The following is a 115,343-nucleotide window of genomic DNA, read 5'->3' as shown; positions in this document are numbered from 1 at the left end:
ATTCAGGCGGATACGCCGTAGCAGGACCTGCAATTCACGATCGTTCAGTGCAAGGATTTCCGGGTCTTTAATACTCAGTGAACGCCGCTGTACTACCCGATGACGATCAACAATTCTGCCCAAACGTCCGGTAATCACATTCAGAAAACCGGCCACACCCGCTAGCAAAAACACCGGCGCGACTGCCAATTGAATCAGATGGGATAGTTCGGACAGGTGAGAGAGAGATTCCACTATTCATTTTCCTATCTTGAATCCGCTTGGGTTTTAGCAGAAGCCTGTTTAACCACTTTAATCATTGTTTCGAGTCCGTGCAGGCACTGCACTCAACAATTGGTTCATCCGCTAGTGGCCTAAATACAATGCCATTACGAGCAACAAACCCACTCCGGCCACCGCAATATTAATGAAAATACCCCACCGGGTGGCGTAGCCATCCGGAAAATCCGAAGGTTTTAGATTTTTTAATACCGTTGCATACTGGAGCGAGGAATAGATCGCGGAGGTTGATCCGATTAACACAAACCCGATCCCTACAAGAAAGGTTAACCACTGAGACACGGTTTCGGTGCTATTCGGTATCAGCAGGCTCATCATTAACCCCGAGCGCTCGACCACAAATCCAAATGCGATTAACGCGATGCTGGTGCGGTTCCATGCCAGTAATGTGCGCTCTGCCGCAAACAGTATTCTGGGGTCTTTATCGGTCATCCGTTACATCCATAATGTATGGGCTGTTTGCTTCAGCAGATAGCTAGTGGAAACGATCCCGATCATGGCAACCTGTGTAATCAAACGCCGGCCCCTTGGGAACGATCTGGTTAGGGTTAATGGTAGTATGACTGAAATAATAATGCCTCTGGATATGCGCGACATTGACCGTACCGGCTACTCCGGGCTTTTGATAAAGATCCCGCAAATAGTTCGGAAGCTGTGCAAACTCCTCCAGCTTCTGCCGGTTACATTTGAAGTGACCGTGATAAACCGGATCAAAACGGACTAACGTGGTAAACAACCGCCAATCCGCCTCTGTAATCTCGTTTCCCACAAGATAACGATGCTTTTCAAGACGGGATTCCACTACATCCAGAGCGGCAAACAAATCATCATAGGCTTCTTCGTAGGCGGCCTGTCGAGTGGCGAACCCACAACGATAAACACCGTTGTTAATGTTGTTGTAGACAAGCTCATTAATTTCATCGATCTCCGATCGTAGCGATTCCGGGTAATAGTCATCTTTATTGCCGGTTATTTCGTTAAAAGCACCGTTCATCATGCGAATTATTTCAGAAGATTCGTTATTAACAATGCAACCGCTTTCAGTATCCCACAAAACCGGCACCGTCACCCTGCCGCTGTAATCCGCTTTAGAATGAGTGTAAATCTGATGCATAAAATCATATTGATGCAATCGATCACCCGTGCTGCCGGTGGCGGTGTTAAAGCGCCAGCCCTGTTCCAGCATCTCTGGGCTGACAACGGACACATCAATATGCTTTTCAAGTTGCTTTAATTGACGAAAAATAAGTGTGCGATGAGCCCACGGACAAGCTAACGACACATAGAGATGATAACGGCCTGATTCGGCTTTGAAACCGGTTTCGCCGCCTGGCCCGGCGGACCCATCTGGCGTAATCCAGCCTCGTAACTTGGACGCTTCACGTTCAAACTTACCACCGGAATCCTCGGTATTGTATCCTTTATTCTGCCACTTGCCATCCACCAATAACCCCATACTGACCTCCTGCTGTATCCGTATCGAAGCCGCTATTGTAACAGCCTCTGATTTTATTGCTGCCGGATACATCCTGGGTTCAGGTTAAGCTGAACCCAGGATGTAATGGGGAAACGCTATTATTTCTTTGCGGCAGCGTGCAATAACTCACCCTGTGCGTGGCCAGCGGATAAGACTATAATCCAGGGCAGAAGCAGGCCTCACCTGACACACCCATTAACGACGATCACGGGAGTACCGATGCATTTTCATTTCCCTATCTTTATACTTGACGAAGATTACCGCAACGAAAATACCAGCGGCGATGATATTCGCGCCATGGCAGAGGCGATTCAAAAGGAAGGCATGGAGGTCGTTGGCGTTACAAGCTATCCGGATCTTACTGCTTTTGTACAACAACAAAGCCGTGCCTCGGCTTTTATAATTTCAGTCGATGATAAAGAGTTTGTAGACGATCGCTCAACGGAAACAATCACGGCATTACGCGTTTTCGTCAGCGGTGTGCGTGCCCGCAACCAATATATCCCTATTTTCCTCTACGGAGAAACTCGCACAGCACGACATCTGCCAAACGACATCCTGCGCGAACTGCACGGATTCATTCACATGTTCGAGGACACGCCGGCGTTCATCGCCCGCCTCGTGGTACGTGAGGCCAAAGGCTACCTGGAAGCATTACCTCCACCTTTTTTCCGCGCCCTAACGGAGTATGCAGCCGATGGCTCGTATTCCTGGCATTGCCCCGGCCATTCCGGTGGCGTTGCCTTTCTCAAAAGCCCGGTTGGGCGCATGTTCCATCAATTTTTTGGTGAGAATATGCTGCGCTCCGACGTCTGCAACTCGGTTGATGAATTAGGCCAATTACTGGACCACACCGGCCCCGTCGCCGCCAGCGAGCGCAATGCTGCCAGAATTTTTCATGCCGATCATTTATTCTTTGTGACCAACGGCACCTCAACCTCCAACAAAATAGTCTGGCACTCTACCGTAGCGCCTGACGATATTGTTGTCGTGGATCGCAATTGTCATAAATCGATTCTCCACGCCATCATTATGACCGGTGCAATTCCGGTGTTTCTGACGCCGACCAGAAACCATTTCGGTATTATTGGACCGATTCCAAAATCGGAATTCGAATGGGAAAATATTCAAAAGAAAATAGCAGCGAATCCGTTTGCCAAAAAATCGAAATACCCGCCACGCGTGTTGACCCTTACCCAAAGCACCTACGATGGTGTGCTGTATAACGTAGAAGAAATCAAATCCATGCTGGATGGTAAAATTGATACGTTGCACTTCGATGAAGCCTGGCTGCCGCACGCTACATTCCACGATTTCTATGGCGACTACCATGCCATCGGTGAAGACCGCCCGCGCTGCCAGCAATCCATGCTTTTCTCTACGCAATCGACCCACAAATTACTCGCCGGACTGTCTCAGGCATCGCAAATTCTAGTGCATGAGCCTGAGCAACGAAAACTGGATTTGCAGTGTTTTAACGAATCCTATTTGATGCACACATCCACCAGCCCGCAATACGCTATTATCGCATCTTGCGATGTGGCGGCTGCCATGATGGAACCCCCGGGCGGGTCTGCCCTGGTCGCTGAATCGCTGGCAGAAGCAGTGGATTTTCGCAGGGCAATGCGCGATCTGGAAGTACAGCTCAAGGGCGATTGGTGGTTTAAAGTCTGGGGGCCGGATTATATTGCCGAAGAAGGCATGCCGGAACGGGAGGATTGGATTATTCGTGCAGACGACAACTGGCACGGTTTCGGCAAACTCGCCCCCGGTTTCAATATGCTTGATCCCATTAAAGCCACTGTAATCACACCGGGGTTAACGCTTGAAGGTGATTTCGATGAATCCGGCATACCCGCTGGTGTACTGACCAAGTATCTTGCCGAGCACGGTATTATTGTTGAAAAAACCGGACTCTATTCCTTTTTCATCATGTTCACCATCGGCATTACCAAGGGACGCTGGAATACGCTGCTCACCGAATTGCAGCAATTCAAAGACGCCTATGATACCAACGCGCCACTGTGGCGAATTATGCCCGATTTTGTCGCCAAACATACCATGTACGAGCGCATTGGCATTCGCGACCTGTGTCAGCAAATTCACGACGTTTACAAATCCCACGACGTGGCCCGCCTGACAACCGAGATGTATACATCCCAACTGGAGCCCGCGATGAAACCGGCCGATGCCTTTACACGCATGGCCCATCGCGAAATTGAAAGAGTCCCCATCGATGAACTGGAAGGACGCATAACCGCCATGCTGGTGACGCCCTATCCGCCGGGTATTCCTTTACTCATTCCCGGGGAACGTTTTAACCGCGTTATCGTGCGTTATCTAAAATTCGCCAGGGAGTTTAATTTGCTATATCCCGGATTCGAATCTGAAGTCCATGGCTTTGTATCGGAAGAGATCAACGGTGTTAAACACTATTTTGTAGACTGTGTGAAAAACTGATCTATTGATTGCGATACTCACCCTGTCGCTCCAGCATCCAGCCGGGGTATTCTGCCGGTAACCGGCTAACGTCGTCCAGCCGGGCTAGCTCCTGGCTGGTTAACGTAATTGAAGTGGCCGCAATATTATCTTGCAACTGTTGAACCTGTTTTGCGCCGACAATGACGCTGCTAACCGCCTTCTGGTGCAATAGCCAAGACAACGCTATTTGAGCTACGCTGCATTGCCGTTCGTCCGCCATACCCCGCATTACCTCGATAACATCATAGGCGCGATCTTTGTCCAGGGGCGGAAAATCAAATTCTACCCGACGTCCTTCTGCGTTACGCCCGTCACGGTCGTATTTACCTGAAAGAAAACCGCCAGCCAGCGGACTCCAGACCATCAGGCCGATTTCTTCTGATTGCAACATCGGAATCACTTCGCGCTCCAGGTCCCGCCCGGCTACGGTGTAATAGGCTTGCAAGGATAGAATCGGTGCCAGCTGGCGGGCCTCGGTAATGCCAACCGCTTTAACCACCTGCCAGGCGGCCCAATTGGACAAACCGATATAACGCACCCAACCCTGACGAACCAGCGCATCCAACGCTTCGAGGGTTTCAGTGATCGGCGTTGCAGCATCGAATCCGTGGATCTGATACAAATCCACGTAATCCGTTTGCAAGCGTTGCAGACTGGCTTTAATTTGATTAAAGATGTGGCCACGGGAAGCGCCGCGCGCATTGGGACTTTCACCCATAGGCCCCAACACCTTGGTGGCAATCACCACGTCTTGACGCGCAATATTCAGGTTTTTGAGGGATTGGCCTAGAATGGTTTCGCTGCCTCCACCGGCATAAACATTGGCTGTGTCGATAAAATTAATACCGCTATCCACGGCGATTTTAACCAGCTCATCGGCGTCTTGTTGACGTAATTGTCCAATCTTTCCCCACATGTCATCGGTGCCACCAAAGGTCATTGTTCCCAAGCACAGTTCAGACACAAATAATCCGCTACGGCCAAGTTGTCGCATTCGCATGATCGTCATCCTCCCGAGATTCAATAAAGGTGACTACCTTAACAAACCGCCGCCGCTGCCGAACAACACAATAGTCTCAGAGTGTTGCTTAATCCTCCCAAACTGGTTTCAAATGCCGGATTAGGCAGGCGCCTCAATTAACTCAATCCAGGGTCTGAACAGGTTGAGCTGTTCGGCTACCAACTTCAGGCACACGAGCAAAGGCACCGCCAGAAGCACACCTACGACCCCCCAAATCCATCCCCACAGTATCAGCCAAAGCATCAGCATCAACGGGTTCAGGCGCATACGCTGGCCCAGAACCAACGGCGTGACAATCTGGGCTTCGAACATGTTAATGCCAAAATAAATCGCCGCTGGCAACAACGCATGCCACCCCATTCCGTACTGCGCCAATCCGGCCACACTAAGCACACAAAGACTGATCAGCGGCCCTACGTAAGGTGCAAAGTTCAACAAACCCACCAGTGCTCCCCACAGCAGCGCATCTTCCACCCCCCAGAACCACAATACCGACGCTGTGGTTATGCCGAGCCCGGCGTTAATCAGACTCACAGTCAGAATGTAGCGGGAAAGCTCTCGCTGAATCCGCTCTACCAATTCTTTTGCATGCTGCTCATCACTTACCTGGGGCAAGACATGGGTTGCCTGACGATACAAATTGGGACCGAATATCATCAGAAATAACACCATAATCAAAAAGGTTAGGAACTGCGCTAAAACCACCGGTGTTGCACTAAGGGCAGAGACCAGCATTTCGAGACTGCCTTGGGTCAGGCGTTGTGACAGCGGATTGTCATCCGCCGGCTCGGGCACTTCCTCTTCACTGTTAAAAAAACTGAAAAAACTTTTTTCTTTCGGCGCTGGTTTTGGTTGCGGCGTAACTGAATTTTTTAATGAATCCAATTCCTGCGTCGTTTTTTGTACCAGCTCGGGAAAGCGGGACGCCCACTTTTGCGCGGGGTCCGCCAATTCAATCCCCAATAAGGTGAAGGGACCACCGATCGCTGCCAGCAACACAATGGCTGATATGGTTCGCGGGATATAAAACCGCTTAAGCAATTTCACCAACGGACTCAGCAGCAGCGCAAACATCAGCGCAACTACGATAGGCATCAATAAGGATTTCGCAAAATAAAGGGTGTATAGAAAAGCCAACGCCAGCAACCAATAAAGCGGGGCTATTCTGGGAAGGGTAGGTGCTCGGTTGTTTTTTGTCGTTTCCGTCTGCGGGGCACTCGCTTTGTCTGCCGTCATTCTTCGGGTCTTACGGTGAAGTTGTAGGCGGCAGTCTGCATCACGCGCTGGGCTCTGAATCCCATCGATCCGACAGTGAATGCACCACGCAATCCCAAACGTCCGGATAACAAGCCAGCGATCAGGCCAAGACCAACCAGCCATAACGGATTAACTTGCTCCAGGGTTTGCATTGAACGGACGCTGCGTTGGCGCAACAACGTCCTTTGCACAGTTAAACGCTGGTCCAACACTTTTATATCTTGTGTCAGGCTTGCACGTGTCATTTCTCCGCTGCTCCTGCTTGCGCTAAAAAGGACTGTAAATGTTGCCGTGATAACGGCAGGGTCAGGCTACGCTTGTAGCGCCGCCACAGCCGCACAAAGTACATCAATAGCGCCACATGCAACAACAGGAAAGTAAGCAGCCCCAACGACGCCACCTGGCTGAAATCGAACACCAGCCAACCAATCAATGCAGCCAAACTAATCCAGATCAATATCAGCAAGGGCACCGCCAGTATGAACAGAAAGAACATCCGCTGCGCATCGCCTAAAGCGAGTTTTAATTCCAGGCGAAAAAGCTCAACCATACTAGAACCGGTTTCGACTGCCTGGTTCATCCACACCGACAAGGATTCCGGCCCGTCACTGGTCTGCTCATTCAATTCCTGTTGCTCGCTTACCGACTGTGCGTGTGCCGCTTGCGCCTGACGGGCATCCATTATTTACGAGAGAAAAATTGCGACAGGATAAATCCAAACACAAATGCGACACTGAGGGTGGCCAGTGGCTTTTCTTTCATTAAGGTATCGGCTTGTTTGCCCAGTTCGCCCGCTTTTTCACGACCCTTTGCCAAATTGTCTACGGCATCTTGCTTCAAATCGATGCCAGCGGCTTCTGCGGCTTTTCGAAAATGACTTGAGGCTTCCATCAGCTTATCGTATGCGTCCATCACAGACTCTTTGCTTGCAGCTAATTCTACGTGTTTTTTTTCGGGAGTAGCCATATGAACCTTCCTTGATTGGTTAATACAGGGAGAGGAAATAGCGGGTAACGCTAACCTCAGATTAGTTGATCGCCTGGGTATGTCCAAGCGGTCGCTTGCGGCCTGGCACTGCGTGTATCAGGCCGGTTTGTTACCTATCTTCACTTCGTCCGTCGTTAACGGCCTGCTGCTTCCCGCTTCAAGACCCGCTAAAGTAATACAACCCACTGCAATGCGATGCAACGTCAGCACTTCGTTCTGGAAAAAACCAAACATTCTTTTCACTTGGTGATATTTACCTTCAACCAGAGTAAGTCTGGCGCTGTATTTGGTAATTATTTCCAGAATTGCAGGCCGGGTTGTAATATTTTCATAGCTGAAATAGATCCCGTCTTGAAACACCGCGCAATATTCAGCAGTTAGCGGCTTAGATAAAGTAACTTCGTAGGTCTTTGCAAGTTTTGATCCAGGTGACATTATTCTGCGTGACCACGCACCGTCATTGGTCAATAGAACCGCCCCCGTGCTATTAAAATCCAGGCGTCCGGCCAGATGCAGTTGGTTTTTTTGCGGGTGCTGAATTAAATCCAGCACGGTTACATGATCATCATCCTTGGTTGCACTCACCACGCCTTTGGGTTTATTCAGCAACAGATAGACCGGATTATTGGATTGCAGGCAATGGCCATCCAAAATGACTTGCGTGAATTCAGTAATTTGCTGTTGGATGGAGTGCGCCGCACACCCGTCCACAAGTATGCGTTTCTGTGCAATTAAAAGGCGGGTATCCGAAATCGAGAACGGACTATTCTGATTAATAAAGCGATCGAGACGGTTGGATTTGGATTTCATGATCACCTGCACTTCCGACATGACAAAAGATAAATAACCGGATCCATCCCATTCATTGCAGTATTTCCTTTTGCCTTGCAACCGCCGTATTGCCTAAAACGGCAATCTTTCCGTATACTCGAACCCAAATAACAAAACAGCGCATATCGCATTGTCAGAACCGAGTAAATATTCATGCCTAAAACGATAGTGATCACCGGCGCAGGCGTTGGCCTGGGTCGCGCACTGGCTCGCCGCTTTGCCTGCGATGGCGATTCCGTCATCTTATTGGGACGCACCTTTGCCAAAGTGGAAGCGGCTGCCGCCGAGATAGGTGAACATGCCCTGGCCATTGCCTGCGACGTCAGTTCACCCGACTCCGTACGCAACGCCTTTAATCAGATCGCTGAAAAATTCCCCAAAGTAGATGTGCTCATCAATAACGCAGCGGTATTCGAGCCCTTCCTGGTCGCGGATGCCACCGATACACAAATAATGAGCGCCATCACAACCAACCTGGTCGGCCCGATTCTGTGCTCACGCGCGGTTATACCGATGATGGATTCCGGTGGATACATCATTAATGTCAGCAGCGAATCCGTCGACATTCCCTTTCCGCATCTGGCGGTTTATCAAAGTTCCAAAGCGGGGCTGGAGCGCTTTAGCCTGAGCCTGTTCCGGGAACTCGAACCCCTCGGCATACGCGTTTCCAATGTGCGCGCCGGTGCCATGTATGAAGAGGGCAAAGTCTGGGAAGCAGACCCTGCCGCACAAATGGCCTTCGCCAAAGCAGCCGCAGAAGCAGGCATTCATTTGCGTGAACGGCCGCTGTCTCAATTCACCTCCGTTACCGAGGCGTTCCGGGCGCTGATTAATATGCCCGCCGACCTGCATGCGGTCACTATCGCGCTGCATGGCCGTGCGTCTAAATAGCCTAACCCGCGGCCTGGTTTTTTAACTTTGCTCCCATTGCTGCAACAGGGCTGCATTGGTGGGGTATTTTTCGAGTAGCTCCACCAGTTTTCTTGCGCCCTCGATGGGTTTGAGGCTCACCAGTGCCCGCCGTAATGCTCTGATGCCCTGAATATCTTTCGGGCTCAGCAGCAACTCCTCACGACGTGTACTACTCTTGGCAATGTCCAGCGCCGGAAAAATCCGTTGATTCGCCACCTCCCGCGAAAGCACGATTTCCATATTACCGGTGCCCTTGAACTCCTCGAATATCACTTGGTCCATGCGACTTCCGGTATCGACGAGCACCGTCGCCAAAATCGTAAGCGAGCCGCCATTCTCAATCTTTCTGGCCGCGCCGAACAGCTTTCTCGGAATTTCCATCGCCCTGGCATCAACGCCCCCCGACATGGTGCGGCCACTGCTTTTGCGCTCGGCATTGTGTACCCGCGAAAGCCGTGTCAGAGAATCAATGACGATCATCACATCATGACCTTCACCCGCTTCCCGGATCGCCTTATCGAGGAGTTTATTGGCCACGCGAACGTGCTGTTCGTAACTTTCATCCGAAGAGGAGGCATGCACTTGCGCCGGCACACTGCGCTTCACATCGGTCACTTCTTCCGGCCGCTCATCGACTAATAACGCATACAGTTTTATCTCCGGGTAGGCTTTACCGACCGCCTGGCAAATGTGTTTTAAAATCGTGGTTTTGCCGGAGCCGGGCGGGGCCACAATCAGCCCTCTCTGCCCCCTTCCAATCGGCGTGATCAAATCCATCGCACGCACCGTCAGCTCATCTGACCCCGCTTCCAGACACAGGCAGTCTGTGGGATTAATAGCCGTACCGTTTAAGAAGCGTTTTTTCGGGTCAGCATCATTCGCACCGCTGTCCACCTCAGCCGCTGCTTTGGCGTCTTTATTTCTTTTCACTTTCAAACTTAACGTTTTTCTTGTCATAGTGTCGGCTTACAACTCGGGGTAATAAATGATTTGTGAAGTGAGTACGGCAGCGTAAACTTGCTCTGTTATCACTCTTTTTCGTTAGCTTCACGCAGGCGCTCTTGGCGTTCCTGCTCTTCTTGCATCACCGCTTTGATTTCTTCAAGTACAGAATCCACATCCGCGCTTTCGCCGTCATCGTCAAACACACCACTTAACCTGGTCTCCGGCGTTAAATTGCCTTCTTCAAACAGAGACCACATTTCTTTGGCGTATTGCGTTTGTAACAGGGCGGGACAAAATTCACCGTAATAACGACGCATATTATTCACATCACGGGCGAGCATTTCCTGGGCGTTGTTATTGGCAGCGGCATTGACGGCTTGCGGCAAGTCGATGATCACCGGTCCGTAATCGTCAACCAGGACGTTAAATTCGGATAAATCCCCATGCACAATGCCCGCGCACAACATCAACATAATCGAGTGCATCATAAAGGCGTGATCTTCTATCGCCTGTTCTTCCGACATTGTCACATCGGCCAGCCTGGGTGCCACGTCACCGGCTCCATCGGTGACCAATTCCATAATTAATACACCGTCAAAACAACCGTAGGTCTCCGGGACACGCACCTGCGCAGCGGCCAATCGGGATAGCGCGTCGATTTCAGCATTTTGCCAAATCTCTTCCTGCTGCTTGCGGCCATAGCTCGAATTCTTACCCATCGCTCGCGCCTGACGTCCACTGCGAACTCTACGACCTTCCTGATATTGCGCGGCTTTTTTAAAACTTCGCTTGGCTGCATCTTTATAGACCTTGGCACAACGAATCTGGTCGCCACAACGGACAATAAAAATATCGGCTTCTTTGCCGCTCATTAGACGACTGATAACCTCATCTATAACACCATCATCGGCGAGGGGCTGTAAGCGTTTAGGAATTTTCACAAGCGGTCTGATTTGATTGGTCGGCGATCAACGAACGTATCGGGAATGTGCTGAATGTAATTGTGTATTTTGATCAAGAAAATTTCTTCTCCGGCAGAGGAACGAATTTAGGCATGTTTCGGCTATCGATGGGTCGGCAGGCAGTCCATTCGTTAGCTTTCAGGTATATCAGATAGCGGTCTTAACGCCACCACGAGCACAATCCTGCCTCTTGCAACATTCAAACCACCCATTTTCGATATTGTATGCGATACCACAGGCATGGCAAGTGCTCACACCCACAGCTGATGTATTGCCCGCAATTAGGGCGTGAATATTTTCGCTCCCGACGCCGCAAAGCACGCCGGGCACCTTACTATCAAGATGAACAATAAGTATAATCATTAGTATTTACATCTAACCGGATAGCGTTTGCTGCCAACACCAGCATTAACGCAACCAACCGAAGCACAGCTAAACCACTTAGGATTTTAAGTATGACTCATCGTAATACCCGGATTGTTACGGCATGGACGCGGTGGCAGCTTACTACTTCCACTCTTCTGTGTTGCTCTACACTGGTCGCGACGCCTCTCAGCGTGAACGCAGAAGAAACCCAGGACCAGGAGGAGAAAGGCGAATACCGCCTCGCACCGATTATTGTGGATGCGAAGGCCCTGGCCGATGATGACGCCAATTCCACTGTTGCCAAGGAGCTGTGGGTGGGCGGTAAGGTCGCAACCAGCCTGCTCGACACACCGGCTTCAGTCACGGTCATCACCGAAAAAGAGATTGCCCAACGCAACGCCAACAACACCGAGGAGGTTCTGCAGTATACGCCAGGCATTCTGACCGATTACTACGGCACAGACGACCGCAACGACTATTTCAAGATACGCGGATTCCAAGCCACCACTTACCGCGACGGGCTCACACTGGGCTCAATGCGCGGGGTTCGCGAAGACGCCTACGCTTATGAACGCGTCGAGGTGCTACGCGGTGCCAACTCCACCCTGTTCGGCGCAGCGGATCCGGGCGGCTCCGTCAATTTTGTCAGCAAACGGCCAAAATTCGACAGCTTTGGCCAAGGTTATCTGACCTACGGTTCCTTTGATCATATTGAAGCCGGCATTGACGTGGGTGACATGCTCAACGAGGATGAAACACTGGCTTACCGCTTCACCGGCAAGATCAAGGAAAGCGAACGCGAATACGATTATTCCAAGGATGACGACCAATTAGTAATGGGCGGCCTGACCTGGGAACCCACTGCTTATACCTCCGCTACCTTAATCCTGGACTACCTCAAGCAAGACAACACCCCTAACAGCGGCGGTTATCCACTGGACCGGGAATACGATCGCAGCCGCTTCTACGGTGAACCGGATTTCAACAAACACAACGTTGAACGCAGCAGTGTCACCGGCCAGATCAGCCATGATTTTGACAACGGATTGGTCCTGCGCGGGAATCTGCGTTACAGCGATCTGACCGACGACTTCGGTTACGTATATCTGTACGACTATAAAGGCCGGCCTGGCACAGAGGTTGACCGCTACTATTTCGGTACCGACAGTGCCGCCGATGAGCTAATCGGCAACGTCATGCTGCAATACGATGCCCGCTTTGATCGCATCGACAGCAGTACTCTGGTGGGGATCGAGTATCGGGATGCCTCAAGCGAGTCCAGCACCTTTTACGACACGACAACGAGAATCGACCTCGCCAACCCGGTTTACACGGGAGCACCGGCAAATCTGAATTACCAACTCGGGAACGATCAGGACTACAAAACCAAGTCCGTCTTCCTGCAACAGAACCTGTCGTTCTACGAAAAATACATTGTCACCGTGGGTGTGCGTAACGACGCCATGGATCTTTCCAACACGGACCTTTCCGGTTTCACTGAAGCCGATGATTTCTCGGAAACCTCGTTCCGCGGCGCGCTGACTTATAAGGTAAGCGACCAGGTGTCCACCTATATCAGCTGGGTCGAATCGGTTGCGCCACCCACAATCGGTGTTGAACCCGAACGGGGCGAGCAAATTGAGCTGGGAGCGAAGTATGCGCCAGCAAATATGAACGCCATATTCTCGGCAGCGCTTTACGACCTGACTAAGAAAGATGTCACCATTGCTGTGGTGCAGCCCAGTGGCATCATCGAGCAGGAAACCCTGGGTGAGACCCGCGTGCGGGGTCTTGATCTGGAGGCCAAGGCCGAGCTGAGTGACCAACTCAGCTTGATTGGTGGCTATTCTTACATGGATTCTGAAGTCGTACGCGGCACCACCCGAAGCGCGATCGAGGGCAATGATTTCGTAGCGGCACCGGAACACACCGCTTCGCTCTGGAGCTATTATTCGCTACCGGACATGGGTATGAGTTTTGGACTGGGTGCCCGCTATGTAGGCGTCTATTACTTTGACGCTGCCAACTTGAGCGACAGCAATGCAGCAACACTTTTTGATGCCGCCTTTAGCTACCAGATCACGAAAGCAGCCGATCTTAGTATCAATGTCAGAAACCTGTTTGACGAGCAGCATGTAGTGGGTTCCGGCACCGCGGATTATTACAATCCAGGACGCGAAGCCATGGCCACTCTGAGTTACAACTGGTAGACAAGTCCCCCCGCAATGTATCTGATCGGTTATTGACCGCTCAGATACATTCGTCACTTAACCTTACTTACCGATTAATCTATTATCCAATCCCGCCCCCCTGAAACGTCGCGTCTACCACAGGCAGACCCGGGGCATCCGACTGATCAAAATACAACCAAATCATCTAAAAATCTTTTGATCCACACGCTATCGCGCGTGCTATTATGCCCGATTCGCCCAGCGGCTTAACACGCCAGGATGGATTAGGAAAATATAATGGACAGACCGGTTGGACCCGACGACTTACAGGAGCCATGACTCAAGAGATGAGCCAATTTCGTCAACTGTTAAAACAATCGATTGCCGGCCCCCATAAACGCTTGGAAGATCTGGCGGTAATGAAGGTCTATTCCAATGGCAATGCCTCTCTGGATCAGTACCTCGCCGTTACAGAAGGGTTGTATGAATTTTGGATAAACCACCAACCGCGCACTGATCGCCTGCCAAATCGGTTTCACCAGTTTTATAGCAGATACCTTTCCGCCCTGGAGCAGGATGTCGGTGAACGTCGCACTGCACACGCAAAGACCCCGGTTAATGAGATCGCTTTTTTCTACGTTCTGCTAGGCTCCGGATTAGGCGCCCGGATTATACGCCAGCGTTATCAGGACAATACCCTGCCCCAGAAAAACATTGATCATCTTGCTCAAAATAGTGCTCCGCTTTGGAAAACGTTTATAGCCGAACAACTGAATACTGTGCCTGAAAGCGAGCACGGGGCCATAACCGGTGAAGCTCACCATCTATTTACCACCCTATATAATAATATCGTAACTATCTGACTGGACTTAGCTATGACTTTAGACGTCGACAAGTTGGCATTCGAACATTGCGAAGACGAACCCATCCACATTCCTGAGTCTATCCAGAGCTACGGCTATCTGTTCGCCATTAATCAAGAAAACCACAGAATCGAGATCATAAGTGAAAATGTGATCGACCTGTTCAATCTACAGGGGGATATAGTCGGAACGGACTTTTTCGCACTGCTGGATGAAGACCAGGAAGGTGTGGATTTTATTCTTGAAACATACCAGCGGGCTAGAAACCGCAAAACACGCCTGCCCATAAAAATAAAATTCAAAGAAACACTTATCCGTCAGCTGTCTGACCGGGATTTCTTCGCTGTTATCTACAACAGTGCGGACCGCCTTATAATCGAGTTGGAACCGGCCGCCAAATTCCGCAAAGCCTACACCGCAGAACATTACATAAAAATCTATGCCATGAGTATCGCGCCCAAGTTTAAGGCGTTTGACTCTCTGAATGAAATGGCACAGGAAATTGTTGAAACGATCAAATACATCACCGATATGGAGCGCGTCGTTCTATACAAATTTAACGATGACGATTCGGGCAAAGTCATTGCGGAAGCAAAAAACAATGAAGTCGACGCCTACCTGAACTTGTACTATCCGGCATCGGACATCCCGCCACAAGCCAGGGAATTATATAAAAAAAACTGGGTGCGCCTAACACCGAATGTTGACCTTGCACCCTCAAGGCTGATTCCGACTACACAGGACTCGGGAAGAGAGCCGCTCGACTTGACGCAATCATTGCTGCGAACGCTCTCGCCGATCCACTGCCAATATATTCGTAACCAGGGGCTGCGTGCTTCCTTTTCCATGTCGCTTGTGACACACGATCGGCTGTGGGGACTGATTTCATGCCACAGCCGGAATCCCACCTATATTCCACAGGATGTACGCCTGCAATGCGAGAATCTGAGCCAGCTTTTTAGCTGGCACCTGTACGCGAAAGAAGAGGAACTGTTTTTCAAGCAGAAAGAACGGGCGGACAGGTCCATTGAAGCCATGCTGGACAAAATCTCCCCCAGCTTTCCTATTGTCAGTGTTTTTTCCCAGCATGAAGAAGAAGTGCTGCGTCTAATGGACGCCGATGGCTTTATTTTTTACTCCGATCAAGAAGTCATTTCGCTGGGTCAAACACCCGACCTGAACATTGTTCAGGACATGTATAACCGTGTCGATACGCACGATAGAAAACCCTTTATCACCAACAGTATCGACAAAAAATGGGGTACCAGCGAACAGCTTAACGGTATCTATGGCGTTATGCTGATTCCGTTACTGGAAAAGCGCAGCTATTTTACTGCCTGGTTTCGCAAAGAGCGTGTCTATATCCAAAAGTGGGCGGGGTCCCCGGACGAGAAAAATGTCGATGCATCGAAACGGGAAAGGCTCATGCCACGCACGTCGTTTCAGGTTCACATTAAAGAAGTCGCCGGTGCCAGCAAGGAATTTGACCAGAACGACGTGGACATGGCCAGCCGATTCAACCGTATGTTTCTTGCCCACGCATTAGAAGTGCAGGAAAAAATGCGCAAAAACATGAATGATCTGGAGCAACAGGACCGCCATAAAAACGAATTTTTGGCTACCCTGGCCCATGAGCTGCGTAACCCGCTCTCACCGATATCAACGGGAGTGTCCTTGCTGGAAATATCCGATAAATCGGATGTGCGCGAAAAAGTTCTGGCGACTATAAAGCGTCAGGTGGGGTATATGACCAAACTCATTGATGATTTAATGGATGTATCGCGCATTACCCAGGGAAAAATAAAATTAGACATACAACACATCGTCGTTCAGGAAGTGCTTAGCAACGCAGTGGAAATCATCGAAAGCCTTATGCGGGAAAAAGGGCACCAGCTGGTATTGGATATGCCGGAACCGCCCGTTTATATTCATGGCGACAGTGCCCGGCTTTCGCAAGTTTTCTCGAATATTATAAATAACGCAATCAAATACACCGATCGCAACGGAAAAATTGAAGTTTCCTTGCAGTTGAACGAACGCCATATCTCCGTAAAAATTAAAGATAATGGCTTGGGTATACCGAAAGAAAAGCTGAAAGATATTTTTTCTATGTTTACACAGGTAGAGGCTCATTCCACCCACACCAAAGGCGGACTGGGCATTGGATTAACGCTGGTTGACAGACTGGTCAAACTGCATCATGGAGAAGTGATCGCGCGCAGTGATGGTGAACGCCAGGGCAGCGAATTCGAAGTGATTCTGCCCAGGGCAAATGAGTCGAGCCAGCAACAGACGTCCACTGCCTCAACAGAAGACGCCGACCGAAAGCAGCGCGTGCTGGTCGTCGATGATAATCCGGACGTCACTGAGCTATTAAATATTCTGCTACAAAACGCCGGACATAAAACCGCTACCGCATCGAATGGGCGCGAAGCTATCGACCTATTTAAGCAATTCAAACCGGATTTTGCGTTACTGGATATCGGCATGCCGGATATCGATGGTTATGAATTATGCAAGATTTTGCGCAAGCTACCCGAAGCGAAGAACACGATTTTTCTATCCCAGTCCGGCTGGGGAAACAAGGAGTACGTAGATAGGGCATTGGAAGTGGGATTCACACGGCATTTCGTGAAACCATTGGATTTTAGCGTGTTGCAGGCTGCATTAAATAAATACGCCAAATAACGGCTGATCGGATCGAACCGATAGAACCATGCAGCCTATCGACGCTGGACCGGTGTAGCGGTCTTTTTTCAATGGCGTTCACGTGCGACTATGACTGCAACATCGTTTTTACATTGTCTGGCTGCATGGGCAGGCGCCGGATAGATTTACCGGTCGCATCAAAAACCGCCGCTGCGATTGCAGAAGGCAGCAGGGCATTTGCTCCCTCGCTGCCCTGTCCGTAGATCGTTGTTTCTGGGTCCGGGGCTAAAACGACGTTCAGTTGTGGCATGTCACCCATTTTCAATATCGGATAGCTAATCCAGTCTGAATCCGTCACTGCGCTTTTATCGAAACTCACCTCTTCGTACATCGCCTGGCTCACGCCCATTAACGCCCCTGCTTGTACCTGCCTCTTTAATTGCATCGGGTTCACCACCACCCCGGTATCCACCACCACCGTAACCCGATCAACGGAGACCAATCCGGTGTCCGGCACCACACTCACTTCACAAGCGCTGACCCAATAACCATTACCGCGAAACATCACCGATACCCCCCGCCCAGGCTGGGGAGTGCTCCCGCTGGCCTTGGCATCCGGTCTGGGCGATGGCCGCTCCTGCCACCCGGATTCCGAGCGTAATCGTGTTAACAGGTTTTTCAATCGGCGGTCCTGTGTGTTGAGAATACGAAAAGCCAGTGCATCCATGCCCACCAACGAAGCCGCTTCACTGATCGCCACTTCGCGGGGGAAATTCTGTTGGAACTGAGTGGGTGTTCGCATGCTGTGATCTCGCAGCCCGACATCCAACGGTGACTGCTGCTGGCCGATTTGCCAAGTGCTATGGGCGCGCTCAGCCACGTTTTCCACCGCGCTGTAAACCCAGCCGTCGGCCATAAAATTGGCCATACCCTGCACGGGCTCCGGGTTTTTATGATTGGGCACCGGGGCATCAATGGTGGGCAGACCTGCCAATAACGCGCCAATCGGACGATCATCCTGCATCGGCGGGCCATAATGATCGGCTTCATACGCACTGATTTTTCCGTTTTTATCGACCGCAATACGGACGTCGGCGTAAGCGGGAGCGGACTGCGTGGACCATTGCAAATCGTCCGCCCGCATCCAGTGTAATCGCACCGGTTGCCCAACCTCCCGGGATAGCAACACCGCTTCCGCTTCTGCGCCGGCATTACCGCCGTTGGAACGACCGTAGTGGCCGGGACCAGGATAGGTCCTGATGATGACTTTAGTGGGGGAAATACCCAGCATCAGTGCCAAGTGGCTGCGCAAAAATTGCGGATTCTGGGTGTGCGTATGCACCGTGATACGACCGTCGGCGGCGACATCGGCCAACGCCATGCTCGGACCGATCGGCGCATGCTTGTGGTAGGGTAATTCACTGCTGCAGCTGAGCACGTGTGGCGCACCATCAAAGGCTGCCCGCGGATTGCCCCGGTTGTGGGTGCTCTCAGTCACCGGGACCGGATCCCAGCGTGCCTGCTCACGAAGATACTGATGTAATCCGTCACTGCCGGGCAAGCCTTCCCAATCAGACCAGCGGGTGCCCGACGCCACTTGCCGGGCGGCCTGAATCGTTTCCCATTCGGATTGCGCAACCACCCCCAATAAATTACCCACGACCACCGTGCGAGCGGTCGGATACGTTTTACGGTCAAGCTTACCCGCGGCCAACAGCTTCGAACCCAACGTTCTGGGGTGAATCACACGGCCATGCAGCATGCCCGGTAGTTTGACATCCGCTACCCAGGTTGTCCGGGCCGATACCTTCTCAGCAATAATCGGATTCGGCACCGATTGCCCGATAATTTTATATTGGCTGGCGTCCTTTAATGGCGGCTCTCCTTCCACCACTAAACCGCGGAAACTAACCAGCTCCCCACTGACCGGGATCGTCAACTGCAGCGCCTGACCCGCAACCATGTCTCCGTAAGTCAGCTGTTTTCCTCCCCCGCTAATCACGCCGTCCTTAACCGCCAGAGATGTACGCGGTACTGACCATTGTGCAGCGGCGATATCGAGCAAAGCTTCGCGGGTATAGGCAGCCACTTTACGTAAATTCAGAACATTGGTGCGCAACAACCCAAAGGTACCACCACCATCAGGTGTACGGTCCGTATCCCCGCTTACCACGTGTTTAATCGCGCTGAGTGATACCTCCAGCTCTTCGGCAATGATTTGCGGGTAGGCGGTATAAATCGATCCCTGGCCAAAATCACATTTGCCGGTACGAATCACCACACTGTTATCCGCATGGATCTCAATCCAGGAAGCAGGTCGGGAGGCGTCAAGACCCACCTTGTCCGGGGGCGATTTCGGATTGGTTGCCGCAGAAGCCAATCCGGGCAGAACCGCCACACTGACCACCATGGCACCGCTACCGGTCAGGAAGCGACGCCGGGTCAATAAGGCACCATGAATAATGCGCGGCTGGTTATGGGTTTCGCTCATGACTTGCCCCCTTTCTGCATCAACTTGGCCGCCGCTTTCACACCGTCCATAATAGCGGCGTAACTGCCACATCGGCACAGGTGCGCGGAAGGACCCGAGGTGGTTAAGGCCGCTTTGATGTCGTCTTCGCTCGGAGCCTGATTGCTCTCCAGTAACTCCACACTTTTTATCATCATGCCACTTTGACAAATGCCGCATTGAGGCACTTGCTGTTCGATCCAGGCCTGCTGAACCGGATGCAGGGTATCCCCATCAGACTTATTCTGCGTTGGTATCCGTGCCTGCCACCGAGCAGGTAAACCCTCTAGTGTCGTCACCTCACTACCAGCACAAGCGGTAACCGGAGTAATGCAGGAACGTATCTCGCGACCATTGAGCAACACTGAACAGGCGCCGCACTGGGCCAGCCCACAACCGAACTGGGGACTCATTACATTGAGTTCGTTGCGCAACACGTACAAGAGCGGGGTATCGGCTGGCGACGTCACCTCACAAGGTTCGCCATTGACCGTTAATTTCACCATCGTGAACTCCTTAGAGGGCCTATTTCGTACCATTGGCGGTAAGATTACAGGCACCAGCCTCCCGCCATAACCGCCCAATACTGATTACACCTATGAATGGAATTAATAGCATCCGGATTTACCCTGTTCCGCAACGATTTTGGGACTGTATGACGTCTTCCGATACCTCTATAATCACAGGTCTCTAAATTCACTGAAGTATGCCGTTGATTGCCTGGCATTCATGTCACACCGCTAGGAAGCCGGTTATGCTAAGGGAAAATCTGAGCGAGCTGATGGCGCTCATGATCATCGCCAGAGAGGGGAGCTTTACCCGTGCTGCCTCACAGATGGGTATTACCCAATCGGCCCTGAGCCACTCTATTCGCAGGCTGGAGGAACGTCTGCAAATCCGGCTGTTATCCCGCAACAATCGCAGCGTGGCCCTGACCGAGGCCGGCGAAAAAATTCTGCAGACCTTAGCCCCCAGGCTGGAGCAACTGGAATCGGAGATGTCGTCGGTGTTGGGGAAACTACAAGGAAAACCCTCCGGCACAATCCGCATCAATGCACCGAAACAAGCGGTACTACGTTACCTGTGGCCGAAGCTCATCGTATTTATGCGGGAGTACCCCGACATCGCCATTGAAATTTCAGCGGATAACCGCTTTTCCGATATCGTTGCTGAAAGGTTTGACCTTGGCATTCGGCTTAAAGAAAGCCTGGCTAAAGATATGATTGCACAGCCGATTTCAGGCCCACTTAGAATGATTGCTGTTGCCAGCCCGAAGTACCTGAAGAAAAACGGCACACCGCGCACGCCGAAAGATCTCGCGGATCACAACTGCATTAATATCCGCTTACCCACTTACGGTGGATTTTACGCCTGGGAATTTGAACAGGATGGTCAGGAGTTTAGCACCCGGGTGTCCGGCCAATGCGCTTTTGACGACAGTGATCTGTCGATAAGGGCAGCGGTTGACGGATTTGGTATCGCCTACACCATGGAAGAGCATGTTGAACCTTATCTGGCCAGCGGTGAACTAATAGAAATTCTTGCGCAGTGGACGCCGCCATTTGACGGCTTTTACCTTTATTACCCTAATCGCCGCCAGCACTCCGAAGCGTTCACCCTGTTGCTGAAGGCACTTCGCCTTGACCGGGAATAGCGCACCCGGCACTAGCTCTTTAAACGATAGCCGGTTTTAAAGATCCACCACACCACGATCAGACACAGCACTAAAAACAGAAAAGTCATACCCAGACTGACTCCGACATTGACATCGGCCACGCCATAAAAACTCCAACGAAAGCCACTTATCAGATAAACCACCGGATTAAATAACGTCACCGTTTGCCAGATTGGTGGCAGCATTTTTATTGAATAAAAACTGCCGCCCAGAAATGCCAACGGCGTCACCACCATCAGAGGTATGAGTTGCAGCTTTTCAAAACCATCAGCCCACACACCAATAATAAAGCCGAACAAACTGAATGTGACCGACGTTAACACCAGAAATGCAACCATCCACACCGGGTGATCAATATGGTAATCCACAAAAAAACGGGCCGTCACCAAAATCAGCAAGCCCACAATAATTGACTTGGTCGCCGCTGCCCCCACATACCCCATAATGATTTCCAGGAACGAAATCGGAGCCGACAGGACTTCATAAATGGTGCCGGAAAAGCGTGGAAAATAAATGCCGAACGAGGCATTGGAAATACTTTGCGTAAGCAGAGTAAACATCACCAATCCGGGAATAATAAATGCACCGTACTCCACCCCGTCGATCGCCACCATGCGCGACCCGATAGCAGAGCCGAAAACAATAAAATACAACGAGGTGGATAGCACCGGAGAAGCAATACTTTGCATAATTGTTCTCCAGGTACGGGCCATTTCAAATTTGTAGATAGCGTGTATTGCGTAGATATTCATGGATATTATTTTCCGCCTATTTACCATGTACCAAGCTAACAAAGATTTCTTCCAGCGAACTTTGGCTGGAGTGCAAATCCTTGAAATCAATACCGTGTTGATTCAGATCCCGCAATACACTGGCGATACCGGTTTCATCACTTTGCGTATCAAAGGTATAAATAAGATTGTTGCCGTCTTCACTCAGCGTCAAAGGATAGTGCGCCAAAGCAGCAGGAACACTGGCTAATGGTTGTTGCAGATACAACGTCAGTTGTTTTTTGCCGAGCTGTTGCATCAGTGCGTCTTTCTTTTCCACCAACACGATTTCCCCTTTACTGATAACACCGATGCGGTCTGCCATTTCTTCGGCTTCTTCAATATAGTGGGTAGTGAGGATAATCGTCACGCCCTGCTCTCTTAGCTCACGCACCATTTCCCACATTTCTCGGCGCAGTTCCACATCCACTCCGGCAGTGGGCTCATCCAGAAACAGGATGCCTGGCTCGTGTGACAAGGCTTTGGCAATTAACACCCGGCGTTTCATTCCGCCGGACAATTCCATAATGCGATTTTTGCGCTTGTCCCACAAAGACAGGTCTTTCAGTACTTTTTCCAGATGCGCATTGTTCGCGGGTTTGCCGTACAGCCCACGGCTGAACCGAACCGTGTCCCACACGCTTTCGAAGGCATCGGTGGAAAGCTCCTGTGGTACTAAACCAATGATGGAACGCGCTGCACGATAATCTGTAACAACATCATGACCGTCTGCCAGAACCCGACCACTGCTGGGATTGGCAATACCGCAGATAATACTAATGAGCGTCGTTTTGCCTGCGCCATTGGGACCGAGCAAGGCAAAAATTTCTCCTTTATTAATATCCAGATCGACGTTTTTCAGGGCCTGAAAGCCGTCGGCGTAAGTCTTTGAAAGATTTTTAACCGAGATTATAGGTTGCACGGATTTGGCCTTTTGCTAATTATTTTTCAACACCGGAGACTATCAAAGTCGCTCTGATTACGACAGGTGCAATAGTGCCGTTTACCCACTGCGCTTGATTAGCCTGGGTCGCATTATCGACCACACCCAAACCAGCGCCACCAGAAACAGCCCCACCATGGATAAGTAGTTTCGCAATAGTCCGGGATGGACCCGATAGTCGCTTACCGCGATGCGCGAGTGTTCCGAAAAATGGCCTTTGATGGAGACAATCTGTAAATCCCTTCCTTCAACTCCATCCAGGGGAATCCACTCACCGTATAAATCCACCAGCCAACCCCCGTGCTCATCGGGCTTTACGGTTTTACGGTCAAACGCGATGGTTTTTCCCTTGCGGTCATGGCTATGCAGCGTGGCGTTGTAATGACTGTCGTGTTGTCGCACCTGTTCAATCAATGCAAGAGGCAGCAAGAAATAGACTGCAAGCAGAATCAGGCAAGCCAATGTGCTTTTTGCATTAAACACCAAGTCCGGAGGCCTGGAGGTGGATTCTCGCCAATAAAACAACATTATTATCAGCCCCCACACCGTGAGCGCATAAGAAAACCAATGCTCCGGCCAATACCAACCAAAATTCAACATGTGCCAGTTAAACGGGATGAACAGATCTGCCCCATTGCCCCACTTCGTTTGCGTAGCGTCCAGCAACAAGTGCACCAATGAACACGACGCCAGTATGGCAAAGGTTTGTAATTTGCGCGCGGCGAGGCATGCAAACGACGCGCTCGCCAGCAGAGAAAATAGCAAGGTTGCCTGCAACAACAGATAGGCCTGCAACCAAAGCTGTTCGATCGCGGGATGGGCCAACAGGATGAAACGCTTAATAATCCAGGGCAGATCGGGAATCACACACCCCAGATAAATCCACTTTACATCGGCATCTTTTAGCACACTGCGGGTCAGGACAGTTTGAACCCCGATGTGGGCAAGCGTGTTCGGCATAAGAACTCAGTTAACCGGCTGCAGGTTATTCAACGAAAGTCGTATCCTACACTATGCGGATAGTGGCTAAAATCGGTTCTGGATCACTCTTTTAACAAACACCCGCATCCGCAGGGAAGTGCGCCATGTCAAATAACCCTTACCAGCCGGAAATCGAGGCCGTAGCGGAATTTCTGCGTGCTTGCTTGCCATTTGATGCCCTGCCGGATGAAGCCTTACGCAACAGTGCCCGCCAAATTCAGATTATTTATTTACGCGAGGGCAAGCGCATCACTGCCCTGGAGGACGAATACGCGTTGCGTATCGTGCGCAGCGGCGCGGTTGAAATCCGCAGTAGCCGCAATGAATTGATGGACCGGCTGGGCGAAGGGGAGAGCTTTAACATTCACGGCCTGGACGTGGGCGATTCCGGCGTCAGCGCGGTGGTGATTGAAGATGGTCTTATCTACAGCCTGCCCCGAACGCACTATGAGCAGCTGCGCGCCCAATTTCGCGATTTCGATCGTCACTTTCACAGCCAGCGTAGCCGCCGCCTGCGTCGTGCTGCACGCTATCAGCCGAATACCAATGTGATGATGCTACCGATTGAGGGCTTGATCAGTCACAACGTGCTCACACTGGATGATGGCGCCAGCATCCAGGATGCTGCCCGGGCCATGAGTTTGCGCCGGGTGTCATCGGTGCTGGTGCTGGACTCGAACCAGCGCCTGGCCGGTATCCTGACGGACCGGGACTTGCGCAGCCGCGCCCTCGCCCACGGCTTGTCTGGCGCCACCCCCATTCGGCAAGTGATGACCAGCGACCCGATTTTCATTGAACACCACGCTCTGCTGTTCGACGCCCTGCTACTGATGACCCAGAACAGCGTTCACCACCTGCCGGTACTGCAGAACGGCGAGGTAAAAGGCATTATCACATCGTCGGATGTTATGCTCGCACGCAAAGATGACCCGGTCTATCTGGTGCAACACCTGTCGCGGCAGCAAGATATCCGCGGCATGAAAGCGATCATTGACACCCTCCCCAGCCTGCTGGTGGAGGTCATTAAAGGCGGTATGCGTGCGCATCAGGTGAGCCGTGTGCTGACCGCCATCAGCGACACCGTCACAATGCGCCTGATTGAACTTGCCAAAACCCAGCTTGGCCCTGCTCCAGCCCCCTTCTGCTGGCTCGGTTTTGGCTCCCAGGCACGGGGCGAGCAATTAATCGGGGCCGACCAGGATAACGGGTTACTGATCGACGACCGCGTGCAACCCCATCAGCTTGAATGGTTCCGGCAACTGGCTGAATACGTGTGTGATGGACTGGACGCCTGCGGTTACCCTTATTGCAAAGGCAAAGTGATGGCCACCACCGACGCATGGCGGCAACCCCTAAGCGGATGGCAGCGCACCGTCGACGAGTGGACCCGCTCCCCGACTCCGGATGCGGTAATGCGGGTATCGATATTTTTCGATTTACGGGCTTTGTACGGTGAGCGCTCCTTGTGTCAGCGGTTGCAGCAACATATGCTGAGTCGTACCGGCAAGGACACGATATTTCTGGCTGCATTGGCCGCGAACGTATTGGAACAAACCCCACCGCTGGGCATTTTCCGGCGCTTTTTGGTTGAACGTAACGGCGACCACCGGGACGAGTTCGATGTCAAAAAACGCGGTGTGATGCCGCTTGTGGAACTGGTGCGCCTGCATGCATTAGCAAATGGAGTAAGCGCCGTAAACACACGGGAACGCATCCGCGAACTGATGGATAGTAAAATTCTCACGATTGTCGACGGCCGCAATCTGCAGGATGCGTTCGACAGTATTCAGCAATTGCGTGTATCGAATCACAGCAATCAGATCGCCCACAACGGGGATATCAGCAATTATCTTAACCCGAAGGAGTTGTCTGAACTGCAACGCAAACACCTGAAAGACGCCTTTACTGTCGTGCACGATGCACAGGAAGCATTACGTCACCACTATCGCCCGGGTTTATAGTTTGTGAGCACTTCCCATCTGAATAGGCTCTGGCTGCGGATTCAGCATCGGCGCTGGATCAACCGCGCACAGCAACCGGATCTGGTCAATATTCTGCGCGACCCGCTGTCGACGAGCCCGTTTAACCATACCCGCTTTCTAGTCGTCGATCTGGAAACAACGGACCTGAATCCGATGACAGGCGAAATCGCCAGTATCGCCTGGGTCGTCATAGAGCAGGGCGCCATACAATTACCCCAATCCGTTCATTTTCATCTTCGACTGAAACACGAAGTAGGGCAGAGCGCGGTGTTTCATCGACTCACCGATACGGATCTGCAACAAGGAGCGCCGATTCAATCCGCCATGCAAACGCTATTAAAAGCCGCACGCAATAGCGTACTGGTATTTCATAATGCCCAACTGGATATGGGTTTTATCAACCGGTTTTTAGTGGAGGAGTGGGGCGCACCGTTGTTGCTGCCGGTGCTGGACACCCTGCAATTGGAACGCAAAAAACTCACTCGCCGAAATAAAGTAATCGAGGCGGGAGACTTACGGCTGCATCAATGCCGGCAACGCTATGGCCTGCCAACCGTGCCGCTGCATGACGCTCTGGGTGATGCATTGGCGACCGCAGAGTTGTTTCTGGCGATGAATGCATAAACCTCCGGTTCCGCAATGGTAAATGGAGCTTAGACCAGGGTGCCTTCAAGAAACACATTAACCGCTTGAGTCACTTCCCGGCGCCGCACAGCGTCGCTCACCACCACCTCTTCGCCCAGCAGCCGCCGCATATGGTAATTTCCTTTTACCATATTAATAAACTGGATCGCCGCCAGATAGCAGTCGTCTATGTCCAGTTTGCCTTCGGTTACCAGAGCCTGCAGGTAATCCCCCAATACACGCTGACTCCGCTCTGGCGCTACGGCCATAAAAATTTCCCTTAGCCGGGGATTACGCCCGGACTCCGCGATCAGGATGCGGTGCAAGGACAGCGCTTCGTCGGACAGCACCATATTGAGAAAATTCAGGCCCACGTTAAACAGCACGTTGTGAGGATCTTCGCCTTTGATATTGGGCAGGTTAAGCACCTCCAGCAAATTACTGGATTTACGCTCAATGACCGCCTGAAACAAGCCCTCTTTGTTTCCGAACAGGCGATACAGCGTCGCCATGGAGCCTCCAGCACGGGACACCACTTCCTGCAGGCTCGCGGCTTCGTAGCCGCAACGGGAAAATAAATCACTGGCTGCATCCAGAAACAGATCACGGCGCACCAGGCCTCGCTCGCGGGGCGCATACCCCTCTTCAGCGACTCCGATCGGGTTAACTTCTTCGCTCCTATTGCTGGAAGATGGCTGGTCCGGGTTGGATTGCTCTGGGTTGGATTGCTCTGGATTCATCTGCCATATGTCCTCTTGGGGTGGTCCGATTGTAACAGCCGCGTTCTCATAACCAAACCCACGGGCTCCATACCTGGGAGCCGAACGTAGGGCTGACGAAAGTGGCTGGCAAACCTGACTATTGACAGCGCTGAATTGTAGTGTAATCTTCATTACACATAAAGAGCGTAATGTTGGTTACACTACAGAATTTACTCCAAAAACCGAAGATTACCCTCTATTAATACGATTAATTGCTTCATTAACAACGGATTAACGCTATGTCCCCCGCTCCCAAAAAAATGGTTTTAGGCTTGGTTGTTCTGGTCGCAGTGGGGTTTGCCGGCTCCAAAGCGATGCATTGGTATAACAAAGGCCGCTTTATAGAATCCACCGATAACGCCTATATTCAGGCCGATTCAGTGCCCCTCCGGGCCGAGATCACCGGACTGATAAAAACCGTCGCAGTTAAAGAAAATCAACAGGTTAAAAAGGGTGATCTGCTACTCCAGATTGATCCTACCGATTACATTGCCGGTGTCGCGGAAGCGCAAGCCCAGCTCTTGGTTGCCCGCTCGGCGTTGTTGGATATTCAGCAGCAAATCAAATTACAGGATAAAAAACTCGACGAAACCAAAGCATCGATCGAAGCCTCCAAAGCGGAATTACATCGCGCAGAACTGGAAAGGGATCGGGCGCAAACCCTGGCCAAGCAATCCTACGGATCACAACAGCTATTACAAAACACCGAAGCGGATGCTGAAGTGGCAAAAGCGCACCTGGAGCAGGCGCGGGCAAGTTTAGCGGCAGAGAAACAAATGGTGGCGGTATACGAAGCCAAACGGGACAGCGCAGAAGCCAGCATTACTGCTGCACAAGCCGGGCTGGATCTGGCCCGCAACCAGTTGGCTAAAACCAAATTAATCGCGGACCGAGATGGTGTGATCGGTAATCTGGGCGCGCGCCAGGGCACCGCCGTGCTACCCAATATGACGCTGATGTACCTGGTTCCGTTGCCTGAGGTGTATGTGATTGCCAACTTCAAAGAGACGCAGATTGGCCACATGAGTATCGATCAACGGGTCGAGCTGAGTGTGGATGCTTTGCCGGACACGACATTTACCGGCTTGGTGGAGTCCATCTCCCCGGCCACCGGTTCTGAATTCAGCCTGTTGCCGCAGGACAACGCCACGGGTAATTTCAATAAAATAGTACAACGGGTGCCGGTGCGAATCCGCGTTACCGGCCCAGCTGAAATGCTGCCCCGGTTGCGCCCAGGCCTGTCGGTGGTGCCCTCTGTCGACACCGAGCATTTTCAGCAACAGGTTTCTTATCTGCAACTGAACCAGACGCGGGACCCGGACCCTAGCGGCCTTAGCAACACCGATATTGCGGGCCGCTAACCGGTGGCCACCACCCCAGCTACTGCCGTTCTGCCCCAGGATCGGCCCATGCCTTCGATACGCCAGCGCATCGGCTTCGTGGCGGGCCTGCTGGGTATGTTTATGGCTATTTTGGATATCCAGATCGTAGCCAGTTCGCTGAATGAGATTCAGGCCGGGGTCTCCGCCACACCAGACGAAATTTCCTGGGTGCAAACGGCCTATCTGATTGCCGAAGTCATCATGATTCCCTTATCGGGGCTGCTTACGCGCTGGTTATCCACGCGCTACACCTTTGTGATTTCCTGTCTGTCATTTACCGCTGCCAGTATCGGTTGCGCCCTGGCCCAGACCATTGAACAGCTGATTGTGTTGCGAGCCATTCAGGGCTTTGTGGGCGGTGCCATGATACCCATCGTGTATGCCATGAGCTTCAGCCTGTTTCCGACCCGGGTCATGGGCATCGTACAGGCGCTGATCGGTATGATCGCCACCACCGCCCCCTCCATCGGCCCCACACTGGGGGGCTACATTACCCAGGCCACCAGCTGGCATTGGCTGTTTCTGATGAACGTGATTCCCGGCCTAATAGCCGCCGCGGGGGTGTGGTTTTATCTGGATATGGATAAACCAGATTTCTCCCTGTTTAAGAAAATCGATTTTCTTGGCCTGTTCTTTCTGATCGGATTCCTGGGGCCCCTGGAATACATCCTGGAAGAAGGGCCGGGTGACGACTGGTTTGCCAGCCATCACATCGCGGGGCTAACGCTGATCAGTATTACCAGTGCGGTGCTGTTTTTCTGGCGGGCATTTTCCGTGGATATGCCGATCGTGGATTTACGGGTATTCCGCAATCGTAATTTCGCAGTGGGTTCGATACTCGGGTTCGTCGTCGGTGTCGCCCTGTTCGGTCTGGTGTATCTGATGCCGTTATTTCTGGGTGGCGTGCGTCACCTGAACAGCTTGCAGATCGGACAAATCATGTTTGTAACCGGCCTATCCATGTTCATAACGGCGCCTATCGCCGGGCGTTTATCCGACAAAGTGGATATACGTTATATGCTCACTTTCGGATTGTTAATGGTCGGTACCGGTTCGTTGATGAACGCCAATCTGACGGCGGACTCCGGGTTTTATCAATTTCTCTGGCCACAGATTGTGCGTGGCATCGGTTTACTGATCTGTATCTTCACTGCTGCACGGATAGCCATGGGCACCCTCACCGATGCGCAGTTGGGCAACGCTGCCGGTCTCTTCAACCTGATGCGGAATCTGGGGGGCGCGGTGGCGCTGGCGGCAATGGACACCGTGCGCGACATCCGCTTTGATTATCACTGGAACCAACTGATTCCGGCCGTTAACGAAACCCGAGATGCGGTATCTTCGCAGTTGTTTCAACTACAACACCAATTCGAAGGCATGGTATCCGACCCCTATGTCCTGGCAGTAAAACAATTGGCCAGCAGGGTGGCTACCGAGGCCAATGTCCTGTCCTTTAACGATATGTTCATCGCGTTAGGCGTCATTTATTTATGCGCTGTACCGCTTATGTTATTCCTGCGCAAGCCGGAAGCACATGACGGTGGCGCAGCCCATTAGCTGCTAAAAAACGCCGCATGGCGCAGTTTCAAGCCCTGGCGCTGGGCTTTGTTCAAGCCTTTAACCACCAGATTATAGGAATTATCAATCTGGCGTTGAATCTCGCCCGGCGGTAACGTTCCATCCAACCGGACCGTATTCCAATGGGTTTTATTCATGTGATATCCCGGCATCACCGCTTCGAATACATCCCGTAATTCCCGGGCCTCCACCGGATCGCATTTCAGGTTTACGCAGATTTGCCCTTGATCAACGCGGCACAGTGCAAACATTTTGCCCAAAATCTTGTACACTGCCGCATCAGGGCCGAAGGGATAATCCAACTCCGTTTCAGGAAGATTTAATAAATACCGTTTTAATGCCTGTTCCTTCATTGTGAGCTCCCGATCCTTATCCTAAAAAGAGGTTTTACATGCAGCGTACTTCGTTTGTCTACCGATTGCAGTTAGCAGCGCTCACCGTGTTCATGCTAATCATCAGCGGCTGTCAGCACCTAACCTCCGGTGCGCTCTCCAGTGTTGTCAAAAAACCCGGCGTGGAAGTGGACAATATCACTGTGACCGGAGTGAATTTGAGTGCGGTTGATCTGATGCTGACACTCAAGGTCAGCAACCCCAATGCCTACAAGCTGGCACTGGCCGGTTATTCCTACGATGTTAAATTCAACGATAAACCCATGCTGAAGGGCACCACGGAGCAAGGGTTCAGTGTACCCGGCAACAAAAGCAGTCTGATTAAAGTCCCCCTGACCCTGGGCTTTTCGGATGTTGTGGGATTACTCAAAGAAGTCAAAGCGGACAACAAATTACGCTATTCGGTGGACGCCGACATGCGGCTCGATAGCCCCATTTTAAATGCTTTTTCAATTCCGGCCTCCAAAGCCGGCGAAATTACCGTGCCGCAAATCCCGCAAGTCGCCTTCAGCGATCTGAAAATTAAACATTTGAGCTTTTCCAAAGTGGACTTTGAAATCGCCATGAACATCAATAATCCCAACAACTTTGCTGTCGATCTGAAAGACATCCAGTATCGGTTTAATTTAGCGGGAGAAGCGCTGGCAAACGGCGAGATCAAACAGGGCATTCAACTGAAACAAAAACAGGATACCAACGTGCGTATTCCGGTGAGCATCAGCTTAATGAAACTGGGCACCGGAGCACTGAACGCCATCCGCAATTCGGACTTTACCAATTATTCGGTGGACGCCGAAATGACAGTCGATAGCGCTTACCCGGCGCTGAAAAACCTGCGCCTGCCCATACACTACAAGCCATAATCTGTGGTTTACGGACGCACCCGATACCAGCCCGCAATACTGTAACGCGGGCGTCGGGTGGGTAACACCTCATGGGGGAATTGTTCACTCAGGAAAAACACCGCCGTGTTTGATTTTGGCTCAATGCGCGTGATTTCCTCGCCCCTTTCTGAGTACAGCACCAGCTCTCCGCCCTGGTCCGGCTGCCAACCCTGATTCAGATAAAGAACGCAACTCACAACCCGGTTCCTAGCGCCCTTTAAGGCATCGACGTGGGTTTTGTAGAATCCACCCACTTCGTATTTTGCATAATGCGCTTCAAATTCCTGCAGGCCCAGAAACAGGTGGCGATTGCAATGCACCCTCAAATAATCCATCTGCTGGAGAAACTGCGCCTGCACCGGGATGTCCGGATTGAGCCACTGGGTTTTATCACGCCGGATCGAGGCATTACTCTGTTGGATCCTGCCACGGCCTATCTTGGCCGGTTTTAATTTTACGTGTTCTGCCAACGTTACATCCTGAAAAAGGCCGGACACCAGTGGCTCGCTCAAAAAGCCGTCGCACACCCACCAGCCATGCACAAACAACGCATCCACCAGCTCGTCGGCCATGGATACTGAACTCAACTGCACTGCGTCCATTGATCAGCGTACCCTCATTTTCGGTGCGCAATCATAGCCTGTTTCTGTGCCATGACAATCGAAATATATCGCCTTGGCCAGCGCCGTCGGTGGCGCGGGAATTGTGTCATAATGGCCCCCACCGACCGCAATACACCGCCACACCACGGAACCTTCAATGAACAACAATGAATTACTGAGAAACCTGCGCCGGGCGCTGGCCGCCAACGAAAACACCATGGCGGACATCTACGCCAAAAGCGGAAGAGCGATCAGCCCGGACGAAATGAAACAGCGCCTAAAGCACGCCAACGAAGACGGCTTTGCCCAATGTGACGATGAGACTGCAGCTTGCTTTCTGGAAGCCCTAATAGTCCATCGACGGGGTCCGAAACCGGATCAGCCGCCAGCGGAATTAAAACTGCCCCTGAACAACAACCTGATTCTGAAAAAACTGCGTATTGCCTTCGACCTGAAAGAAGATGATCTGAGAGGGATTTTAGCCAGTGTGGATGTGGAGTTGAGCAAGCAGGAACTTAATGCCCTGTTCCGACGTCAGGACCATAAGAATTTTCAGCCTTGCGACGAAGGTTTATTACGTGGTTTCCTGCGCGGGCTGGTGGAACGTGAGCGGGTCAAGTCCAGCGCACCCAACACCGATTAATTGAAGCAGCGGATGCGGCGAAATTTTCTCGGATTACTCTTTTCCGACAAACTCACTCCAAACATATCGGAATACACCCGGTAAAAATGGGATGCATCATGAAACCCCACTAAATGCGACGCAGCGGTATTGGTGGCACCCCTGGATATAATTTCCAGCGCTCTCCAAACAGCGGTTTGGCGGGCATATTGGGATACCGTGCTACCGGTGACTTCTTTAAATAAATGACGGAAACGATCAGGGGACAAATGCACCACACGAGCCAAACGCGCTAATCCGATCTCGGTGAGGGGTAGCTGTTCGATCAACTCCAACGCCCTTACAATGCGCGGATCGTACTTCAAGGGCATGGGTTTGACTCCGGTAACCAGGTGCGCGGCCCGGGCGATTATCCCGGCAACTTCAGCGCCACTCAAACTGCCATCCTGGCCGGCGATAAAGCGCGGCAACAATTCCGCAAACAGCAGCGGATCCAACTGCAGGCAGAGCCGGTCGCCAAGATACTCGGACAGAAGCGCATACTCAGGCGTTGCAGCCGTCACATCCACCAGGGCTACATCGCTGTCCAGGCCACGTATGTTGCACAGCTGTGCTTTATCCGATACCAATACCGCCCGACCTTCAGCGCGCTCTGCGTTGTCAAAACACACTTGCACCGGCCGGCTGCATCCAATTATCAGACGAATGGCTTTGCGGTTATGGGTTTTATCCCTGGGACCAATATCCAGCGACGGCGCCAATAACAGAATACTGCGGGGCCGGTAATAGACCGCGCCCTCGTAATGAGAAGTGAGACCCCGGGTCGGGTTCTTGCTCTTTTGTACGCTCATGGTTTCTTTAATCGATTTTTATTGTCATTATCCCGATAGATTACAAGAAAATTGAAGTCGTGCGAACGAACGCTCTTCACAAGTTCGGTATTAATTGGTTAAACAACCAGACAATTTTGTAATTAATTTGCCCTATAGCCGATTGGTACAAGCCATGAATACAACAGGATCCCTAAATATGCTCTTCAGAGTACTCAGCGTCTTTTTCGCTCTTACTTGTCTATCAGCCTGTTCTACCACCAGCATCACCGATGCCTGGCAGGAACCCGAATTCAAAAAAAGCAGTATGAAAGACGTTTTAGTGGTGGGCATGGCGTCCAACCCCACCAACCGGCTCCTGTTCGAAACCGGATTCATCGCCGCCCTGACAGAACACGGCATTAAAGCCACCGCCAGTTATACCGCCATCGGCGATGCCTACCCCACCCAGGAGGCGGTAGAAAAATACCTGGCGAGCCACCCCCACGACTATATTATCGTTACGTCTTTGGGCGCTGTGGATGTGGAAACGGACTACGTACCGGAATCCGTGCGCTCCTATTACACCGGCCCGTACTACCCTTATTGGGGCTCATATTGGGGCGCAGGTAATACCGTCACCATGACCCGTGAAGCCTACACCGACACCCAGACCAACGTGACCCTGACCACCTCTATCTTCGATTTCGAAGACCAACAGAAAAAACTGGTATGGGCCGGACGCAGTAAAACTTTCGAGGTCACATCAATTTCTTATACAGCCGGTGAATTGGCATCTAATATGGTACGCAAGATTAAAAACTAACTGCGATAAAAGGGCGGAGGTATGTTTTCCGGATGGATTCTGGCCAGCTTCGCCCTGGCCTATACCTGCTTACTGTTTTTCATAGCCTGGTTCGGCGACCTTAAACCGGCACGCTCCCGGCAAGCCCTGAATAGCCCTTGGCTGTACAGTCTGACCCTAGCGGTCTATTGCACCTCATGGACGTTTTTTGGTGCAGTGGGCCAAGCGGCGAATAACGGTTGGGATTATCTTCCCATCTACCTCGGCCCGATTCTGATTTTTACCCTGGCCACGCCGCTGCTGTTCAAAATCATCACGATCAGCAAGCAACAGGGCATTACCTCCATCGCCGATTTTATTGCCTCCCGTTATGGTAAATCCCAACCGTTGGCCATTCTGGTCACCCTGGTCGCCATAGCCGGCACCATTCCGTACATCACTTTGCAATTGAAAGCCGTCACCATGGCATTCGATGTGCTAACTCCGGCTAATGAAACACAGCTCCCGATAAACAGTGCGTTTGCGGTGGCGTTGTTAATGGCCATGTTCTCGGTCCTGTTCGGCACCCGACATATTGACGCCAACGAACACCAGAATGGACTCATGCTGGCGATCGGTTTTGAAAGTATTGTGAAGCTGCTCGCCTTTGTTGTGGTGGGCATTTATGTCATCTGGCCCGCCTTCGGCGGCATCAGCAATATGATCGATGTCGGCGTTAGCAATGCGGCCATTCGCGAACGCTTTGCAACGGATTTTTTTGATCAGGGCTTTTTCACCCAAACATTACTGGCCATGATGGCGATCATTTGTTTGCCACGACAATTTCATGTCACGGTCGTAGAAAACCGGCGCAGTGCAGATCTGAAAAAGGCACGCTGGATTTTCCCTTTATATCTGGCTTTGTTTTCTGTTTTTGTGGTGCCGATTGCCATGGGTGGTCTCACATTTCTGCCTGGCCAAACAGCCACTGCCGATCACTACATTCTGACGTTACCCGCTCACTTCAATCAACAGGCCTTGACCCTGTTAAGTTTTTTGGGAGGGGTATCCGCTGCCACCGGCATGGTCATTGTCTCCAGTGTCGCCCTGAGCATTATGATCTGTAATGAATTAGTGATTCCGGTGTATCTGAATCGCGCCACACGCTTGGGAAATCTACCTGATCCAATCACCCCCCTGGTAAGACGAATACGCCGTATTTCCATTTTTCTGATTTTGTTTCTGGCCTATGCGCTCAATGATTTATTTATCCGCTTTGACGCGCTGGCCAGCATCGGCCTGCTGTCGTTCGCAGCGGTTAGTCAATTTGCACCGGCCTTGATCGGCGGGTTGTATTGGAAACAGGGGCATAAACGGGGTGCCGCACTGGGCATTATGGCGGGCTTCATTGTGTGGTTCTATTGCTTACTGCTGCCCGTGGTACTGCCACACAATATCGTCGATCACCTTGCTCAGCATGGATTATTTGGTTTTGGTTTGATTCGGCCTTACGCCTTGTTTGGTCTGGAAGGGCTTGACCCACTTTCCCATGGCGTGTTCTGGAGCCTGATTGCCAATCTGGTCTGTTACATTTATTTCTCCAAAATTACGCAACATCAAACCATTGATCGCAGCCAGGCTATTTTATTTGTGGATATTCCTACTCAGTTTGAAAACCTAGTGGGGCGTTATCATTCGGCGAACATCAGTGTGCAAGACCTGAAAGACATTGCCATTCGCTGTATCGGAACAAAAACCGCTGAACAGGCTTTCCAAAACTACCAGCTGAATACCGCCAGCATAACGGATACTCATCTGCCTGCGACAATCGATCTTTTTCGATTCACGGAAAAGTTACTGGCCCGTGTAATGGGGGCCAGCTCCGCGCGCATTCTGCTGGGTTCCATGCTAACCAAGCACAGCGAAGACAGTTCCACTGCCGTAGCGATGATGGACGAAGCCGCCGAATTAATTCAGTTCAATCATCAACTTTTGCAAACCACGATTGAAACCATTTCTCACGGTATTTGCGTGGTGGATAAAGACCTGAATATCGTGGCCTGGAATAGCACCTATGTGAATTTATTTGATTATCCCGACGGCTTAATTCAATTGGGCCGGCCCATTTCCGATGTTTATCGCTTTAACGCGGAGAGGGGGTTTTACGGGGAGCTTGAGAATAAGGCCAAATTTGATGAACACATAAACCGTCGCGTTAAACTATTGCAGAAGGGCGGTCCACACCGATTTGAGCGGGAACTTCCTAACGGTGTTTTTATAGAAGTACGCGGCAACCCGATGCCTGGCGGTGGCTTTGTCAGCACTTATCTGGATATCACAGAAAACAAAATGGATGAGCGCGCCCTGCGGCAAATGAATGAGAGCCTGGAAATGATGGTGCAGGATCGCACCCGTGCCCTGTCCAACGCCAATGCGGCTTTGCACACTGCAAACGAAGGCAAAACACGCTTTTTGGCCGCAGCGGGTCACGATCTTATGCAACCACTCAACGCTGCGCACCTGTTTACCTCCTCACTACAGCAACGACTGCAAATAAAAAACAGTGCCGGGCAATGCGAAGAGGAGCTGGGTATCATTCGCCATATCGACAATTCGTTGCGGGTGGCCGAGCATTTGATCAATACCTTACTGGATATCAGCCGCCTGGATACCGGCACTATCAAACCCAATGTATCGGTATTTCAATTGCAATCCCTGATGACCAGCCTGGCATCGGAATTCCGGGTCATCGCCGCGCAGAAAGGGCTGTCTTTACATTGGGTGAACTGCCAACAATGGATCAAAAGTGACGACAAGCTCTTGCGCCGGGTGTTACAAAATCTACTGCTCAATGCAGTTCGCTACACGCCCGAGGGTAAAATTCTGTTGGGGTGCCGGCGCCGGCACGGATTTATCGAGATCCAGATTTGGGATTCCGGAGTCGGTATCCCTGAAGACCAATTAGAATTAATTTTTAAAGAATTTCACCGGGTAGTACGGTACGACAAACATCCTGGTGTTGAGAGCAAGGGGCTCGGTTTGGGCCTGGCTATCTCACAACGTATCTGCAATCTACTGGGTCACCCACTGAGAGTGAGGTCGAACGAGGGCGAGGGCACGGTATTTTCACTCCATGTTCCTTTGGTTGAGGCACCCGTGCTTGCTTCCCCCGCCGCGATATCGCCCAGGGAATTGGAAATACGTGGCATCACCGTATTTTGTGTCGATAATGAAGACATGATTCTGGCCAGCATCCAGAGTTTGCTGAATCAATGGCAATGTTCGGGCGTGGCGACCTCCTCTTTGCAGGAAGCAGTGGCAGCGGCCAAAAATATGAACAACGCGCCGGATATCTTATTAGTGGACTATCAACTGGATGATGAAATCGGCTTTGATGTGATTGAAGCACTGGACGATTGCTGGGACGATGTCGTTCCCGCCATTCTAATGACGGCAGATCATTCGGAATTAGTGAGAACGAAAGCAGCCGACCGGGGCTATTATTTTTTACAAAAACCGATCACGGCAGAAGCATTGCAGCGGGCCATGCGCGACATTCTCGGATAATTCAGGATTCCAATTACCCGTCTATTCCGTTCCTGGAACGGGAAGATATTCAACGTCCAGTTGCTGCAAACGAATCACCGCCTGAGTCCGGTTGCGCACCCCTAGCTTGCGAAAGATGGCGGTCATATGCGCTTTGATCGTGGCTTCTGACACGTTCAGTTCATACGCGATCTGTTTGTTTAATTGTCCCTCTGCCAACATCCCCAGAACACGAAACTGCTGTGGTGTTAAAGACGCAATGCTTTTCGCCAGATCCCGGTGTTGATCATTTAACAAAGGATTTTGTTGCGGCATCACATTAGCAGGCCACCAGCGTTCGCCGCGACAAATGGCGTCAATGGCGGCCACCATTTCATCCAGGGCTGCCGATTTGGGGATGAAGCCGTTGGCGCCAAATTCCAGCGCCTTGTAAATAACATGGGCTTCTTCAGAGGCAGAAACAACAATCAGCGGTGTATCCTGATAGCGGTCTCGCAAATAAATCAGACCGGAAAACCCATGAGCGCCCGGCATATTAAGATCCAGCAACAACAGTGAAAAATCCTGATTCGATTCTGTGGTCTTTTCCAACTGATCGATACTCTCCGCTTCCACTACCGTTGCTTGCGGAAACGATTGCATCACTGCCTGCTTTAATGCCATCCGGAACAGCGGATGATCATCAGCGATCAGAATGTATCCCTGTAGCGCCATTAGAGTCTATTCATCTGTTGTAACATGAGCGCACCATTGTGGTGATGCTCCCAGACCAGGTCAAATAAAATGATCAAGCCCGGTTAACCCGCGCGTCGACTAATTGCGGCACGACCGCCGGATCCGCCAGGGTTGACACATCGCCTAACTGGTCAAACTCATTGGCCGCAATCTTACGCAGGATACGCCGCATAATCTTACCGGATCGGGTTTTCGGCAAATCACGGGCAAACTGGATCCAATCAGGGGATGCTACCGGCCCGATTTCTTTGCGCACCCACTGTCTTAGTTCCTCATGAATTTCGGGACTAGGCAGGAAACCCTGATTCAGCGTGACATAGATATAAATCCCCTGCCCTTTGAGATCGTGCGGACAGCCGACCACAGCAGCCTCGGCTACCTTGCCATGAGCCACCAGCGCGCTTTCTATTTCCGCCGTACCCAGCCGATGTCCGGCAACATTAATAACGTCGTCTACCCGCCCGGTGATCCAGTAATCTCCTTGCTCGTCACGCCGCGCTCCGTCACCGGAACAATACTTACCGGGGAAGGCGCTGAAATAGGTCTGCACAAACCGCTCATGATCACCCCACAATGTGCGCATCTGCCCCGGCCAACTGTCGGTAATGACCAGATTACCTTCACCCGGTCCTTCAATTTCATGGCCTTCGTTATCCACCAATTGCGGGCAAACGCCGAAAAAAGGCTGGGTCGCTGCGCCCGGTTTATGGCGGTCCACGCCGGGCAAAGGCGTGATCATGACACCGCCGGTTTCCGTCTGCCACCAGGTATCAATCACCTGGGCCTGACCGCGCCCCACCACGTCGTGGTACCAATTCCAGGCCGCGGGATTAATCGGCTCCCCGGCGGTGGCGATGATTTTCAGGGTACTGCGGCGGGAATCCCGGAACGGCGCATCGCCTTTAGCCATAAACGCCCGGATCGCGGTGGGCGCTGTGTAGAGGGTGGAAACGTTGTGAGTATCGATAATTTCACCCAGGCGGGTCTCATCGGGATAGTTGGGCAGGCCCTCGCACATAAGTGTGGTGGCACCATTGGCTAACGGCCCGTATACCACATAGGAATGCCCGGTGATCCAGCCCACGTCGGCAGTGCACCAATAGACATCCCCTGGCTGGTAATCGAATACCCGCTCGTGGCTGTAAGCGGCATATACCAGATACCCGCCACTGCTGTGAAGCACCCCTTTCGGCTTTCCGGTGGAGCCCGAGGTGTAGAGGATAAAAAGCGGATCTTCCGCGTTCATGGGCTCCGCTGCGCAGTCGGGACTGGCCGACCGGGTGAGTGCCTGATAATCCACGTCACGCTGATCATTCCACTGAATTTCCCCATGGGTGTGGCGCATCACGATGACGTGGCTCACGGTACTGATTCCGGGATGCGCCAGGGCGGCATCCACGTTGTGTTTAAGCGGGATACAACGGCCTCCACGCAGTCCTTCATCCGCAGTAATGACCAGTTTTGCCCCGCAGTCTTCTATCCGGCCGGCCAACGCCTCCGGTGAAAAGCCACCAAACACCACGGAATGAATGGCACCGATACGCGCACAGGCCAACATGGAAAAGATCGCCTCCGGAATCATGGGCAAATATATGGCCACACGATCCCCCTTGCGCACGCCTAACGCTTTCATTCCACTCGCTAACCGGCAAACCTCGTCGTGCAACTCCCGGTAGGAGATTAATCTGGGCGCACCGATACTGTCGGGCTCCCAGATAATGGCCGTTTTGTCCGCGTTGTTCGCTAAATGGCGGTCGACGCAATTTTCACAAACATTCAGATAACCATCCTCAAACCAACGAATAGACACGTTTTCAGGATCAAAGGAGACATTCTTTACGCTGTAGAACGGCTTGATCCAATGCAGACGCTTCGCCTGCTCCCCCCAATAGGCATTGGGTGACTGTACACTTCTGGCGTACTCCATAACATATTGATCTTGCGCTGAATCTTGCGAATGAACGACATTATTCAAAGCTCTGTCTCCCGCTTCTATTGCTGGTAACGTGACGGCCAGTCTGAGCCTGATCGCGGAGCGCCGGAATTAGACTTTGGTCGAGACTTCGACCTTTGGCTAATACTACCTGTGACCGATTTGTTACAGCCTTGCGGGTGTGCTCCATAAAACAACAACAGGACAAAGGTGACACCATGAAACGACGCATGCTCGCCGCGGCTGTGATAACAACCAGCTTGGCTCCCGCTCTCACCCAGGCAAATGAAGTGGATGACCGCATCGACCGCCTGGAACAGGAGATTCAATCCCTCAAAGAAGCCCGATCCGGCTCTGCAACCGGATCGGCGCAATCGGCTGCCGATTCCGGCACAACGTTGTCTTACGGCGGTTACATTAAGTTTGACGGGCAGGTATCTGAATACAGTGACGGCAGTGGAGCCAGCGCTGGTATCGGCGAGGATTTCTTGGTGCCATCCACCATTCCGGTGGGCGGCTCCAGCGGTGATATGAATACCCATTTCAATGCCAAAGAAACGCGGCTGTGGTTGAAATCCGCAACCCAAACCAGCGCCGGCGTGATCAACGGGCATATTGAGATCGATTTCGAAGGTGGTGGTGACGGCAATGAGCGTGTCAGCAATTCATACGCGCCCCGTATCAGACACGCCTACTTCACCTGGGATAAATGGTTGTTCGGGCAAACCTGGACCACATTTTTTAATGTTAGTGCGTTACCGGATCTGCTGGATTTTGTCGGACCGGTGGGCACCATCTTCGTACGACAGGCCCAGGTTCGCTATACCAGCGGCGCCTTTCAATTTGCGTTGGAAAACCCGTCCTCTACTTTCTATAGTGGCACCCAAAACCCCTATGACGACAACCAGATTCCAGACCTGATCGCCCGCTACAATTTCGGTGATGCAAAAACCAATCTCAGTGCCTCCGTGATGCTGCGTGAACTGGCCTACAACGACGGCGTGACCGATGACAGTGATTATGGTTATGCCATCAGCCTGGCGGGCAAAATCGCCATCGGCGAATCCGGTGATGATCTGCGCGTAATGATAAACCAAGGTAACGCTCTGGGACGCTATATGGGATTGAATGCCTTTCGCGGCGGTGCGATCACCCCCGCAGGCGGGGTCGACCTGATCGACGAGTGGGGCGTTGTTGTTGCCTACCGGCATTTATGGGATGAACAATGGCGATCCAGCTTTTCCGTCTCTGCTGCAGGCGCTGATAATCCCGCGGAAGCCGGACTCACTGCCGCTAAAGAGTATCAGACACTGCACGCCAATTTAGTCTATAAACCGGTGGCCGCATTGGATCTTGGAGGCGAATTAATTTACGGTGACAAAGAAATAGAAAGCGGCGCTTCCGGCAACGTTACCCGCCTTCAGTTTTCCGCTAAATACGCATTTTAAATTGAAAGCAGCCTAAAACTTGCTGTTCGCAGCAAGTTTTATCCGACGTTCACTCTTAGGGGCGATACATTGCATAACGCATACAATTCCTGCATACATTGATGACAGGATTGACTGATCACGAGTTGCTTCTGCTCTTCCAAAACATCCTGCAGAATTTCACGACTGGTCAACGGGTTTGCCAACACCACACGGAATACCACCGTACGGCGACGGTCGTATTCAACCGGGGTTAACGTGGTACGGGAAACAAAGGATTTGCCGTGAGCCCGTTGTGCTTTCTGAATGCGTTTGGTTAAACGGTTTAAAACGTCCTGAATCTGATCCACTTCCCGGGGGCTGGCCGTGGCCAGCTTTTCCCTCACAAAGTCCGGCATATATCGATAGGTGAGGATGTTCAATTCTGGCTTGGTGATCAATTCAAAATGCGGATCGTTCTCTATCATCACCGCAAAGTCTTTGGCTTTTTCGATACCCTGCTCAATCAGAATTTCATACCCGCTACGACCGATTATACGCAGGCCCGAATGCAGCAGCATGGCAATACCGGGGCGCGAGCCTTCCAGAGTATGTGCACCCAAATCCTTTGAACCTTTACGAATGATATATTCAGCATGGTGTTCAATTGAAGACACCAGATTGGGATCACGGAAGATCACCATACCCGCGCCCATCGGCACATACATTTGTTTATGGGCATCAATGGTGACTGAATCAGCCCGCTCCACACCTTTCAGGATATGGGCGTATTTTTTAGAAAATAACGTGGGTCCGCCCCAAGCGGCATCCACATGAAAGTGGCAATCAACCTCTTCGGCAATGTCGGCCATCTGATCCAGCGGATCCACACTACCGGTTTCTGAACTGCCTGCAATACCCACCATACCTATAATAGCGATCTTGTTTTTCTGCAGTTCTTTAATCTTTTTACGCAATTCAACCAGATCGATTTTGTTTTCGTTATCGGCTTTAATACAAACCAGAAAATCACGACCGATACCCAATACATCCGCTGCTTTTCCCAACGAATAATGCCCGCGCTCAGACACCAGGATCGCTGCACCTTCATAACCATAGTGCTTCAATGCCCCATAAATACCTTCGCGCTGAATTCCGGCAAATCCTTTTCGCTTATTAAAACGTTGGTTGCGTGCAACCCACAGCGCGGTGATATTGGCGATGGTTCCGCCAGAACAAAATGAGCCTAAGGAGTATCCCGGCTCGTGCATCCATTGATTGTAAAAGTCATCGTTCTGATTATAAATGAGCCGATGAATCATCCCCAAAACCTGGCGCTCCATGGGCGTGAAGGCTTTGGAGGTTTCAATTTTTACCAGATTTTGGTTCAGGGCAATCATGATGCGCGATAGCGGCAACATAAAGTAGGGCAAGGCGGAGGTCATGTGTCCGATAAAGCTGGGGGACGCCGTGTGCACCGATTGCGCCACCACTTTATCCAGCAAAAAATCCGCCTGATCCGATACAAAAATGGGCTTTTCCGGAATCTCTGATTCAGAAAAATCCTTTTGTAATTCACGCAGGTCTTTTTCGACAGCAACAATATGATCCTGCAGGAAACCGGCAAGATTCTGGGAAAGTTTTTGATCTATATTGCCCAGTGTGGAACCCGGTGCTTCCGGTACCGTGAAGATACGGTACATAGATTCCATGCTGGCATCAGCATATCGCGGTTTGTACGTCATACGATTGACCTTTGTTGCGGTGATTACCGCCCCATCAGCTCAAGTTCAAAAGGGCGATAATTTAACCATAAAGTCACACTTCACGATACCACTTAAAACAAACGCTTGTTTGAAACCAATAACAGATTGTTTTTAAAGTGAATAACTAAGAATAGAGCTCTCGTATCTGCGGTCCGCTCCAGCCTCAATCGTGACCCTAATTCCACATACTTCGTATCTGTTCAAAATTGACTAGGCATCTAGGTTAGCAATATTTCTGCAAAAATTCGCGCATTTATCTTTTACCCGTCCTATTTTCATAATAAAGCTTGGCTTTGTTCATGAGCTAAAGCCCTATAAACTATTGTGAAATAACCCATTTTGGCGAGAGATACGATGACGCGACTACTGGCCCTGGCCCTACTCACACTGCCCCTGGATCTGTTTGCCCGGGTTGAACCCAGAGCAGGCGAAGAGCCCATCGCAGCCGAGCCGGACATCACCATTGTGCAGGAGCAGGATAAAGTCATGCATATTCACCAGATTAACGGAAAGATATACGGCGTCCGGGTTGTGCCCAAACAAGGCGTGCCTTACTCGCTGGTCGACACCAATGGTGATGGTAATTTCACACGCAATGCGGGAGACCGGATTCTAGTACCCGAATGGGTCCTGATTTCCTGGTAGACCGACCCCATGGCCGTTTACACTGCACTCAGCCAAGCCGACGTTCAGCGCTTTATCCAGCGCTTTGGCTGGCATGACCTGGTTGAACTCAAAGCCACTGAGAGCGGAATCGAAAACACCAACTATTTTGTCACTGCCTTAGATGCAAAAGGCAATACAGGGAAGCTGGTGTTGACCTTATTTGAAAAAGTCCCTATTGATGCCCTGCCTTATTTTGTTGAACTCACCAGCTTTCTGGCGGACAAGGGCATTCCGGTGCCGAAACCCTTTCGCGATCACCAGCAACTGGCCGTACATAGATTAAAATCCAAACCCGCATTATTGGTGCCCTGTTTCGCCGGTCATCATCCGCAAACACCCAGCCTGATTCAGTGCCAATTGATTGCCACTGCCCTGGCAAAAATGCACTTGGCATCCGGTCAATTTCTATTACAGCGTGAAAACGTGCGCGGGCCACAATGGCGACGGCGTTCGATTGAGCTTCTGTCACCGATCCTGGATTCCGAAAACCGTCAATTGCTATTAGAACAGACAAGCAAATGGACCCGGCATCAAGCCGCCATCGATGCGCTGCCCCACGGCATTACGCACAATGACTTATTTCACGACAATGCGCTGTTTTTAGAAAATAAACTCACAGGAATAATCGATTTTTATCAAGCGTGCAATGATGTGCTGATTTACGATTTAGCAGTACTGGTGAACGACTGGTGCAGTGATGAGGAAGGACGATTAATTGGACCGCTTTACGATGCAGTAATGGGCGCTTACCAGCAACATCGGCCATTCACTCCGGCGGAACGTGCTATGTGGCCGGATACGCTGGCCTACGCCGCTTTGCGCTTCTGGATTTCCCGATTGCTGTCCTGGCACGATGCAGAATCGCATCGCAAAGTTGCACAAAAAGACCCGGACATCATGCGTAGAATATTACTGTGGCGGCTGAATCATCCGGCCCCGCTTTAAAAGCAGCGCAGCATTGTTCCGGTGGAGCGAGCAATACCCTATAAGCCGGATTCAATTGATCACGAATTTTTCATCCACTACGGTTTCGCTTTGATGCTCTTGCTTCGCATCGGACTTGGAATGGATGAGCCGGGCGCGCATGGTTTCTTTATCACTGTTCTCAATGGCGGTGCTCTGATCCAGAAAGTTATCCAGAATTTTGATAGTCCGCGTCAAGTGCCACTCCATCTCTTCCAACATAATCAGCACATCTGCCGCCTCACGATACGCAGACTCGATTTTGTCTATGCTCACTTGTTTAATCCAGCGGATATAACCTTCATCCAGAATACCTGACCCCCGCACCGTTTTCATAACCTGCGTTAAAATAGTACGCGCACTTTGTAGAAAGCGGTGTTCATTTTCCTGCCCTACTTCAGTCACTACGTTTTCGAGTGCCGATAGCAGATAATTGAGGGTATCGTTCTTACTAACCAGATGCTCTAGTTGCTTCGTTACGTTATCGTTTGTGATAAAAGAAATTTCAGTCAGCATGCCCTGCTTCAAAACCGCCACAAGGGCTGCGTAACATTCATAGAAATGGCTTTCGCTGTTCACCTGAATAAACGGCATCAGATCCCGTATTGTCCTACCCGATTTCTCGTATCGGTTCAGGTAAACACTGACGACACTGTCCGACAATGCAATTATCTGGCTTTCTTTGGTCAACCTATCTGAAAATTTTCCCGCCGGATAACCGGTGCCGTCGCAACGTTCGTGGTGTTCGACCACAATACGCGCGACTCGCGGATTCATTCCGGGAATATTTTCAACCAGGGTTTTGCCGATAACGGTGTGGGCTTGTATTTGACGCCATTCCGGCGCGCTTAGTTTTTCCTTTTTCTCAAGTACTGCCGGATCGATATGCATCATGCCAAAGTCATGGGCCAACGCGGCTAGGAAACATTCCTCCAACTGCGCTTTATCCAGCTTCATTTGCGATCCAATGGCCATACTCAACCAGGTGACAGCCAGGGTTTGCCGATAAAGTGCCTGCATCTGCTCTTGCATCACGGTTAACTTTTGCCGCAAGACCGGGTATTTTGCCAATAACATGGAGAGTTGTTTAAGAGTGGTTTCAAGACCAAGATTGGCGTGCATGGTCTGCAAAGGCGCCCATTGCTCCAAAACTGAATGAATATCCCGGAACAGCTCCCTTGCGCCTACACTGCCAGTAACATCGATAGAGGATTCGATGGGCCGTAGCAATTTAAACCTGATTATACGTTCCGACATCTTCTTATTAACCGGCATGCCCTTTTTTATCAGCAGGGTGCCCTGGTCGTTATAAATATCTTCAGAGGCAATCACCTCACGGGTCTCACCTAAATCAGCAAGCCGGACAGCATACGCTTTATCCGCCAATGGATCGAAACTGGTCACAGGGGTTTCACCAATTAATGGTTGTTATTGTTTTAAAAATAGACAATCTCTGGCATACCTGCAAATCAGTGGGCCCAAAGTTGCCCGGTTATATTTCACAGTGGACCCGGAACCAAATAAATTTTATCTTGTTTTTCATAGACTAAACCTTATTTTTGACTGTTATGTAAGGGTCGGCAATAATCCAATCCGGCTTCCAAAAGGACTAACTCTTTAAGGAATTTGTATGGGTCAGCAATTTAACGAGATCGCTGAAAAGCACAAAGCGTTCATTGAATCCCAACCTGTTTTTTTTGTGGGTACCGCCGCCAGTGATGGGCGCGTGAATGTTTCCCCCAAGGGCATGGACTGCCTTAGAGTCGTTGATCAGAACCGTGTCATCTGGTTGAACGTGACCGGAAGTGGTAATGAAACGGCAACCCATATCAACCACAACCCCAGAATGACTCTGATGTTTAACGCCTTTGCAGGCGATCCTCTGATACTCAGGCTCTATGGCACCGCCACCTGCGTCCATCAAGGGGAGGCGGAATGGGACATACTCGCGCGCCAACTGCCCGCTCAGCCCGGTGCAAGGCAAATTTTTGATCTGAAAGTTGATCTGGTGCAAACCTCATGTGGCATGGCTGTTCCCTATCTGGATTACGTCGGGGAACGTACTCAATTGAACGCCTGGGCCGAGAAAAAAGGGCAATCCGGAATCCGGGACTACTGGCAGAAAAAAAATCAGACCAGTATCGACGGCAAAGCCACCGGTATTTTAGACAAAAGCCCGTAGACGCCATTACGGATTAACCCAGACAGAAAAAGGGCCCTCCGAGGAGAGCCCTTTTTCTGAGTTCGGTGTGCCATTGTCAGACCGGACGACAGCACACTCTAACCTTCCGGAGATCAAACCATAGAGACTAGATCTTCTCGAAGAAGCTATCTACTTCCTGCTTCGCTTCTTCTTTGGACTTACCGTAGCGAGACTGAATTTTACCAATCAGATAATCACGTTTACCTTCGGCGACGTCCAGATCATCGTCTGTCAGTTCACCCCAATTTTCTTTAACTTTACCTTTTAACTGTTTCCACTTACCTTCAATTTGGTCGGTATTCATTGTCCATTCTCCATTACTTAAATGTTTATTTAGTCCTTTAAATCGGTAACGGCTCAAACTAATTCCTTTTAACTGAGCGTCGATTATATAAAGGCAAAGCCCGTACCAGGTTTATAAAAATCAATTAAAAATCGCTGCACAACGTATGTCATAAGGGCTTCTGGCGGCAGGCCGGTATAAAACCGAAAAAGCGGTACCGGACCCACCAGGGGAATCGTGTAACTTTTACATTTTTTCGTGCGTGCTTTGTCAAAATCACATTAAACAGCGATGAATAATGTTCGTTCGAAATACAGGCCCCGTCTGTTAGAATAGCGGCTTATTGATACCGATGATTGGTATCACCACTACCATTATGTAGATACAGAGGGACACTGCATGAGACTACCCATCTCCGGGTCACTTGCAACGGGGCTTGCCCGGGCTTGCCTGATATTGGCCGTCGTTATTCTTGGTGGCTGTAATTCCGAACAGACTTACACAGAAGTGCCAAGAGTTACTCAGGTTCAGCAAAGCTATCATTTTACCCGAGACGTAAAACCGATATTGGAACAAAAGTGTATCGCTTGTCATGCCTGCAACGATGCTCCCTGCCAATTAAAACTCGAAGCATCCGAAGGACTGGAGCGGGGCGCCAGTAAGATCAAAGTCTATGACGGTAGCCGAACAGAAGATATCGAACCAACCCGCCTGCACATTGATGCACAAACACCGCAACAATGGCGCAAGCAAGGCTTCTACTCTGTGCTGGCGAATCAATCAGAAGAAGGGGTGGATTCGTCCGGCTCTCTGGTTCATGAGTTTATTACTTTGGGCATGAGTAATCCGGTTGAAGAAAACAAGCCGCTGAATGACGAATACAAACTGGATATCAATCGTGAATTCAGCTGCCCGGCGCCCAGCGAATTTGCCGATTACGCAGAAGACCATCCTACCGGTGGCATGCCTTATGGTGTAAGCGGTTTGACAAACACCGAATACAAAGTGTTATCCACCTGGCTGGAAGAAGGCGCTGTATTTGATGCCCAGGCTGCTGACCTTAGCAAGTCGCAACAACAACACATAAAAAAGTGGGAAGATTTTCTCAATCAACAGAATCCTCGTGCACAGTTGGTATCGCGTTATTTGTTTGAGCATTTATTTTTGGCGCACCTTTATTTCTCTGAAGACGATGCCAGGAACAAACAGTTTTTTCAGGTGGTACGTTCCTCCAATCCGGCACCCGAGCCGATCAATGTGATTGCCACGACCCGGCCTAACGACGAACCCGGAACCAAAGTGTATTACCGGTTACGTCCGATTACCGATACCCTGATTCACAAAACCCATATCGTATACCGTTTTGATGATCAACGAATGGATCGCTATCAGGAATTGTTCCTGGAAGGAGACTGGCAGGTACAGCAGTTGCCTGGTTATACATACACGGACTCTTCCAATCCCTTTTTAGCGTTCGAAGCAATACCCGCCAAAGCCCGCTATCAATTTATGCTGGACGAAGCAGAGTATTTCACCCGCACCTTTATCCGCGGACCGGTTTGCCGCGGACAGATCGCAACGGATGTTATCCGAGATCAGTTCTGGGTTATGTTTGAAGATCCCGAGCACGACCAATACATCGTTAATCCCGATCATCGGAAAAAAGTATCCCCGTTATTAGGATTACCCGGTCAGAAATCCGATATTCTGGATTTGGGCACGGAATACCTGCGTTATCAGGAAAAACGCAATCAGTACCGTGCAGAGCGCAGCCAGCGATACCACGAGGCCTACGACAAGGGACTGACGCTGGATAATATCTGGGACGGAGACAATGAGAACAACAACGCGTTCCTCAGCATATTCCGCCATCACGACAGTGCCTCTGTTGAACGCGGCTGGATTGGACGAACACCAAAAACGTTATGGCTAATGGATTATCCGTTGTTTGAACGCACCTACTATGAACTAGTGGTTAACTTCAATGTGTATGGCAGTGTCTCCCATCAGGCTCAAACCCGCCTGTACTTTGATTTAATACGCAACGGCGGCGAATCCAATTTTATGCTATTACTGCCACCGGAAAAGCGACAGAAACTGTATGCAAGTTGGTATGAAGGGAGCGGGGAGATAAAAACCAATCTGAGTTATCAGGATTTGGATACCAAAACCCCGTCTGCGATTGAATACAACGGAAAGTCACCGGTCAAGCAACAGCTTATTGATCTGGTTTTGAAGAAGTTTGACTCGGTGATTGCAGACGATCCTATCAATCGCTGCCGCTCCGAAGAGTGCGCGCCGGATTACAAAGGAAAAAAATCCACTGTGGCCATGCTGCAACCTCTGGTTGCAGGAGACAGCAAACAATTAAAAGGGATTCAGCAATTACCGGAAGTCACAGTGCTGCGGGTGGATGCTGAAGACGGTGAATTTAATATTTACAGTCTGATACGCAATCGCGCTCACACCAATGTCGCCTTTATGCTGGGTGAAGAGGATCGATACAAGCCAGACTCTGACTCACTCACTATTGTCGATTTCCCTATGAGCAGTTACCCCAATTACCTGTTCCGCGTTTCACACAAACAGCTACCTGAATTTGTTGATCAACTGATTGCGATTAATAGCCCGCAGGATCGTAAAAAGCTAATTGATCAATGGGGCATCCGTCGCAGCAATCCGGAATTCTGGAAAAACTTTCACAGTATGACGCAATACCTGGATCAACATAGACCCATGCAGTCCGGGATCTTCGATCTGAACCGATATGAAGGCTGGTAACGCTGGCTTGTCAGGATAAAAGACCGCGCTGGGGAAGTTGGTTTAGCGTAACCAACGTACCCAGCGCAATACTCCCACTAAACTTCCCAGCGAGGCACTGACATAGGTCATCGCACAGGCGGTCAGAATCCGCTTTGCATTCACCAGATCGTCTGCTGACAAATAGTCCCCCTCCCGTAACACCGGCATTGCTTTATTAAAGCTGGCATCCCACTCCACCGGCAATGTGATGAGGTGAACCAAAGTCGACATCAGGATACCGCCCACAACGATGACCAGCGATAAACGCGCCAGCCCCGGTGAAACGCCGGTCAATAGGGGCGTGGCAACCAGCGCTACCTGCGCTGCTTTACCTGCATAGAATGCGAATCTGGCTAACGCCGTACGGGTTAACAGGGCTTTGGATTGGGTGTGGTGCTGAATAGCGTGACCCACTTCGTGGGCGGCGACCACCACCGCAGTCAGGGATTTTCCTTCGAAGTGATCTTTACTCAGTCGAACACAACGTGCTTGCGGATCGTAATGATCGCCTGAGGCCGTTATTTCTGTGGACACATCCGTCAGTTTAAAACGCTGGATCAGGTGTTCTGCAAACTGGCCCCCGGTGCCGGGGAAATCCGCGCGGGGCGAATTGTGCTTTTGCAGCAGTTTTCGGGTAGCGTATTGAGGATAAAACATCAGCCCCAGCAGCAATAGCGCCAACAATACCAATATCACGAAGACAATCCGGCAAAGACAGCATCAGTAAGGCGGCTTAAGTCCGCGGAACTCAATTCAATTTCCAGCCCACGGCGTCCGGCACTGACAAAAACAGTAATAAAACCGTTGGCAGAATCGTCTATAAAGGTGCGCAGGGCTTTTTTCTGACCCAGCGGGCTTACACCCCCCATTATGTAACCACTGGAACGCTGTACGGCCCCTGGGTCAGCCATGGCCGCTTTTTTAGCGCCTGCAACTTTCGCCAACCGTTTCATGTTGAGTTGCGTGCACACCGGAATAACTGCCACGACCAACTCCGCCGGTTCCAGTTGAACAACCAGGGTTTTGAACACTTGCTGCGGAGGCAAAGAAAGCTTTTCAGCGGCCTCGGCACCATAGGAGGCGCTACCGGAATCGTGGCTGTATTGGTGTACACGATGTTCAATTCCAGCCTGTTTAGCCAGGTCAATAGCGGGGGTCATTGCAATTCCCACTGCGCTTTGCCGATATCCCGGCTTTTAAATCCCATAACACACTACCCTGCTTCTTGCTTTTCAGAGCAGGATAATGTGGCATAAGAAATATTCAGAAACAAGGCCTAAGCAGGAGCAGAATCCGGTTGTCAGGAAGCCTGCTTCTGGGTTTGAGAGGAGGATTGTTGCACCCGCCCACTGAGGAAAAACTGATTCATCAACGCATCGTGAATACTACTCAGCTCAATCTGAATCTGGTCGATAAACACATGCAGCATACTTTGATCGTAGGCGTGTAACTCCGCGTTTTTCAGAATTCGCAACAGGTGATGAATCCTTCGCATGGAATTGTCCCGCTCCGGAAGTTCGTTAACACATCGCTCCATCTGTTGGACACAGAATAAAATAGAACGGGGAAATCGTTGTGATTGAAACAAAAATTTGACCACATCACTGCGCCTTACCCGTGCTTGCATGGCTTGCCGATACATTTGATAGGCGGTAAGCGATTTCAAAACACTCATCCACTGGATATTTTCAAATGGCTGCATATCCACGTTTTCCAGCGTTAACAGATTGGCTGAGCGCACATCAATAATTCGGGATGTCATATCGGCCCGTTCAATATTGCGACCCAGCCGAACAAACACATAACCCTGATCACGATTGACGGTGCCGGACAACAAACCCACGATGGTTTGGTTACGTAAAATAATTTCGTTCAGATAGCTGAAGCGTCCACGCTTCGACATCGCCACATTGAGCTGGTCTTTGGCATAATGGTTCAGCGCGTTGATTTGCTCCCAGGCTTCCCTGGGGATAACGTCTCGCACCGTGCGACCGTTATCCCGCGCCCATTTTAACGAGTTCGCTATCGACACGGGGCTGTCCGCGTCACTGATCAAATACTTCATCACCGAGCGTTCATCAAAATTGTCGTAGTACTTCTCATACATTTCCCGCGTGCCGGTAATATCGATCAACGGCTCCCAACCCAATTCCGTCTTTTTCGGAATATCCAGGATCAGGTTGGTATTGACGTTAATCAGACGCGCCATGTTTTCTGCCCGCTCAAGATACCGGGCCATCCAGTATAAGGTTTCCGCTACACGCACTAGCATTATGAATCCTCCTCCACAATCCAGGTGTCTTTACTGCCACCACCTTGGGACGAATTAACGACTAACGATCCTTTCTTCAGTGCGACACGGGTTAAACCACCCATAGTCACATAGGTGTAATCACCGCTGAGAATAAACGGTCGTAAATCCACATGCCTGGGCTCCATCCGGTTATCGATAAAGGTCGGCACCGTGGACAACCCCAAAGTAGGCTGGGCAATATAGTTGCGAGGATCTTTTTTTATTAGCTGGGCAAATTTTTCACGTTCTTTTTTGGTAGAAAAGGGACCGATCAGCATACCGTAGCCCCCGGATTCATTGGCGGGCTTCACCACCAGATCGGCCAGATTATTGAGTACATATTCCTGTTCTTTTTCGTACATACAACGATAGGTAGGCACGTTAGGCAGCAGTACTTCTTCGCCCAAATAGTATTTTATGATTTCCGGTACAAACGCGTAGACGACTTTGTCATCTGCCACGCCGGCGCCCGGTGCATTGGCCAGCGCCACTTTACCCTTCTTCCAGGCACGCAGCAGGCCGGGCACACCCAGCATGGAATCTTTGTCGAACGCTTCCGGATCCAGAAACAAATCATCAATACGGCGATAGATAACGTCCACCTGCTGCAGACCTTCCACCGTCCGCATATAGACGCAATCGTCATCCTGCACCACCAAATCCCGACCTTCGACTAACTCACACCCCATCTGCTGTGCCAGATAAGCATGTTCAAAATAGGCCGAGTTGAAAATTCCGGGCGTCAGTACGACAACTTCCGGGTAATCCGCCGGCCGCGGCGAGATCGACGCCAGCATATCGAACAACTGGGAACAATAGTCATCGACCGGCTGTATGTTGTAACTTTCAAAAAGCTCCGGAAACACCCGTTTCATTACTGAGCGGTTTTCCAACATATAAGAGACACCGGACGGTACGCGTAAATTGTCTTCCAAAACATACACGGTGCCGTCGCTGTCGCGCACCAAATCCGAACCGCAAATGTGCGCCCAGATGTTCAGCGGTGGCGATACCCCCATACATTCCTTGCGAAAGTTCACGGAGTTATCCAGTAACTCTTTCGGAAAGACGCCGTCTTTAACAATTTTTTGCTCGTGATAAATGTCATCAATAAACAAGTTCAGAGCCTGGACCCGTTGTTTCAATCCCAGCTCGATTTTGCTCCACTCGGATTTCGCAATCATGCGCGGCATGATGTCGAATGGCCACGAGCGATCAATGGAACCTTCTTCTTCGGTATAAACCGTAAAAGTTATTCCCATTTCCTTGATGGACAACTCAGCTATGGCCTTGCGCGTTTCCAGCTCTTCCAAGCTGTGACTGGCTAGAAACTTTGCCAGATTCTCTGCGTGCTTACGCGGCTTACCTTTGGACTGAATAAGTTCATCGAAAAACTTTCCCGGGTCGTAATCGTTCCAGCTCACAGACATATATATCGCTTAATTCCGATGTGTTTTGCCTGAACGCAATGCTGCGAACAGGCGGTTATTCTTCTATCCGATGGACATCGACAAACACAGAGAGTTCGTGATCATCACCGCCATAGATAACGCCTTTTAATGGAGTGACATCTGCAAAATCTCTGCCAAACGCCAGAGTTATATGTTGTACAGAGGGGAGAATGTTATTGGTAGGATCAAACTGAACCCATCCATGTTCAAGCATGTAAACCGAGAACCATGCGTGAGAGGCATCCGCGCCTTCCATTTTCTTTTCACCGGGTGGTGGCAGCGTTTCCAAATAGCCGCTGACATAGCCTGCTGCCAACCCCATGGAGCGCACACAGGCGATACCCAAATGTGCAAAATCCTGACATACGCCGCGCCGATGCGCCAATACTGTCTTCAACGGCGTACTGATGGTGCTGAATCCGGGGTCGTATTTAAAATCAGTAAAAATTCGTTCCATTAAATCCCGCACCGCGTCCATAACGGGTCGTTGGGGTGTAAAAGAGGCCAGCGCGTATTCGCGCACTTCATCAAATACCGGAATCAGCATGGACGGCATCATGTATTCACGGGCCATCAGATAATCCGGATTGGTCGTCCTGGCCAGGGTATCACGCACCGACTCCCAGGGCTCATTGCCGACAAATAACGCTTGCTGGGAATGATCCAGTACCTGCACTTCACTGTACACCGTGACCGACATTTCCCGATGCGGCTGTAAAATATCGAAGCTGGTGACCTGATTACCAAAGTAATCAAAACGCTTGTTGAGCGAATCCGGTGCAGGGTGAATAACAAATCGGTTTCTTGCACAGGTTTGGTGCGCCCCATTCAGGGGAGACATCCGTGCTTCGTTAAAGCACATGCTGACTTGGTTGTTGTACTGGTAATGTGTCGTATGCTTGATCCGGTACTTCATGCGGGCAGCTCCAGACGGGTGGGAGCCAATTGACGGGCACTCTGGGTGTGTGCGAAGTATTTCTGATTGAGCAATTCAGACACCTTTTCCAGCCGCCGCTCGGTATTGTCCAACAATTTGGCCAATGCCCGCCGCGTGCCCTGGTCGTCGCTGATATTGGCCAGTTTTTCCACTTCCGCCAGTTTAATATCCGTGTCCGCCTGCAGTATCAGACGCTGTTCACGATTCAGGGAATGGGCCGGTGCATTTTTCCTCGGATTGGGCAGTTCGGCCATCAATTCCATTATTTTCCTTACCTGATACGCCAGCGAACGCGGGTGACGCATATCCAGCAGCATTAAATCCATTACCGTGAACATATGTTGGATGGATCGGTAACGACGCCGGTGCGTGATCAGACTTTCGTGGTTGGACAGGGTCGCTTCCAGCAATAGATGCTCCGGCACCTCCCCAGTATGGTGCACAAAACAGCTGCGGATAAAGGTGATCAATTGCAGCGCGCGCTCCAGGCGTCGGCCAATATTCAATAAATACCAGCCGTGCTCGTGGGGCATACTTTCCTGACTCTGGGCTGTAAACGCAGTCAGCGAAACCAACAAACGATCCAACTCGGATTGCATCAATGAATAACTGGAGCGATGGCTGTTCAGATAGCGCAGATTCTGGTCAATATCGTCCACCACCCGCCACGTATCCACGGACCAAAGATCGCGCACGTTATAGGCTCCCTGCAACAAGGAACCCAGGGTCGCGATCAGGCTGCTGCGATGTTCCGGATTGAGCACCATATCAATAATATGGGGGCGCGGATTCGCCAGTTTCTCTGCGGCTTTTTCGCCGGTAAAGCCCGGCAATACAACGGTAAAATAAGACAGGGTTTGCAGTAATATTCGCAGCGCGGTCTGATCCGATTCATCGCGGTAGTCGTCAAAATCCGCGTGCTTGTTCAGCACAGTGCGAATCAACCGTAACAAACCTTCCGAGCGTTCCGAATAGCGCCCGACCCAAAACAAATTTTCACCGGAGCGCGACGGCAACAAACCTTCACCGACGAGCAGATTATCCATATGGCGGATAGTGGGCCAGAGACTGGATTGATGCACCGGTTTATCGGCCATAATCCAGGTGTCTTTGGATAAGCCTCCGGTCTGGTTGGAGATAAACAGGGAATCTTCGTCTTTTGCTACCCGTGTAAGGCCACCGGGCATCACATCATAGTCACCTTGGTGCGCTGTCAGGTAAGCGCGCAGCAGCACTCGCCGCGGCAAAATCTGCTTATCACGCAACGAAGGCGCAGTGGAGCAACTGAGAATCTGCTGACCGACAAACATATACGGTTGCGCCAGAATGCGCTGTTTCAGTTCTGCCTTTTGTTTTGCATTGAGCGCGGAGCTGAATATCGAGCGCGAGTGCCGGTCTATGGTTTTGATCACCAGATCGTCCATATTGGCCAACACATAATCGCATTCTTTTTTCTGTCCACACCACCAGGTCGCTGCAGACGGCAACAGGATTTCCTCGCCCAGCCATTGTTTGGCTATGCTGGGCAGAAACGGCATCAAAGCCGGACTTTCCAATATGCTGGAACCCAGCGGATTGGCAATGATCACATTTCCGAGTCGCGCAGCCTGTAGTAATCCGGGCACACCCAGATGGGAATCCTCGCGTAATTCCAACGGATCACAAAAGGTGTCATCTACCCGCCGCACAATGATGTCGACCTGCTTCAGGCCGTCCAGGGATTTGAGCCAGACTTTGCCCTCACGCACCGTAAGGTCGTCCCCCTGCACCAGGCTGTAACCCAAGTACGAAGCCAGGTAAGCGTGTTCAAAATAGGTTTCATTGTGAGGGCCGGGAGTCAGAATCACCACGCGCGGGTCGTCGGATCGATGGGGCATCAGGCTTGCCAGCATGGCACGCAAGTGGCGGAAAAATATGGATAGCCGATGCACTTGCGTACGGCGGAATTCTTCCGCCATCACTCGCGTCATCGACATCCGGGTTTCCAGCGCATAGCCCGCTCCCGAAGGTGCCTGTGCCCGGTCTCCGATGATCCACATGCGGCCGTCAGGGCCTCGCGCCAGATCAGCAGCATAGAGCAGCAAATGTGGCATGTCTTTCATTTGCACCTGGTCGCAGGCGCGCAGAAAACCCTGCTGGGAATAGATTAATTCTGGCGGGATCAGGCCTTCCTTAATTAAGCGGCGGGGGCCGTAAATATCCCGCAGAATCAGATCGAGCAAGCGCGCACGTTGCTTGAGACCAACGCTGATCGCACTCCAATCGGTACTGTTGAGTACCAGCGGAATCGGATCCAGTTGCCAGGTACGGGATTGGCCCTTGGTATCACTGTAGATATGATAGGTGACACCATTTTCACGCAACAGACGTCGTGCTTCACCCCTGCGCCGCTCCAGCTCGCCCCCACCTAACTTCACCAAATCCCCCATTAATCTGCGCCAATGGGGATTCACTGCGGCCCGCTCTGCGGACCACATCTCGTCATAGTAATTTAGGCCTTGGGGGTATTCTGCCAGCGCCTGATCCAGACTCGGAACCGCCCCCAACACCTCGCTACCGCTTTTAATAATTTTCGATTCCATATGCCCTTATGCCGGACTGATGTAAATTCTCGCTAGTATACCACTCAGGATAGTGTGCGTAGGGGTCTGCGTAAATCCAGCGTAAAAGGATATTCCTTGTTCGGCTCCTCTGCTGGAGGCGACATCGGGCCAACACCACTGCCTTCCGGATAGAAACGATCTTCGCTGTTGAGGTAAGGCCTTAATTCAGGAGCGACTTCAACCGGCCCCTGAGTATGACCGTGAGTCCAGAAACGGCTGATACGGCGACCTTCCGCTGCGTACGCATTGATCGGATAGTCTTCGTAACTGCGCCCGCCTGCGTGGTGTACATGATAGGTGCAACCCCCTATAGAGCGGCCGTTAAACGTATCAATGATGTCAAACACGAGGGGCGAATGAATGCCGATCGTCGGGTGCAATGCCGATGGCGGCTGCCAGGCCCGGTAACGCACACCGGCCACATACTCACCGTGAGTGCCGGTGCTTTTCAACGGCACCTGACGGCCATTGCAAGACAACACATAGCGGCCTTCACTCAGCCCGTTCAAGCGGACCTGCATGCGTTCCACAGACGAATCCACATAGCGGGAAGTACCGCCGCGAGACACTTCTTCACCCATTACATGCCAGGGCTCAATGGCGGTTTGCAGTTCCAGGTGGATATCCCGCACACTGACACGGCCGTAATGGGGAAAGCGGAATTCCAGAAACGGCTCCAACCATTCGAGCTGGAATGGATAGCCCTGCAATTGCATGAAGTCACACACATCGCGCAGATCTTCCCAGACATAATGGGGCAGCATAAAACGATCGTGCAGCTCGGTACCCCAACGTACCAATTTATGCTCATAGGGTTTATTCCAGAACATCGCCACCAGCGTACGCAGCAGCAACATTTGCACCAGACTCATATGCGCATGAGGCGGCATTTCGAAAGCGCGAAATTCCAGAATACCCAAACGACCGGTAGCCGAATCCGGCGAATATAATTTATCAATACAGAATTCGGAACGATGGGTGTTTCCGGAAATATCTACCAGCAAATTACGCAAAAGACGATCCACTAACCAAGGGTTATTGATCTCACTCTTCGGCATTTGTGCAAAGGCAATCTCCAATTCATAAAGGCTTTCATGACGGCCTTCATCCACCCGTGGCGCCTGGCTGGTCGGGCCGATAAACAGGCCTGAGAACAAATAGGACAACCCTGGATGATGTTGCCAGAAGGTGATCAAGCTGCGCAGCACATCGGGACGGCGAAGCAGCGGCGAATCGGCGGGAATTGCCCCGCCCATGGTGACGTGGTTACCCCCGCCAGTGCCGGCATGGCGCCCGTCTACCATGAACTTTTCCGTACCCAGTCTTGACTGGCGCGCGATTTCATACAGATCCAGCGTGTTTTTCTGAAGCTCTGCCCAACTGCTGGTCGGGTGCACGTTCACTTCGATGACACCCGGATCCGGGGTCACCATGAATTTTTCCAGATTATTATCCCGTGGCGGATCATAGCCTTCCAGCACCACCGGCATATTCAGGGAGTGGGCAACGGCTTCCAGCGATGCCACTAAACGAACGAACTGATTGCCGTCCGTAAGCGGTGGCAGGAAAACGAACAAACAACCGTTGCGCACTTCGATACACATGGCGGTTTGTACAAAGCGTTCTGTTTCGTTGAGTTCGTCACTGCGCGTATATTCCAATGGTGCAAGGTTTGGCGGGTAATAGGGCAGCGAAGGGCCTTCTTCGAACAAACTTACCGGCTGGTCGTGCTCGCGCTTGTTCATCGGTTGCCAATGAATGACGTCCAGGGGCAAGCGCAGCCCTACCGAAGAATCCCCCGGCACCAGGTGTAAATGCCCACGACGGAATGTCCAGGTGCAACTGTGCCAGGTGTTTTTATGCCAGTCCCAACTAATGGGTAGCACATAGCCCACCGGCCGGTCCAAACCACGATCCAGTTGTTGCAATAGTCGTTTTCGTTCCAGATCCAGCTTCAGATCTTTTTTCAGAGGATCAAAGCCGTCCGGTAAATTGCCTTCCTGCCATAAGTAATACACGGCATCTTCATAAGCCGGGATAGCAAAGCGCGAAGGCAGTTTCAGCGTGGTGCAGAGGGCGTCCATAAATTTATGGGCATCGCGATGATCGTAACCGTAATCTTTATTCGGATCCGCCATCAACTGGGGATAATGCCACAACGAATGCCCGTCTTTGCGCCAGTAGCAGGCGTATTGCCAACGGGGTAACGGCTCACCCGGATACCACTTGCCCTGGCCGTAATGTTTTACCCCGCCCGGCGCAAAATGGGCCTGCATTTTAATGAACAGGTTGTGTGCCAACTCGCGCTTTTTTGGGCTGTCTGCGGTGGTATTCCATTCCGGCGATTCCATGTCATCAATGGAGACAAACGTGGGTTCCCCACCCATGGTCAGACGCATGTCGTTCGCTACGATTTCTTCATCCACGCGTGCACCCAAAGCCTGGATATTCAGCCATTGGTCTTCGGTGTATGGTTTGGTGACGCGAGGATCTTCATGAATCCGGTCGACCACATTTTCGAATTCGAATTCCACTTCGCACTTGCTGGTGGCACCGGTGACCGGCGCGGCGCTCACCGGATCGGGAGTACATGCGAGGGGAATATGGCCTTCACCGGCAAATAATCCGGAGGTAGGGTCCAACCCGATCCAGCCTGCACCGGGCAAATACACTTCGGCCCAGGCGTGCAGGTCTGTGAAATCTTCTGCAGCTCCGGAGGGTCCGTCGAGGGATTCCACATCCGGTTTCAACTGCACCAGATAGCCGGATACAAAACGCGCGGCTAAGCCCAGGTGACGTAATACCTGCACCAATAAATACGATGAATCACGGCAGGAGCCAATGAGGGATTTTAGCGTTTCCTCACAGGTCTGCACTCCCGGTTCCATGCGTATGGAATAACCAATGGACTCGAACACCATTTGGTTGATCATCACCAGGAAATCCACCGAACGCAGTTCGGAGCGATCCACTTTTTCCAGCCACTTCATCAGCAACGGACCTTTTTCTTTTATCTCAAGATAAGGCGCCAGCTCTTTTACTAATTGCTCTTCATACTTGAAGGGGTAATTTTCCGCGTACTCTTCGACAAAAAAATCAAACGGATTGATCACTTTCAGATTGGCAATGACTTCGACATCCACCACCAATTCCCGGGTGGGTTCATTGAACACGACCCGGCCAAGGAAATTACCGAACGGGTCTTGCTGCCAATTAATAAAATGATTTTCAGGTTTGATGTTAAGGGAATAACCCTCGATCGGCGTTCGACTGTGCACCGCAGGGCGTAACCGGAAGATATGGGGAAACAACTTAACTTCTCGATCGTAGGAATATTTCGTGTGGTGACGAATGGCAACTCTAATCGACATACTGATCCTTCAAATAAGTACTTTCCAACATTGGGGTCTGGCATTAACAAAATTGCGATACGGGCAATTGTAATACCATGAAGCGACCCTTTGTTGACAGTCATTTTAAGTTTGAAGGGGTAAGCGCAAGTTTTATGCCATTGGAGAAGCCCTTAAAAGTGCCTGATTCTTTTGCCAATTTGCTCCATTTTGTGCCACCGGTGAACAAAGATGCGCAGTCTTGGCACCGGTGATACAAAATAGTTCAATGTGTGACCTTATGGACAATTTCCACCCTGTTGCTGACCTTCGAATACCACTGGTGCTTGTTGCCACGACAGGTATTGCAGGAAGCAACCGTACTGGTGCTTGGGTGGGTCAAGATCGAACGCCACATGATGGCCGTTATGATCCGGACGCACGGTATTCTCATAGCGCACCACCGCAGCGGTGCGCTTGCCCTGGCCGGGAACAGACACATTGTTGCTTACCGGATAATCCAATTGCCGGGCCCCGGATAGGGCCAAATGCGGGAACAGCGTCTCATCATAAGCGCTGCCTAAATCCGGACCGGCCAGATCAACGCCCAACGCCATCAGGTGAGGCCATTGGGTCGGTTCATAACCGCCCTGATCATCTATACCGGATACCACCAGGACGTGGGGCGCTGTTTTAGTTGGATATTTGAACACACGGTCCAAATAAGCAGCCGGATCAGCACCGCTCAGCAACCATTCCATCAACATCAAGAATGGATGCATGTCATCGAGTTCTTCGGTTGGTAGCAAATTGGGCAGCAAGGTGGAGATGGCCAGTTTCATTTCCGGTTGATTGGTAAATAGTTTTATCCAGGTTGCAGCGACCCCGGTGAGTACCGCTCCCTGGAACGGCGCTGGATCGGCAACCAACTGCAGGCTGGAAGTCCAGTTGCCCAGCGATTGGCCCATTATTACCCGCTGACCGGCATCGAACCGGTAATGGTCTTCTCCCGCCGAGACGATACCCTGTGGACAGAGGTGCTGTGGAATGGTTAGCTGATTCAGCACCCTTCTGAAATAAATTCGTTCCCACGTCATTTGGTAATAACTGTTGAACATGGAAACCGGATTTTCCAAATTATAGGGCACCAAACCAAAGCCCAGGATAGGGCCGGATTCATCGGAACCCAGATGGCCCGCAAATCCCGAGCTGGCCCACCCCCGCTCAGCCGCAATCTGGGCAGGCCCGTTGCCGTCGGCTTGACCATAGGTACTGCGCAGGTAGACCTGCTCGGCACTGCCACCGGCACCGTGATGGTATTCCAGAAGAGGGAAGCCCTGGGCCGGCATGGTCGTGGTTTTCGGAATGGTGACAATAAATTCAGCATTGCGGGTGTATTGTTGAACCGGGGAACCGCTGGCATCCCATTTAATACGGCCTCCGCCTAGCACATAAGGCACACTGCCGTTCTGGAAGCCCGGTGTTTTTACGTACCCCCTCACCGCACAATAATCCGGAAAATCTTCCGCCAATTCCAGGCCAGTCACGTCGGCTAACGGCCAATTGTACACGGCTTCCGCACCCCGCCGCATGGCGGTAGTGGGATCACCGGTGCGCCAAACGGTCGCCGCAATCAGCGTATCCGGTTGGATGTTTTTATCCGCCAGATATTGTCGCAGCGGCTTGAACAGTTCAAGCGCCTTAGCCGGCGCCGGTGTTGCAGCGGACTCCGGCGACAGCACGCCGCCCAACTGTTCATTTTGTTGCACCTCATAACCGGTTGCCATGGGTATTTGATCGGTCACAACGGCGGCATAGGTGGTATCGGGCCTTAATGTCATTCCCAGGGTTGGTAATATTTGTAGCAAGTTTGCAGGGCGATAGCTGTCAGCCGTCGTGGTCTGGGTGACCGCCAACGGGAAACGCCGACCATATTCAGCGGAGTCCGGATCAATATCCACCACCTGCACGCTGGCCCCTGGGCGGGTATAAGCAGCGGCATCGGAAGGCAAGCGTTTGACTGCAACCGGGCCTGTCAGGGGAATATATATCGGGGATATCGTGTGGTATCCCTTCAGCTCCAACTGGGTTTCAATTCCGTTAATATAATATTGGGTTGCGATCTGAAAGGGGCGGGGGAAATCGGACAAATCGACCTTGCCATCGCTTTGTTGCCTGAGTCCGGAGGGAAACCCGTTATGATAAAATTGTCCGCCGTTAAAACTGTACAATGTCGGACTTCTAAAATCGCCGTTACCGGTAAAATCCACTTTCATCTCGGCCGTCTGAATGGCCTCGGCCCCGCACCCGTGCAAACCAACACACAGCAGCCCCGCGTACAGCGTGCGCAAATAACCTGTTTTCATCGTCCCGCCCCTTTATTATTCGATGTATTTATTATTCGATGTTTTTATTTTTAAGTAATAGAACCACCGTTACCCGGTGGCCCCCTCTGGAACTTGGGGCAACGTTTGCTTATGGGCAAACTCCACCCTGTTGATTGCCTTCAAAAACCAACGGCGTCTGATGCCACGACAAATATTGCAGGAAACAACCGTACTGATGCTTGGGTGCTTCCAGGTCAAACGTCACATGATGACCGTTGTGATCCCCACGCTCGGTGTTTTCATAACGCACTACCGCCGCGGTACGCTTGCCCTGGCCTGGTACAGACACATTGTCGGCCACCGGATAGCTTAATTGGCGCGCCCCGGATAACGACATGTGCGGGAACAGGGTTTCATAATAATCACTGCCTAAATCCGGCCCTGCCAGATCCACACCCAACGCCATCAGGTGCGGCCATTGCGCGGGCTCATAACCACTCTGATCGTCTATTCCGGATATCGCCAGCACATGGGGAGCCGTTTTGCTTGGGTACTTGAGAACACGATCCAAATAGGCCACCGGATCAGCGCCACCCAACAGCCATTCCATCAACATTAAGAACGGGTGCATTTCGTCCATTTTTTCCGACGGCAGCAGGTTGGGCAACAACCCACTCACTGCGGTTCTAATCCGGGGTTCATTGGTAAAGAATTTGATCCAGGTGCCGGCAACGCCTGTCAGTATCGCACCCTGATACGGCTGCGGGTCGGCGACCAACTCTAAACTGCCAACCCAGTTGCCAAGCGACTGGCCCATCAGAACCCGCATACCGCTATCAAAGCGAAAGTGATCTTCACCCGACGCTACGACACCCTGGGGACACAAATCTTTCGGCACTCTGATCTGATCCAATACCCTTCTGAAATAAACCCGCTCCCACACCATTTGGTAATAGCTATTAAACATCGATACCGGGTTCGCCAGGTTATAGGGCATCAATCCCCAGCCCAGTAAAGACCCGGCCTGATCCTGGCCCAAATGCCCGCCGAAACCGGAACTGGCCCATCCCCGCTCGGCCGCAATCTGTGATGGGCCGTTGCCGTATTCTTTCAGCACAGGCGGCTCATTTTTGCGACCTATGATGCTACCCACGCCGAGATACTTGCCGCGGGTAAACACCTGCTCAGCATCACCTCCGGCGCCGTGCACAAACTCCAGCAACGGGTAACCCGAGTCCGGCATCAACGTGTTTTTGGGGATGGTAACGATAAACTCCGCATTTCGCGTACGCTGTTGAATGGGCGCACCGCTGTCATCCCATTCGATGCGTCCGGTCCTGAGCAGATAGGGCACAAAACCTGTCTGGAACACCGGCGTTTTTACAAAGCCTCTGACTGCACAATAATCCGCAAAATCTTCGACCAGCTCAAAATCCGTGGCCGCGGCCACCGGCATCTCTGCCGCCATTTGAGCGCCACGCCGCATGGCCGCAGTGGGATCACCGGTATGCCAAACAGTCGCTGCCATTACGGCCTCCGGGGCCATATTTTGCTCGGCCAAATAGCCTCGCAACGGCTCGAACAGATCACGCGCCCTGTCCGGTATCGTTGCCGCATCCCGGGCGGGCATTAACACGCTGCTCAGCTGCGGATTCTGTACTAACTGTTGCTCCGCAGTCACCGGGATTTGATCGGTAACAAGTACCGCGTAGGTGGTATCCGGTCTCAGCGAAATTCCCAACGTCGGCAATATCTGCAGCAGGTTAGCAGGGCGAAAGCTGTCCGACTCCAAGGTTTGGGTCACGGTTAGCGGGAACCGCCGACCGTACTCCGCTGAAGCTGGATCAATATCCACCAACTGGATACTGGCGTCAGGATGGGTGTAGGCCAGCGGGTCTGTGGGCAAACTCTCAATGTCCAGCGGTCCCGTCAAGGGAATATAGATGGGCGATATCGTGTGATACCCGCGCATCGCCAACTCTGTCTTAATGCCATACAGATAGGTGTACGTCGCAGGTTGTAAATGACGTGGGAAATCGGAAAGATCAATGCTGCCATCGTCGAGTTGCCGAATTCCGGTGGGGAACCCGTTGTGAAAAAAGTTGCCCCCAGAAGCGTTATAAAGTGTCGGACTCTGGAAGTCTCCTTGACCACTGAAGTCAACTTTCATTTCGACGGTGTTGTCCGTTTGCGCGCCACAACCGTACAAACCCAAACAAAACAACCCTGTGTAAAGTGCATATACCACTCGATTTTTCATACAACCACTCCCTGTTGTGTCAAAATTCCCTTTAATGAAAAACCACGTTCAAAAAACCACTCATCCTCTCCTGAGGCTAGAGCCGTGCTTTGTTCTACCGCTATCGCTGCGGTTTAGGGGCAGGCTCCACCTTGCTCGTAACCCTCAAACACCAACGGAGCGATACCTTCTGCGAGGTATTCCATAAAACAACCGTATTGATGCTTGGTCGCCTCCAAATCAAATGTCACGTGATGACCGTTGTGATCCGGACGCACTGTGTTTTCATGGCGAACCACCACGGCTGTGCGCGGACCCTGGCCGGGTACTTCAAAATTATTCACAACCGGATAGGGGTAGTGCTGCGCTCCGCCGATTTCGAGGTGAGGGAACAAGGTTGTGTCATAGGAATCACCCAGATCGTCTCCCGCAAGATCGACTCCCACCGCCAGCATATGGGTACGCTGAACATGTTCACCACTGCCGGTATCATCCACACCGGACATAGTCAGTATATGAGGCGCCGTTTTATTGGGATAACGCAGCACGCTGTCCATATGCGTGACCGGATCGGCTCCCCCCATAAGCCATTCCATCAACATCAAAAAGGGGTGCGCTGTATCCAGTTTTTGCCCCGGCAACAGGCTCACAACCCCGGCGCTCATCGCCGAGCGGAAGGTGGCATTATTGGTGAATAGCTTGATCCAGGTGCCGGCCACACCGGTGAACAAAACACCCTGTACCGGAGCGGGATCGGCAGCCAGCTGCAAACTGGAAGTCCAGTTACCTAAAGACTGACCCATTAAAACTTCCATGTCCGGGTCGATGCGAAAGGCTGTGCGGCCTTCACCTGGATCGGCTTCAGGGCATAACCCGGCATCCAGCTCTAGCTGATTGAGGAAGCGCCGGAAATAAACCCGCTCCCACACCATCTGATAGTAATTGTTGTACAGCGCGACAGGATTAAATACGTTGTAGCCGAACATACCGTAACCCAAACCCAAACCAACGTGATCCAGCGACATATGCCCGGCAAAACCGGAACTGGCCCAACCGCGCTCGGCTGCTATTTGCGAGGGCCCGTTACCACGCTCCAAAACACTATAAGGCAACACAATATCAATAGCAGTGCGAAGATACTTACCCCGGGTGAAGACCTGGTCGGCGTTGCCGCCCGCACCATGGTGGTACAGCAACATAGGGAAACCATCTGCAGGCATGGTGGTGTGCTTGGGAATGGTGACCACAAACCGGGCCTTACGGCTGTATTGCTGAACCGGCGCGCCATCGTCGGTGTACTCCACCTGACCGCCGGTGAGGGCGTAGGGAATCACCCCTTTCTGAAAGCCCGGTGTCTCCACCAAACCCGCTACCACACAATAATCGGGGAATTCCTCTTCCAACACCACATCGGTAGCGGGTGCCACCGGCATTTGCGCTACCTTTGCAGCGGCGGTGAGCAACTCTTTAGTGGGATCCCCGGTGGTCCAAACGGTGGCGCCGATAATTCCGCTGGTATTGATATTCTGTTGCGCCAGATAATCCCGTAATGGCGCGTACACCGCTAACGCTTTATCGCCCGGCATAAGCTCTGATTGTGCCGGGTCCAGTAACGCAGCCAACTCCGGATTCTGTGTCACGCTATTGCCTTCCGGCACCGGCACCTGATCTGTCACCAGCGCGGCATAGGTGGTGTCCGGTCGCAAATTTATACCCAAAGTAGGGATAATCTGCAGCAGATCCACTGGCCGATAGGAATCCATTTTCTGGGTCATTGATACTTCCAGTGGAAAACGGCGGCCGTACTCCGCCGAATCCGGATCCACATCCACCACCTGGATCGGCGAATCGGCATTGGTATAGTCAAGATCTTGAGTCGGTAGGCTGGCGATATCAATAGCACCAGTAAACGGAATATAAATTGGCGATATCGTATGGTAACCGCCAATCCGGTTATACTTGGTAATGGCATTTACATAGGTATTGGTGAGGATATGCAGGCGACGGGGAAAGTCATTGATGCGGATAGAGCCATCGTCATTACGACGCAGATCGGTGGGGAATCCGTTGTAATAAAAGTTACCCCCGACCGGCGAATTGATTGTCGCGCTGGAAGCGGAAGGCTCCATGCCTTCCAGGCTCATCTTCATTTCGACATTGTTTGAAGATTTACAGCCTGCCATTCCCGAACCCAGTGCACAAACCAAAAGCAATCCACTCAGGGCTCGCGCGTTCCCTCTGTTTACTGACATACTCATCCCCGGATTTATTATTCTTACGGTTTATTGTTATATAAGCGCAGCCTCATCCGAGACGGCGAAAACCAAATTCTAAAGCTTTCCTTCAAACAGCTAAGTTTAATTATTGTAACCGGTTGTCGATGGCCGGTATTCGCGGTTAAATCCGGCCACCTTCCTTTCACCCATTGCCGGATATACCGGATATCGGGCTTTGATCACTTCCTGTGTGCGATTAACCTGCTGGCATTTATTAGAAATAATGTCGATTACCTCAAACTTTTTAACACTGCCCCGTGCTCCCGCATTTGCTAAGCAAAAACACCAGCACAGTCATCGAGCACAGCCATCCTTGCGACCTAAAACGACATATTGTGCACGTAGAATCGGCTAAATTTTTATAATACTATCCGGAACACGGTTGGGATTTGGTCGGCCATTAGCGGACGCATGACATTGCCCCAAACTTCGCTGCTTATTTCAATTTATTCGAGGCACTTTCACTATGAAACCGGAATTTTCGAAATGGATTTTTTTTGTCACACTCAGTTTTATTTGCAGTGTACCTGCCGTGCAGGCCGCCGGCACCGATCCGTTACCTTCCTGGAACAATGACACCTCCAAAAAAGCCATCATTAAATTTGTAAAGACCATAACGGAACACAACTCCCCGGATTTTGTTCCTGTGGCTCAACGAATCGCTACTTTTGATAACGATGGCACCCTGTGGAGTGAACAGCCACTTTATTTTCAGGGTATATACGCGCTTGATCGCATTAAAGCGACGGCGAAAGACCATCCGGAATGGAAAACCACAGAACCTTTCAAAAGCGCACTTGCCGGTGATATGAAAGGCGTGATGGCAACGGGAAAAGAAGGTGTTTTGACGCTTCTTCTCACTGCTCATGCGGGTACGACGGCAGAGGAGTTCAAGCAATCGGTACGCGACTGGATATCCACCGCAAAACATCCTGAAACCGGGCTGTTATATTCACAAATGGTGTTTCAACCCATGCTCGAGCTACTCAATTATCTTCGTGCCAACGAATTCAAAGTGTACCTGGTGTCCGGTGGAGGTGTTGATTTTATGCGGGTGTTCGCCGAGGAAGTCTATGGTGTTCCACCCGAACAAGTGATCGGTACCACCATCGACGCAACGTTTGAGATGCGCAATGGCATCCCCACCATCATTAAAACCGGGAAACTGGTGCTGCTGGATGACAAAGAAGGAAAGCCGGTCGGTATTTATCGCAATATTGGTCGGCGACCGATATTGGCGGCCGGTAATTCCGACGGGGATCTGCAAATGCTGCAATACACCACCATAGCGCGGGACAAAAAGGATTCCACCCCCCGCTTGGGTTTGATCATTCATCACACCGATGCCGACCGCGAGTGGGCTTATGACCGGGACTCCGCCATCGGCAAACTGGACAAAGCACTTGCTGAAGCTAAGCAGCGCAAATGGCTAGTGGTCGACATGAAACAAGATTGGACCAGGGTCTATCCCACCTCCGGCAAATAATGCAGCAAACCCTATAAAGGCCCTTAACGGGCCTGGTTCTGTGCTTCGAGCTTTTCCCTTCGCTTGCGGTTATTTTTCGACGCCCCGATGGCCACTCCCAAACTGGCGAAGTGCGGATTTTTAACGCCTGGGGTTGCTAATTCATCTTAGTCTTGTATATTTGAATCTAAATGATAATCCTTATCGTTATGCCCTGAGGGAATATTAGCCAATGGCTAGCTCTATGGAAGCGTGGGAACGCTTGATGCGTCAGGCCAGACAATCCTATCTGGATAAATCCTACCACCGAGCAATGACACTCAATCAATCTGCGTTACTGTTGGCTCATGCTGCATTTGACTGGATGTTCTATTCCGATCCGGAAAAAGCCATAGCAGCGGTCATGGTCAGCAATTTCAGTCTGATCGATTCACTGGTGGCACAAGCCGACTACTTGTCCGCCAATAGCCAATTTGAAAATAGCCTGGGCTTTTTAAAAAGTGCAGGCAAATACCCTGATCTCAGCGATGAACAACAACTCGCGATCTGGCACGGGGCCAATCAGCTAAGAAAAGAATGGACTCAATTCAGCAAAGACTATGGGGATGCTTTCACTCAGCAAGGTAAACAGTTAATGCAACAGTTCAACCGGGCACTAACGCAATTCCACAAGTACCCTTTCGGTGTACATTAATTCATGAAACACCCAATTAGACCATTGATAAGAGGAGCAATATCGTGCGTATACAAATAGCGGTTTTGACGGGGCTACTGTCCACCGGAGTACAAGCCCATCCCGGCCATGATCACCAGAGCATCATGAGTGATCCCATCCATTTACTGACGGCGCTGGCCATTGCCGGAGTTGCACTGGTTGGCTTTGTGGTGCTGCGCAATCGTCGTAACAAAAATAAGATCGAGGAGAAGTAGAAATGTTGCATTCCATTCTTAAACTCGTTGATTCAGTCGCATCGATTCCTGCTGCGTCCGCTCACTGTGATATTCCCTGTAAGATTTACGATCCGGGTACTGCTCAGATTGCAGCACTTACCGTGATCCGCATGGTGGATCTGATTGAGGAGCTGGGAGCACAAGACAGCCTTTCCATTCAGGATCAAGCGCAATTGGTGCGTTTGGTGAATGTGAAAGAGGAGCACGGTTTGATAGTAAAAGAGGAAGTGCGTGTCATCTGGGGAGATTATTTTAAACAACCTCAATTTGATAAAGTGCCTGGCGTTCACGATCTGGTACACAAAATTATGTTGCAAGCGTCGAAAGCCAAACAGGGCGTGAACCGCGCCGATGCCGTGACCTTACTGGAACTGGTCAACCAGTTTGCAGAAGCATTCTGGTTGACCAAAGATGTACCGACGTTCAAAGCGGTGTGCCCATACCCACCTGCAGAGGTGGTGGTGTACCCCAAACTGGACCCAGCCTAGTAAATGTGAACAACGCTGCCGTCACAGCAGCGTTGTTTTCGCAGCACCAAGGTGGGCAGGTTTGAACACAAAAGAACGTCACTTTACCCTCTCCAGAGTTCTTCCACAGTCATGAATCCATTGCATAGCATCATTGGCGTATTTAAAGTTAAAGGCGAAAGCATGTTGCCACGATTGGCAGCGGGGGATTTTGTATTCACCAGCCGGTTCTTTTTCAGAGTCAACGAAGGTGACCTGGTCGTTATCGATCACCCTCGCTTTGGCCGGTTGGTCAAGCGTGTATTCGAAGTTGAAGAAAATCAACGTATGCTTTTGTGCGGTGAGAATAATGCCAGCGTGTCTCCGGAAGAAATGGGCTGGGTCACGATCGAGCAGTTGCTTGGTAAAGTCCTGTTCTGTGTCCGCCAGCCTGCTAAACCCGTTATACCGGCGCCGAAGAAGAGTGACTCGCCAATCTAGTAACTGCTCCCAATAAGCTCGGTACACTGCGTTCGATAAGGGGACCAAGATACATTCACAAGGGCATTTGCTGATGGAAGTAGTTGAAAGCTACCTGCCGTGACGCCGGTAGCCTTCCTGGTTTCGGTTACGTCATACTCGGTGCAATCTGTTCTGTATACGTCTCTTTCGCGGACTCCCGGACGATCAGATAGATCAGAGGCACTATCGAACCAAGCGGCACCGTTGCCGCTATCCAAGGCCAAGGATTGACCCCGCGTTTGCGCGCATCCATCACCATCCAGCTGGCCAGAATAATGCAGCAAATCACTAGGTCCAGCAGAATTTGCATCGATCCCAACGAAGAAAAGCCCGCTTGCCAAATACCCATGTAGCCCACTTCCCACATCACATAGCCACTGAATAGCACCATATCCGCCAGCAAAAGCCATAACATTACTTTTTTGAGTTTCATTGCTTGTTCCTCTCATTAAATTGAACGGAAAACCCTATGAGTTGAGCAAATTCAGTCTGGCTTGCCTTCAGCATTGAAACAATTACCTCTAAAGTAATCGTCAGCCTTTTCTTTTTGCATAACAATGAGCCCATGACAACAACCATTGCACGACCTAATCAAACTCAGGATTTCGGTTCCCTGCTCCGTGGCTGGCGGGACCGACGTAAATATTCGCAATTAAACCTGGCGCTGGAGGCCGGGGTATCCCAACGTCATCTAAGCTTTCTGGAGTCCGGCCGCGCCCAGCCCAGCCGTGGCATGATTCTGCAACTGGCCGATGCGCTGGACATCCCCCTGCGAGACCGCAATGCTCTGTTACACGTTGCAGGATTTGCGCCCGCATTCCAGCAACGCAGCCTGGACAATGAGGATATGGCCGCGGTAAAAAAAGCCCTGGAAATGACGCTGGCACATCACGAGCCTTATCCTGCCATCGTGATGAACAGCCATTGGGGAATTCTGATGCAGAACCAGGCAGCAATGAATTTTATTGGCTTACTGGGAGACAGCGAAACACTTTGGAGACAGGTTGATCCGAGCGGTTCACGTAACGCCATGCGGCTTATTTTTCATGAGCAAGGCATGCAACCTTACATTCAAAACTGGGACCAGGTAGCCACCTTTTTGTTATCCAGAATGCAGAAGGAAGTGGCGGCTGACCCCACTCACGAAGCATTAGCGGCGCTATTCGATGAACTCTGCGAGCATCCGAACCTGCCGGCGGACTGGCGTAACCAAACCTGGAACAACATGCCTCCCCCCATTCTGACGATGGAAATAGCGTTTTACGAAACGCGGTTAAACATGTTTAGTATGCTGTCCAGCTTTGGTACTGCACTGGACATAACCGCCGCCACTCTGTGCGTTGAAACGTTCTTCCCCGCTGATGACGAAACCACGGAATTTTTTAATCGGCTTAGTCAATAATAATGTCAATTTTTAAGTAGATACAAAAGCAATGACCGCCTGTTAGCTGTCGTGTTATTTTACACTTGCATTTTCCTCTCTCCATGGACGAAACATAACCTGCTGATTTTTATGGGATAATATGATTGGCCTAAATCATGCTTTGTCTGGCTGAACGAACGTTTTCGTTTATGTCACTCTCGCACTCGTGCCAGTGGCCACCACAGACAGAGGTTTACTCTAGAAACTTCTGTCGTCCCGTAGTTTTTCAGCTGACTCAACAGCAGTTTATAAAGGGAATTATTATGTCAGTTCCAGCAAAAGTACTCCTGGTAGACCTGAACAATTTTGCGCGTTATCCCACCTTATCTATCGGCTATCTCGCCTCAATTTTACGGCAGGCCAAATTTACAATTGACGTATTTTCGCCACTTATGGTCGGGGTTCGCGGCACAATCAGAGAAGCAAGACCCAATGTACTTGGTCTACCTAAAGCCAGGCTCAACCATCGGGTTGCAACATCGAATAGTCGCTGGGTGCGCCAGTTCCGCAACTACGTAGCAAAGCGCCAGCATTCTGGTATCACCGCTCATCAACAAGCTGTACTGGAGGCTTTCAGGGAATCGCTGATGCAATCAGCACCACAAGCGGTATTGATTTCAACCTACCTGATGTATTACGAAGTCTGTATCGAGATGTGCCGGTTGTGTAAAGAGCAGGATATACCCGTCATCATAGGCGGCCCGTACTTTGTTCAAGAAGACGTGTATGCCGAGTGGGTAAAAATCGACGGGCTCAGTGGTTTGATAGCCGGAGAGCTGGAATTGGAAGCCCCCAACATTATCAATAGCCTGCTCAATAAACAGGATGTGTCGCATCATCAGGGCGTACTGCGCTTCGCTTCTGACGGCACAATTAAAGGCAAAGTGGCGCGACCGCTTAAAACGCTGGACGATGTTCCTTTTCCGGATTTCAGCGACTTCCCGTGGCACCAGTACCCAAACCGGATAGTGCCGATCGTAACCGGCCGGGGCTGTAGTTGGGGAGCCTGTAGTTTTTGTAGCGACGTGACCAGTACCGCCGGGCGCACCTACCGCAGCCGCAGCCCGGAAAATGTGATTGCGGAGATTAAACACCAGTACGAACGCTATAACGTAACTAATTTTGTGTTTGTCGACCTGAAGTTGAATAGCAACCTGTCTGTGTGGCGAGCCATCATCAATAACATGCAGACCGTCGCGCCCGGCGCAAAGTGGATTGCATCGGTACACGTGGGTATGGAAGAAGAAAATGGGCTTTCTGCGGAAGACCTCATAGCCGCCGCTAAAAGTGGTTGTGTTCGTCTGACTACAGGACTTGAGTCCGGCAGTCAGCGCATTATTGATTGGATGAAGAAGGGTACTCAACTGGACTTGATCGGTCAGTTCCTGAAAAATGCCAGAGCAGCCGGCATCTCTAACCGCTGCACCATGATTATTGGATACCCTAATGAAACGCACGAGGATATTGACGCCAGTGCCAGGTTTCTGGCCGATCACGTTGATGACATTGAAAGGATCATGCTGAACCGCTTGGCAATCACGGCAGGCACACCCATTGTGCGCCAACTGAAGCGTAACCCGGATCGATATCAGGGTTTCCACATCGTATCTGAAAACGCGGCCCTGGCGCAGGTGGAGCATTATTACGAAGGAGTCAGTCGTTCCGATCACCGTGGCGCAGTCAACCAATTGCTAGCGCACGTGGTTGGCATCAACTCTAAAGAGTTACTGACTCAAGCCCAGGATTTTGAGGGCGTTATGTGAATGCCATGGTTCCGGAATCACAACGCAATGACGGTCCGGCACGCCAAATTGTCTACTTAACCAATGTTTATCCAGCGCCCAGTCACTCCTTTATTCGCCGGGAAATTCGGGCCTTGGAGAACGCTGGCTGGACCGTGCACCGGTTCGCTCACCGTACCTGCACGGGTGGTTTGATCGAGCCCGAGGATATTCTGGAACAAACTAAAACCCGGGTGCTGCTGGATCAGCCCCGGGTTAATCTGGTGTTAGGCGTGTTATCCCGCTTGCTAAAAGAACCGGTGGCATTTTTTCGCAGTTTATTCATGTCTCAAAAAATGGTCATAAAAGGCGATCGCCGCTGGGTTGCCCATGTAGCGTATTTTATTCAAGCCTGCTCACTGGCCAAACAAATGAAACAGCTGGGCTGCCGCCATGTGCATGTACACTTTGGTACCAACCCGGCGGCCGTGGCGTGCCTTGCCAGCCAATTCAGCGGTCTGAGTTACAGTGCAACTTTCCACGGACCGCACGAATACGACCCCGAATTAAAACTGAACCTGGACACTAAAATTCAGCACGCCCGTTTTATTGCGGCAGTTTCCCGCGCTGGGAAGCAAACCTTAGACCGGCTGTATCCCACCTACCAGGATAAGTTTATGGTCGTGCCCTGCGGATTGGATGAGTCCTGGTTACAACGACAACGCCATGCTATATCCACCGGCGCCGACAAACCGAACGATTATTTCTTAACGATCGCTCGTCTGGATCCGCAAAAAAATATTCCCATGTTGCTGGATGCCGTCAAACAGTTAACTGAGCGTGATGTGGCGGTTCGGGTTTTGATAGCCGGTGACGGGTATCTAAGGGCAGAGCTTGAGCAATACATTGATCGTCTTGGTATCGGCGAACAGGTTGAACTGCTGGGCTGGCAGACCCAGGATCAAATACACCGCTTACTCGATAACGCCCGAGCCATGTTGCTGGCCAGTCAGGGCGAAGGGTTACCCATTGCGATTATGGAAGCATTCGCTCACCGTATTCCCGCCATAGCGACGGATGTGGGCGGGGTAAATGAGTTGGTGATCAATGAAACCACCGGCTGGTTGGTCAGTGCCAACGATGCCGCCTCACTGGCGACGGCGATGGAAGATTGCCTGACATCACGACCAGCCAGACTGAAAAAGATGGGGGATGCCGGCAGGAAATTACTGGATGGGCATCAAGTCGCCCATTCCCAAAAGCTACTCAGTGACGCCTTTACTGTAATACATGGGCAGTACTAGCCAGGTTATCGCCGACTGCGTCGATCAATTTAAATTTGTTCCAGGCTACTCTCAGAATATCGCCATCAATTAATCGCTCGCGCTCATCGACCTGTTTTTCATTAATGAAAGTTCCGTTTTTACTGTTCTTGTCCACTACAAAAATTTCCAGCGTTCCCTCAAGATATTTGCTCTCTTTAACTTCAATAATCGCGTGATGCCCGCTCACAGAAAGATCGTCTATCATAATATCGTTGTCCGGATGACGACCCAAGGTAACCTGACCCACCTTAAGTTCAAATTTACTCACCGCCACGTCATCCACTAATTGCGCCAAAATTGCCATCGTGTATTCCTGCTGATTAATTAATTTTAAGAACAATCACCGACACATTGTCCTGTGCTTCATTTTTCAAACTGTCCTGCAGCAATCCGAGTGCGATGTCTTGCGCACTCAAATCTGAGTTCAACCATTCGGAAATAAGTGGCTCTGGCACCGCATTGTACAAACCATCAGAACACAGCAACCAGGATTCGCCTTCGTGCACCGGATGTCTTGCCAAGGAATAATGCAAATCATCTTCGGTACCCACTGCCCGCGTCAGCATGTTCCTGAACGGTGCCCTTTCAGCATCCTTCGCACTCAGGCTGCCTTTGTCGACTAATTCCTGCACCAGACTATGATCTCTGGTCATCTGCTGCATGTGGTTCTTCCAAGACCGGTAACAACGGGAATCCCCGGCATGAAGCAACCAACAATTATCTTCCAGCAGCAGCATACTCAGTAAAGTGGTTCCCATTTTGTGGTGTTGGGGATTTGCAACCCGGGCCTCACGCACGGCCTTGTTGGCATCGGTGCCAGCCTGCAATAACAAGCTCGCATAGTCATCGTTATTAACCGGGCTATGCTGTGCCATCGCATCAACCACACAGCGGATAAACTGTTGGCCTGCAATCTGACTGGCGTCCGCGCCTCCGCTGTAGCCACCCATTCCATCGGCCAACGCCGCCAGTACATGGGGGTATTCAGGCAGCTGCTGCCAATGTATCCAGTCTTCATTGTGCTTGCGCACGCAGCCAATATCGGTCACACCGTAAATATCCGGCATCAGCTTGCCTTCCTGCCGAATTCACGGCTCAATAAACCACGCACGGCATCCGCCATTTCTCCTGCATTGGCATAGCGTCGGGAAGGTTCGCGATGCAATGCTTTATTAACCACCCGCACCACACCGGCTGACAATTCCGGTCGCACCTCACGCACACTGACGTACTTTTTATTGAGGATGTGGTACGCAAGGTTCGCAATGCTATCCCCGCTGAACGGCAGTGCACCGGTGAGCAACTGATAGAATGTAACTCCGAGACTGTAAATATCACTGGCTCCGGTCACCTTATTGCCTTTCAATTGCTCCGGTGACATAAAAACCGGGCTGCCTAACATGTCGCCTGTTTTGGTTTTAGAATCATCGACAATGCGGGCAATACCAAAATCGGCCACCTTAATCTGACTGGAAGCGGCGTCATAAAGAATATTGCCAGGCTTAATGTCCCGGTGAACAATGTTTTGCTGGTGCGCATAATGCAACGCATCCGCAACAGCCGCTACGATCGAATACACTTCTTCAATATCCAGCAAGGTACCTTCGGACGCGCAGCGATCCAATGACCTCCCATCAACGTAGTCCATGGCCATAAACGCCAAATCGGCTTCCTCGCCCACATCAAACACGGTTACGATATGCGGGTGGGTCAGGCGTCCGACGGCTTCGGCTTCACGGAAAAACCGCTCTTTTATACGTTCTAGCTGATCCGAGTCGAATTCACGGAAGCTCAGGGTTTTTATGGCAACACGTCGGGAAATTTTTGGATCTATTCCAAGATAAACCGTTCCCATCGCGCCGCGCCCAAGTTCCCGTTCAATTTGGTAACGGCCTAGCACCGGTTTAACACCTTCCTGCGCCGGCATCACCAGGCTTTGAGTGCCGCTGAAGTCCACCGACAAAGTTGTCGAATCGGATAATGTTGACAGCGCTTCTGCCCGTTTTGCCGCGTCTTTAAACCGGGGATTGCGCTGCATGACTTTGTCGTAGGTTAGCGCCGCGTCCTGATACTGTCGCTTGCGCTCCTGCTGCACAGCAATGTCATACAATAACGCCGTTACGGCCACACGGGTATAACACGGTGCAAGCGCAGCCAGCGCTTCGTTTAATTTTCCTTGCTGATAAAACTGATGGGCAAGCTGATATTGTGCGCGATGAAAATCCCACTTCAATGTCTCTTGCTGCCCTCTGCGGTGCTGCCACAACATCATGCAAAGCGATGCCGGGACAAACCACTGTATCAACATAGGCAAAGGTAGTAACTGTTTGAAACCAAGCTGCCATGCAATTTGTGCCACGCACAAAATCACCACAATAAAAGCGCCCGATAGCAGCGCCGTCGAACGTCGCAACAGGGGTTGAATCCACACCGCATAGAGACACAACAGCAACAACATCACACGGAACAGCCATGGGTTCCAATAAGGCTGATAAAAATAGTGGCGATGCTGTAACGCTTGAACGGTAGCCGCGACCTCCGCCAGTTGCGCTCGCGAAGCGGCGAAAATCCAGATCGGTTGGGCGGGTGGTGCCCGCAAACTCTGCTGCAAACTCAGGTATTGCAGCCGATCGGTAGACAGCGTTGCAGGCACGATAGCGCCGTCGGAGTTGACCGGTAACAGTTGATCGCCCAGCTCTATCGCGTATCCGTCCCGGAACACGATGCTGGGTTCTTGCTCCAGATGCCGGGATTGCAACTGGTAACGCAGATACAACGCCAACGCCAAGTCACCGTGAATATGCGATTCCTGTTGCCAGATGAGCTGCCGGGTTGCATGATCCGATGCACTATCAGACGCTCGATACCCCGCCCCGCTCAAGGCCGGATCCACAGGCCACTCCGCCGGAGTCAAGGTCACCCGCTGCTGCAACCAGTTACCGATTGCGGTCATCCAATCCACCGGTACGCCCATGCTCAGCAACCAAACCGACAGCGGCATCTGTGAAAAATGTTCGGGGGTTTTGACGGGAAAAGCCTGTTCAGGAAAAGAGGAAACCCCGTCTTTGGTCAATCCGATCAACAGCTGACCCTGGCGAATCCGCTCTCGTAACTGGTCGGCCTTAGCGGCTTGTTGCCGCCACTCGGTCAAATGAGGGGATTGCCTCATCAATTCGCCGGGCAGCATTAGCATCAATTGTTCAGCCTGGACCGGCCGTTCACGCACCGCCCCCGGTAGGACCAGCGCAATTAATTTATCTTTGCGCAACAGCAAAGGCAGAACCGCGGACTGAATCGGATCCTGCTGCACCAGCAACAGCTCGTCTTCATCCAGACGAATCAATGCAATCTCGGGGTCACTGGTCGGGGCAGAAGCCATGCGCTCGCTGATCTGGAATAACCAGTTGCCCACTGCGGGCACGTGGTTTTCATGGTTACCGGCGATCAACAGAAGCAGCACCGCAGAGCCCAAAACCAACCCTTTCAGACTCAACAGAGCGTCGAGTCGCCGCGCGCCCTGCCGCAACAGCAAGACGAAAGATCTTGTTTTTACACTCTTTTTTGCTAAAGGCATGGGTGAATTGCGCACGACAGTCCAAACTCTGTTTAAACTATAGACGCAATTCTTAAGTCCCTGTGAAGCAACAGGTAATTTTGTGTACTCCGGCTACTTTTTCTCGCTAATCCAGAGCCGGATCGTGCCTTTTACCACCTCAACACCCTGGGTATCCAGCGCCGTTATTTTCACGTCCAGGTCGCCGGGCTTCCAGGCATCCGGGTTAATCTCGGCGATACCGATGATGTCGGTGCCCGCCTTGGCGGTATAATCCACCTGCATCCCTTTGGGTATCCAGCGCAAGCCGGCGGGAATCGAGGCTTCCGCACACACTCCCATGGCCATCTCGAGCATGTTACAGATGGCAATAACATGGACGGTGCCAATATGGTTCTCCACCGCTCGGCGCTTTTTGATACGCAACTTGGCGTAATTGGGTTGCAACTCCTCAATCTGCGCATTTACGCTTTTAAAAAACGGGGCTTTGCGAGACACCACCTTTGAAAACAAGAGCTTACCGCCAGGATAGCGGGAAGTGGTCTGCCACATTTTCATTACCTGATTACTCGCTGCCATCACCTTACCCTTCCTGATTTTTATGAGTGACCCAAGGTATGAAGTGCCTGCCATCAAGTCAATGGCAGCCCTGACGGGCACGAAAATAATACTCGTCCGGGTGCCATTGTGCTTTTAATGACCAGCCATTTTTTACTGCTATACTCAACCAGAAGCTAGAGACAAAGACATATAACTGTCTCGAATAATACAGACTGACTTTCAGAATGAGCCCGCCTAATGCCACAGCAGAGACTGTGCAAATTCTCATGTATGCGTTTGATATGGATGTCACTGGCCTGCCTGATGATCTGCACCCCCTTGTGGGCAACAGCCGAATCCACAGGCCCGGCGGCAACGACCGGTCCGGTGATTACGATCGACAACGATCGGTTTTCCCAACGCGTCGCCCATGGGCTGATGTTTTATAAGGATGCCGCCGGTGATATGGATCTGGCGTCTGCAATGAGTGCGTCAGAGCAAGGCCGCTTTCATCCCTTCGAAGGCCCCAACCTGCAGTTGGGCTACAGCGATGATATCTATTGGATACGACTGAACCTGTCCAACGAGTTGTTGATTCACACCGCGCAAAACAAGGAGGATCGATTCTATATTTCCGTGGATTATCCGCTACTGGACAATGTTGAGTTTTTCCATGTGCGCGAAGATGGTATCCACTCCATGGTCAGTGGTGACCTCTACCAATTCAACCAACGCTATTTTCGTCTGAATAATTACGTTTTTCCGATTGCACTGCAAAGTGGTGAACACAGTCAGCTGTATATACGCGTGTTTTCACAGAGCTCTCTGTCTATTCCGATTCACATTGAAACCGAGCGCGCCTTCATCGATCGTCAATTCAAAATGGACAGCCTGAACGGCATCTACCTGGGCATTACCGTTGGATTGTGTATTTATAATTTATTTTTATGGATCGGTGTGCGTAAATCCATTTATGGTTTGTATGTTCTCGTCATCGTCAATTTGCTGCTATTCAATACTTCAATACTGGGCTTTTCGTTTCGCTTGTGGCCGGCTGCGATTGCGTTCCAGCAAATCGCAATTTACTTGTTCAGTTTCACCTCCGGTGTCGCCATCCTGCTATTTGGTATGGCATTTCTGAAAACCAAGACTCATCAGCCAATTGCTCACCGTCTGTTGCAACTGTCGTTACTGGCCTGCGCGCTTTGTATTCCCGCGCTGTCCATAATATCCATACAATCCGCTGCGACACTCACTGCTGTAACCACACTCTCACTCTCGGTGATTTTAATTGTGGTTGCCCTTCGCAGCATCAAGCAGGGTTATCCGTCCGCAAAATACTATGCGATCGGTCAGGGTGCAGTCATCATCAGTGTCATGTTCACCGCTCTGACCTCACAAAAAATCATTCCGTTCTATCATTTAGCACCTCATGTTATGAAATGGTGTTCCGCGTTTGAGTTGATTTTCTTTTCCTTCGGCTTGGCCGATCTGGTTAATCAAGACCGACGTTTAAGAGAACATGCGCAGAAGGAATCCGCACGCGCACAGCAGGAACTGCTCAGTACCCAGATCAGTTTGAATAAAGATCTGGATGAATTAGTGCGGGAGCGCACCGAGGAACTGGAAACCCTGAACAGACGCTTGCTGGATCTGAATACAACCGATGATTTGACCGGTTTGCGCAATCGGCGCTACTTTAATGAAGTGTTTGCCCGTGAATATAAACGCGCTTACCGGGAAAAAACGGCCATTTCAGTCATGATGATTGATATCGATTGTTTCAAACAACTCAATGACACCCACGGACATCAATTTGGTGACATTGTACTGAGTCGCTTCGGCAAAACGTTGCAACACTCCATCAACCGTCCGCCGGATATTGCCATTCGTTACGGTGGTGAGGAATTTGTTGTATTGCTTCCCTGTACCGGCCATAAGGGTGCGATCAACGTGGCGGAAGGCATCCGTAAATTGATATCCGATAAAATTATCCGTCAAGGCGACTTTGAAGCCAGCGTGACGGTCAGTATTGGTGTTGCCTCCACCGTGCCCACCCGGCGTGACCAACAGGACCAACTATTGCGCGAAGCCGATGACATGCTGTATCTGGCAAAAGAGAAAGGCCGTAATCGGGTTGAATGGGATCGAAACTATCAAGAGCCTTCATCGGGCTTTCGGCCGAACATCAACGGGCAGGGTGTTTAGTCGGTTTATTCCTATATGTGATTTTACGCTTTTCTTTATAAATACGATCGCGCCACTGCAAAAGATCCCCGTACTGTGTCGCTAATGTTTCACAGCTCCAGGCTTTTTCATACGCCGATTGGGGTTGGCTGTTATCCGGCTGATAAGGACGGATAACCTGTAGCGCGGCAATAATGGTCATATCCGCGTAACTGAATCCATCCGTCAGTACATAGGCTTTGCCATCCAGCCGAGCACGAACCTGGCTTAATGCGTTATCCAGTTTTTTTATCTGATCCTGTTCCGTACTACCGGGATCGGCGTATTTCTTTTGTATAGCCCCAATGGTATTGCGCATGACCGGTAACATCGGTCGCCGACACCAGCCCGGAATCAGCGAAGGAAACAAATCCAATAACGCGTGGTTGTCCGCCAGCACGCGATCCAAAGCCAGGATGCGGCCAGCATAAAAAATCTGTTCGCTGAGTGTGTTCATCTGCGCAACGGCTTCCCTGTGCGCGTCGGGAATCAGCCCGGCCTGGGGCCGGTCGTGGTGCGCACGCAAGGCAATATCCCAGGAATCCAGCAGCTTAATGCCGCCCTTGCCCAACAACACCGGCACTGAAACGGGACCGCTAAACTGACCGCTGCGCAAGCGCACCCAAGAGGTTGTAATCTGCGGTAAATATTCTTCAAAATGATAGGGAATGTCTGCAAAATCCAACGCCCAGCATACCCGTTTTGTGGCAGGCGATACCGGCATTCCGATCAATCTGTACATAGCGTCGGCCTTTTGAATTGACTTAAAACATCGTTAACTTTGACCAATAGGTCATTCAGTTCGGATTCGTGCTTGCCTACAATGGAAGAACTCGCCAGTTCCGTACATGCCTTGATCTGGCCATACCTGCGAATTCAGGAGGTTCTTATGGGCTACAGCACCCGAAACGTCAGCCAAATGCAGAAATCCATTGCTCCGTCGGTGTACGCTGCGCTGGATCTGGATCTAGAACCGGAACGCTTCCGTACCGAATTGGGTGATAACAGTATCATCAAAAACAATCCCCGTATTCAATCCCTGCTGCAAGACAAAGATAAAATTGAATTGTTTCGTCAGCTTACCCTGATGGGAGATCCGCTGGCCGATGCCTTTGCCGCACGCATTCCCGAGCTGGGTTATAAATCCGCACGCGCGATGCTGGACAAAGCGGCAGAGCAGGGCATCGACAGCGTGCCCGACGCCCCCGAAGAATTGGTCAGGCTGATGCGCACCATGGAGACCACGCCGCCCTGGGTGGATTGGGATCTGATTGATAAAGCCAGTGAAAATTCGCGCTTGCTGACCGCACTGACCGGAGAAGCCATCATCCGGGTTGCCTTTATGATGACTTACGTCAATGGCTATCAAGGTTTGCCCATGGTGATTACCGGTGCACTGACCAGTGACTCGGCTGCTAAACGCATGAAGGAGACCATAAGCACCTTTAAGTTGGCCACCTTGCCCGGGGCATTACGTCAAGGCGGGGTCGCCTATCAATCGGCGGTGAAAGTGCGGGTGATGCACGCCATGGTACGTACCAGCTTGTTGAAACGCCCCAAGGTGTGGGACTACTCCGTCTATGGCGTGCCGATCCCGCAGGTGGACCAAATGGGGGCGGCCTTGGCACCCAGCTACATGATGGCATTATGGGCGCTGAAGAAGGGCAGCAAACTCACGGACTACCAAACCGCAGCCATTGAGCAGTCCCGTTACCTGGCTTCACTACTGGGTATGCATGACCAGTTTCTGAGTAACCAGCCCGAACAAATTGTAGAAACCTGGAATCTATGTCAGGCCACCTTGCGTCACAAATCCGATCAACGCGGCCGGGATCTGAACAGCGCCACCATCAATGCCTATCGACGCGGGAATCGAAAGTGGTACAACCAACTGATTCACCGGATGGATGTGAAATCGACCCAGTTTATGTATTCCAGGATGGTAGGAAAACGCACCGCAAAAGAGATGGGAGTGGATTCTCCGATAACGGACGTATTGAGCTTTGCCGGGCTGTTCGCCCCCATCGGTGTGGGCTTTGGTGCGCTTAGCGTAGTAAAGGCCCTGCCTGGCGGTCGCGGCCTGGTGGATGGCTATGCTATTAAAGAGATCCAACGGCAATTGGCGAAAGAAGGTTCAGCGGAATATCGCACTAACGACAACGAATACAAAATAAAATCCGTCTAAACCGATAGCGGAAAGCCGGGCACCTGATACAGGCTACCAAATAGGCAGGTGCGCTCCCTTTGGTTTTTGCCTGCTAGACTGTAGGTAGAGTCGTTCGCGGCAGACCTAAATAATTAAGCCCGGTTTTCACAAATGATGAATAGATTCATAGCGCTTGCCCTGTCTATAGTTTGCATTTCATTTGCTGAGGCGGCCCACCTGGAACTTCCCCGCTCCGATGCATTTGCCATTACCCAGCAACTTCGATTCATAGAGGACAGTGACGCCACGCTGACTTATCAAACGCTTCCGGATAGCGACACCCACTGGGAAAAAAATAACGACAGCCATTTTAATAAGGGGTATAGCCGCTCAGTCTGGTGGCTGGATCTGACCATTCACAACCCCGACGACCACGGTCATACCCGGTACCTGGATCTGTCCTATGCCGTGCTGGATTATGTAGATGTTTATATTTATTCCGGCGACCAATTAAAAGAAGAATACCACACCGGTGATATGCGGCTTTACCATTCCCGTCCCATCGACAGCAATACTTTTGTCATTCCCTTAACCTGGCGACCGGGTGAAACCCTCCGCATCACCTACCGACTGGAATCCGGCACCTCGATCCAGGCGCCACTTACCTTGTGGGAACCGGAAACCTATGCTTCCAAAGACGCCTACAGCAATATCGTGCAGGGCTTTTTTTTCGGATCAACACTGATATTAGCGTTCTATAATTTGCTGATATTTTTTATTCTCAGAGATAGAAACTATTTCTATTACGCAAGTTTCATTATTTCTCTACCCCTGTTTTTTCTGACCCTCAGCGGGCAGGGTTACCGTTACATCTGGACCGATCAGATTGTTCTGAATAGTCATGCCATTCCCTTTTTTCTCGGTATGTCGTTTATGTTTTCGGGCTTTTTCACCCGGCGTTTCCTAAACCTGCGTGCCTTATCGATTCCCACCGACGTGCTGGTCGCCACCTTTGCCCTATTGGGTGGATCCGTAGCCGTACTGTCCATCGCATTACCCTATGCAATCGCCATTAAAGCGCTGGTGCCGATCGGACTCTGCGCCTGTTTCGTCTATTTATTCGCTGGCATCCTCGCCGGATTTCGTAAAGTTCCCAGCGCACGCTACTACCTTATAGCCTGGATCTGCTTTCTTGTGGGCTCGATTTTTTTCGCCCTCAGCAAGCTCGGATTAATGCCTTTGAATTTCATAACCGAACACGCCATTCAGTTCGGTTCAATTTTCCAGGCCGTTCTTCTGTCGTTAGCATTGGCCAACAGCATTAATGTGGAACGCAAGTTACGCTTTCAGGCTCAGGCAGACACCCTGGTTACCACCAAGCGATTGAACGAGCAACTAGAAAACAGGGTTCATGAACGGACCCAGGAACTCGAAGTGCTGAATAAGCAATTAAAGGTGCTGAGTAATACAGATGAACTGACCGGTTTGAAGAATCGACGCTACATGACCACGTCGCTATCGGAAGAATGGAAACGTTCTGCACGATACCAACGTCAACTATCGGTTTTATTACTGGATATCGATTTCTTCAAAAAGGTGAACGATGACTATGGCCACCAGATTGGCGACCAATGCCTGATAGAAGTCGCAAAACTGATTTATGAATCCCTGCGTATTCCTTCCGATCAGGTCTCCCGATACGGCGGTGAAGAATTTTTTGTGATGCTGCCGGAAACCGATGCTGCAGGTGCGCTATCGGTTGCCGAACGTATCCGATCCAATATCGAGAAGCATACTATCGTCGTAGACGACACCCGTTTTCCTGTGACCGTGAGCATCGGGCTCTATAGTTGCACGCCCGAAACAAAGCACTCTGTGGACTATATTCTGAATTGCGCGGACATTGCACTGTATCAATCTAAAGAGCAGGGGCGTAACCGGGTCACGCTTTATAGCGAGGATAATATTAGCGGTAACAGTGTGGAAGCGCGGTGAAACGATAATAGGGGTTCACTGTTACCGCCATTGCATTACTGATCCGGAATATCCGGATCAACCAGGTTCGCTAACTGGTTCAACGATTCCTGCCAACCCAGATAACAAAACTCGACCGGAATTGCCTGGGGAATCAATTCCTGCGTAATGCTCACGTCCGTGCCGCAAGCGACCTCTTTCAGCAATACCGTTACCTGCATTTGCTCCGGCATGGAGGGGTCATCAAATTGGTCCGTGTGCCTGATACATCGACCCGGTGTCAATTCCAGGTATTTCACTTTGAAAGAATGGCTTTTATCACGACTGAAATTAGTGAAAGACATGTGATAACCGCCTCCAACTCTGGCATCAAAACTATGCATGGTGGCACTAAAACCATAGGGCGGTAACCACTTAACCATCGCGGCAGGATCGATAAATGCACGATAAACGCGCTCCGGAGGCGCTTTAAAGACACGGTGTAAATGAACGCTATTGGTGGTGGACATAATAGGATTTCCTCTGACGTTGACATAGGACTTGATGGGATTTCAGTTCTAGTCGCTAGTCAAAATGCCTTTTCGACAGTCACCATAAAAAAAACCAATTCCGCGACCTCATTTGCCGCATCAATCTACCGGCACCAGCTCCCATTGCTGGTATTCACTACCGGAGTGGTTGGCCTGCTGCACATCACCTCCACGCCACAAACTATAAGGGGTCGCCTCTACTGCCAGTCCGCTGAACAACGACACAATGCTGACCGAGCCACTCCCCGAAGCGGACATCACCCATAATTGGTTATCTGCGCCGGTGAAATCCCATTGCCGTAGCTCACCACCCGGCTCTGTATTGAACTCATAAACATCCATGGATTTGCCACTGTGCGCAGCCCGAATCGAATAGAGATCATTACCCAGGTGCTGAATATCAAATTGTTGGTATTCACGCCCACGGTAAGCGCGCTGAATCAAATCAGCCCCATTCACTGAATCCCGGCTTTCAACTTCAATGGCGCGACCGGTGGCCAGGGAGATCAGTGCATAACGCCCGCTGTTGATCACACCGCTCTGGGGTGGATCCGTGGGCGACGGGCTGGTCGGCTCATCCGCTGCATCGCAATCGAGGGAGTAGTTATCCACCGAAAAATCAGCCCCGCCAGCAGAACCGCTGATTTCAAAACCAAATTCGATTTTGTGCAGATGCGCATTGTCAAACCAGCCTTGCTGCCGTAACCATCGGGAAATTGCGCTGATATCAACGGAACCGGCATCGGTAGGGCTGGTACGCAAGAACGAAAATACCGTGTTGTATCCATTGCTACCGCGATAAATATTCCAGCTATTACCACCCACGGTGACATTACGCGCTTCCGGCACCGGTTGGCCGGAAGCATTATAGTTATAGGAGATGGGGCTCACTTGCCCGGACCAGTTCATCCACACCATTAACTCGTAGCTGTGATCGTCATACCAGATATCATACGTACTGGAATAACTACCATCGGACGGTCTGGATACCGCAAAATCGCTCGTGCAAGTGCCCAGGTCATCAACATTGAAATCCACTTCGCGGGAGACATTGGGATAGGATTTAATGCCGCCGGTATCCGGATGATCCGCCCTAACTCCCCAATCGGAATACGTATTTGCCCAAACACATTGCGTGCCGGCGCCACTGCCCCAGATATTGTTATAAACAGTGAAGCCGTTATCGCTGAATTGCCCCCACTGTTCACAAGATTCCCAAGCGAACACTTGCTGGCAGGAAAAGAGGGTGAATAATAACAGTAAATGACCAGAACGACTTTTCATCTTAACCTTCCTTGTAGGAAACCCGAGTTAATAGTCAGGCGCGTAAGATGTCAGGTCGGATAAATAAAAAATGTGCGCAGGGTCTAAAAAAGAATTCAAACAATCACTAAAAACAGACCGATGCAGTTTCACCGAGTATTACAGGCCTGTTTATCCAGGCGTTGCTGGCGAAAAACCGAATCCGGGGGCTCCAAATAGCCCCCCGGAATTGGAAAGAAAACGCTTAACCCATCCGATGCAACGCACAAATTTTATTTCCGGAAGGATCGCGCAGGTAGGCGATATATAGCCTGACACCATTGCCTTCGCGAATACCGGGTGGATCTTCACAGGTTACACCGCCATTCTCCAGGCCGGCTGCATGCCACGCATCCGCTAACTCCGGGGTTTTTGCCGCAAATCCGATGGTGCTGCCATTACCGTTACAGGCCGGTTCACCGTTGATCGGCACACTGAGAGCAAAAACTCCGGTTTTTGTGTAATAAAAGCAACGACCTTTGTCATCCATAACACCAGGCTCGTGCCCTAGCGCGCCCAGAATGGCATCGTAAAACTTTTTTGATGCCTGCATATCCGTGGCACCCAACATTACATGGCTAAACATGATTATTCTCCTGATTGTTATTATCTTCTGACAGAATACTCTAACAGACTATTCTTGTTTATTTCTCATTAAATAGCGGAACGTCAATATCACAATATGAGCCCCCGTACTCACGGATAGAACCACGCCGGCCCCCGCAATCAAGACAAACAAATGGGGGTAATCACCCTGACCGGCGTCCGCAAATAATAAACCGACACAGATAAGGATCAATCCGAGCACCAATAAGGCCAATGCCACTGAAAGTGGGCTACCCAAAAAGCGATTGTACTCTTTCCTGATCATGCGGTAGACCAATGCCAGGGCTGCAAAGACCAACAACACCACCACAGAAAGAAAGAGCAGTTTCAACATAGCAGCGAGCCCCTTTTCCGGTTTCGGGTCATTACTTCAGCCAAGCGGTAATTCATCAAGCCTCGTCACCTGCTCTAACCCAGCATCCCAATCGCCTTTACTGGCCATACATACATGAGCGTCCGGTATTACCGACAGGCGACTGTCGAGACAACCCGCCGGAACCACCAACAGCTTGCCATCCATCTGAATATTCGGCAACGCAGAGCCACACTCAACACAAAAACTTTTTTTATGGCGTGTTTCGGACAAGGTGAATATTTTTACGTTATTTTTACCTGACAGCCAGCGTAACTCTGCTGTGCTGGAAAACAGATTCGCGGCGTGGGCAGTCCCGGTGTCTTTTCGACAACGGCTGCAATGGCATAGATAAAAATGCTGAAATTCCCCAATCACCTCAAATGTAGTTTTGCCACACAGGCACGAGCCGTAATGAAGTTCGCTCATGATATTCTGCACCCTCTGTTTTGGTTATTGAGCTACGGACAAGCGCCATAGAATGTCGGGCGTTCCGCGTTCTGGCCGATTATACATAAGGCTTGATCCTTACCGGGGTTTGAAAACGGCCCCGCCAACTGCCTAGTTTATATTCATTTCGTTGTCACAGTGCCGCCCTAACATACCCTGGTTAACTTTCCGTATCCGAATTCGGACCATTAGGGGTAATAAAATGCAATTTCCGTTTATCAAGTCCGCGCTGGCGCTCGCCATCGCAGTCACTGCAACCGGCGCCGTCGCGTCTTCGCTCGACAAGCACGATCGGGCCAAAAGCGTTCACAAAAAAGAAACCTACTTTGAGCGCGTATCGACCTTTCCCGTCTATCAGAATCTCGCGCCGGATGAAAATACCACCGACGCCACTGCTGCTGAGATCAGTGCTGCCAGCCAGGACGGGAAGGTTGTCTATTATAGCAATAGCCCTCGAGGTCGCATCGGGATGATCGATATTGCGGACCCGGCTGCGCCGGTGGCAGCGGGCTTTTTACCGCTAGCCGGCGAGCCCACTTCAGTGGCTGTGACCGGAGACTATCTGTTAGTCGCAGTCAACACCTCTTCGAGTTACACCACACCCGGCGGCGTTTTGTCTGTGTATTCAATTGATAACCCTCTGCAACCCCAATGGGTAGCCGACCTCGACATGGGAGGACAACCGGATGCCATCGCGATCAGCCCTGACGGCCGCTATGCTGCGGTGGTTATCGAGAATGAGCGAGATGAAGATTTTGATGACGGATTGATTCCTCAACAGCCTGCCGGGTACCTGAAAATCATCACCACAAAGGGCAAACCGTCAAAATGGAAAGTACGGCAAGTGGAATTAACAGGGTACGCTGAAATTGCACCGGATGATCCGGAGCCAGAGTACGTTGCCATCAGCCGCCTGAATATTGCAGCCGTTAGCCTGCAAGAAAACAATCACTTGATTCTGGTGGATCTGCGTCGCGGCATGGTCATCAATGAGTTTTCCGCCGGCAGCGTGGATTTATTTGGCGTTGACACCCAAGAAAACGACGTCATTGAACCGCTTGATAACATTCTCAATCGTCGCCGCGAGCCGGATTCGGTGGCCTGGCTTAACGACTGGTGGGTAGTCACCGCCAACGAAGGCGATTATGAAGATGCTGATGGTGTGGAAGGCGGTAGCCGTGGATTTACCATTTTTAGTCCCTTCGGGCATGCCCGTTACGAGTCTGGCTCGTCTATGGAACACGACTTCATCCGCATTGGTCATTACCCGGAAAGCCGCTCAGAAAATAAAGGCATCGAACCGGAATCAGTCACCACCGGACATTACGGCAAAGCCGATTATCTGTTCGTGGGTGCTGAGCGCGGCAATGCGGTGGCCGTGTATAAAGTCGCTGCGTTCGCTAAACCGAAACTACACCAGATATTGCCCAGCACCATCGGGCCGGAAGGCATTCTAACTATACCATCGCGCAATCTGGTGGTGGTATCCAGCGAAGAAGACAGCGCAGATGACGGTTTCCGTTCCACGGTTTCCATTTATCAATACGGTGCGAAAGCAGCGAACTATCCAGAAATCATGTCCGATCCCAAGCAACTGATCCCCTGGAGCGCATTGAGCGGCATGGTAGCGGATAACCATAGAGCCAACATCCTTTACGCTGTCCCCGACAGCTACTACGCCCAATCCCGCATCTTTAAAGTGAAAGTAGCAAAGAATGGCCCGGCTATTATCAAAGAAGCATTGGTGCTTAGTAAGGATGGCGACACCGTTGACTATGACCTGGAAGGCATCGCGCAACGTAGCGACGGTAGCTTTTGGTTGGTATCAGAAGGCAATGGTGGAAGCCGCCCCAATCTACTGATCAAGACAGCAGCCGACGGCACGGTAATGGAAGAAATCAATCTGCCGGATGGCGTAATTGATAAACAAATCAGTAACGGTTTCGAAGGTGTCGCTGTCACCGGCAGTGGTGAAAACGAGCGTGTGTTGGTGGCTTTTCAACGTGAGTGGAAAGGCGATCCGGAAAACCACGTACGCATCGGTGTTTACAACCCATCGAATAATCATTGGGGATTCTTGTATTACCCATTGGATGTAGCACAAGAAGACGCATGGGTCGGTCTGAGCGAATTAAGCGCCATTGACGATCACAATTTCGTCGTCATCGAGCGCGACAATCAACAAGGGGATAAAGCGCAGTTAAAACGTCTCTATCGCTTTTCTATTGACGGCTTAACTCCCGCTGCTGAAGGCGGTAATTTTCCCGTTGTCAGCAAGACCGTGGTGCACGATCTGCTTCCGGATTTGAAAGCCACCGGTGGTTGGGTACTGGATAAAGTGGAAGGAACTGCTATTACTAAGAAGGGTGAAGTCTATGTCGTCACCGATAATGACGGTGTCGATGACTCCTCCGGAGAAACCCGCTTTATGCACCTGGGCAAGTTATTCAGATAATTTAAGCCAACCAAGGTAGCAAACCGTTTTGTTTTGCCGACCTCAGGCGACCCTGTTCAGGGTCGCCTTTTTTTATCGTCGCGGTTGCATTGGCATTGCTAGACCGGTGTTAAAGTGAATCCATGCCGGGGAAAGTGAACGTGCACTGTGCCCAATGACGACTCTTGTCGCGCGATGATCCATCCATGGGGTTTGCTCCCCACCAACGTACCCTGGCTCGCAGTCTGGGCGTAGTCCGACGGCGCTATGAGCACCTGTTTACCGATCATCGGATCGTCCTTGAACGCCTCTTCGATCGGCCGCGGTTCATTATTTCGCGCTATTTCCAGTGCAAGTGGCGGATCCAGCTCCAACTCTTTTCCATGGCCGAATTGCTTAATTCGATCCATCCAGCGATTGATATTGTGGTATTTATTAATTTCGCTTTTTTCGGCCAGATCCCGATAGAACCATAAACTGTGATAAGCGGCAAAGTCCGCTATCGACGGGCCATTCCCAAAAATAAAATCCCGTGACAATTGGTTTTCCAGGTCTTCCAGATACGCCTGCAAAATCGCTTTGGAGGTTTTCAGCCCGGCCATTTTTACCGTGGCATGGCGGCCCATTTTTATGCGATCCCACATCATCTGTGCTACATCCAGTACAGACAGAGTTCGCAAAACTTTTTTATTCAGCTTGAAGGACATGGAACAGGCCAGGGTCGCAAAAAACATTTTCTGTTCGACTTCTTCAACAAACGCCTGACACTCCGCATCGGCATTTTCCACGATCAGCTCCGGCATGTTGGCCATCGCAGCGATTTCTGCACTGATCGTCCGAGTGTCACAAAATATATCTGCACCGATCTGGGCTACCGGTACCTTACGATAACCACCGGCCAGTTGTTCCAGTATCGGCCTGGGCGGCGCTTCACGGGTATTGGCGGATTGCCACGGAATCTTGGTATAGCCCAGCATCGACCGTATTTTTTCGGAAAATGGAGACAGGGGATAGTTGTGTAATATCAATTGATTCAAAGCAGCTCCTGTAGCCTGATAAAAGGCCATGATGAACAGACACCGATATGTTTAACGTAACCGGCCCTTTTAAACAATGGCCATAACGTTTATTCCGGTTGATAAAGCGCCACCCGCCTGTGGTACCCTTCCGTAATCAGGGATTGAAAGCAGGCTATACAGTGATAGATACCACCACCCTCAACAACCCCCGTTTTTCAATACGTATCACCGTGGTCGGGGTTTTTGTCTTAGCCACACTGGTCACGGCCATGGTCGCAATTGGTCTGCAGTATCATTTCAGCCGCGAGCTGGCAATAAAATCCGCGTTAACCCAATTTAAACTAAGTGCTTCCGGCACCGGCAATTTTTTGTCCTCCTCGGACAGCAATGTCATACAGGCCACCAAGCTGCTGGCAGCGTATCCGAAGTTGATCGAAAATAACCACCTTCCCCTTGATACCTACAAATTATTTTCGGAAGTGATCAAAGAAAACAATGCGTTCTACGGTGTTTATATCGGATTTGATGACGGCCGGTTTTATGAGTTAGTGAACCTGGAAAGTGCAGGTGACATACGCCAGAAAATGCAGGCGACTCCGGAGGATCGCTGGGTCATTATTGAAGTTGCGAATGAAGGGGCACAGCGCAAACGACGTTTTGAATATTACAATCGGGATTTCGAACTACGTCGCTTTCGCGAAGAACGCAGTGAATATGACCCCAGGCGTCGACCCTGGTTTATTAATGCCACAACCGAACAGGTTTATAAATCCCCGCCCTATTTATTTCAGCAACTGCAAATCCCCGGACAAACCTATTCCATTGCGTTACCCGAGCAGGGGGCGGTGTTAGCCGTCGATGTCACGCTGGCAACGGTTTCCACTTATTTGCAATCCCAACAATTGGATGCAGACAGCGAGATCTATTTATATCAGAGCAGTGGGGAGGTGATTGCATCGAATCACCTCGTGGAAAACGCGCCGGCGAAACCTGACCTTCCGCAAATCAACCTGACAGACGAGCAAAAAAAATACATCGATGAACTTGGCGTGATACGCGTATCCAACGAATTGGATTGGCCACCAATGGATTATGCCGTCGCCGGTGAGCCCAGGGGCTACGCAATCGATCTGATCCGTTCCCTTGCCAGCATGACAGGTCTGAAAATCGAATTTGTAAATGGTTACTCCTGGCCGCAATTGGTGAGCATGTTCAAGCAAGGTAATCTGGATATCATACACCCGGTCCTGAAAAGCGAAGCGTTGGCGGGAGCAGGGCTTTATAGCGATCCGATGCTGGATCTACCATACGCAATCATTACGAAAGAGGGCGTATCAGACATCGAAACCCTACAACAACTGCGAGGCAAAACTCTGGCCATCCCCGAAGGTTGGTCGCTTATTTCAATTTTCCGCAACGCCTTCCCCGACATTCGGGTTCTCGAAACCAGCTCTAATCGCACAGCGATCGAAGCGGTGTTAACCGGCGAAGCGTACGGCACTATAGAAAGTGCCGCCATATTACATCACACTGCCGAGCAGTACTTTTATGACGGAATTCGCTTTCATGAACCTTTAACAGAAATTGACAAGGCCTTGCCCCACGATTTTCATTTGCTGGTTAAGAAAAGCCTAGCTCCCCTTGCCGACATCCTTAACCTGGCAATACACCGCTTCAATCAATCCCACCGCCAAACACTGACCGAAACCTGGCTCACCCCCCAGGACAGCAATCTTCGCAATCTTTCCACCGTTCCCTATCCTGAGTTATTCAATATTGCCCACAGCGGAGAAGGCATCGGCAACATTATCAATACCCAGATCAATGATCGATCGCATTTTATCTTTGTCACACCGCTCAACCGCAGCGATACCTATCAGGAATATTTTGCCATTGTGGTTCCCGAAGAGCGTGTTCTGGCCCCCAGCCTGGCAAAGGTTAAAACGTCGATGCTAATCACCTGCGCCTGTTTGCTGTTGTTAATTCCTATTTCATGGTTGTTTGCCAATCCTATCGTCAACCCTATCCGCCGCTTAGCGCTAGAGAATGCAAAAATTAAAAATCGTCAATTCAACCAAGTGGAGTATTGTCGCAGCTCCATAATTGAAGTGCATGAATTATCCGAATCGATGCTGGAAATGTCGTCATCCATTGAAGCCTACGAAGTCCAGCTAAAAGAGTTAATGCAATCATTGGTGCAGTTGATCGCAGAAGCCATTGATGAGAAATCCCCCTACACAGCGGGACACTGCGCACGGGTACCCGAATTATCGGTGATGATCGCTGAAGCGGCAGAGCGCAGCGAGGACGCACCCTTCGCCGACTTCAAATTTAACGATTCCGATGAATACCGGGAATTCAAATTGGCCGCTTGGCTGCACGATTGCGGCAAGATCACGACGCCGGAACACATTGTCGACAAAAGTACTAAGTTGGAGCTGATTTACAACCGGATTCATGAAATTCGCACCCGTTTTGAAGTGCTGTGGCGGGACGCTGAAATCGATTATTTGCGTCAGCTGATCCGCTATCCGGAGCAAGCCCACACCCTACGACAACAACTGGATCAAAAACAGGCACAGCTAAAAGACGATTTTGCGTTTGTCGCCGGTGCCAACATCGGAGCGGAATTTCTGTCTGCGGAAGATGCGGCGCGTTTAAACGCATTGGCTGAAACCCCTTGGCAGCGCCACTTCGATGACCGGCTGGGGGTTTCAGCCATCGAATTGGAGCGATATGGGAAAAAGGCCGAAGCGCTGCCTGTGCGCGAGACCCTGCTTGCCAATAAACCCCAACACTTGATTGAACGGGTCAACCAACAGGCACACGATCCACGCTTTGGTATTCAAATGGATATTCCGGAACATCTTTACAATCAGGGAGAGCTTTACAATTTGCTGGTGTCACGCGGCACCCTGACTGCGGAAGACCGTTTTAAAATTAATGAACATATGATCGGCACCATCAAACTACTCGACAATCTTCCTTTCCCTCCGGAGCTGGCCAATGTGCCCCGCTACGCCTCCACCCATCACGAAACGCTGACTGGCACCGGCTACCCGCGTCGTCTGAGCGCAGAAGATTTATCTATTCCGGAGCGGATCATTGCTATTGCCGATATCTTTGAAGCGCTGACAGCGGCAGACCGGCCCTATAAAGTGGCGAAGCCCATCAGCGAAGCGGTGGATATTCTGTTCCGCATGGCAGTAAAAGGAAATATTGATCGGGATGTGTTTAATCTGTTTTTAGGCAGCGGTGTTTATAAAAAATACGCGCAATTGTACCTGGATCCGGCGCAGATAGATTCCGTAGACATCAAACGCAACATTCAGGCTGCCTCGGAATTGCCACAATAACGCTGCATCAATTCCTGTTTCATTTTGGCACCGATTTTTCCACTCCAGAGCCATTCATAATAATCACGTCCGATCTGATCGGGTGGAATCGGTTCTTGTTGCCAGTTCACCTTCATGCGGTGGTCTCTGAGGTAATCATCGATATCCGATTGAACCGCCTTTGACTGCCAACCGTTTTTTGCAAACTCTACGCTGTCTTCACATTCCGGTTGCGCTTGTAATGCGGCGGGTGACAGACACAACAGCATCGGAATTAGGTAATAGTGTATACGCTTTATCATAAAAGAGCTTCCCTGACTGGAATGGATAAACTAATAAAGCTTATCCAAAAAATAGTCATCATTGTTATTGCGGCGGGACCAACGCGCACTCAAATCCCTTAGCTGCTCATGCTGCGGATTGATCTGTAATCCTTTTGCAATTAAGTCGCGAGACATTTCCATCTGGTTACGCTTGAAGTATTTTTTACCCAGCTCATAGAATGCGTCGGAATAAACCCCGTTTGCTACCCGCAATTTATCATCATTGATATTGGCGTTCAGAACAGACATATAAGCAGAATAAGCCTGGTTCAAATCATCGACAGTAAGAAAATCCGACCCTTCCAGAATAGTGACCCAGCGTTCAATATTCCCCATCGTATCCAGATATTCAATACGCGCAATGGTTTCACTCATTTCACCTGCACGGGTCATTAATTCCCCGGACAAACCGTACTCTTGGGTCAGCGATTTGGCTTGCTGAACGTACTCGTAGGCGGAGCTTAAGTGATCGTTATTCAGGTCGCGGCTGGCAAGGCTCAGTATATTACGGGTTACCATATCAATGCCGGCAAGCCCACCAGGATGATTGCTCTGCAACTGCAACACTCTACGGTAATAATCCAGTGCACTGCGACCTGCCGGCTTGGCCCAGTTTTCTGCCCACATTGCTTTACGGGCTTCATTCATCAGATCGTAAATTTCAGGGCTGTCCTCCGCCGAAGGTGCCGGAATGGCACTGACCGCAACGGGCTGCAGGGCGCCGGCTTTTGCGTCCGCTTTTGCTTCCGCCATGGCGTCGGCCCCGGATTCCACCTCAGAGCGGATGACCGGGCGGGTCTCCTTGGATTCAATGCCTGCCGTAGCAGCAACTACTTCGGTATCCGCATTGAAATTTGCGCCCTCCTGTTTTGGCGAGCCGGATTCCACGACCGCAGCGGGGGGCTCGGCAGCGGTGTTGCCTGATGCCGGTTGAGCGGTTCCGGGCTTGTTTATGCCGGCAAAAATCTCCTGCGCTCGCATTTGCAACGCGGAGCCCTTGGACAAGGATTTATTATCCAACACATAAAACACCGACAGGCCGACCAACGCGCATAATCCCAGCATCATGGCAAATTTAAGGCGCACGGCACTGTTTTCGTTGGGCCGCAGATGATGGCGGATACTGGCAAACGTACGATGTACCCGGATGCGCATTTTGCCGAACATCGTGCGCTTAACAAACATGGTCGGTGCTGAGGGCGAGTTTTGTTTCGCGATGGCTGTGGGAATCGGGGTATCATCCCGGTCGCTCCAAGGGAATTCAAAATCGGAGATGGTCGGCAAATCTTCAACCATCATGCGCGAACGCGGGTTTAACGGACGCCTGCCGACGCTTTCCCAGGTATCGAAAGGGGACTGCACATAGGGTTCCAGCGCCTGTGCCACTTCCACCATGGAGGCATAACGATCGGAAGGATGTTTGGCCACCATCTTTTCCAGCACCGGCTGCAGACAACTGAGCTTGGCGGGCAATTTCGGAATCGGATCAGATATGTGCTTGATGGCTGCGGCGACCGAAGAACCGGCATCGTACAAGGGCCGGCCGACCAAAACCTCATACATCACAACGCCCAAACTATAGATGTCTGAACGGGTGTCGACTTTTTTTGCCAGCGCCTGTTCCGGACTCATGTAATGGGGCGAACCCACCACCACCCCCACAGAAGTGACATTAGTATCCGCTTCCAGGGCCTTGGCTATACCAAAATCGGTTAACACCACGGTGCCGTCTGCACGGAACAACATGTTTTCAGGTTTGATATCGCGGTGAATATAGGATTTGGAATGAGCGAAGGCGAGGGCGCCAGCCATATCGTAAATAATGCGCACGGCCTTGTCAGCACGGATACCGGATCGGAGCCGATGCTTGAGGTCGCCACCGGGTAAAAACTCCATGCTGAAATACGGATAGCCCGCATGCTTGCCTAGATCGTAGACGGAGACAATATTGCGGTGGGTCAAGCTGGCAAGAATCCGGGCTTCGCGCAGAAAACGTTCGCCAAAAACCGGGTCGCCGGTCAGGCTCGTAGCCATGACCTTGAGCGCTACTTTTCGATTAAAGCTTTCCTGAACGGCGACAAAGACCGTCGCCATTCCACCCTTTCCGATTTCCGAAACTATTTTATAGCCTGGAACATCCACAACCATCTTTTAGCACCTACCCGATGACGATCAACACTGACAAGCAAACTACCTCCTGGTTACCCATGGTAGCAAATTTACTCTGCACCCTAGCTATATTAACGCCTGCAGGACACGATTTTTTGGTAAAAATAAGGATTGTCCCGGGCGAAAGCCGGATAACAGCCCTTATCATTCTGTTTTTTAAGGACTAATTAAATTGTAAAATCGCATAACTGAAAGCGCCCACGGGCACTCCGTGCGCACCGGATCGCAGACTCATTCACCGCATTCTTTACAGCTCTATCAATTGACGTTGTTATGTTTACCACTTATTAATCGATAATGGCATTTTATACGCGAATCCCCTATCAGCGGTAGCCGCATCTGGTGGCCGGTCTATACCCCCCGAAAAAGATGCACCTGAATCATGGTCCTTAACTCTTTTAGCGCCACCGGCTTCGCCAGGAAGTCGCTCATTCCAATGTCCAGGCAATACTGCTTGTCCATGGCGGAGGCGTTTGCAGTAAGGGCAATGATGCAGGTATCGCACAACGGAGCCGGCATTTTGCGAATGGCCCGAGTGGCCTCAAAGCCATCCATGACCGGCATCTGGCAATCCATCAAAATCAGGTCCACCGGACGCGTTTTCAGCAAATCCAGGGCTTCCAGTCCGTCTTTTGCGCTAACCGAATTCAAACCCAGTTTCTTCAAAAAGGCCTTAATCACCGTAAGGCTGGTCTCGTTATCCTCAACGATCATGACGATTTGGCTGGCCTCATTACTGGCATCAGCCTGCTTCCTGGCCAGTGGTGCCACCGTCGGTTTCGCAACCGACTCCTGCAGCACCCTGACAGGAAATTCAAAATCAACCTGTAACCCGCTACTATCGCGGTTCTGCAAATCGATTGCGCCCCCCAGCAAACGTGCAATAGCAGAGCACGTTGCCAAGCCGATCCCCATGCCCTGATGCCGACGCGAAAAGGTGCCATCCAGCTGAGTAAACGGTTTAATAATCTTCCCCAACTGCTGATCCGGGATACCGGGCCCGGAATCGCAAACACGAATTCGGACCCATCTCGTATCTGCCCAACCAAACGAAGCACCGCTGCCTGAGTGGTCAATTTGGCGAACAGACAATTCGACACCGCCACGCTCGGTAAACTTCAGTGCATTGGATAATAGCTGCCGTAACACAAACCGTATTTTATTGTCGTTACTGATTATCAACGCATCCAGTATCGGGTCGGCCCTAAAGTTCAGGTACAGATTCTTGTCCATAAAATCCAGACGATAGGATTCCAGTACTTTTTCAATCACAGAACGCAAGCGCATTTCGTTCAGCACCGGCAGACCCTCAGTCGCACTCACTTCGCTGTACTGCAACAAATCATCGATAACGCGGATCATACCGTTGGAAGAACTGGTGGCGACTTCAAGCCAGGATTGCTGATGCTCGTCCAGCTCCGTTTCCCGCAGCAAACTCTGCGCGCCGATAATGCCATTCATGGGCGTTCTCAATTCATGGGAAATAGTGGCCAGAAACTCATGTTTCAAGCGATCGCTTTCGTTGATTTCAAGCAACACCTTGCGTGACACAGTCCAGGCCAAAATCACCAGAATCAGGATCACCAGAACCCCCAGCACCGCACCCCATAAATTAGCCTGGTTCACCGCTTCATTGGTGGTTCTGAGTAACGCACCGTAGGCGGTTTGCCGCTCTTGCTGCAACTGATTGATCTGGGCAAGCAGAGATTCGTAGAGCTTTAACACGTGGTGAATGGAATCCTGACTGCCATCCAGCTTACCGGGATCGTCTATCACATGATTGGCTAAGCGTAAAATGACCTGGGCGTATTGTTCGAACTGCAACTGTGTCTGCGGCAGCAGGGAATCCGGCTTGTTTTCCAGCTCCTGTATGTGTTTCAGCCGCTGCCGTACGGTACTTTCGATTTGCCCCATTTCTTCCAATAACATACGGTCACCCAAGCCAATGGTGGCAGCATAACCTTCCCGCAGCGAAGCCAGCTCTTGTTTTACCTGGCGTATCTCTTCAATAATGGGGTAATGACGATGCTGCAATTCGTCCAGGCGCTTACCATTGACCATGGCTAAAAACACATTCACTGTGAGATAGACCAGAAATGCCAGGCCACCGATTACGGCGATCATCATTATATTAAAGCGGATTTTGGAATTTCGATTCATTGCCGGGTTCTTGAGTGTTTCGCTGAGAGCTTTGATTTCTGTTTTTCCGTATCACGACATTCTATACTGCTTTCCCCGAATAGCTCGCACCGGGATTGGATACACCATAAAACCTGAAACGAAAAACAACATAATGTATAAACTGTTGACCACTTTACTCCTGTCCTGGGTGCTATCGCCGACTGCATCGGCACAAGACTCATGGCGTTTTTCCGGTTTCGCCTCTCTGGCCGCAGGACGGCTGGATCATTCAGGACTAACTTATTCTAACTATGATAACGAGAAATGGCGTTTTGACGGCGATACCGTGCTGGGTTTACAACTCAGCGGCAACCTCGCGGAGCGCTTAACCTTAACCATGCAGGCCGTGAGCCGCGCCCACAGTTTTGATGACCAGGAACCATTTGAACCCCAACTGGACTGGCTGTTTCTCGCCTATCAACTCAATGCCAATTGGCGTTTGCGCGCGGGCCGCCTGCGAACCCCTCACTATCTGTATTCTGAAACGCTGGACGTCGGCTACTCCTACGTCTGGGCCCGGCCGCCTATTGATGTGTATGCAAACGTGCTGGCGCCGTTCAGCAATTTCGACGGTGCCGACATCACCTATCTTATGGATTACAACGAGACTTCGATCGACCTGCAATTTTTAGCCGGTACCATGCGGCGCTCGCTGGACGCCATTAAGATTGAAGTGAAGCCCGTAGTGGGTGGCAATATCAAAATTCAAAATGGCCCCTATACCTTACGCTACAGTCTTTTATACGACCAATCGGATATTCGGCTGAACGGACCCCGGCCTTCCGACCCCGCTTTCCGTCAGCTAGCCGCCTCCAATGCACAACTGGGGTTCATATTGGATTCCCTTGAAAGTGAGGACGCCTGGTACCGCTATCAATCCCTGGGCTTACGTTGGGAGCAGGACGAATATGCCGTCCTGGGTGAGGTGTTTGATATCAAAAACACCGATGAAGGCTACAGCAATGATGCCCATGGCTGGTACATCTCGGCACAGAAACGGTTCGGCGACCTGACCCCTTACCTTGTGCGTGGCGGTTTCACCAATGAATTGAATAAAGAAGCCTTTCAGGTCCTGAAATCCACCTATGCCACGATCCCGCCGGGCATTCCCGGCCTCCAGGTACTGGATCGGGTGCGTGACAGGGTCGGGCGCTACCTGCAATTGAGCAACTACAGGCAGAACACCTGGACCTTTGGCGTACGCTGGGATTTTTATTCCGACTTGGCTCTGAAAGCCGAATGGCAACGACTCGATTTCAGCGACGGCACCTCAGGCCAGATATTACCCACCAATGAAGCGCCCCCGAGCCATACCGTTTTGACCACCATCAGCCTGGACTGGGTATTTTGATGACGTTGACTCGTGGAACCGTGGTGCTTTTGATGCTTTGCCTGACCTGGCTGCAGCCGCAATGTTGCCTTGCCGATATTGCAGTGATTGTGAACAAAGACAATTCGGTGCCCGCATTAACCGAACAGCAATTGAAGCGGATTTTTTTGGGGCGCATGCCGCTGTATCCTGAAACCCACCGGGAAATCCTGACAATTGACCTGCCCCACGATCACCCCGCTTTTATCGCGTTTTACAACACAGTGGTAAAGCTAAAAGACGATAAGTTACGACGTTATCGGGCGTATTATTTATTTAGCGGTCGCGGCAAACTGCCGGTCACGGTTAAAAGTTCTGCTGACGCCATTAAACGGGTAGCCGATGAGCCAGCGGCGATTGGCTATGTTCGGCTTGATGCCGTTACAAAGGATGTAAAGGTACTGATGGTTTTGAAAGAAGCGCATTCACACTAACGCTAACACAATGCAAAATCTGACTGGGGCAAACTATCGGCAGCTTACTGTTCAACACGTTGCAAATTCCGACTACGTAGTCCGGCCACTGGAAGCGGCTGGCAATAAAGAATGAAATTAAGGGTTCGCGGATGGGTTGTTTGCGCGGGCCTTGTCTATATCCTAAATCGCCAAAACACGGATTCGTTTCTATGACCCGACAGGACACGGACTACAACCCCCAAGGACACACCGACGAACAGCTTTGGGCATTGGCCCTGAGCGCCATCATCACGCAAAAGAACGGCGCTTGCCATGACCGCCTTAGCTACGGAGACCCCCAGCTGTATAACAAATTATTGCAAAGCTGGTGGGACATAAGTGACGCAGACTCCTATCGGGAAAGTGTCGCTTGGCTCAGAACAGACGGTCATCGCGTGATTTACAATGACATCTACTGCCGACTCTCTGTTACCACGTATCCTGAATGGCAGCAGCGCCATCAATGGCTCGAAAAAAATGACGCGGGTCAGGCTCTGCGGGAGTCGTTGGTCTGGCACTACCGGTTTATTCTGGGTAATCAATCCATTATTGCCTGGGATCTGGGCCGCGTTATCTTACTTGCCAGAATGGCGGTCACTTGCGGCCACATCACTGAGCAGGAAGCATGGGATACCATTCTTGCCGATGCCAAAGAGGCAAAAAAGCTGTTCTGCAATTGGTATCAGTTTGCTCATAGCTATTTGATAGGCCGCCAATTCGCAATGAAAAACCTCGACGATGCCCAGGGCGAAGAACACCTTCTGGCTGCCCACCACTTACTCACCCATCCGCAAAGCCCCTGGCTTCGGCATCCATTTCGGTCGCCATCGTTATCTGAAAATGAAACCATACCCACGAATGTGGCCCACTGAATTCAGCTCACTAAGGAGGATTTCAAATGACTAAAACGTCTGATGAATGGATGCAACAACTGCGATCCCTGGTGGAGCAAAAACGTTGGGTTGCCGTTAATGACCAGATCGCCTATCAGTACGCTCTTGCCGGAGAAAACCCGGAGGCGACTCACTATAAAATTATCGCGATGGTCCACATCGATGAGCAACGGGCCTCCCGAGCTTTTATTGATTTGGTTAGCGCCCGCTTGGAATACGTCAACAACGATGCCAGCTACTTGAATATGCTAGCCGATGCCTGTATGGAGTTAGAACAATTTTCTGACGCTATCGGATATCTGAATCAGCTCATTCATACCTATCCGGAGAATGCATACCTGCATGAAAAACTGGTCACCGTTGCAGAGAAGGCCGGTGACGACGCACTAGCCCGTGTTGCCAGAACGCGATTTTCATTCTATGCCGGAAAATCACTACTGGCGCAACGAGAGTTTGAACGATCGGCTTTCTATCTGGATCATACACTGCATGATCCGGATCATGATGTGCGCGCTCCATTGTTCATTGCCTGTTGCTACCGACAGCTGAATCAAACGGATGATGCTCTGCGGACTCTTAAATACTATTCAGCGGATTCGGATTTGTATCTGGATGCACTGGAAACGAAATTACAAATAGCCATAGACGAGCAGGATATTGAATTAATACGATCTCTTTCTGCTGAACTTGCCGGAATGGACGAGAATAATATCTCAGCCTTGCGTGCGACCGCCTTCGTACATGAATGGATCGGTGAAACCTACCAATCACTTGAGACTTACTATCGGATTCTCCAACTCTATCCTTACGACGTACTGGCCACACTCAAAGTGACACAATTAGCACAACAGTTTGTGAACCACGCAACCACCGGCGTCGTACCAGTCACAACCTCACAACGAATCAAGGTTGCCAAAATCATGCTAAATGCCGGTTACGAAGAAGCGGCTTTACAATTCGTTGGCTCAGTTGCCTCCAGCGACCCGCAATATCTGGACTGCCTGTTCTTGCAGGCAAATCATTTAATCAAACAATATGAATTCAAGCAGGCACTCGCATTATTGGAGGCCGCCTTTGACAACCATACCCAGAACGTGGAACTCATTAGTTTAATCGCGCAATGTCTGCGCAAACTTGGGCATTACGAACGGGCGATCGAACTCGCTTTGAAGGGGGCCGAATTAGATCCAGACCATATTATGAATCAATTCTGGATGGCTGAATCATTGTACGATCTGCTTTGGTACGGCCATCGCGAACTGACAGAAAATGAAACTCAATTTACCTTCCGCTTTTATCGTTTTTATGCCACACAACAACCCCGAGACGGACAGCCACATCAACGTCTTGCAACCCTCCATTATCTTCAGGGTTCCTTAAGAGAGATGCGCCCCTATCTTGATAAAGCCAAGGACCTGGGTTCTTACAACTATATTGTTGCGTTTCTCTATGGTTTCTATGAGCTACGCCACGGCAGCAAGGAAGAGGCTCTGAGTTACTATTCAGATTCCATCAACTTGAGTGCGGACACGCCTTTTTTTCTGGCGCATCTGGAGCGCGCCAAACTTTTCATCAAGGAGCAGGCATTTGAAATGGCTCAGCAGGATATCGAAGTGTTGCAGAATGGCTGGCCAGGTAATCAGCGGGTTCGTGATCTTGTGTTTTTGTTGGATGAGAGAGTAGCGGGGGAGTCAGTTGACTAAATGCTGAGGAACTGTATTTTATATTGATTGGGGTTTGGCCGTTGCAATAAATTACTACTATCAGAATACAGACGACTTTTGATGCTGATGCAGGAAAAGCGAAAAGGATTAAATAGGCATGAATAAGGAAAAATATCGGGGAGCCCTATTGGGACTTGCATGCGGCGATGCTGTAGGCACAACCGTTGAATTTAAAGCGCGGCATTCCTTCACACCCGTCACCGATATGACTGGAGGCGGCCCGTTTCGGTTGAACGCAGGAGAATGGACGGATGACACCTCCATGGCCTTGTGTCTTGCGCACAGCCTGCTGCATTGCAACGGTTTTGATCCCGAAGATCAGATGAATCGATACTGTAATTGGTACCGGGTGGGCTATATGAGCTGTACCGGCGAATGCTTCGATATCGGCAGCACCGTACGCAGCGCGTTACATCGTTATCTGGAAACCAAACACCCTTTCTCTGGCTGTACAGATGCCCACTCGGCGGGTAATGGCAGTATCATGCGCCTGGCGCCTATTCCCATGTTCTATGTTGAAGACGTTGAAGCCACACTCCATTATGCAGGTGAAAGCTCCAGAACCACTCATGGTGCGGAGGAAGCAATCGAGTGCGCCCGCTTATTTGCCGCACAACTGCGCACTGCTCTTGTCGGCGGTACCAAAGACGACATCTTTATGCACCACGCCTACCAATCTACTCTGGAAACGGTACAGAGTCTGGCTGAGGCTTCCTATCGGCATTTTACCGTTCAGCACGTTGTCGGATCAGGCTACGTCGTTCGGTCACTGGAAGCGGCTTTGTGGTGTTTTTATCATTCCGATAGTTTTGAGGAAGCCGTACTGAGGGCTGCTAATCTGGGCGATGATGCTGATACCACCGCTGCCATCGTCGGGCAGGTGGCCGGAGCCTATTACGGAGTGGAGGGCATTCCTGCGCGGTGGGTGAGTCAGTTGGCAATGAAGGATGAAATCGAGCGGTTGGCGGATCGCTTGTATGAGGAAAGATTTGTCCTCTCTCATGCGTAATGTATAGATAAGTGTGAACGTTTCCTGAGTACGTCGGCTCTTGCCGCCGCCGTCTGCCCGGTGCGTGGTTCAATGAATTTTACCTTCTATTTCAATCGGTTTCGCGTTATTTGCCGCTTTATAAGGCGCAACCTATGATCAAACCAGAGAGTGGCGGGGTCAACGGTTCCGACCCTATCGTAAGAGAATTTGACACAGCCGAAGAGGAAGCTAACTTCATCGCGCGCTGCATCGAAAAGTGGAACAATGCCGGTTGTGAATTACGGGATATCGCTATCGTTTATCGGACAGCCAAGATCGGAGTTCGTCTCGCGAAAACCCTGGAACAAGCCAAAATCCCCTATTTACTTACACACGACAAGGCCAGCAAAGCAAAATATGACCCGCTAAAGCAACGGGTTTCACTGCTCACCATGCATAGCAGTAAAGGCCTGGAATTTCACCGCGTAATTGTGGCGGGTGTGGGAGAAGGCTGCAACGATGACGATAAGGCAACAGAAGTGAGATTACTGTACATTGCCATGACTCGAGCTATGCAGAATCTACTCATTACCAGCTGCACGAATGGCTATTTTACCAAGCAGCTGACTGCCGTTGAAACCAACTTGCTTAATATAGGTTGAATTTGCCACTATGCCGATCACAGCAAAAGGACTATAAACCTGCGTTCAACTATCAAAGGCAATTACACCAGGTAGTGCTCTCTCACAAAGCGGCAAACCTACAAGAGCTCGATGTTTTTTCGAACGCCGCCGACACTCCAGTCGAAGCTCAACCACACATTCTGAATTGGGCTAACGTTTTAGTTCCGGATTTGATATTCAATCGTTTACTGTAGAGCGTGAAGAAGAGCTGTTTATTGAAGTAAAAACTACTAATCGTGGAAAGTACCAACCCTTCTATATTACTGATAACGAACTTGCCTATTCATTGCAATGGAATCAGCAATATTGCCTATATCGTGTTTATGATTTTAAAAATGAAGCACGATTATTCCGCTTACAGGGCGCTGTGGAACAGTATGTTCATTTGCAAGCAAAGAATTATAAGGCGAGCTTTAATTAAGTCACTATTAAGACTTTCCTACTACAGGAAAAAGTAGCTGATCTAGAGCCCTAACGCTTCACCACCCCCTACACGGGCTGCCAATATAGCCTAAATCCTGTACCATCCCCCATACACGCCATCATCAACTTTCTTATATCATGAATATAAAGGCTTAGAATTATGAAATTTTCAACACTAGGAAGTAGTGGGCTCAATGTTTCCCGAGTTTGCCTTGGTACTATGACCTGGGGCACGCAGAACACACAGCAAGACGCAGACGAACAGATAGAGTATGCGCTCAGCCGAGGCATTAATTTTATTGATACGGCCGAGATGTATTCGATTCCCCCCAATGCTGAATCCTATGGCAAAACGGAAACCATCATAGGCAATTGGTTAGCACGCAATGCCGGGAAGCGCAGTGACATCATCCTCGCCAGCAAGATTGCGCCGGGCCTTCCATGGGTGCGAGGTGGAATGCCGTTATGCCGACAAGCGGTTATTGAAGCCGTCGATAACTCCCTGAAAAGATTACAAACAGATTATATTGATCTTTACCAATTGCACTGGCCCAACCGTACCAGCCCGCATTTTGGAAAACACTTTCCCAATCACTATAGGTTCACCGATGCCGACGCCGAAGTTGAAACCGTCGGTATGCTCGATATCCTGGAAGGACTGAATGAATGTGTTGCAGCAGGCAAAATACGTCATTGCGGATTGTCTGATGATACGACCTGGGGCATTGCCACCTATCTGAAGCTGAGCCAAGCGCATAATCTGCCACGCATGGTATCGATTCAAAACGAGTTTAACTTACTGCACATAAAAGATTGGCCTTATCTGATCGAACACTGCGCTATGGAGAATATCGCCTATCTACCCTGGTCACCACTGGCAGGGGGCATGCTTAGCGGTAAATACCTTAACGGAGCCAGGCCAGCAGGGAGTCGTTGGACCATTTCACAGCGCAATGGATTGTTCAGAGACACCGTCGACTCTTCTGCCGCCATCGAAGCTTATATGGGCGTTGCGAAAAAACACGGCATAACGGCCTCGCAACTTGCCCTGGTTTGGTGTGACCGGATTGATGGCGTAACGTCGACGATCATCGGCGCTACTACCATGGCCCAATTACAAGAAGACATTGACGCCTTCGATATTGATTTTACCGACTCAATGAAACAAGACGTACTTGAGGTTATAAAACGATACCCTACTCCGTTCTGATTGGTGCTCGTCGTCATCAATCATTAACCGGTGCCAGGATACCGTTTCAACATCGCAAGCATGGCGTCGTCTTTCAATTCGACGGCGGCCTGCTGTAGCGTGTATTGATCGTATATAATCACACCTCTGTTCGCACCGGCCTGCAATAATGCTTCAGCTATCTTAACGTTTCCAACCGTCACAGCGTGTCCCAGCACGGTCAAACCGGATGTCGTCGAATGATTGATTTCGGCTCCATTTTTCATTAGCCACAGCGCAGCGTCATCTTGCTTATACTCGATAGCTTGCATCAAGGGCGACATACCAGAAGGTTCGCCGGTAACATTGATACCAACGCCGTTCGCTTTTAATAACGGCATGATCTCCACCTGCCCGGTTTGCGCCGCAAAATGCATTGCATTAAACCCCTGATCATCTTTGCTATCCATGGATATACGTTGATCTATCAACCATCGAGCAGTGGCCGTTCGCTGATTCATGATGGCGAGATGCAGCATGGATTTACCGTGATCCGCCCGCGCCTCCCGCTTTACGTTGGCTAACTGTGGTAGCTGGTGGTATATCACTAAAAATAGCTTGTGATCATTAAATGCTGCCGCACGGATATAAAATTCCTGGTAGCTATCGGTTAACGTTAGAGCTTGTTGCCAAACCGATCTCGCCTCCTGAAGCTTACCTTCGGCGTGCAATTGTGCCGCTTTAGTGAATAACACCCAACCATAATGCTGTCTGGCGAGACCGTAATTTAAAAGAGTCAGGGTCTCTTTGCCCGCTCGTTCGGCCCAAACCGGATCAGCGCAATTGAGCAGGATTCGAGAAATTAAATTACCTCTGCCCCAACTGATATTGGGCTGCAACTTAATCATCTCGGCATAATACTTTTTCGCTGTTTTCACATTACCTGTTTCGCATTCCAATTCTGCCAGTTCGGAATAGGCGATCGCACGCGGCAGCGACGGCAATGCCTTATTGTGTGCAGACAGCTCAAAATGGTGATAACTCTCTGCCCTTTTATTGAGGAAGCTTTTTCCATAAAGTCGAGCTTGGTTTACCTCAACCCAAGGATCGTTGGCATCCAGCGCACGGGTTTGATCGAGTTCGTTCTGTGCTTCCTGCAAACTGAAATTCTGTAATGACCAATAGGCTAAGAGAGAGTGGGCGGCCGCCAAATCCGGATCCAGCTCCAACGCCTTGTTTATCAATACTTTCGCACGATTGAGGCCATTGTCACGATAGATACGACCGATCCTATAGGTGGATGCCAACAGGTGGCGGGCCGAAGCCACATAAGCGGGAGCATAGTTTTCATCGGCAGCGATGACTCGTTGAATCAATTGATTCGCAATTACTTGCTCTTCTCCACTGCCATTGTAGTAATCCATCATCGCCTGAGAAACCGCTATAACTTCCCTGGCATAGCGCCGGTAGTAATCGAGATCCAGATTACTGAATTGCGCTGTATCCTCCACTTCCAGCGCCGGAAACCGTTCAGGAAATAGCAATTTTTCACCGCCTTCCAGTTCAAAGATACGGTTCACCTCCACTAATTCCTGTGTATATAACTCTTTCCAGGCAGGCGTAATCTGGGCTCGAATAAATTCTTTTGTTGCTTGAGGCAGTTGTTCGATCGCTTTTCCACTACCCATTTTTCTTTCACAGATTTGCTTTCGTTGCAGCACCCGTTCAGCGTATTGGGTGATCTGTTGTTCCCCGTGAATTTCGGTTAATAGTTGCGTGTAATCACGGTGACATTCTTGGGATACTTTATCTTTTATATAAAGCACTCCCGCTCGCAAAACCTGAAATTCCTGATTTAGATATAGAGCTCCCCCAAAGAGCATTAATATGACCAGCGTTATAACAATGGGTATCGTCTTCATAATCCGCCTCGATTTATAGTTTTTGTTTTGAATAAGCGTCGTTGATCGGAAGTAAAATGATTTAGCCTTAAGGTATTGTCTGGGTCCACTTTACGATGGAGACTCCACGACATGACCATCGTTACCCGCGTTCATTCTATAGTTATGAAACACGGGTAACGTTTTTCACGTTAGATTACCAAGTTGACTGTGCTGGCTCGATTGTTATTTCGTCTGATAGCGTTTTTCAGCATCCTGCATTTTGTCACGTCCACTCTCAATCAGCTTCTGCCCTTCACTTATCTGGGTTTCACCTTCTTCGATTTTTTCATTGCCACGTTGAATCAGGTTATTGCCATCGGCAATTCTTTCTTCACCTTCTTCCCAATCGCTTGCAATCTCTTTTAATTTTTTGACTCTTTCAAGCGCGCCTTGCCCGGAATCAATTCCCGTAGCCGTCTGGTGGAGCGCCTGATACGCTTGGCGATTCGTCTGGACTTCAACATTACCGGCTGCGATGAGTTGTTCTCCAGTGCGTAAATCTGAACGCCCTTTCTCAACTAGTTTTCGACCATATCTTATTTGTTTTTCACCCTCTATGGACTCTTCTTTTCCTTCTTCCCATAGTTCGGCAATTTCGATTCTGGATTCTCCGTCCGCCATCACGAGCCCGCCGAACGCGGGTACTTTTGTTGCACATCCACTCAAACTAACTAATCCAGATAGAAAACAGATCAAAAGGGTGTTTTTCATAGGGGGAACTCCGTGGTTTTCGAATCAAAATGCTAATGCGTTGCATTAACGCTATTTGGCTATTCCAGTAGCGATGCAAATGCGGACAACAGAATATATTAGTCTGGAACGCGATTAAATAATTTGACTCGAATATTTCACGGACAGGGGTAAGTTCACCTGTGTATGAACCGGATCAATGAAATGATCTGGAGGATGGTAAAAGCGTAGCGATACATTATGTTTCTTCTCAACTTACCGAAGTTTCCACTACTTTATTTTGATCTTTACACCCTTTCGGAAAACGTTTTAGCCCCAAAATGAGAAGTGAAATAACCAGCATATTAATAAAATAGATACCCGCTTTATTCGCCACATACAAATCAATATTCAATACCGAAAGTAGAAAGGCCGGAATGAAAATTGCTCCCAAAATCGCAGTCACGCGGATACCTATGGCCATTATCCGATTGGTATTTTTTAATTTTAAACGGGCGGCCGCAATCGTTCCGATAGTCATTACAAGGGCTGTAATGACTCCAAAAATGCTAAACATGAAACAACTTCCTTATTGTTAATAATGAATTCTTTTGTTAACTGATTTACTCGCATTAGCAGTATAAGGGGTGGCTCATCCAATATTGTTATTTCGCGGTCATGAATTTCGGATCGGGCTTAATAATCGCTACTTCAATTTTAATGGCAACAATCCTGCAAAGCTTTGCTGATTACGGATAGTTAGTTCGTGGTTGTGCGCTTACGCTTGCTTCAAAAATCCAGAGTAATTAGCAACGACAACTACATTAACAATGCTGAAATCTATGCATCAGCGCACTCTATCAGACACAGAAGTTTTGACGCCCTCATACCTATTGTAAGGCTGACCCGTTTTAAACTATTATTTCCTCTTAGTATACCCGACCGACCAACGTAGATAGATTTGTATTATCTAATAAACAAGACAAACAAACAGACCTAGAGAGATCTAGATATTTTTCTATTTTGTCAAACTCACCTGATAGATTTGGGTTAAGCTCTAGATCAAAAATCAATGAATCGTTATTCGATTCAATTTGTGATTTTAGAACAAAATATATTTTTTCATTTTTTTACCTCGCTCTATTTCCTTCAATAGAATCGCAGCGATATTAAGTTTTTCTTCATTGCCACCGCCATCTATACGATCACGTAATTTTTTTGCAACTCCTAACCAAAATATGCTTTCGCCATGAGTATTACATACACCAGCAATTCCTTGTTTATATCTTTTTAATAATTCGTCATTCAATTTTTTATTCATCATCGTACTCTGAAAGTAGTGATTTTCCGTTTTCTTTTCTAGTAATGTTATTTTTTTTGAAGAACCTTGCATGCCCCAATTTTTCTTTCGACCGATAATCTTTTGTATTCCCTCCAGCTTGTAGCACATCGCAAATATGAGACATACAACTATTCTTCAAAGGATCGTATACGCCAAGCTCTTTATCGGTCATATTTTCTTGAAATGCTATGGCCGCTTTGGCGTTAGGAAGATTGAATTGCGCCTCAGCAATGTGTGTTCCTGAATTAGAGCTGCGTGGATCAAACGAAATGGTCGTACTACTTCTATCATCAGTATTGAACACTTGGTGCGAAGCGAAGGAATCATTGTTCGATCTCACCTCCACCATGAAATGGCCTTCCTGATATCCGTTTTCAAACTGCCTAACTATGGCTACATCTGCTAAATCTTCTTGCTCCGTTTTTGGGCAATCCCCAGGTTTTGAGGTTAACCCTAACGGATCAACCCAACCCACCGGATTCGCCGCATACTGATAATTATTAACCCCACCCAATAACCCAATCGGATCCTGCTGAACAAAGTGCCCCGCCCCCGGATCATAATACCGAAACCGATTGTAATGTAACCCCGTTTCCTCATCCCAATACTGGCTCTGAAACCGTAGATTATTCTCAACCGTATCCACATCCTTGCGCACCACACTACCATAAGTGCGGTACCGAACCGACCACACCACCCGACCTTCCCAGTCCGTCAGTTCCTGCGGCGTGCCCAGATGGTCCAGGTGGTAGAAGTAACACTGATTGTTTTCCACAAACGCCAACGGCTTAAAGCTATTCGGCTCATATAAGTAGAGCTTTTCCTTGTGCCCGCACTTCTCACTCAGCAGCACATCCCCGTTCCACAAGAACTCCGTTTTCCCAAGAAATCTTCGTCCCAGAGTGTCGCAGTGACACTGAGTGCCGTCCGCCAATGGGCAATGAACTAAGCTGGTTTTTCATTAGAATACGCTTCAAATATCCCTTTTCTTTCGAGTTGCTCGGACATCGCCATTAGATGATCATAAATTTCCTGATTATTGTGATGGGTTCTCGCGTGGAGAACAGATTGGTAGTCAAATTCTGGGTGGTGACGCGCCCATAGCAAACACTTACAATATGTTTCTCTTCTTATATCTCGATAATCGCTCGGTTCTATTAAAAGTTGAATTTCTTCTTCTGAAAGTGGGCGCACGTTCGAAGCACTATGAAAGCAAAAGTTATAAAGAATATGTCCTATATTTTCGACTATATCTTTTTCATTCATATATCTACCTATTATTGATAATCGTCAAAATCTATATTCGGTGCAGGATGGACTCTAAGATCGTTATAGTCGTCTGCTTCTCTTGTAAATCCACTGCGGTACACTTTATCAATGACGTTATTATCCATTCCCCTGTCTTCAAGTTCATTGAAAAATTGGCTGTTTAATTTTTGGGTTGGTCGGTAATGGCCGCTCGCATTATTCACTTCTAACAAAATGCCTTCAACAACTGTGAGTTCTCCTGCAGCCGCTACGGGACTACCACGACCTAAGCTTGAGTGATGCAAGTTGCCCATTACGGCGCCGCCCTTGGTGGCAAAAATCCTTCCATCAGGATGCATGACAAACATAGAATTGCTTCCATCCTTCGAATCAAAGGGTAATCCTGTTTTTTTATTCACTATCAGGTTTTCACGCACGTCCAATTCGTAATCTAGAAGTCGTTCATCATCAAAATATTCTGTGCCCCGACTCATTCGCAGATTCCATCGATCGAGGTTGTTGTAATCATCTTCACCCAAATATTTATCTAGCATTGTAGTTGTTTGATATTTCGACTGTGAAACTTTGGAGAGCTTAGCGGCCTGTTGTGCAGTAAACCCTTGCTCTCTTAATACCTTATATCTATCAAAACGCTCCTTACAAACCATACCCAATGGATCAATCCAAGAGACCGGATTCGGCGCATACTGATAACAATTAACCCCACCCAATAACCCAATCGGATCCTGCTGAACAAACTGCCCAGTCCCCGGATCATAATACCGGAACCGATTATAATGTAACCCCGTCTCTTCATCCCAGTACTGCCCCTGAAACCTAAGATTATTCTCAACCGCATCCACATCCTTGCGTACCACACTACCATAAGTGCGGTACCGAACCGACCACACCACCTGGCCTTCCCAATCCGTCAGTTCCTGCGGCGTGCCCAGATGGTCCAGGTGATAGAAGTAGCACTGGTTGTTTTCCACAAACGCCAACGGCTTAAAGCTATTCGGCTCATATAGGTAGAGCTTTTCTTTGTGCCCCCGCTTCTCACTCAGCAACACATCCCCGTTCCACAAGAATGCTTTCCCTGACGCAACCGGTCGTATAAATACGCCTGCACCCCTGATGGCCTCTGGCTGTTAAAGAGTGTGAACCCCGACATTCTAACCCCTCTATTTTTTACACGACCCAGACGCG

At 50.5% G+C, this 115,343-nt stretch carries 97 protein-coding genes (1 of these 97 running past the window's edge); 40 read left to right on the top strand and 57 right to left on the bottom strand.

The annotated features are described in order from the left end of the window. From FT643_RS07370 to FT643_RS07360, 3 genes are all read right to left on the bottom strand, one after another. A protein-coding gene (locus FT643_RS07370) for a DUF2721 domain-containing protein (RefSeq protein ID WP_198043390.1) crosses the window boundary here: on the bottom strand, positions 1–234 show its 5' portion. 231 nt of this gene lie to the left of the window's left edge; the window shows 234 of its 465 coding nt (coding positions 1–234); its start codon is at positions 232–234; the stop codon falls past the left edge of the window. Positions 235–345: 111 nt separating this feature from the next. After that, positions 346–711, bottom strand: coding sequence for a YidH family protein (locus FT643_RS07365; RefSeq protein WP_156870749.1), 366 nt, complete (start codon positions 709–711; stop codon positions 346–348). Between the two features lie 43 nt (positions 712–754). Next, entirely contained in the window at positions 755–1,735 is a 981-nt protein-coding gene (locus FT643_RS07360) for a glutathione S-transferase family protein (protein WP_156870748.1), read from the bottom strand. A 240-nt stretch (positions 1,736–1,975) separates the two neighbouring features. Here FT643_RS07360 and FT643_RS07355 point away from each other — a divergent pair, with 240 nt between their 5' ends. Continuing rightward, on the top strand, positions 1,976–4,216 hold the full coding sequence (locus FT643_RS07355) for an arginine/lysine/ornithine decarboxylase (RefSeq protein WP_156870747.1): 2,241 nt from the start codon (positions 1,976–1,978) through the stop codon (positions 4,214–4,216). 1 nt (position 4,217) lies between these two features. Here FT643_RS07355 and FT643_RS07350 read toward each other — a convergent pair whose 3' ends face one another. The 6 genes from FT643_RS07350 to FT643_RS07325 all read right to left on the bottom strand — a co-directional run bounded on the left by FT643_RS07350 (position 4,218) and on the right by FT643_RS07325 (position 8,312). Then, positions 4,218–5,237, bottom strand: coding sequence for an aldo/keto reductase (locus FT643_RS07350; protein ID WP_156870746.1), 1,020 nt, complete (start codon positions 5,235–5,237; stop codon positions 4,218–4,220). A gap of 120 nt (positions 5,238–5,357) precedes the next feature. Continuing rightward, the gene (locus tag FT643_RS07345; RefSeq protein WP_156870745.1) at positions 5,358–6,494 is read right to left on the bottom strand and encodes an AI-2E family transporter; all 1,137 of its coding nucleotides are present in this window, start codon (positions 6,492–6,494) and stop codon (positions 5,358–5,360) included. Continuing rightward, positions 6,491–6,760: a hypothetical protein gene (locus tag FT643_RS07340; protein ID WP_156870744.1), complete on the bottom strand. Its 270-nt coding sequence runs from the start codon at positions 6,758–6,760 to the stop codon at positions 6,491–6,493. The genes FT643_RS07345 and FT643_RS07340 overlap by 4 nt, the downstream gene beginning before the upstream one ends. After that, positions 6,757–7,197 carry a hypothetical protein gene (locus FT643_RS07335; RefSeq protein WP_156870743.1) on the bottom strand — a complete coding sequence of 147 codons (441 nt, stop codon included), beginning with the start codon at positions 7,195–7,197 and terminating at the stop codon, positions 6,757–6,759. Before FT643_RS07335 ends, FT643_RS07340 begins: the two co-directional genes overlap by 4 nt. Continuing rightward, positions 7,197–7,481 (bottom strand): hypothetical protein, encoded by a 285-nt coding sequence (locus FT643_RS07330; protein WP_156870742.1) that lies wholly within the window; start codon positions 7,479–7,481, stop codon positions 7,197–7,199. The genes FT643_RS07335 and FT643_RS07330 overlap by 1 nt, the downstream gene beginning before the upstream one ends. A gap of 117 nt (positions 7,482–7,598) precedes the next feature. Next, complete coding sequence (locus FT643_RS07325) at positions 7,599–8,312, bottom strand: pseudouridine synthase (RefSeq protein WP_156870741.1); 714 nt, start codon at positions 8,310–8,312, stop codon at positions 7,599–7,601. Between the two features lie 174 nt (positions 8,313–8,486). Here FT643_RS07325 and FT643_RS07320 point away from each other — a divergent pair, with 174 nt between their 5' ends. Then, complete coding sequence (locus tag FT643_RS07320; protein WP_156870740.1) at positions 8,487–9,224, top strand: SDR family oxidoreductase; 738 nt, start codon at positions 8,487–8,489, stop codon at positions 9,222–9,224. 21 nt (positions 9,225–9,245) lie between these two features. On the opposite strand, the gene rho is transcribed toward FT643_RS07320, so the two are convergent. Together rho and FT643_RS07310 are read right to left on the bottom strand one after the other, a co-directional pair. Continuing rightward, positions 9,246–10,202: a transcription termination factor Rho gene (gene rho / locus FT643_RS07315; RefSeq protein WP_156870739.1), complete on the bottom strand. Its 957-nt coding sequence runs from the start codon at positions 10,200–10,202 to the stop codon at positions 9,246–9,248. Between the two features lie 71 nt (positions 10,203–10,273). Then, entirely contained in the window at positions 10,274–11,131 is an 858-nt protein-coding gene (locus FT643_RS07310; RefSeq protein ID WP_317621967.1) for a PA4780 family RIO1-like protein kinase, read from the bottom strand. 476 nt (positions 11,132–11,607) lie between these two features. On the opposite strand from FT643_RS07310, the gene FT643_RS07305 reads away from it, so the two are divergent. The 3 genes from FT643_RS07305 to FT643_RS07295 all read left to right on the top strand — a co-directional run bounded on the left by FT643_RS07305 (position 11,608) and on the right by FT643_RS07295 (position 17,240). Further along, entirely contained in the window at positions 11,608–13,728 is a 2,121-nt protein-coding gene (locus tag FT643_RS07305) for a TonB-dependent siderophore receptor (RefSeq protein ID WP_156870738.1), read from the top strand. 308 nt (positions 13,729–14,036) lie between these two features. Further along, positions 14,037–14,552, top strand: coding sequence for a heme oxygenase-like domain-containing protein (locus FT643_RS07300; protein WP_156870737.1), 516 nt, complete (start codon positions 14,037–14,039; stop codon positions 14,550–14,552). Between the two features lie 12 nt (positions 14,553–14,564). Beyond that, a complete protein-coding gene (locus FT643_RS07295; protein WP_156870736.1) occupies positions 14,565–17,240 on the top strand; it encodes an ATP-binding protein in 2,676 nt (891 codons plus the stop codon). A gap of 88 nt (positions 17,241–17,328) precedes the next feature. Here FT643_RS07295 and FT643_RS07290 read toward each other — a convergent pair whose 3' ends face one another. After that, positions 17,329–19,692 carry a xanthine dehydrogenase family protein molybdopterin-binding subunit gene (locus FT643_RS07290; RefSeq protein ID WP_156870735.1) on the bottom strand — a complete coding sequence of 788 codons (2,364 nt, stop codon included), beginning with the start codon at positions 19,690–19,692 and terminating at the stop codon, positions 17,329–17,331. After that, positions 19,689–20,216: a (2Fe-2S)-binding protein gene (locus tag FT643_RS07285; RefSeq protein WP_156870734.1), complete on the bottom strand. Its 528-nt coding sequence runs from the start codon at positions 20,214–20,216 to the stop codon at positions 19,689–19,691. Before FT643_RS07285 ends, FT643_RS07290 begins: the two co-directional genes overlap by 4 nt. Before the next feature lie 248 nt (positions 20,217–20,464). Here FT643_RS07285 and FT643_RS07280 point away from each other — a divergent pair, with 248 nt between their 5' ends. Next, positions 20,465–21,364, top strand: a complete 900-nt coding sequence (locus tag FT643_RS07280; protein WP_156870733.1) for a LysR family transcriptional regulator — start codon at positions 20,465–20,467, stop codon at positions 21,362–21,364. 11 nt (positions 21,365–21,375) lie between these two features. On the opposite strand, the gene FT643_RS07275 is transcribed toward FT643_RS07280, so the two are convergent. From FT643_RS07275 to FT643_RS07265, 3 genes are all read right to left on the bottom strand, one after another. Further along, entirely contained in the window at positions 21,376–22,137 is a 762-nt protein-coding gene (locus FT643_RS07275; protein WP_156870732.1) for an ABC transporter permease, read from the bottom strand. A 16-nt stretch (positions 22,138–22,153) separates the two neighbouring features. Then, complete coding sequence (locus tag FT643_RS07270) at positions 22,154–23,077, bottom strand: ABC transporter ATP-binding protein (protein WP_317621966.1); 924 nt, start codon at positions 23,075–23,077, stop codon at positions 22,154–22,156. 81 nt (positions 23,078–23,158) lie between these two features. Beyond that, the gene (locus FT643_RS07265) at positions 23,159–24,058 is read right to left on the bottom strand and encodes a hypothetical protein (protein WP_156870731.1); all 900 of its coding nucleotides are present in this window, start codon (positions 24,056–24,058) and stop codon (positions 23,159–23,161) included. Between the two features lie 125 nt (positions 24,059–24,183). Here FT643_RS07265 and FT643_RS07260 point away from each other — a divergent pair, with 125 nt between their 5' ends. Both FT643_RS07260 and FT643_RS07255 read left to right on the top strand, forming a co-directional pair. After that, complete coding sequence (locus FT643_RS07260) at positions 24,184–26,040, top strand: DUF294 nucleotidyltransferase-like domain-containing protein (RefSeq protein WP_156870730.1); 1,857 nt, start codon at positions 24,184–24,186, stop codon at positions 26,038–26,040. Between the two features lie 3 nt (positions 26,041–26,043). Next, entirely contained in the window at positions 26,044–26,685 is a 642-nt protein-coding gene (locus FT643_RS07255; RefSeq protein WP_156870729.1) for a 3'-5' exonuclease, read from the top strand. Positions 26,686–26,714: 29 nt separating this feature from the next. On the opposite strand, the gene FT643_RS07250 is transcribed toward FT643_RS07255, so the two are convergent. Then, positions 26,715–27,425 carry a TetR/AcrR family transcriptional regulator gene (locus tag FT643_RS07250; protein WP_156870728.1) on the bottom strand — a complete coding sequence of 237 codons (711 nt, stop codon included), beginning with the start codon at positions 27,423–27,425 and terminating at the stop codon, positions 26,715–26,717. A gap of 260 nt (positions 27,426–27,685) precedes the next feature. Here FT643_RS07250 and FT643_RS07245 point away from each other — a divergent pair, with 260 nt between their 5' ends. Both FT643_RS07245 and FT643_RS07240 read left to right on the top strand, forming a co-directional pair. Further along, positions 27,686–28,807 carry an HlyD family secretion protein gene (locus tag FT643_RS07245; RefSeq protein WP_156870727.1) on the top strand — a complete coding sequence of 374 codons (1,122 nt, stop codon included), beginning with the start codon at positions 27,686–27,688 and terminating at the stop codon, positions 28,805–28,807. Between the two features lie 48 nt (positions 28,808–28,855). After that, positions 28,856–30,385: a DHA2 family efflux MFS transporter permease subunit gene (locus FT643_RS07240; protein ID WP_156870726.1), complete on the top strand. Its 1,530-nt coding sequence runs from the start codon at positions 28,856–28,858 to the stop codon at positions 30,383–30,385. On the opposite strand, the gene FT643_RS07235 is transcribed toward FT643_RS07240, so the two are convergent. After that, positions 30,382–30,759 (bottom strand): MmcQ/YjbR family DNA-binding protein, encoded by a 378-nt coding sequence (locus FT643_RS07235; RefSeq protein ID WP_156870725.1) that lies wholly within the window; start codon positions 30,757–30,759, stop codon positions 30,382–30,384. The two genes, FT643_RS07240 and FT643_RS07235, sit on opposite strands and share 4 nt — an antisense overlap. A 38-nt stretch (positions 30,760–30,797) precedes the next feature. Here FT643_RS07235 and FT643_RS07230 point away from each other — a divergent pair, with 38 nt between their 5' ends. Further along, the gene (locus tag FT643_RS07230; RefSeq protein WP_156870724.1) at positions 30,798–31,661 is read left to right on the top strand and encodes an LEA/WHy family protein; all 864 of its coding nucleotides are present in this window, start codon (positions 30,798–30,800) and stop codon (positions 31,659–31,661) included. 8 nt (positions 31,662–31,669) lie between these two features. On the opposite strand, the gene FT643_RS07225 is transcribed toward FT643_RS07230, so the two are convergent. After that, a complete protein-coding gene (locus FT643_RS07225; RefSeq protein WP_156870723.1) occupies positions 31,670–32,284 on the bottom strand; it encodes a 2OG-Fe(II) oxygenase in 615 nt (204 codons plus the stop codon). Between the two features lie 157 nt (positions 32,285–32,441). On the opposite strand from FT643_RS07225, the gene FT643_RS07220 reads away from it, so the two are divergent. Then, positions 32,442–32,927, top strand: a complete 486-nt coding sequence (locus FT643_RS07220; RefSeq protein WP_156870722.1) for a YehS family protein — start codon at positions 32,442–32,444, stop codon at positions 32,925–32,927. Here FT643_RS07220 and FT643_RS07215 read toward each other — a convergent pair. Then, positions 32,924–33,757, bottom strand: coding sequence for a helix-turn-helix domain-containing protein (locus FT643_RS07215; protein ID WP_156870720.1), 834 nt, complete (start codon positions 33,755–33,757; stop codon positions 32,924–32,926). The two genes, FT643_RS07220 and FT643_RS07215, sit on opposite strands and share 4 nt — an antisense overlap. A gap of 178 nt (positions 33,758–33,935) precedes the next feature. Here FT643_RS07215 and FT643_RS07210 point away from each other — a divergent pair, with 178 nt between their 5' ends. Together FT643_RS07210 and FT643_RS07205 are read left to right on the top strand one after the other, a co-directional pair. Then, positions 33,936–34,541, top strand: a complete 606-nt coding sequence (locus tag FT643_RS07210; RefSeq protein ID WP_156870718.1) for a DUF4136 domain-containing protein — start codon at positions 33,936–33,938, stop codon at positions 34,539–34,541. A gap of 21 nt (positions 34,542–34,562) precedes the next feature. Continuing rightward, on the top strand, positions 34,563–38,066 hold the full coding sequence (locus FT643_RS07205; RefSeq protein ID WP_156870716.1) for a PAS domain-containing hybrid sensor histidine kinase/response regulator: 3,504 nt from the start codon (positions 34,563–34,565) through the stop codon (positions 38,064–38,066). A gap of 21 nt (positions 38,067–38,087) precedes the next feature. On the opposite strand, the gene FT643_RS07200 is transcribed toward FT643_RS07205, so the two are convergent. Both FT643_RS07200 and acs read right to left on the bottom strand, forming a co-directional pair. Further along, complete coding sequence (locus tag FT643_RS07200; protein WP_156870714.1) at positions 38,088–38,759, bottom strand: response regulator; 672 nt, start codon at positions 38,757–38,759, stop codon at positions 38,088–38,090. Between the two features lie 73 nt (positions 38,760–38,832). Further along, complete coding sequence (acs, locus tag FT643_RS07195) at positions 38,833–40,755, bottom strand: acetate--CoA ligase (protein ID WP_255473895.1); 1,923 nt, start codon at positions 40,753–40,755, stop codon at positions 38,833–38,835. A 176-nt stretch (positions 40,756–40,931) separates the two neighbouring features. Here acs and FT643_RS07190 point away from each other — a divergent pair, with 176 nt between their 5' ends. After that, a complete protein-coding gene (locus FT643_RS07190) occupies positions 40,932–42,161 on the top strand; it encodes a DcaP family trimeric outer membrane transporter (RefSeq protein ID WP_232339986.1) in 1,230 nt (409 codons plus the stop codon). Positions 42,162–42,199: 38 nt separating this feature from the next. Here FT643_RS07190 and panP read toward each other — a convergent pair whose 3' ends face one another. Further along, a complete protein-coding gene (panP, locus tag FT643_RS07185) occupies positions 42,200–43,864 on the bottom strand; it encodes a pyridoxal-dependent aspartate 1-decarboxylase PanP (protein WP_156870712.1) in 1,665 nt (554 codons plus the stop codon). Between the two features lie 375 nt (positions 43,865–44,239). Between panP and FT643_RS07180 the strand changes: the two genes are divergently transcribed. Next, complete coding sequence (locus FT643_RS07180; RefSeq protein ID WP_156870710.1) at positions 44,240–44,530, top strand: DUF2782 domain-containing protein; 291 nt, start codon at positions 44,240–44,242, stop codon at positions 44,528–44,530. 9 nt (positions 44,531–44,539) lie between these two features. After that, a complete protein-coding gene (locus FT643_RS07175; protein WP_156870708.1) occupies positions 44,540–45,496 on the top strand; it encodes a homoserine kinase in 957 nt (318 codons plus the stop codon). A 51-nt stretch (positions 45,497–45,547) separates the two neighbouring features. Here FT643_RS07175 and FT643_RS07170 read toward each other — a convergent pair whose 3' ends face one another. Further along, positions 45,548–46,918, bottom strand: a complete 1,371-nt coding sequence (locus FT643_RS07170) for an HD-GYP domain-containing protein (RefSeq protein ID WP_156870706.1) — start codon at positions 46,916–46,918, stop codon at positions 45,548–45,550. 226 nt (positions 46,919–47,144) lie between these two features. Between FT643_RS07170 and FT643_RS07165 the strand changes: the two genes are divergently transcribed. Beyond that, positions 47,145–47,696, top strand: coding sequence for a pyridoxamine 5'-phosphate oxidase family protein (locus FT643_RS07165; RefSeq protein WP_156870704.1), 552 nt, complete (start codon positions 47,145–47,147; stop codon positions 47,694–47,696). Between the two features lie 127 nt (positions 47,697–47,823). On the opposite strand, the gene FT643_RS07160 is transcribed toward FT643_RS07165, so the two are convergent. Next, positions 47,824–48,021 carry a CsbD family protein gene (locus tag FT643_RS07160; RefSeq protein ID WP_156870702.1) on the bottom strand — a complete coding sequence of 66 codons (198 nt, stop codon included), beginning with the start codon at positions 48,019–48,021 and terminating at the stop codon, positions 47,824–47,826. 378 nt (positions 48,022–48,399) lie between these two features. On the opposite strand from FT643_RS07160, the gene FT643_RS07155 reads away from it, so the two are divergent. Beyond that, on the top strand, positions 48,400–50,781 hold the full coding sequence (locus FT643_RS07155) for a fatty acid cis/trans isomerase (RefSeq protein ID WP_156870700.1): 2,382 nt from the start codon (positions 48,400–48,402) through the stop codon (positions 50,779–50,781). A 42-nt stretch (positions 50,782–50,823) separates the two neighbouring features. On the opposite strand, the gene FT643_RS07150 is transcribed toward FT643_RS07155, so the two are convergent. The 10 genes from FT643_RS07150 to FT643_RS07105 all read right to left on the bottom strand — a co-directional run bounded on the left by FT643_RS07150 (position 50,824) and on the right by FT643_RS07105 (position 68,233). After that, the gene (locus tag FT643_RS07150; protein WP_317621965.1) at positions 50,824–51,498 is read right to left on the bottom strand and encodes a zinc metallopeptidase; all 675 of its coding nucleotides are present in this window, start codon (positions 51,496–51,498) and stop codon (positions 50,824–50,826) included. Then, the gene (gene ybaK, locus FT643_RS07145; RefSeq protein ID WP_156870698.1) at positions 51,495–51,962 is read right to left on the bottom strand and encodes a Cys-tRNA(Pro) deacylase; all 468 of its coding nucleotides are present in this window, start codon (positions 51,960–51,962) and stop codon (positions 51,495–51,497) included. The genes FT643_RS07150 and ybaK overlap by 4 nt, the downstream gene beginning before the upstream one ends. A gap of 140 nt (positions 51,963–52,102) precedes the next feature. Then, positions 52,103–53,074 (bottom strand): alpha-E domain-containing protein, encoded by a 972-nt coding sequence (locus FT643_RS07140; protein WP_156870696.1) that lies wholly within the window; start codon positions 53,072–53,074, stop codon positions 52,103–52,105. Continuing rightward, a complete protein-coding gene (locus tag FT643_RS07135; protein WP_156870694.1) occupies positions 53,074–54,525 on the bottom strand; it encodes a circularly permuted type 2 ATP-grasp protein in 1,452 nt (483 codons plus the stop codon). Before FT643_RS07135 ends, FT643_RS07140 begins: the two co-directional genes overlap by 1 nt. Positions 54,526–54,580: 55 nt before the next feature. Further along, complete coding sequence (locus FT643_RS07130; protein ID WP_156870692.1) at positions 54,581–55,462, bottom strand: transglutaminase family protein; 882 nt, start codon at positions 55,460–55,462, stop codon at positions 54,581–54,583. Further along, positions 55,459–58,065 (bottom strand): circularly permuted type 2 ATP-grasp protein, encoded by a 2,607-nt coding sequence (locus tag FT643_RS07125; protein WP_156870690.1) that lies wholly within the window; start codon positions 58,063–58,065, stop codon positions 55,459–55,461. The genes FT643_RS07130 and FT643_RS07125 overlap by 4 nt, the downstream gene beginning before the upstream one ends. 44 nt (positions 58,066–58,109) lie before the next feature. Beyond that, positions 58,110–61,457 carry a transglutaminase family protein gene (locus tag FT643_RS07120; protein ID WP_156870688.1) on the bottom strand — a complete coding sequence of 1,116 codons (3,348 nt, stop codon included), beginning with the start codon at positions 61,455–61,457 and terminating at the stop codon, positions 58,110–58,112. Positions 61,458–61,714: 257 nt separating this feature from the next. Continuing rightward, positions 61,715–63,781 (bottom strand): hypothetical protein, encoded by a 2,067-nt coding sequence (locus FT643_RS07115; RefSeq protein WP_156870686.1) that lies wholly within the window; start codon positions 63,779–63,781, stop codon positions 61,715–61,717. Between the two features lie 109 nt (positions 63,782–63,890). Continuing rightward, entirely contained in the window at positions 63,891–66,002 is a 2,112-nt protein-coding gene (locus tag FT643_RS07110; protein WP_156870684.1) for a hypothetical protein, read from the bottom strand. 113 nt (positions 66,003–66,115) lie between these two features. After that, positions 66,116–68,233, bottom strand: coding sequence for a hypothetical protein (locus tag FT643_RS07105; RefSeq protein ID WP_156870682.1), 2,118 nt, complete (start codon positions 68,231–68,233; stop codon positions 66,116–66,118). 490 nt (positions 68,234–68,723) lie between these two features. Here FT643_RS07105 and FT643_RS07100 point away from each other — a divergent pair, with 490 nt between their 5' ends. The 5 genes from FT643_RS07100 (at position 68,724) to FT643_RS07080 (ending at position 71,620) form a co-directional block, all read left to right on the top strand. Next, a complete protein-coding gene (locus tag FT643_RS07100) occupies positions 68,724–69,743 on the top strand; it encodes an HAD family hydrolase (RefSeq protein WP_156870680.1) in 1,020 nt (339 codons plus the stop codon). Positions 69,744–69,954: 211 nt separating this feature from the next. Next, positions 69,955–70,416: a hypothetical protein gene (locus FT643_RS07095; protein WP_156870678.1), complete on the top strand. Its 462-nt coding sequence runs from the start codon at positions 69,955–69,957 to the stop codon at positions 70,414–70,416. 44 nt (positions 70,417–70,460) lie between these two features. After that, entirely contained in the window at positions 70,461–70,652 is a 192-nt protein-coding gene (locus tag FT643_RS07090) for a hypothetical protein (RefSeq protein WP_156870676.1), read from the top strand. Between the two features lie 2 nt (positions 70,653–70,654). After that, positions 70,655–71,161, top strand: a complete 507-nt coding sequence (gene sodN / locus FT643_RS07085; protein WP_156870674.1) for a superoxide dismutase, Ni — start codon at positions 70,655–70,657, stop codon at positions 71,159–71,161. Between the two features lie 111 nt (positions 71,162–71,272). Further along, entirely contained in the window at positions 71,273–71,620 is a 348-nt protein-coding gene (locus FT643_RS07080; protein ID WP_156870672.1) for a S24/S26 family peptidase, read from the top strand. Between the two features lie 127 nt (positions 71,621–71,747). On the opposite strand, the gene FT643_RS07075 is transcribed toward FT643_RS07080, so the two are convergent. Next, on the bottom strand, positions 71,748–72,074 hold the full coding sequence (locus FT643_RS07075; protein ID WP_156870670.1) for a DUF2834 domain-containing protein: 327 nt from the start codon (positions 72,072–72,074) through the stop codon (positions 71,748–71,750). A 132-nt stretch (positions 72,075–72,206) separates the two neighbouring features. Between FT643_RS07075 and FT643_RS07070 the strand changes: the two genes are divergently transcribed. From FT643_RS07070 to FT643_RS07060, 3 genes are all read left to right on the top strand, one after another. After that, a complete protein-coding gene (locus FT643_RS07070; RefSeq protein ID WP_156870668.1) occupies positions 72,207–73,043 on the top strand; it encodes a helix-turn-helix domain-containing protein in 837 nt (278 codons plus the stop codon). 284 nt (positions 73,044–73,327) lie between these two features. After that, the gene (locus FT643_RS07065) at positions 73,328–74,827 is read left to right on the top strand and encodes a B12-binding domain-containing radical SAM protein (RefSeq protein ID WP_198043388.1); all 1,500 of its coding nucleotides are present in this window, start codon (positions 73,328–73,330) and stop codon (positions 74,825–74,827) included. 5 nt (positions 74,828–74,832) lie between these two features. Next, positions 74,833–76,089, top strand: coding sequence for a glycosyltransferase family 4 protein (locus FT643_RS07060; protein WP_232340015.1), 1,257 nt, complete (start codon positions 74,833–74,835; stop codon positions 76,087–76,089). Here the strand turns inward: FT643_RS07060 and FT643_RS07055 are convergent. From FT643_RS07055 to FT643_RS07040, 4 genes are all read right to left on the bottom strand, one after another. Continuing rightward, on the bottom strand, positions 76,064–76,414 hold the full coding sequence (locus FT643_RS07055) for an FHA domain-containing protein (RefSeq protein WP_156870662.1): 351 nt from the start codon (positions 76,412–76,414) through the stop codon (positions 76,064–76,066). The genes FT643_RS07060 and FT643_RS07055 overlap by 26 nt on opposite strands. A 16-nt stretch (positions 76,415–76,430) precedes the next feature. Further along, positions 76,431–77,177 carry a PP2C family protein-serine/threonine phosphatase gene (locus tag FT643_RS07050; RefSeq protein WP_156870660.1) on the bottom strand — a complete coding sequence of 249 codons (747 nt, stop codon included), beginning with the start codon at positions 77,175–77,177 and terminating at the stop codon, positions 76,431–76,433. Then, positions 77,177–79,684 (bottom strand): serine/threonine-protein kinase, encoded by a 2,508-nt coding sequence (locus FT643_RS07045; protein WP_156870658.1) that lies wholly within the window; start codon positions 79,682–79,684, stop codon positions 77,177–77,179. The genes FT643_RS07050 and FT643_RS07045 overlap by 1 nt, the downstream gene beginning before the upstream one ends. A 93-nt stretch (positions 79,685–79,777) precedes the next feature. Then, entirely contained in the window at positions 79,778–80,242 is a 465-nt protein-coding gene (locus FT643_RS07040; RefSeq protein ID WP_156870656.1) for a hotdog fold domain-containing protein, read from the bottom strand. A gap of 252 nt (positions 80,243–80,494) precedes the next feature. Between FT643_RS07040 and FT643_RS07035 the strand changes: the two genes are divergently transcribed. Beyond that, positions 80,495–82,411 (top strand): sensor domain-containing diguanylate cyclase, encoded by a 1,917-nt coding sequence (locus tag FT643_RS07035; protein WP_198043387.1) that lies wholly within the window; start codon positions 80,495–80,497, stop codon positions 82,409–82,411. Here FT643_RS07035 and FT643_RS07030 read toward each other — a convergent pair. Further along, positions 82,392–83,171 (bottom strand): glutathione S-transferase N-terminal domain-containing protein, encoded by a 780-nt coding sequence (locus tag FT643_RS07030; protein ID WP_156870652.1) that lies wholly within the window; start codon positions 83,169–83,171, stop codon positions 82,392–82,394. The two genes, FT643_RS07035 and FT643_RS07030, sit on opposite strands and share 20 nt — an antisense overlap. A 147-nt stretch (positions 83,172–83,318) precedes the next feature. Between FT643_RS07030 and FT643_RS07025 the strand changes: the two genes are divergently transcribed. Both FT643_RS07025 and FT643_RS07020 read left to right on the top strand, forming a co-directional pair. Beyond that, a complete protein-coding gene (locus tag FT643_RS07025) occupies positions 83,319–84,614 on the top strand; it encodes an oxygenase MpaB family protein (protein WP_198043386.1) in 1,296 nt (431 codons plus the stop codon). A gap of 132 nt (positions 84,615–84,746) precedes the next feature. Further along, positions 84,747–86,570 (top strand): sensor domain-containing diguanylate cyclase, encoded by a 1,824-nt coding sequence (locus FT643_RS07020; RefSeq protein ID WP_156870648.1) that lies wholly within the window; start codon positions 84,747–84,749, stop codon positions 86,568–86,570. Between the two features lie 35 nt (positions 86,571–86,605). On the opposite strand, the gene FT643_RS07015 is transcribed toward FT643_RS07020, so the two are convergent. The 5 genes from FT643_RS07015 to FT643_RS06995 all read right to left on the bottom strand — a co-directional run bounded on the left by FT643_RS07015 (position 86,606) and on the right by FT643_RS06995 (position 89,768). Beyond that, entirely contained in the window at positions 86,606–87,058 is a 453-nt protein-coding gene (locus FT643_RS07015) for an SRPBCC family protein (RefSeq protein WP_156870646.1), read from the bottom strand. A gap of 120 nt (positions 87,059–87,178) precedes the next feature. Beyond that, complete coding sequence (locus tag FT643_RS23100; protein WP_198043385.1) at positions 87,179–88,363, bottom strand: RICIN domain-containing protein; 1,185 nt, start codon at positions 88,361–88,363, stop codon at positions 87,179–87,181. 223 nt (positions 88,364–88,586) lie between these two features. Next, complete coding sequence (locus FT643_RS07005) at positions 88,587–88,967, bottom strand: VOC family protein (RefSeq protein ID WP_156870643.1); 381 nt, start codon at positions 88,965–88,967, stop codon at positions 88,587–88,589. Between the two features lie 48 nt (positions 88,968–89,015). Beyond that, complete coding sequence (locus FT643_RS07000) at positions 89,016–89,321, bottom strand: hypothetical protein (protein WP_156870641.1); 306 nt, start codon at positions 89,319–89,321, stop codon at positions 89,016–89,018. Positions 89,322–89,357: 36 nt separating this feature from the next. Beyond that, positions 89,358–89,768 carry a GFA family protein gene (locus FT643_RS06995; protein WP_156870639.1) on the bottom strand — a complete coding sequence of 137 codons (411 nt, stop codon included), beginning with the start codon at positions 89,766–89,768 and terminating at the stop codon, positions 89,358–89,360. Positions 89,769–89,991: 223 nt separating this feature from the next. Between FT643_RS06995 and FT643_RS06990 the strand changes: the two genes are divergently transcribed. Next, positions 89,992–92,244, top strand: a complete 2,253-nt coding sequence (locus FT643_RS06990; RefSeq protein WP_156870637.1) for an esterase-like activity of phytase family protein — start codon at positions 89,992–89,994, stop codon at positions 92,242–92,244. Between the two features lie 98 nt (positions 92,245–92,342). On the opposite strand, the gene FT643_RS06985 is transcribed toward FT643_RS06990, so the two are convergent. After that, positions 92,343–93,260 (bottom strand): glutathione S-transferase family protein, encoded by a 918-nt coding sequence (locus FT643_RS06985; protein WP_198043384.1) that lies wholly within the window; start codon positions 93,258–93,260, stop codon positions 92,343–92,345. 161 nt (positions 93,261–93,421) lie between these two features. On the opposite strand from FT643_RS06985, the gene FT643_RS06980 reads away from it, so the two are divergent. After that, positions 93,422–96,598, top strand: coding sequence for an HD domain-containing phosphohydrolase (locus FT643_RS06980; protein ID WP_198043383.1), 3,177 nt, complete (start codon positions 93,422–93,424; stop codon positions 96,596–96,598). Here FT643_RS06980 and FT643_RS06975 read toward each other — a convergent pair. From FT643_RS06975 to FT643_RS06965, 3 genes are all read right to left on the bottom strand, one after another. Further along, positions 96,571–96,879: a hypothetical protein gene (locus FT643_RS06975; protein WP_156870632.1), complete on the bottom strand. Its 309-nt coding sequence runs from the start codon at positions 96,877–96,879 to the stop codon at positions 96,571–96,573. The two genes, FT643_RS06980 and FT643_RS06975, sit on opposite strands and share 28 nt — an antisense overlap. A 30-nt stretch (positions 96,880–96,909) precedes the next feature. Next, positions 96,910–99,048: a serine/threonine protein kinase gene (locus tag FT643_RS06970; RefSeq protein WP_156870630.1), complete on the bottom strand. Its 2,139-nt coding sequence runs from the start codon at positions 99,046–99,048 to the stop codon at positions 96,910–96,912. A gap of 372 nt (positions 99,049–99,420) precedes the next feature. Beyond that, positions 99,421–101,229 (bottom strand): response regulator, encoded by a 1,809-nt coding sequence (locus FT643_RS06965; RefSeq protein WP_156870628.1) that lies wholly within the window; start codon positions 101,227–101,229, stop codon positions 99,421–99,423. A 133-nt stretch (positions 101,230–101,362) separates the two neighbouring features. Here FT643_RS06965 and FT643_RS06960 point away from each other — a divergent pair, with 133 nt between their 5' ends. From FT643_RS06960 to FT643_RS06925, 8 genes are all read left to right on the top strand, one after another. Next, positions 101,363–102,601: a hypothetical protein gene (locus tag FT643_RS06960; protein WP_198043381.1), complete on the top strand. Its 1,239-nt coding sequence runs from the start codon at positions 101,363–101,365 to the stop codon at positions 102,599–102,601. Beyond that, positions 102,601–103,053: a type 2 periplasmic-binding domain-containing protein gene (locus FT643_RS06955; protein ID WP_156870624.1), complete on the top strand. Its 453-nt coding sequence runs from the start codon at positions 102,601–102,603 to the stop codon at positions 103,051–103,053. Before FT643_RS06960 ends, FT643_RS06955 begins: the two co-directional genes overlap by 1 nt. Positions 103,054–103,244: 191 nt before the next feature. Further along, complete coding sequence (locus tag FT643_RS06950; RefSeq protein ID WP_198043380.1) at positions 103,245–103,946, top strand: DUF1266 domain-containing protein; 702 nt, start codon at positions 103,245–103,247, stop codon at positions 103,944–103,946. 26 nt (positions 103,947–103,972) lie between these two features. Then, positions 103,973–105,670: a tetratricopeptide repeat protein gene (locus tag FT643_RS06945; protein WP_156870620.1), complete on the top strand. Its 1,698-nt coding sequence runs from the start codon at positions 103,973–103,975 to the stop codon at positions 105,668–105,670. A gap of 118 nt (positions 105,671–105,788) precedes the next feature. Continuing rightward, positions 105,789–106,700, top strand: a complete 912-nt coding sequence (locus FT643_RS06940) for an ADP-ribosylglycohydrolase family protein (protein WP_156870618.1) — start codon at positions 105,789–105,791, stop codon at positions 106,698–106,700. Positions 106,701–106,834: 134 nt separating this feature from the next. Further along, complete coding sequence (locus FT643_RS06935) at positions 106,835–107,323, top strand: 3'-5' exonuclease (protein WP_156870616.1); 489 nt, start codon at positions 106,835–106,837, stop codon at positions 107,321–107,323. 196 nt (positions 107,324–107,519) lie between these two features. Then, positions 107,520–107,765 (top strand): protein NO VEIN domain-containing protein, encoded by a 246-nt coding sequence (locus tag FT643_RS24005; protein WP_411267800.1) that lies wholly within the window; start codon positions 107,520–107,522, stop codon positions 107,763–107,765. Between the two features lie 162 nt (positions 107,766–107,927). Further along, positions 107,928–108,977, top strand: a complete 1,050-nt coding sequence (locus FT643_RS06925; protein WP_156870614.1) for an aldo/keto reductase — start codon at positions 107,928–107,930, stop codon at positions 108,975–108,977. A 23-nt stretch (positions 108,978–109,000) separates the two neighbouring features. On the opposite strand, the gene FT643_RS06920 is transcribed toward FT643_RS06925, so the two are convergent. The 7 genes from FT643_RS06920 to FT643_RS06890 form a co-directional block, all read right to left on the bottom strand. Beyond that, positions 109,001–110,857: an ankyrin repeat domain-containing protein gene (locus tag FT643_RS06920; protein ID WP_156870611.1), complete on the bottom strand. Its 1,857-nt coding sequence runs from the start codon at positions 110,855–110,857 to the stop codon at positions 109,001–109,003. A gap of 204 nt (positions 110,858–111,061) precedes the next feature. Next, positions 111,062–111,589: a hypothetical protein gene (locus tag FT643_RS06915; RefSeq protein WP_156870609.1), complete on the bottom strand. Its 528-nt coding sequence runs from the start codon at positions 111,587–111,589 to the stop codon at positions 111,062–111,064. A gap of 229 nt (positions 111,590–111,818) precedes the next feature. Next, the gene (locus FT643_RS06910) at positions 111,819–112,124 is read right to left on the bottom strand and encodes a hypothetical protein (protein ID WP_156870607.1); all 306 of its coding nucleotides are present in this window, start codon (positions 112,122–112,124) and stop codon (positions 111,819–111,821) included. 525 nt (positions 112,125–112,649) lie between these two features. Beyond that, positions 112,650–112,868, bottom strand: coding sequence for a hypothetical protein (locus FT643_RS06905; protein WP_198043379.1), 219 nt, complete (start codon positions 112,866–112,868; stop codon positions 112,650–112,652). Next, positions 112,861–113,742, bottom strand: a complete 882-nt coding sequence (locus tag FT643_RS06900; RefSeq protein ID WP_317621964.1) for an RHS repeat domain-containing protein — start codon at positions 113,740–113,742, stop codon at positions 112,861–112,863. The genes FT643_RS06905 and FT643_RS06900 overlap by 8 nt, the downstream gene beginning before the upstream one ends. A 92-nt stretch (positions 113,743–113,834) precedes the next feature. Further along, complete coding sequence (locus tag FT643_RS06895) at positions 113,835–114,155, bottom strand: hypothetical protein (RefSeq protein ID WP_156870601.1); 321 nt, start codon at positions 114,153–114,155, stop codon at positions 113,835–113,837. A gap of 11 nt (positions 114,156–114,166) precedes the next feature. Continuing rightward, a complete protein-coding gene (locus FT643_RS06890; RefSeq protein ID WP_317621963.1) occupies positions 114,167–115,207 on the bottom strand; it encodes an RHS repeat domain-containing protein in 1,041 nt (346 codons plus the stop codon). Between the last annotated feature and the right edge of the window lie 136 nt (positions 115,208–115,343).

The organism is Ketobacter sp. MCCC 1A13808 (assembly GCF_009746715.1).
Classification (GTDB): Bacteria; Pseudomonadota; Gammaproteobacteria; order Pseudomonadales; family Ketobacteraceae; genus Ketobacter.
The sequence above is the reverse complement of the archived record's forward strand: the minus strand, read 5'-3'. Positions and strand labels throughout refer to the sequence as shown.

What these genes read in the sequence shown, in the direction of transcription:
- FT643_RS07365 (WP_156870749.1), bottom strand. Translation starts at nt 711, where the DNA reads ATGACCGATAAAGACCCCAGAATACTGTTTGCGGCAGAGCGCACATTA.
- FT643_RS07360 (WP_156870748.1), bottom strand. Translation starts at nt 1,735, where the DNA reads ATGGGGTTATTGGTGGATGGCAAGTGGCAGAATAAAGGATACAATACC.
- FT643_RS07355 (WP_156870747.1), top strand. Translation starts at nt 1,976, where the DNA reads ATGCATTTTCATTTCCCTATCTTTATACTTGACGAAGATTACCGCAAC.
- FT643_RS07350 (WP_156870746.1), bottom strand. Translation starts at nt 5,237, where the DNA reads ATGCGAATGCGACAACTTGGCCGTAGCGGATTATTTGTGTCTGAACTG.
- FT643_RS07345 (WP_156870745.1), bottom strand. Translation starts at nt 6,494, where the DNA reads ATGACGGCAGACAAAGCGAGTGCCCCGCAGACGGAAACGACAAAAAAC.
- FT643_RS07340 (WP_156870744.1), bottom strand. Translation starts at nt 6,760, where the DNA reads ATGACACGTGCAAGCCTGACACAAGATATAAAAGTGTTGGACCAGCGT.
- FT643_RS07335 (WP_156870743.1), bottom strand. Translation starts at nt 7,197, where the DNA reads ATGGATGCCCGTCAGGCGCAAGCGGCACACGCACAGTCGGTAAGCGAG.
- FT643_RS07330 (WP_156870742.1), bottom strand. Translation starts at nt 7,481, where the DNA reads ATGGCTACTCCCGAAAAAAAACACGTAGAATTAGCTGCAAGCAAAGAG.
- FT643_RS07325 (WP_156870741.1), bottom strand. Translation starts at nt 8,312, where the DNA reads ATGAAATCCAAATCCAACCGTCTCGATCGCTTTATTAATCAGAATAGT.
- FT643_RS07320 (WP_156870740.1), top strand. Translation starts at nt 8,487, where the DNA reads ATGCCTAAAACGATAGTGATCACCGGCGCAGGCGTTGGCCTGGGTCGC.
- rho (WP_156870739.1), bottom strand. Translation starts at nt 10,202, where the DNA reads ATGACAAGAAAAACGTTAAGTTTGAAAGTGAAAAGAAATAAAGACGCC.
- FT643_RS07305 (WP_156870738.1), top strand. Translation starts at nt 11,608, where the DNA reads ATGACTCATCGTAATACCCGGATTGTTACGGCATGGACGCGGTGGCAG.
- FT643_RS07300 (WP_156870737.1), top strand. Translation starts at nt 14,037, where the DNA reads ATGAGCCAATTTCGTCAACTGTTAAAACAATCGATTGCCGGCCCCCAT.
- FT643_RS07295 (WP_156870736.1), top strand. Translation starts at nt 14,565, where the DNA reads ATGACTTTAGACGTCGACAAGTTGGCATTCGAACATTGCGAAGACGAA.
- FT643_RS07290 (WP_156870735.1), bottom strand. Translation starts at nt 19,692, where the DNA reads ATGAGCGAAACCCATAACCAGCCGCGCATTATTCATGGTGCCTTATTG.
- FT643_RS07285 (WP_156870734.1), bottom strand. Translation starts at nt 20,216, where the DNA reads ATGGTGAAATTAACGGTCAATGGCGAACCTTGTGAGGTGACGTCGCCA.
- FT643_RS07280 (WP_156870733.1), top strand. Translation starts at nt 20,465, where the DNA reads ATGCTAAGGGAAAATCTGAGCGAGCTGATGGCGCTCATGATCATCGCC.
- FT643_RS07275 (WP_156870732.1), bottom strand. Translation starts at nt 22,137, where the DNA reads ATGAATATCTACGCAATACACGCTATCTACAAATTTGAAATGGCCCGT.
- FT643_RS07265 (WP_156870731.1), bottom strand. Translation starts at nt 24,058, where the DNA reads ATGCCGAACACGCTTGCCCACATCGGGGTTCAAACTGTCCTGACCCGC.
- FT643_RS07260 (WP_156870730.1), top strand. Translation starts at nt 24,184, where the DNA reads ATGTCAAATAACCCTTACCAGCCGGAAATCGAGGCCGTAGCGGAATTT.
- FT643_RS07250 (WP_156870728.1), bottom strand. Translation starts at nt 27,425, where the DNA reads ATGAATCCAGAGCAATCCAACCCAGAGCAATCCAACCCGGACCAGCCA.
- FT643_RS07245 (WP_156870727.1), top strand. Translation starts at nt 27,686, where the DNA reads ATGTCCCCCGCTCCCAAAAAAATGGTTTTAGGCTTGGTTGTTCTGGTC.
- FT643_RS07240 (WP_156870726.1), top strand. Translation starts at nt 28,856, where the DNA reads ATGCCTTCGATACGCCAGCGCATCGGCTTCGTGGCGGGCCTGCTGGGT.
- FT643_RS07235 (WP_156870725.1), bottom strand. Translation starts at nt 30,759, where the DNA reads ATGAAGGAACAGGCATTAAAACGGTATTTATTAAATCTTCCTGAAACG.
- FT643_RS07230 (WP_156870724.1), top strand. Translation starts at nt 30,798, where the DNA reads ATGCAGCGTACTTCGTTTGTCTACCGATTGCAGTTAGCAGCGCTCACC.
- FT643_RS07225 (WP_156870723.1), bottom strand. Translation starts at nt 32,284, where the DNA reads ATGGACGCAGTGCAGTTGAGTTCAGTATCCATGGCCGACGAGCTGGTG.
- FT643_RS07220 (WP_156870722.1), top strand. Translation starts at nt 32,442, where the DNA reads ATGAACAACAATGAATTACTGAGAAACCTGCGCCGGGCGCTGGCCGCC.
- FT643_RS07215 (WP_156870720.1), bottom strand. Translation starts at nt 33,757, where the DNA reads ATGAGCGTACAAAAGAGCAAGAACCCGACCCGGGGTCTCACTTCTCAT.
- FT643_RS07210 (WP_156870718.1), top strand. Translation starts at nt 33,936, where the DNA reads ATGCTCTTCAGAGTACTCAGCGTCTTTTTCGCTCTTACTTGTCTATCA.
- FT643_RS07205 (WP_156870716.1), top strand. Translation starts at nt 34,563, where the DNA reads ATGTTTTCCGGATGGATTCTGGCCAGCTTCGCCCTGGCCTATACCTGC.
- FT643_RS07200 (WP_156870714.1), bottom strand. Translation starts at nt 38,759, where the DNA reads ATGGCGCTACAGGGATACATTCTGATCGCTGATGATCATCCGCTGTTC.
- FT643_RS07190 (WP_232339986.1), top strand. Translation starts at nt 40,932, where the DNA reads ATGAAACGACGCATGCTCGCCGCGGCTGTGATAACAACCAGCTTGGCT.
- panP (WP_156870712.1), bottom strand. Translation starts at nt 43,864, where the DNA reads ATGACGTACAAACCGCGATATGCTGATGCCAGCATGGAATCTATGTAC.
- FT643_RS07180 (WP_156870710.1), top strand. Translation starts at nt 44,240, where the DNA reads ATGACGCGACTACTGGCCCTGGCCCTACTCACACTGCCCCTGGATCTG.
- FT643_RS07175 (WP_156870708.1), top strand. Translation starts at nt 44,540, where the DNA reads ATGGCCGTTTACACTGCACTCAGCCAAGCCGACGTTCAGCGCTTTATC.
- FT643_RS07165 (WP_156870704.1), top strand. Translation starts at nt 47,145, where the DNA reads ATGGGTCAGCAATTTAACGAGATCGCTGAAAAGCACAAAGCGTTCATT.
- FT643_RS07160 (WP_156870702.1), bottom strand. Translation starts at nt 48,021, where the DNA reads ATGAATACCGACCAAATTGAAGGTAAGTGGAAACAGTTAAAAGGTAAA.
- FT643_RS07155 (WP_156870700.1), top strand. Translation starts at nt 48,400, where the DNA reads ATGAGACTACCCATCTCCGGGTCACTTGCAACGGGGCTTGCCCGGGCT.
- ybaK (WP_156870698.1), bottom strand. Translation starts at nt 51,962, where the DNA reads ATGACCCCCGCTATTGACCTGGCTAAACAGGCTGGAATTGAACATCGT.
- FT643_RS07140 (WP_156870696.1), bottom strand. Translation starts at nt 53,074, where the DNA reads ATGCTAGTGCGTGTAGCGGAAACCTTATACTGGATGGCCCGGTATCTT.
- FT643_RS07135 (WP_156870694.1), bottom strand. Translation starts at nt 54,525, where the DNA reads ATGTCTGTGAGCTGGAACGATTACGACCCGGGAAAGTTTTTCGATGAA.
- FT643_RS07130 (WP_156870692.1), bottom strand. Translation starts at nt 55,462, where the DNA reads ATGAAGTACCGGATCAAGCATACGACACATTACCAGTACAACAACCAA.
- FT643_RS07125 (WP_156870690.1), bottom strand. Translation starts at nt 58,065, where the DNA reads ATGGAATCGAAAATTATTAAAAGCGGTAGCGAGGTGTTGGGGGCGGTT.
- FT643_RS07120 (WP_156870688.1), bottom strand. Translation starts at nt 61,457, where the DNA reads ATGTCGATTAGAGTTGCCATTCGTCACCACACGAAATATTCCTACGAT.
- FT643_RS07115 (WP_156870686.1), bottom strand. Translation starts at nt 63,781, where the DNA reads ATGAAAACAGGTTATTTGCGCACGCTGTACGCGGGGCTGCTGTGTGTT.
- FT643_RS07110 (WP_156870684.1), bottom strand. Translation starts at nt 66,002, where the DNA reads ATGAAAAATCGAGTGGTATATGCACTTTACACAGGGTTGTTTTGTTTG.
- FT643_RS07105 (WP_156870682.1), bottom strand. Translation starts at nt 68,233, where the DNA reads ATGTCAGTAAACAGAGGGAACGCGCGAGCCCTGAGTGGATTGCTTTTG.
- FT643_RS07100 (WP_156870680.1), top strand. Translation starts at nt 68,724, where the DNA reads ATGAAACCGGAATTTTCGAAATGGATTTTTTTTGTCACACTCAGTTTT.
- FT643_RS07095 (WP_156870678.1), top strand. Translation starts at nt 69,955, where the DNA reads ATGGCTAGCTCTATGGAAGCGTGGGAACGCTTGATGCGTCAGGCCAGA.
- sodN (WP_156870674.1), top strand. Translation starts at nt 70,655, where the DNA reads ATGTTGCATTCCATTCTTAAACTCGTTGATTCAGTCGCATCGATTCCT.
- FT643_RS07080 (WP_156870672.1), top strand. Translation starts at nt 71,273, where the DNA reads ATGAATCCATTGCATAGCATCATTGGCGTATTTAAAGTTAAAGGCGAA.
- FT643_RS07075 (WP_156870670.1), bottom strand. Translation starts at nt 72,074, where the DNA reads ATGAAACTCAAAAAAGTAATGTTATGGCTTTTGCTGGCGGATATGGTG.
- FT643_RS07070 (WP_156870668.1), top strand. Translation starts at nt 72,207, where the DNA reads ATGACAACAACCATTGCACGACCTAATCAAACTCAGGATTTCGGTTCC.
- FT643_RS07065 (WP_198043388.1), top strand. Translation starts at nt 73,328, where the DNA reads ATGTCAGTTCCAGCAAAAGTACTCCTGGTAGACCTGAACAATTTTGCG.
- FT643_RS07060 (WP_232340015.1), top strand. Translation starts at nt 74,833, where the DNA reads ATGGTTCCGGAATCACAACGCAATGACGGTCCGGCACGCCAAATTGTC.
- FT643_RS07055 (WP_156870662.1), bottom strand. Translation starts at nt 76,414, where the DNA reads ATGGCAATTTTGGCGCAATTAGTGGATGACGTGGCGGTGAGTAAATTT.
- FT643_RS07050 (WP_156870660.1), bottom strand. Translation starts at nt 77,177, where the DNA reads ATGCCGGATATTTACGGTGTGACCGATATTGGCTGCGTGCGCAAGCAC.
- FT643_RS07045 (WP_156870658.1), bottom strand. Translation starts at nt 79,684, where the DNA reads ATGCCTTTAGCAAAAAAGAGTGTAAAAACAAGATCTTTCGTCTTGCTG.
- FT643_RS07040 (WP_156870656.1), bottom strand. Translation starts at nt 80,242, where the DNA reads ATGGCAGCGAGTAATCAGGTAATGAAAATGTGGCAGACCACTTCCCGC.
- FT643_RS07035 (WP_198043387.1), top strand. Translation starts at nt 80,495, where the DNA reads ATGCGTTTGATATGGATGTCACTGGCCTGCCTGATGATCTGCACCCCC.
- FT643_RS07030 (WP_156870652.1), bottom strand. Translation starts at nt 83,171, where the DNA reads ATGTACAGATTGATCGGAATGCCGGTATCGCCTGCCACAAAACGGGTA.
- FT643_RS07025 (WP_198043386.1), top strand. Translation starts at nt 83,319, where the DNA reads ATGGGCTACAGCACCCGAAACGTCAGCCAAATGCAGAAATCCATTGCT.
- FT643_RS07020 (WP_156870648.1), top strand. Translation starts at nt 84,747, where the DNA reads ATGATGAATAGATTCATAGCGCTTGCCCTGTCTATAGTTTGCATTTCA.
- FT643_RS07015 (WP_156870646.1), bottom strand. Translation starts at nt 87,058, where the DNA reads ATGTCCACCACCAATAGCGTTCATTTACACCGTGTCTTTAAAGCGCCT.
- FT643_RS23100 (WP_198043385.1), bottom strand. Translation starts at nt 88,363, where the DNA reads ATGAAAAGTCGTTCTGGTCATTTACTGTTATTATTCACCCTCTTTTCC.
- FT643_RS07005 (WP_156870643.1), bottom strand. Translation starts at nt 88,967, where the DNA reads ATGTTTAGCCATGTAATGTTGGGTGCCACGGATATGCAGGCATCAAAA.
- FT643_RS07000 (WP_156870641.1), bottom strand. Translation starts at nt 89,321, where the DNA reads ATGTTGAAACTGCTCTTTCTTTCTGTGGTGGTGTTGTTGGTCTTTGCA.
- FT643_RS06995 (WP_156870639.1), bottom strand. Translation starts at nt 89,768, where the DNA reads ATGAGCGAACTTCATTACGGCTCGTGCCTGTGTGGCAAAACTACATTT.
- FT643_RS06990 (WP_156870637.1), top strand. Translation starts at nt 89,992, where the DNA reads ATGCAATTTCCGTTTATCAAGTCCGCGCTGGCGCTCGCCATCGCAGTC.
- FT643_RS06975 (WP_156870632.1), bottom strand. Translation starts at nt 96,879, where the DNA reads ATGATAAAGCGTATACACTATTACCTAATTCCGATGCTGTTGTGTCTG.
- FT643_RS06970 (WP_156870630.1), bottom strand. Translation starts at nt 99,048, where the DNA reads ATGGTTGTGGATGTTCCAGGCTATAAAATAGTTTCGGAAATCGGAAAG.
- FT643_RS06965 (WP_156870628.1), bottom strand. Translation starts at nt 101,229, where the DNA reads ATGAATCGAAATTCCAAAATCCGCTTTAATATAATGATGATCGCCGTA.
- FT643_RS06960 (WP_198043381.1), top strand. Translation starts at nt 101,363, where the DNA reads ATGTATAAACTGTTGACCACTTTACTCCTGTCCTGGGTGCTATCGCCG.
- FT643_RS06955 (WP_156870624.1), top strand. Translation starts at nt 102,601, where the DNA reads ATGACGTTGACTCGTGGAACCGTGGTGCTTTTGATGCTTTGCCTGACC.
- FT643_RS06950 (WP_198043380.1), top strand. Translation starts at nt 103,245, where the DNA reads ATGACCCGACAGGACACGGACTACAACCCCCAAGGACACACCGACGAA.
- FT643_RS06945 (WP_156870620.1), top strand. Translation starts at nt 103,973, where the DNA reads ATGACTAAAACGTCTGATGAATGGATGCAACAACTGCGATCCCTGGTG.
- FT643_RS06940 (WP_156870618.1), top strand. Translation starts at nt 105,789, where the DNA reads ATGAATAAGGAAAAATATCGGGGAGCCCTATTGGGACTTGCATGCGGC.
- FT643_RS06935 (WP_156870616.1), top strand. Translation starts at nt 106,835, where the DNA reads ATGATCAAACCAGAGAGTGGCGGGGTCAACGGTTCCGACCCTATCGTA.
- FT643_RS06925 (WP_156870614.1), top strand. Translation starts at nt 107,928, where the DNA reads ATGAAATTTTCAACACTAGGAAGTAGTGGGCTCAATGTTTCCCGAGTT.
- FT643_RS06920 (WP_156870611.1), bottom strand. Translation starts at nt 110,857, where the DNA reads ATGAAGACGATACCCATTGTTATAACGCTGGTCATATTAATGCTCTTT.
- FT643_RS06915 (WP_156870609.1), bottom strand. Translation starts at nt 111,589, where the DNA reads ATGAAAAACACCCTTTTGATCTGTTTTCTATCTGGATTAGTTAGTTTG.
- FT643_RS06910 (WP_156870607.1), bottom strand. Translation starts at nt 112,124, where the DNA reads ATGTTTAGCATTTTTGGAGTCATTACAGCCCTTGTAATGACTATCGGA.
- FT643_RS06905 (WP_198043379.1), bottom strand. Translation starts at nt 112,868, where the DNA reads ATGAATAAAAAATTGAATGACGAATTATTAAAAAGATATAAACAAGGA.
- FT643_RS06895 (WP_156870601.1), bottom strand. Translation starts at nt 114,155, where the DNA reads ATGAATGAAAAAGATATAGTCGAAAATATAGGACATATTCTTTATAAC.